The sequence below is a fragment of the Rufibacter roseolus genome, assembly GCF_017916365.1.
In the GTDB taxonomy this organism is placed as follows: domain Bacteria; phylum Bacteroidota; class Bacteroidia; order Cytophagales; family Hymenobacteraceae; genus Nibribacter; species Nibribacter roseolus.
Map to the genome: position 1 here is coordinate 1,985,229 of NZ_JAFMSU010000001.1, position 115,343 is coordinate 2,100,571.

General features: G+C 52.7%; 94 protein-coding genes (2 of these 94 cut by a window edge). 47 read left to right on the forward strand and 47 right to left on the reverse strand.

The features are described from left to right. Positions 1-1,342: the start of a tetratricopeptide repeat protein gene (locus J3P35_RS07850; protein ID WP_210463773.1), read on the reverse strand. The gene continues 2,435 nt to the left of window position 1, outside the view; the window shows 1,342 of its 3,777 coding nt (coding positions 1-1,342); its start codon is at positions 1,340-1,342; its stop codon lies off the left edge, out of view. A gap of 146 nt (positions 1,343-1,488) precedes the next feature. Continuing rightward, positions 1,489-2,472 carry a methylmalonyl Co-A mutase-associated GTPase MeaB gene (meaB, locus tag J3P35_RS07855; protein ID WP_210463774.1) on the reverse strand — a complete coding sequence of 328 codons (984 nt, stop codon included), beginning with the start codon at positions 2,470-2,472 and terminating at the stop codon, positions 1,489-1,491. Positions 2,473-2,681: 209 nt separating this feature from the next. Between meaB and J3P35_RS07860 the strand changes: the two genes are divergently transcribed. Then, complete coding sequence (locus J3P35_RS07860) at positions 2,682-3,371, forward strand: NADPH-dependent F420 reductase (protein WP_210463775.1); 690 nt, start codon at positions 2,682-2,684, stop codon at positions 3,369-3,371. A 27-nt stretch (positions 3,372-3,398) separates the two neighbouring features. Here the strand turns inward: J3P35_RS07860 and J3P35_RS07865 are convergent, their stop codons facing one another. Then, positions 3,399-4,565, reverse strand: coding sequence for a YncE family protein (locus tag J3P35_RS07865; RefSeq protein ID WP_210463776.1), 1,167 nt, complete (start codon positions 4,563-4,565; stop codon positions 3,399-3,401). 280 nt (positions 4,566-4,845) lie between these two features. Here J3P35_RS07865 and J3P35_RS07870 point away from each other — a divergent pair, with 280 nt between their 5' ends. Next, on the forward strand, positions 4,846-5,277 hold the full coding sequence (locus tag J3P35_RS07870) for an STAS/SEC14 domain-containing protein (protein ID WP_210463777.1): 432 nt from the start codon (positions 4,846-4,848) through the stop codon (positions 5,275-5,277). 109 nt (positions 5,278-5,386) lie between these two features. Here the strand turns inward: J3P35_RS07870 and J3P35_RS07875 are convergent, their stop codons facing one another. The 5 genes from J3P35_RS07875 to J3P35_RS07895 form a co-directional block, all read right to left on the reverse strand. Then, complete coding sequence (locus J3P35_RS07875) at positions 5,387-7,957, reverse strand: zinc-dependent metalloprotease (RefSeq protein WP_210463778.1); 2,571 nt, start codon at positions 7,955-7,957, stop codon at positions 5,387-5,389. A gap of 220 nt (positions 7,958-8,177) precedes the next feature. Next, on the reverse strand, positions 8,178-8,855 hold the full coding sequence (locus J3P35_RS07880) for a hypothetical protein (RefSeq protein ID WP_210463779.1): 678 nt from the start codon (positions 8,853-8,855) through the stop codon (positions 8,178-8,180). Positions 8,856-9,129: 274 nt separating this feature from the next. Continuing rightward, complete coding sequence (locus J3P35_RS07885) at positions 9,130-10,047, reverse strand: restriction endonuclease (protein ID WP_210463780.1); 918 nt, start codon at positions 10,045-10,047, stop codon at positions 9,130-9,132. Between the two features lie 35 nt (positions 10,048-10,082). Then, on the reverse strand, positions 10,083-12,215 hold the full coding sequence (gene scpA / locus J3P35_RS07890; RefSeq protein ID WP_210463781.1) for a methylmalonyl-CoA mutase: 2,133 nt from the start codon (positions 12,213-12,215) through the stop codon (positions 10,083-10,085). Between the two features lie 363 nt (positions 12,216-12,578). Beyond that, positions 12,579-14,414: a methylmalonyl-CoA mutase family protein gene (locus J3P35_RS07895; RefSeq protein ID WP_210463782.1), complete on the reverse strand. Its 1,836-nt coding sequence runs from the start codon at positions 14,412-14,414 to the stop codon at positions 12,579-12,581. Between the two features lie 341 nt (positions 14,415-14,755). On the opposite strand from J3P35_RS07895, the gene J3P35_RS07900 reads away from it, so the two are divergent. Next, positions 14,756-15,505 (forward strand): DUF72 domain-containing protein, encoded by a 750-nt coding sequence (locus tag J3P35_RS07900; RefSeq protein ID WP_210463783.1) that lies wholly within the window; start codon positions 14,756-14,758, stop codon positions 15,503-15,505. On the opposite strand, the gene J3P35_RS07905 is transcribed toward J3P35_RS07900, so the two are convergent. From J3P35_RS07905 to J3P35_RS07915, 3 genes are all read right to left on the reverse strand, one after another. Then, entirely contained in the window at positions 15,502-15,891 is a 390-nt protein-coding gene (locus tag J3P35_RS07905) for a YkvA family protein (protein WP_210463784.1), read from the reverse strand. The two genes, J3P35_RS07900 and J3P35_RS07905, sit on opposite strands and share 4 nt — an antisense overlap. 134 nt (positions 15,892-16,025) lie before the next feature. Next, positions 16,026-16,982, reverse strand: a complete 957-nt coding sequence (gene ctlX / locus J3P35_RS07910; protein WP_210463785.1) for a citrulline utilization hydrolase CtlX — start codon at positions 16,980-16,982, stop codon at positions 16,026-16,028. A 256-nt stretch (positions 16,983-17,238) separates the two neighbouring features. Further along, a complete protein-coding gene (locus J3P35_RS07915; RefSeq protein WP_210463786.1) occupies positions 17,239-17,469 on the reverse strand; it encodes a hypothetical protein in 231 nt (76 codons plus the stop codon). Positions 17,470-18,087: 618 nt separating this feature from the next. Between J3P35_RS07915 and J3P35_RS07920 the strand changes: the two genes are divergently transcribed. The 5 genes from J3P35_RS07920 to J3P35_RS07940 all read left to right on the forward strand — a co-directional run bounded on the left by J3P35_RS07920 (position 18,088) and on the right by J3P35_RS07940 (position 23,589). Beyond that, positions 18,088-18,858: a 5'-nucleotidase C-terminal domain-containing protein gene (locus J3P35_RS07920; protein WP_210463787.1), complete on the forward strand. Its 771-nt coding sequence runs from the start codon at positions 18,088-18,090 to the stop codon at positions 18,856-18,858. Positions 18,859-18,967: 109 nt separating this feature from the next. Then, complete coding sequence (locus J3P35_RS07925) at positions 18,968-19,903, forward strand: bifunctional metallophosphatase/5'-nucleotidase (RefSeq protein ID WP_210463788.1); 936 nt, start codon at positions 18,968-18,970, stop codon at positions 19,901-19,903. Positions 19,904-19,999: 96 nt separating this feature from the next. Further along, entirely contained in the window at positions 20,000-21,424 is a 1,425-nt protein-coding gene (dnaA, locus tag J3P35_RS07930) for a chromosomal replication initiator protein DnaA (RefSeq protein WP_210463789.1), read from the forward strand. A gap of 24 nt (positions 21,425-21,448) precedes the next feature. Beyond that, positions 21,449-21,898: an RrF2 family transcriptional regulator gene (locus J3P35_RS07935; RefSeq protein ID WP_210463790.1), complete on the forward strand. Its 450-nt coding sequence runs from the start codon at positions 21,449-21,451 to the stop codon at positions 21,896-21,898. Between the two features lie 1,052 nt (positions 21,899-22,950). Beyond that, positions 22,951-23,589: a peroxiredoxin gene (locus J3P35_RS07940; protein WP_210463791.1), complete on the forward strand. Its 639-nt coding sequence runs from the start codon at positions 22,951-22,953 to the stop codon at positions 23,587-23,589. A gap of 125 nt (positions 23,590-23,714) precedes the next feature. Here J3P35_RS07940 and J3P35_RS07945 read toward each other — a convergent pair whose 3' ends face one another. The 3 genes from J3P35_RS07945 to J3P35_RS07955 all read right to left on the reverse strand — a co-directional run bounded on the left by J3P35_RS07945 (position 23,715) and on the right by J3P35_RS07955 (position 25,557). Further along, positions 23,715-24,110 carry a hypothetical protein gene (locus J3P35_RS07945; protein ID WP_210463792.1) on the reverse strand — a complete coding sequence of 132 codons (396 nt, stop codon included), beginning with the start codon at positions 24,108-24,110 and terminating at the stop codon, positions 23,715-23,717. Positions 24,111-24,279: 169 nt separating this feature from the next. After that, positions 24,280-24,714, reverse strand: coding sequence for an OsmC family peroxiredoxin (locus J3P35_RS07950; RefSeq protein ID WP_210463793.1), 435 nt, complete (start codon positions 24,712-24,714; stop codon positions 24,280-24,282). A gap of 330 nt (positions 24,715-25,044) precedes the next feature. Further along, entirely contained in the window at positions 25,045-25,557 is a 513-nt protein-coding gene (locus tag J3P35_RS07955; RefSeq protein ID WP_210463794.1) for a CHRD domain-containing protein, read from the reverse strand. Positions 25,558-26,099: 542 nt separating this feature from the next. Here J3P35_RS07955 and J3P35_RS07960 point away from each other — a divergent pair. The 8 genes from J3P35_RS07960 (at position 26,100) to J3P35_RS07995 (ending at position 34,135) form a co-directional block, all read left to right on the forward strand. Further along, positions 26,100-27,605, forward strand: a complete 1,506-nt coding sequence (locus J3P35_RS07960; RefSeq protein WP_210463795.1) for a GH3 auxin-responsive promoter family protein — start codon at positions 26,100-26,102, stop codon at positions 27,603-27,605. A gap of 129 nt (positions 27,606-27,734) precedes the next feature. Further along, entirely contained in the window at positions 27,735-28,136 is a 402-nt protein-coding gene (locus J3P35_RS07965; protein WP_210463796.1) for a hypothetical protein, read from the forward strand. Further along, positions 28,130-29,407 carry a S41 family peptidase gene (locus tag J3P35_RS07970; RefSeq protein WP_210463797.1) on the forward strand — a complete coding sequence of 426 codons (1,278 nt, stop codon included), beginning with the start codon at positions 28,130-28,132 and terminating at the stop codon, positions 29,405-29,407. Before J3P35_RS07965 ends, J3P35_RS07970 begins: the two co-directional genes overlap by 7 nt. A 70-nt stretch (positions 29,408-29,477) precedes the next feature. Continuing rightward, positions 29,478-29,795, forward strand: a complete 318-nt coding sequence (locus tag J3P35_RS07975) for a carboxypeptidase regulatory-like domain-containing protein (RefSeq protein WP_210463798.1) — start codon at positions 29,478-29,480, stop codon at positions 29,793-29,795. A 59-nt stretch (positions 29,796-29,854) separates the two neighbouring features. Next, positions 29,855-31,009, forward strand: a complete 1,155-nt coding sequence (locus tag J3P35_RS07980) for a 1-deoxy-D-xylulose-5-phosphate reductoisomerase (RefSeq protein WP_210463799.1) — start codon at positions 29,855-29,857, stop codon at positions 31,007-31,009. 81 nt (positions 31,010-31,090) lie between these two features. Continuing rightward, positions 31,091-32,404, forward strand: a complete 1,314-nt coding sequence (rseP, locus tag J3P35_RS07985) for an RIP metalloprotease RseP (protein ID WP_210463800.1) — start codon at positions 31,091-31,093, stop codon at positions 32,402-32,404. A gap of 97 nt (positions 32,405-32,501) precedes the next feature. Continuing rightward, positions 32,502-33,011 (forward strand): DUF6702 family protein, encoded by a 510-nt coding sequence (locus tag J3P35_RS07990; protein WP_210463801.1) that lies wholly within the window; start codon positions 32,502-32,504, stop codon positions 33,009-33,011. A gap of 293 nt (positions 33,012-33,304) precedes the next feature. Further along, positions 33,305-34,135 carry a hypothetical protein gene (locus tag J3P35_RS07995; RefSeq protein ID WP_210463802.1) on the forward strand — a complete coding sequence of 277 codons (831 nt, stop codon included), beginning with the start codon at positions 33,305-33,307 and terminating at the stop codon, positions 34,133-34,135. Between the two features lie 1,012 nt (positions 34,136-35,147). Here the strand turns inward: J3P35_RS07995 and J3P35_RS08000 are convergent. Beyond that, on the reverse strand, positions 35,148-37,136 hold the full coding sequence (locus J3P35_RS08000; RefSeq protein WP_210463803.1) for an OmpA family protein: 1,989 nt from the start codon (positions 37,134-37,136) through the stop codon (positions 35,148-35,150). A gap of 195 nt (positions 37,137-37,331) precedes the next feature. Here J3P35_RS08000 and lon point away from each other — a divergent pair, with 195 nt between their 5' ends. The 5 genes from lon to J3P35_RS08025 all read left to right on the forward strand — a co-directional run bounded on the left by lon (position 37,332) and on the right by J3P35_RS08025 (position 45,140). Continuing rightward, positions 37,332-39,830, forward strand: coding sequence for an endopeptidase La (lon, locus tag J3P35_RS08005; RefSeq protein WP_210463804.1), 2,499 nt, complete (start codon positions 37,332-37,334; stop codon positions 39,828-39,830). Between the two features lie 24 nt (positions 39,831-39,854). Next, entirely contained in the window at positions 39,855-40,901 is a 1,047-nt protein-coding gene (gene porQ / locus J3P35_RS08010) for a type IX secretion system protein PorQ (protein ID WP_210463805.1), read from the forward strand. A gap of 384 nt (positions 40,902-41,285) precedes the next feature. Beyond that, positions 41,286-42,689, forward strand: coding sequence for an ATP-dependent protease ATPase subunit HslU (hslU, locus tag J3P35_RS08015; RefSeq protein WP_210463806.1), 1,404 nt, complete (start codon positions 41,286-41,288; stop codon positions 42,687-42,689). Between the two features lie 819 nt (positions 42,690-43,508). After that, positions 43,509-44,237: an SDR family NAD(P)-dependent oxidoreductase gene (locus J3P35_RS08020; RefSeq protein ID WP_210463807.1), complete on the forward strand. Its 729-nt coding sequence runs from the start codon at positions 43,509-43,511 to the stop codon at positions 44,235-44,237. Positions 44,238-44,348: 111 nt separating this feature from the next. After that, positions 44,349-45,140, forward strand: a complete 792-nt coding sequence (locus tag J3P35_RS08025) for a S1/P1 nuclease (protein ID WP_210463808.1) — start codon at positions 44,349-44,351, stop codon at positions 45,138-45,140. A gap of 98 nt (positions 45,141-45,238) precedes the next feature. Here J3P35_RS08025 and J3P35_RS08030 read toward each other — a convergent pair whose 3' ends face one another. After that, positions 45,239-46,345 (reverse strand): hypothetical protein, encoded by a 1,107-nt coding sequence (locus J3P35_RS08030; RefSeq protein ID WP_210463809.1) that lies wholly within the window; start codon positions 46,343-46,345, stop codon positions 45,239-45,241. A gap of 185 nt (positions 46,346-46,530) precedes the next feature. Here J3P35_RS08030 and J3P35_RS08035 point away from each other — a divergent pair, with 185 nt between their 5' ends. Next, positions 46,531-47,094 carry a hypothetical protein gene (locus J3P35_RS08035; protein ID WP_210463810.1) on the forward strand — a complete coding sequence of 188 codons (564 nt, stop codon included), beginning with the start codon at positions 46,531-46,533 and terminating at the stop codon, positions 47,092-47,094. Positions 47,095-47,229: 135 nt separating this feature from the next. Here the strand turns inward: J3P35_RS08035 and prfB are convergent. From prfB to J3P35_RS08090, 11 genes are all read right to left on the reverse strand, one after another. Continuing rightward, positions 47,230-48,307, reverse strand: a protein-coding gene (gene prfB, locus J3P35_RS08040; protein ID WP_210463811.1) for a peptide chain release factor 2 whose coding sequence is annotated in 2 segments (ribosomal slippage) — positions 47,230-48,246 and positions 48,248-48,307 — 1,077 coding nt in all. Because the reading frame shifts where the segments join, the coding sequence is not laid out codon by codon here. A 108-nt stretch (positions 48,308-48,415) separates the two neighbouring features. After that, a complete protein-coding gene (locus J3P35_RS08045) occupies positions 48,416-49,060 on the reverse strand; it encodes a hypothetical protein (protein ID WP_210463812.1) in 645 nt (214 codons plus the stop codon). Between the two features lie 121 nt (positions 49,061-49,181). Beyond that, complete coding sequence (locus J3P35_RS08050) at positions 49,182-50,252, reverse strand: branched-chain amino acid aminotransferase (protein WP_210463813.1); 1,071 nt, start codon at positions 50,250-50,252, stop codon at positions 49,182-49,184. A gap of 62 nt (positions 50,253-50,314) precedes the next feature. Further along, complete coding sequence (locus J3P35_RS08055) at positions 50,315-50,866, reverse strand: cob(I)yrinic acid a,c-diamide adenosyltransferase (RefSeq protein ID WP_210463814.1); 552 nt, start codon at positions 50,864-50,866, stop codon at positions 50,315-50,317. Continuing rightward, entirely contained in the window at positions 50,863-51,597 is a 735-nt protein-coding gene (locus tag J3P35_RS08060) for an ABC transporter ATP-binding protein (RefSeq protein ID WP_246850022.1), read from the reverse strand. Before J3P35_RS08060 ends, J3P35_RS08055 begins: the two co-directional genes overlap by 4 nt. Positions 51,598-51,607: 10 nt before the next feature. Then, positions 51,608-54,658: a tetratricopeptide repeat protein gene (locus J3P35_RS08065; RefSeq protein ID WP_210463815.1), complete on the reverse strand. Its 3,051-nt coding sequence runs from the start codon at positions 54,656-54,658 to the stop codon at positions 51,608-51,610. Between the two features lie 6 nt (positions 54,659-54,664). Beyond that, positions 54,665-54,952, reverse strand: a complete 288-nt coding sequence (gene gatC / locus J3P35_RS08070; protein ID WP_210463816.1) for an Asp-tRNA(Asn)/Glu-tRNA(Gln) amidotransferase subunit GatC — start codon at positions 54,950-54,952, stop codon at positions 54,665-54,667. Further along, positions 54,900-55,694, reverse strand: coding sequence for a lysophospholipid acyltransferase family protein (locus J3P35_RS08075; RefSeq protein ID WP_210463817.1), 795 nt, complete (start codon positions 55,692-55,694; stop codon positions 54,900-54,902). Before J3P35_RS08075 ends, gatC begins: the two co-directional genes overlap by 53 nt. Positions 55,695-55,829: 135 nt before the next feature. Then, positions 55,830-56,408, reverse strand: coding sequence for an NUDIX domain-containing protein (locus J3P35_RS08080; RefSeq protein ID WP_210463818.1), 579 nt, complete (start codon positions 56,406-56,408; stop codon positions 55,830-55,832). A 107-nt stretch (positions 56,409-56,515) separates the two neighbouring features. Then, on the reverse strand, positions 56,516-57,652 hold the full coding sequence (bshA, locus tag J3P35_RS08085) for an N-acetyl-alpha-D-glucosaminyl L-malate synthase BshA (RefSeq protein WP_210463819.1): 1,137 nt from the start codon (positions 57,650-57,652) through the stop codon (positions 56,516-56,518). A 23-nt stretch (positions 57,653-57,675) separates the two neighbouring features. Further along, a complete protein-coding gene (locus J3P35_RS08090; protein WP_246850024.1) occupies positions 57,676-60,630 on the reverse strand; it encodes a glycoside hydrolase family 3 N-terminal domain-containing protein in 2,955 nt (984 codons plus the stop codon). 377 nt (positions 60,631-61,007) lie between these two features. Here J3P35_RS08090 and mutL point away from each other — a divergent pair, with 377 nt between their 5' ends. The 3 genes from mutL to J3P35_RS08105 all read left to right on the forward strand — a co-directional run bounded on the left by mutL (position 61,008) and on the right by J3P35_RS08105 (position 64,771). Beyond that, positions 61,008-62,861, forward strand: coding sequence for a DNA mismatch repair endonuclease MutL (gene mutL, locus J3P35_RS08095; protein WP_210463820.1), 1,854 nt, complete (start codon positions 61,008-61,010; stop codon positions 62,859-62,861). A 209-nt stretch (positions 62,862-63,070) separates the two neighbouring features. Continuing rightward, positions 63,071-63,850, forward strand: a complete 780-nt coding sequence (locus tag J3P35_RS08100) for a rhomboid family intramembrane serine protease (protein WP_210463821.1) — start codon at positions 63,071-63,073, stop codon at positions 63,848-63,850. A gap of 3 nt (positions 63,851-63,853) precedes the next feature. Continuing rightward, on the forward strand, positions 63,854-64,771 hold the full coding sequence (locus J3P35_RS08105; protein WP_210463822.1) for a rhomboid family intramembrane serine protease: 918 nt from the start codon (positions 63,854-63,856) through the stop codon (positions 64,769-64,771). Between the two features lie 434 nt (positions 64,772-65,205). Here the strand turns inward: J3P35_RS08105 and J3P35_RS08110 are convergent, their stop codons facing one another. Next, positions 65,206-66,153: an SPFH domain-containing protein gene (locus tag J3P35_RS08110; protein ID WP_210463823.1), complete on the reverse strand. Its 948-nt coding sequence runs from the start codon at positions 66,151-66,153 to the stop codon at positions 65,206-65,208. 50 nt (positions 66,154-66,203) lie between these two features. Then, positions 66,204-66,635: an NfeD family protein gene (locus tag J3P35_RS08115; protein ID WP_210463824.1), complete on the reverse strand. Its 432-nt coding sequence runs from the start codon at positions 66,633-66,635 to the stop codon at positions 66,204-66,206. Positions 66,636-66,851: 216 nt separating this feature from the next. On the opposite strand from J3P35_RS08115, the gene J3P35_RS08120 reads away from it, so the two are divergent. After that, on the forward strand, positions 66,852-68,141 hold the full coding sequence (locus tag J3P35_RS08120) for a metal-dependent hydrolase family protein (RefSeq protein ID WP_210463825.1): 1,290 nt from the start codon (positions 66,852-66,854) through the stop codon (positions 68,139-68,141). 75 nt (positions 68,142-68,216) lie between these two features. Beyond that, a complete protein-coding gene (locus tag J3P35_RS22170) occupies positions 68,217-68,366 on the forward strand; it encodes a GIY-YIG nuclease family protein (RefSeq protein WP_317195361.1) in 150 nt (49 codons plus the stop codon). A 300-nt stretch (positions 68,367-68,666) separates the two neighbouring features. Here the strand turns inward: J3P35_RS22170 and mdh are convergent, their stop codons facing one another. Continuing rightward, positions 68,667-69,605 carry a malate dehydrogenase gene (gene mdh / locus J3P35_RS08130; RefSeq protein ID WP_210463826.1) on the reverse strand — a complete coding sequence of 313 codons (939 nt, stop codon included), beginning with the start codon at positions 69,603-69,605 and terminating at the stop codon, positions 68,667-68,669. Positions 69,606-69,844: 239 nt separating this feature from the next. Next, entirely contained in the window at positions 69,845-71,173 is a 1,329-nt protein-coding gene (gene tilS / locus J3P35_RS08135) for a tRNA lysidine(34) synthetase TilS (RefSeq protein WP_210463827.1), read from the reverse strand. Between the two features lie 49 nt (positions 71,174-71,222). On the opposite strand from tilS, the gene J3P35_RS08140 reads away from it, so the two are divergent. The 7 genes from J3P35_RS08140 to recN all read left to right on the forward strand — a co-directional run bounded on the left by J3P35_RS08140 (position 71,223) and on the right by recN (position 78,541). Then, positions 71,223-72,908, forward strand: coding sequence for an OstA-like protein (locus tag J3P35_RS08140; protein ID WP_210463828.1), 1,686 nt, complete (start codon positions 71,223-71,225; stop codon positions 72,906-72,908). 73 nt (positions 72,909-72,981) lie between these two features. Then, on the forward strand, positions 72,982-73,836 hold the full coding sequence (locus J3P35_RS08145; RefSeq protein WP_210463829.1) for an outer membrane protein assembly factor BamD: 855 nt from the start codon (positions 72,982-72,984) through the stop codon (positions 73,834-73,836). A gap of 33 nt (positions 73,837-73,869) precedes the next feature. Next, entirely contained in the window at positions 73,870-74,199 is a 330-nt protein-coding gene (locus J3P35_RS08150) for a DNA-directed RNA polymerase subunit omega (RefSeq protein ID WP_210463830.1), read from the forward strand. Between the two features lie 14 nt (positions 74,200-74,213). Continuing rightward, on the forward strand, positions 74,214-74,774 hold the full coding sequence (locus J3P35_RS22175) for a flavoprotein (RefSeq protein WP_210463831.1): 561 nt from the start codon (positions 74,214-74,216) through the stop codon (positions 74,772-74,774). Next, positions 74,767-75,429, forward strand: a complete 663-nt coding sequence (gene coaBC, locus J3P35_RS22180) for a bifunctional phosphopantothenoylcysteine decarboxylase/phosphopantothenate--cysteine ligase CoaBC (protein WP_210463832.1) — start codon at positions 74,767-74,769, stop codon at positions 75,427-75,429. The genes J3P35_RS22175 and coaBC overlap by 8 nt, the downstream gene beginning before the upstream one ends. Further along, on the forward strand, positions 75,411-76,319 hold the full coding sequence (porD, locus tag J3P35_RS08165; RefSeq protein WP_210463833.1) for a type IX secretion system protein PorD: 909 nt from the start codon (positions 75,411-75,413) through the stop codon (positions 76,317-76,319). The genes coaBC and porD overlap by 19 nt, the downstream gene beginning before the upstream one ends. A gap of 563 nt (positions 76,320-76,882) precedes the next feature. Continuing rightward, complete coding sequence (gene recN / locus J3P35_RS08170; RefSeq protein WP_210463834.1) at positions 76,883-78,541, forward strand: DNA repair protein RecN; 1,659 nt, start codon at positions 76,883-76,885, stop codon at positions 78,539-78,541. Positions 78,542-79,088: 547 nt separating this feature from the next. Here recN and J3P35_RS08175 read toward each other — a convergent pair. The 3 genes from J3P35_RS08175 to J3P35_RS08185 all read right to left on the reverse strand — a co-directional run bounded on the left by J3P35_RS08175 (position 79,089) and on the right by J3P35_RS08185 (position 81,411). Then, positions 79,089-80,651, reverse strand: coding sequence for a M28 family peptidase (locus J3P35_RS08175; protein WP_210463835.1), 1,563 nt, complete (start codon positions 80,649-80,651; stop codon positions 79,089-79,091). A 134-nt stretch (positions 80,652-80,785) separates the two neighbouring features. Continuing rightward, positions 80,786-81,157, reverse strand: a complete 372-nt coding sequence (locus tag J3P35_RS08180; protein ID WP_210463836.1) for a cupin domain-containing protein — start codon at positions 81,155-81,157, stop codon at positions 80,786-80,788. Positions 81,158-81,162: 5 nt separating this feature from the next. Then, a complete protein-coding gene (locus J3P35_RS08185; RefSeq protein WP_210463837.1) occupies positions 81,163-81,411 on the reverse strand; it encodes a Kazal-type serine protease inhibitor domain-containing protein in 249 nt (82 codons plus the stop codon). A 255-nt stretch (positions 81,412-81,666) separates the two neighbouring features. Between J3P35_RS08185 and J3P35_RS08190 the strand changes: the two genes are divergently transcribed. Together J3P35_RS08190 and J3P35_RS08195 are read left to right on the forward strand one after the other, a co-directional pair. Beyond that, positions 81,667-81,954, forward strand: a complete 288-nt coding sequence (locus J3P35_RS08190; protein WP_210463838.1) for a YtxH domain-containing protein — start codon at positions 81,667-81,669, stop codon at positions 81,952-81,954. Between the two features lie 115 nt (positions 81,955-82,069). Continuing rightward, positions 82,070-82,606 carry a YtxH domain-containing protein gene (locus J3P35_RS08195; RefSeq protein WP_210463839.1) on the forward strand — a complete coding sequence of 179 codons (537 nt, stop codon included), beginning with the start codon at positions 82,070-82,072 and terminating at the stop codon, positions 82,604-82,606. 751 nt (positions 82,607-83,357) lie between these two features. Here the strand turns inward: J3P35_RS08195 and lysS are convergent. Continuing rightward, complete coding sequence (gene lysS / locus J3P35_RS08200) at positions 83,358-84,878, reverse strand: lysine--tRNA ligase (protein ID WP_210463840.1); 1,521 nt, start codon at positions 84,876-84,878, stop codon at positions 83,358-83,360. Positions 84,879-85,511: 633 nt separating this feature from the next. Beyond that, positions 85,512-86,507 carry an aldo/keto reductase gene (locus J3P35_RS08205; RefSeq protein ID WP_210463841.1) on the reverse strand — a complete coding sequence of 332 codons (996 nt, stop codon included), beginning with the start codon at positions 86,505-86,507 and terminating at the stop codon, positions 85,512-85,514. A gap of 460 nt (positions 86,508-86,967) precedes the next feature. On the opposite strand from J3P35_RS08205, the gene J3P35_RS08210 reads away from it, so the two are divergent. Further along, a complete protein-coding gene (locus tag J3P35_RS08210; protein ID WP_210463842.1) occupies positions 86,968-87,435 on the forward strand; it encodes a hypothetical protein in 468 nt (155 codons plus the stop codon). 144 nt (positions 87,436-87,579) lie between these two features. Here J3P35_RS08210 and J3P35_RS08215 read toward each other — a convergent pair whose 3' ends face one another. Further along, a complete protein-coding gene (locus J3P35_RS08215; RefSeq protein ID WP_246850026.1) occupies positions 87,580-88,614 on the reverse strand; it encodes a hypothetical protein in 1,035 nt (344 codons plus the stop codon). Between the two features lie 1,058 nt (positions 88,615-89,672). Here J3P35_RS08215 and J3P35_RS08220 point away from each other — a divergent pair. The 4 genes from J3P35_RS08220 to J3P35_RS08235 all read left to right on the forward strand — a co-directional run bounded on the left by J3P35_RS08220 (position 89,673) and on the right by J3P35_RS08235 (position 96,937). Continuing rightward, a complete protein-coding gene (locus J3P35_RS08220; RefSeq protein ID WP_210463843.1) occupies positions 89,673-92,405 on the forward strand; it encodes an Ig-like domain-containing protein in 2,733 nt (910 codons plus the stop codon). A gap of 132 nt (positions 92,406-92,537) precedes the next feature. Continuing rightward, entirely contained in the window at positions 92,538-94,253 is a 1,716-nt protein-coding gene (ggt, locus tag J3P35_RS08225) for a gamma-glutamyltransferase (RefSeq protein ID WP_210463844.1), read from the forward strand. 480 nt (positions 94,254-94,733) lie between these two features. Then, complete coding sequence (locus J3P35_RS08230) at positions 94,734-95,639, forward strand: PorP/SprF family type IX secretion system membrane protein (protein WP_210463845.1); 906 nt, start codon at positions 94,734-94,736, stop codon at positions 95,637-95,639. Positions 95,640-95,773: 134 nt separating this feature from the next. Continuing rightward, positions 95,774-96,937, forward strand: a complete 1,164-nt coding sequence (locus J3P35_RS08235) for a trans-sulfuration enzyme family protein (RefSeq protein WP_210463846.1) — start codon at positions 95,774-95,776, stop codon at positions 96,935-96,937. Positions 96,938-97,019: 82 nt separating this feature from the next. Here J3P35_RS08235 and J3P35_RS08240 read toward each other — a convergent pair whose 3' ends face one another. Then, entirely contained in the window at positions 97,020-99,128 is a 2,109-nt protein-coding gene (locus tag J3P35_RS08240) for a carboxy terminal-processing peptidase (RefSeq protein ID WP_210463847.1), read from the reverse strand. A 341-nt stretch (positions 99,129-99,469) separates the two neighbouring features. Between J3P35_RS08240 and J3P35_RS08245 the strand changes: the two genes are divergently transcribed. Continuing rightward, the gene (locus J3P35_RS08245; protein ID WP_210463848.1) at positions 99,470-100,312 is read left to right on the forward strand and encodes an energy transducer TonB; all 843 of its coding nucleotides are present in this window, start codon (positions 99,470-99,472) and stop codon (positions 100,310-100,312) included. A gap of 167 nt (positions 100,313-100,479) precedes the next feature. On the opposite strand, the gene J3P35_RS08250 is transcribed toward J3P35_RS08245, so the two are convergent. The 3 genes from J3P35_RS08250 to J3P35_RS08260 form a co-directional block, all read right to left on the reverse strand. Further along, positions 100,480-101,022: a hypothetical protein gene (locus tag J3P35_RS08250; RefSeq protein ID WP_210463849.1), complete on the reverse strand. Its 543-nt coding sequence runs from the start codon at positions 101,020-101,022 to the stop codon at positions 100,480-100,482. A 210-nt stretch (positions 101,023-101,232) separates the two neighbouring features. After that, entirely contained in the window at positions 101,233-102,345 is a 1,113-nt protein-coding gene (locus tag J3P35_RS08255; RefSeq protein WP_210463850.1) for a S1 family peptidase, read from the reverse strand. Between the two features lie 48 nt (positions 102,346-102,393). Then, positions 102,394-102,975: an RNA polymerase sigma factor gene (locus J3P35_RS08260; RefSeq protein ID WP_210463851.1), complete on the reverse strand. Its 582-nt coding sequence runs from the start codon at positions 102,973-102,975 to the stop codon at positions 102,394-102,396. Positions 102,976-103,113: 138 nt separating this feature from the next. Here J3P35_RS08260 and J3P35_RS08265 point away from each other — a divergent pair, with 138 nt between their 5' ends. After that, complete coding sequence (locus J3P35_RS08265; RefSeq protein WP_210463852.1) at positions 103,114-103,350, forward strand: hypothetical protein; 237 nt, start codon at positions 103,114-103,116, stop codon at positions 103,348-103,350. Between the two features lie 154 nt (positions 103,351-103,504). Here the strand turns inward: J3P35_RS08265 and J3P35_RS08270 are convergent, their stop codons facing one another. After that, complete coding sequence (locus tag J3P35_RS08270) at positions 103,505-104,689, reverse strand: proline dehydrogenase family protein (protein WP_210463853.1); 1,185 nt, start codon at positions 104,687-104,689, stop codon at positions 103,505-103,507. A 118-nt stretch (positions 104,690-104,807) separates the two neighbouring features. On the opposite strand from J3P35_RS08270, the gene J3P35_RS08275 reads away from it, so the two are divergent. The 4 genes from J3P35_RS08275 to J3P35_RS08290 all read left to right on the forward strand — a co-directional run bounded on the left by J3P35_RS08275 (position 104,808) and on the right by J3P35_RS08290 (position 109,247). Further along, entirely contained in the window at positions 104,808-105,902 is a 1,095-nt protein-coding gene (locus tag J3P35_RS08275) for a bifunctional 3-deoxy-7-phosphoheptulonate synthase/chorismate mutase type II (RefSeq protein ID WP_210463854.1), read from the forward strand. Positions 105,903-106,063: 161 nt separating this feature from the next. Then, positions 106,064-107,104, forward strand: a complete 1,041-nt coding sequence (gene aroB, locus J3P35_RS08280; RefSeq protein WP_210463855.1) for a 3-dehydroquinate synthase — start codon at positions 106,064-106,066, stop codon at positions 107,102-107,104. Continuing rightward, positions 107,101-108,342 (forward strand): 3-phosphoshikimate 1-carboxyvinyltransferase, encoded by a 1,242-nt coding sequence (locus J3P35_RS08285; protein WP_210463856.1) that lies wholly within the window; start codon positions 107,101-107,103, stop codon positions 108,340-108,342. Before aroB ends, J3P35_RS08285 begins: the two co-directional genes overlap by 4 nt. 347 nt (positions 108,343-108,689) lie before the next feature. Further along, on the forward strand, positions 108,690-109,247 hold the full coding sequence (locus J3P35_RS08290; RefSeq protein WP_210463857.1) for a DUF4142 domain-containing protein: 558 nt from the start codon (positions 108,690-108,692) through the stop codon (positions 109,245-109,247). A gap of 92 nt (positions 109,248-109,339) precedes the next feature. On the opposite strand, the gene J3P35_RS08295 is transcribed toward J3P35_RS08290, so the two are convergent. From J3P35_RS08295 to J3P35_RS08315, 5 genes are all read right to left on the reverse strand, one after another. Beyond that, positions 109,340-110,110, reverse strand: coding sequence for a helical backbone metal receptor (locus J3P35_RS08295; protein WP_210463858.1), 771 nt, complete (start codon positions 110,108-110,110; stop codon positions 109,340-109,342). A gap of 162 nt (positions 110,111-110,272) precedes the next feature. Continuing rightward, a complete protein-coding gene (locus J3P35_RS08300) occupies positions 110,273-110,845 on the reverse strand; it encodes a GNAT family N-acetyltransferase (protein WP_210463859.1) in 573 nt (190 codons plus the stop codon). A gap of 219 nt (positions 110,846-111,064) precedes the next feature. Then, positions 111,065-112,135 (reverse strand): M42 family metallopeptidase, encoded by a 1,071-nt coding sequence (locus J3P35_RS08305; RefSeq protein ID WP_210463860.1) that lies wholly within the window; start codon positions 112,133-112,135, stop codon positions 111,065-111,067. A gap of 204 nt (positions 112,136-112,339) precedes the next feature. After that, positions 112,340-113,902 (reverse strand): acyl-CoA carboxylase subunit beta, encoded by a 1,563-nt coding sequence (locus J3P35_RS08310; protein ID WP_210463861.1) that lies wholly within the window; start codon positions 113,900-113,902, stop codon positions 112,340-112,342. A gap of 146 nt (positions 113,903-114,048) precedes the next feature. Next, positions 114,049-115,343 carry the end of an ATP-dependent Clp protease ATP-binding subunit gene (locus J3P35_RS08315; RefSeq protein WP_246850030.1) on the reverse strand. 1,303 nt of this gene lie beyond the right edge of the window, so only the last 1,295 of its 2,598 coding nucleotides appear in the window; its start codon lies beyond the right edge, outside the window; its stop codon occupies positions 114,049-114,051.

The following is a 115,343-nucleotide window of genomic DNA, read 5'->3' on the forward strand; positions in this document are numbered from 1 at the left end:
TCTCCAGTTCATCGTCAAAACGCAGGTCCAGGGAGAAAGGCAGGTTGGGGTCATGCTCTTTGAGCCATTCCAAAGCCGTGGTGAGCGAGGTTCTGTTTTCCTCGCGTTGGTAGGCCTCCAGTTGCCGCATTACAATGAAGCTGCTGGTGGGCACCATTTTCTGGGCCTGGCGGTAAACCCGGCGGGCATCAGAGGTTTTGTCGTTGCGCAGGTAGGTGTGCGCCAGCATAAGTTTGGGCAGTACCTGGGTGGGGTTGACCTGGGTTTGTTTCTGGAAGAATTCCTCTACGGCCAGGGTAATAGGAGTAGGCGTGGCACCGGTGTCTTTGGTATAGGCCTGGTAAGCCGCGGTGGAGGTCAAGCCCTGAATAGGGTTTCCTTTCTCATCTGTGAGGCGCACCATGAAGTTGGAGCGGCCGGCGTAGCTTTCGCCCACCTGCACCAGAATGCGGTTTTGGCCTTTTTTGAGGGAAACAGGCGTTAAATAGGTGTCCACGTCATTGTTGCGCTCCACGTCATCGGCGAAGACCAGGCGATCATTCACCCAGGCTTTCAGAGAACCCGATACGCCCATTCTCAACTGCACAGTCTGGTCTTTGGGACTGCTCACGAAGGTCTGCGCGTACACCGTGGCGTCATTGAAGTAGAAGTGGTAGGTGAAATCGATCCACTTGTCATTGCGGGTAGCCGGCGGCGTAAACCAGGAAACGGTGGCGCCGTGCTTATTGGTGAACGTGGCGTTGGCCTCCGGTTTTCCCAAAGGCCCGAAATCCTTGTTGAACCCGCTGCCCGACATGTTCTCGAACTCGCCCACCATCATCCACTTGTCCAGGGCCCCAATCTGGGCATAAGCCTGGTGGGCCTCCGCCGGCTGGTTTGTGGTTTCATAGTGGCTGCCCAGGATAGACCAAGCCATGGCCTTGAGCGTACCATCGGCTTTGGGGTCTTTCACCAGATTCTTGAGGAAAGCCAGTTGCTCGGCGGTTTTCTTGCCGCCGCCCGCCATAAGGGAAGGGGTGGTCCAGAGCGAGTACACGTAAGGGTAAGGGTTCGGGGATGCCTTGAAGAACTCCTGGAATTCCCGGAAAGCCTCGGTGCCGGGGCGGTCCATGGAAGCCAGCAAAGACAAGCCCAGGTGCGCCTCGGCTTTGGTGCCCGGCTCCAAAGATGCTTTTTTGAAAAGCTCCCGCGCCTCTGTCCGTTTGTTGTCATGGAATTTGAGCCAGGCCTCTTCTAAGGGGGTGGAGGCAGGCGCCGCCATGGCCGGAAGGCCGGGCAGCAAGTACACCACCAGCAGCAGAATGGCAGCCAGTCGGCGGGAAAAGGAGGGTGCGGTACGCATGAGTGAAAAGCTGAAGTAATTTCTTTCTATAAATTACCGCAGATTCTCAGAAGTTACCAAGCCGATATAAATATTTATAGGAGAGCTCTAAAAGCGAGTCCTGTTTTGGGGCCGATTTAAGTAAAACAGGCTTAAAACCAGAAGGGTTACGTTAACAGCCGGAACAACTCCGCAGCCGCGGCAAACGGCGATTTCTGTCCCTGCGTCACCTGCCCCGAGACTGCTTCCCACTGCGCCTTCACCGCCGGATGCTGGTAGAACCGTTCCTCCAACTGCTGCCGGATGCTGTGCCGAAGCCAATGCAAATTCTGCTCTTGTCGCCGATGCTGGAAATAGCCGTTCCCCTGCGTGAGCTGCACATATTCCGTCACCAATTCCCAGATAGGCGCCAGTCCGCTTTTCTCAAACGCCGAGCAGACCGTCACCCGGGGGCTCCACTTGGACGCACCCAACGGAAACAGATGCAACGCGCCCTGGTACTCGGCCTGGGCACTGGTGGCAGCGGAGAGGTTGGCACCATCGGCTTTGGTGATAGCGATGGCATCGGCCATTTCCATGATGCCTTTCTTGATGCCCTGCAGTTCATCACCGGCGCCGGCCAGCATCAAAAGCAGGAAGAAATCCACCATCTCGTGCACCGCCGTCTCCGACTGGCCCACACCCACCGTTTCCACAAAGATCACGTCAAAGCCCGCCGCCTCGCACAGCAGAATGCTCTCGCGGGTACTGCGGGCCACGCCGCCCAATGTTTTGCCGGCCGGCGAAGGCCGGATGTACGCCTTGGGATTAGCCGAGAGCGTTTCCATGCGGGTTTTATCACCCAGGATACTGCCACCCGTGCGCTGACTGGTGGGGTCAATGGCCAGCACCGCCAGCTTCTTGCCGTGGTGCTCCAAAAGGTAATTCCCGAAGGCCTCAATAAAGGTGCTCTTGCCCACGCCCGGCACGCCCGTAATGCCCACCCTAACTGATTTCCCCGCGTGCGGCAACACCAGCTCCATGACCTCGTGGGCCAGGGCCTGGTCAGAAGGCAGGGTACTTTCTACTAAGGTAATGGCGCGGCTCAGGAGCACCCGGTTCCCGGACAGGACTCCGGCGGCATACTCGTCTGGGGAAAATCGTTTAGGCACTCGTTTAGGGGCTGTTTTCAGAAAAGTACGCGAAAAATACGAAAAGGACGCCTAAGAATTTCAAGACGCCCTGGTAAGGAGGGGTAACCGGAAACTGGAGTGGAAAAGGCTTAGGCCTGGGAACAGGTGGGTATACCTTAAGGAACCTACCCCGCATAGGGGTAAGACATAGCTGGCCGAATCTTATTTCAAACAAACTATTCATAGACATGAAAGTAGCTATTATTGGAACCGGGCGCATGGGTAAGGGCCTGCTCAAGACTTTATACCAAGCCTACGGCCAAAATGTATTGTTTACGGGCCGAGACGTAGCGCACGCCCAAAGGACCATAGAAGAACTTGGCCTGCTCTTAAAGGCAGTACCGCAAGAAGAGGCACTGCAAGCCGATGTCATCATTCCCACCTTATGGTTCAGCGACCTTTTGCCTTGGGCGCAGGAACATAAAGAGGCCTTGAAAGGGAAAATAGTCATCGATATCTCCAATCCTTTCAACGAGAATTTCGATGATTTCACCACGGGTTATGACACTTCCGCGGCCGAGGAACTGCAGAAAGTCATCCCAGACAGCCAGGTGGTGGCTGCCTTTAAGAACACGTACTGGGTGGTGTTTGATGACCCGGTGCTGCAAGGCCTGAAGAGCGATGTGTACGTAGCCTCTAACAGTGACCAGGCCAGAGAAACCGTGCTGCAGCTCCTGAAGCCGCTGCCCTTCAGGGTTCTGGATGCTGGTCTATTGAAAAACAGCCGCACCATTGAACGCATGACGCTGCTTTCTTCAGAACTGGCAAGGAAGGCGGGTAGTCACCCCAGAATCGCCTTTAACCTTTGGGGACTGGAGCATGAAGGCTTGCCCAAAGAAAAGCAAGACAAAGCTATTGCCTTGAATCCAGTGCCCTAAACATGGACCCTTACCAGCAACGAAACCTTACTTGGTTGGCAGCACGGCACTGGTGGAGGGAGCCAGGTTCTGGAAGTAGAAGGCCGGGAAGTTGGGCAAGCCCAGGGCGCTTTTCTGGTCACCCAGTTTGATGCCGGCGTCTTTATAGTCGCAGGCCTCGCCCAGGGCGTTGGGGTTCCGGATCACGCCCAGCCAGGTGCTGTTGTTGCGGGCCACGTAGATGCGCCCATCCGGACCGAGTTGCAGGGCGCCGATTTTACGGCTCATGCTTTTGGCCACTTGTTTGCCCGAGTGGATGATGGCGTCATTGGTACCGGCTGCCAGGTCAAACTGGAAGATGCGGGCCTCGCCACCGGCAATGCCGTTCTTGCCGCCGTAGAGTTTGGTGCCATCGGGGGAGAATTCCACGCCGTAGGCTTCATCGAACTTGCCTAAGTCCACAGCCAGGGCCAGTTTGCCGTTCTCGTTGTTGAAATCAAAGACCTCAATCTTGTTTACCGCTGCCCAGGTGGCTACCGCCAGTTTGTTGCCGGCCGGCGAGGCTTTCATGTACCCGATGGTGGCGCCGTTGTCACCGGAGTGGATGCTGCCCAGGTGGCTCTCCACGGGTTTGAAGGTGATACCATCGGCGGTGATGAGGTAGGCGTAGAAGGCTGAGCTGTTCCAGCGGTGCGTGATGATCCAGAAGTCGCGGCCGTTGCGGTGTTTCACGGCGGTGAGTTTCTCAGTGACGGGGGCAAAGACCAGGTTGTTTTTGGAGACCACTTCGCCCAGGCCACCGTTGCGGCTCAGGTCAATGAGGTGGTACTGCAGACCGTGGCTCTGGCCCTGGAAATCGGTGGTGAAAAGGTAGTAGAGGTGCGAGGTGCCGGGTTTGGGCACAATCACCGAGGACTGGGTGGAAGACTCGTGGCCTTTGAGCGAATCGCCGTTGGCCATGATCTGCTTGTTGCGGTTCCAGACCTGCATGCCGTTGGTGTAGAACAAAAGGTTGCCCAGCGCATCTGACAGCACCGCGCAGCCTTCCTCACTGAACATCTTACCGTCTTTGAGCGGCTGCGGATTGGCCGGATCAGCAAAGGACAAGCCCGCGTTTTGCCCGAAATACCAGGTGGTCACTTCTTTCTGGGCCTGCGCCGTCAGGGAAAGAAACCAGAAAGGAAGCAGGAGCAAAAGTCTATTGATATTCTTCATCTTCACGTAAGCAACGCTGTTTCAACAGCAGAATTCAAAGATTAGGCCAGAGTCTAAATAACGCCATCGCCGGAATTCTATTGGGGATAAACGAAGCTTTTTAAGGGAAACCCCTCTTAGGGGACGTAACAAACTGGCGCCTAGGTTTCTTTTTGGTGGTTTTTCCCTCAAAATCCGCCGGACCGGAGAACCTAATCAGGCAAAAAAATGTAGCTTGCCTAAGAATAGGAATAAAGAACCAAGGAAAAATCATTCTGCTATTCAGCCCATGCCCTCCTCTATGAAGCAAGAAGTAAGAAATTCATTGGGTAAGCTCTTTCTTACCACCCAATATGAGCCGGCGCACCACTGGGTCTATAACAACTGGATCGGGTACCAATCCTTTGACAGTATTGTGCAGGGCGCCAATGTCTGCCTGGGGCTTATTGCTGCTTCAGGGAGTGCCTGTCTTCTCAACGATAACCGGGAGGTGTTGGGTCCCTGGAACCATGCGGTGGAGTGGATTGCGTCTGACTGGACACCCCGTGCCGTGGCCAATGGGCTGCAGTACTTTGCCCACGTGGTCAGCGACGATTCACTTGCCAAAGTCTCCAGCGAGGAAATGCACCAGAAAGTGGAGGGGTTTGAAATGCGGATGTTCTCAGACATAGAAGAGGCCAAAAGCTGGCTTAACGCAAAGAAAAAGCTGGTGCCCACTCAGGCCGGAAAGTAAAGCGATTTGGGGCTGTTTTCTGAAAAGAAGCCCTGAAATGAAAATAAAAGGCATAAAAAAAGCGGCTCCGTTTAGGAGCCGCTTTTTCTGTTTTAAGGCCAAAAGAAGCTTAGCTTCTTGGGTTCAGGGCTTCGTTGATACGGTCAGAAAGATCCAGCAAGTGGTAGTTGCTCAGTGAATCTGCCTGGTTAGCCGCCGATGCTTTGATCAGGTTGTTGATGTTGCGCAACTCGGCTTTGGCCACGGAAACCACATCGCTGGTGCGGGCATCCATGGTTGGGGCTGCGTTACCGCCTCTGCCGCCTTGTGCTGCCTGAGCACCCGCTGGGGCCGGAGCCGGTTTCACCAGGTCAATCAGTTCCTGCACGTACATCTTCTGCAGGTTACGACGGTACACGTCAATGGCCTGCTTGTTTTTCACTTCTCTGAAGATAGAGCCGTTCATGTCATTGAAGAAGTCGGTTACCTTGTAGGCCTTGTCACCGTCCATGGCTTCTGCCGCGATGAGCTTGGTCAGGGTGTTGTTGCTGATGAGGCGGTTCAACACGGCCTGCTGGCTGCGGGAAACCACTACCATAGGGTTAGTGCCGGTGTTGTTGAGCACGTTTGGCGCCAGTAACCAGGTAGGGGTAGAGAACAATTGCTTGTCCAGGAACGTCATGGCTTCTTTCTGGGTGGCTGCTGGCGTGCGCTCATAAATCACGCCTTCCTGCTCTACCGTTTTGGGGTTCTCATAGATACCACCTACGTTCTTGGCTACGTGGCCCATGTAGCGGTTGAACTGGGTCGTCAACTGACCGTACATGATTTCCAGGTTCTCATAGCCTTCGTTTTCTTCTTTGGTCCACTCCGGGAGTTTGGCCAGGATACGCTGCAGGTTTTTGATGCCGTACTCAGAAGCTTTCATGGCGTTATCACCCAAGTCTTCGTTCTGAGAGTGCGGATCGTCTGGGTTGATCTCCGTCCCGAACCAGTTGCGGCGGTTCTTCAGTTTCTCCATGGTCATTTTGTTGAGCATAGGAATCTCGGCCGTTGCGTTTTTGGCGTTGGGCAGAACCCGGTAACCCCACTCAATGGCCCACAGATCATAGTCGCCAATTCTTGGGTAAATCCCTTTGGAGGTGATGTTGTCTTCTGGCTGGGCCACGTAGTTGAAACGGGCGTAGTCCATGATAGAAGGGGTATGGCCGTTCTGCTCCACCCATTTCTTGTTGCGCAGGTTCTCTACCGGCACCGTTGAGCTGGAACCGTAGTTGTGGCGCAGACCCAAAGTGTGCCCAACCTCGTGCGATGACACAAAGCGGATCAGATCGCCCATGAGCTCGTCTGAGAACTCCATTTTGCGGGCGCGTGGGTCAATGGCGGCCGTCTGGATAAAGTACCAGTCATGCACCAGTTTCATTACGTTGTGGTACCAGTTGATGTGGCTTTCCATGATCTCGCCGCTCCGTGGGTCAGAGATACTTGGTCCGCTGGCGTTGGAAATCTCCGATGGCTTGTACACGATGGCCGAGTGACGGGCATCGTCCAGGCTCCAGTTCGGGTTCTCTTTGGCGCTTGGGGCTTCTTTTCCGATGATGGCGTTCTTGAAACCGGCTTTCTCAAACGCTTTCTGCCAGTCATTCACGCCGGCAATCAGGTAAGGCACCCATTTCTTCGGCGTAGCCGGATCAATGTAGAACACGATAGGCTCTTTAGGCTCTACCAACTCGCCGCGCTTGTATTTGGCCATGTCTTTTTCCTTCGGCTCCAGTCTCCAGCGTTTTACCATCTGGATTTCTTTCACGCCCTGCGGATTGGCATCGAAGTCTGTGTAGCCTACGGTGAAGAAACCAACGCGCGGGTCAAAGTAACGCGGCTGCATGGGTTTCTTAGGCAATACCACCATGGAAGTGTTCACCTCAATGGTAGAAGAACCGTTCAGGTTGGAGTTGGCAGCACCTGCGCCGGCCGGAGCCGCCCCGAAACCGGTAGTAGGAGGGGTGAGCACGTACGTTTTCACGGAGGTCACTTCCACGTTCTGCGGGAAGCTGCGCACGTTCTGGATGTAGCTGCGGTCTGGGATGAAGTTACCCAACCGGATGCGGGTTTTGGCCGCCGCGTTGCTGAAAGAGAAAATCTCGTTCTCGCCTTTGATATAGTCAGTGACATCAATCACGCTGCCTTTGTTGCCCGGGCTGTACGCAGCCACGTTGAAAGCAGCCACAATGGCCTGCACGTTGGAGCGCTGCACGCTCTGGTACATAGACTTGGTGCTGTCTGGGCTGTAGGTGGCGTAAGAGATTTTGCGCATGAATATGCGGTCATCCGGACCTTTCTCAAACATGATCACTGAGGACCCGATCTGGTCACCGGCGTAGCCTGAGGCGGCGCGTACTTCGGCACCGGCTTTGGAGATACGGTTCACCACCAGAATCTCGCGACCCAAAACGGAGTCTGCCAGCTCAAAGAAGTACTTGTCTTCTACTTTGTGGGTCTTGAAAAAACCAGATTTGGATTGGGCTTTGTCGGTGATGACATCGGCGTAAGCCTTGGGTTTGGCTTTCTGGTTGGCTGTGCCTGCCATACCGGCGGCCCCGGCTACCCGACGCGTAGAATCGGCGGGCTGGGTCCGACCCTGGGCCATGGCTATCCCGGCGAAGGAGGAAACCAGCCCCAGCGTCAATAAGAATTTCTTCATACTAGGTTTGCTTGTAAGTTGTGTAAAGGGTTGTGTTTGGTGTGGAACTCACGCAGCCTTAGACAAAGCTTACAATCAGAAGGTTTAATGCCGGAAAGAAGAAAAGTAGAAAAATTTGAAGAAGTGGGTTTAGGGTCCGTTTTTGGATAACAAGGCCTAAAACAGGACTATTTAAGCAGGTGAAATCTTCACCCTTAGAGCCTTGATGAAGGGTCAAGGCTTATACTGCTTGTATCTGATAGGTGATCTCTGCATACTTATTGCCTTGGGTAATGAGCCCTTCGGTCACGCCCAGCGCATCAAAAGTGTTGTCAAAGGAACCCTGTACCAGAAACAGCTGATCATCTTTGTTCGCTTTCAGTAACTTGGCCGTCAACGCTAGGACGAAATCTGTGGCCCCGGAAATCAACGCAATCTGTGGCGCTCCCAGGGTGGTGATTCCGGCAATGGCGTTTTTGAAGTTTTGGAACTGCTGGTTTTCCTGTACTTCCGCTACCACGGTTCCCATGTCTCTGGCGCCACCGTCAAACTCCATCACCATGAGACGGTAGTCTAAAAAGCGGGGAATTTTGCCAGGGGTGTTTCGGTAGCAGGTCAGGCCTTTGGGCCCCAGGTCCAGGTGCGATTTGTTTTTTACATTTTCAAAGACCATGGTCTGCAGTTGCAAAGGCTCGGCGGAGGCGTCATCTGCGATGACCGTGACCACGTAAATCTCACCCCGGCCAATCTCCCTTTTCCGCTTGATGTACACATCCTTGAGCTGGAAGCGGATATCAGTGGTGGCCGGAGGGAGGCCTGTTACGCCAATAAGGCTTTCTTCCGTGGCTTCCTGGCTGAACACCATGTCCCTAATGCGTTTAGAAGGACTGACAATTACATCTGGGGTAAAGGCTTCCATTAGAGTATAGATTTTGTTTATAGCTTATTTTATGAAAACTACCATGAAGACACACCCTCTTTCAGGCAAGGGGCTTCCGCTTTTTTAGTTATTAATATAGAAGTATGTATTTGAAATTCAATAAAAAGGATTGTGCGGGTATAATTAATATTGATCCTGCTTTTCTTGAGTATTTTTCTAACGAAAAAGAAAATTAGATCGGTGAGAATATATTTCTGAATGAGTTCAAGCAATGTTACACCAACTTCAATGCATAAGCGCTTCTCATCAAGGCTTACTCCTCCTCAAAGAAATCTAAATCCACCTTTTTTACCTCGTAAGACTTAGCCACGGAAACACCTAAGTTGTAGTCAATCATGTACTGGGCTAACTGTTGACCATCAATTAAAACAATCTTGGTTTCATTTCTTGGGGTATAGGCTATGGCATCGGCAGAAAACCGGGAAGTAGTAATAAAGACTCCTTTCTTGGCTCCTTGTCCTGCCAATGCGCCTACGAAGCTTTGAATGTCAGGCCTGCCAACTGGGTTATTGTCCCATCGTTTTGCTTGGATGTAAATGACATCCAATCCAAGAATATCTTCTTTGATTATACCATCAATACCGCCGTCACCAGATTTGCCAAGTGCTTTTCCAGCCTCCCTGAAAGAACCACCATATCCCATCTTAACTAACAATTGGACTACTAGTTTTTCAAAGAAAGCTGGAGACAAGGCTTTTATTTTGCTAAGTATTTCCTCCACCAACTCTTGCTTGATTCCTTGGTAGGCGTTCTCTAGTATTTCTTCTGGAGTTGCAGTTGATTCAGTAATCGATGATTGTTGTGCTGAGCCAGAACCGTTTGAATTAGTAGCTAATTTAAATTCTATAAATTCAGGAAATTGATTTAAGAACTTGACATTGATTGAAGACGGATTTTGAGCTAAAACTTTCCTACCTCTTTCAGTGATGTTGAAAAAAGACTTCTTTGAGGATTCTAATAATCCAGCCTTCTTAAGGTAAGTAGTTGCCCAGCCTACTCTGTTTGAGAAAGTAGGCTGGGTACCACTTGGTAAAAGTTCTGTTAGGTCCTCTTGAGATAAGTTGAAATAAGTAGCAAGTGCCTCTACAGCTTCTCTTGTTTTGTGTTCTTTGTTATCTGAAGTCAACTTCAGAAGTGGGAGCATGATTGATTGGTAATCAGGAATAGCCATTGTTCTTCTTTAGAACCTCAATATACTTTATTCCATTATCCCTTCATCAACTTCTCCAGAATCTCCTGGGCAGCCACGCTAATCACGGTACCCGGCCCGAAAACCCCGGATACCCCGGCATCATACAGGAACTGGTAATCCTGGGCGGGAATCACGCCGCCGGCGATGACCATGATATCTTCACGACCCAATTTTTTCAACTCAGAAATCAAAGCGGGAATCAACGTTTTGTGACCGGCAGCGAGGCTGCTCACGCCCACCACGTGCACGTCGTTTTCGGCGGCTTGCAGGGCCACTTCCTCCGGGGTTTGGAACAATGGGCCTAAATCCACGTCAAACCCGAGGTCGGCGAAGGAGGTGGCGATGACTTTGGAGCCGCGGTCATGGCCGTCCTGGCCCATTTTGGCCACCATGATTCTTGGTCGGCGGCCTTCCTGCTCCGCAAATTGGTCGGCGAGTGCCTGGGCCTTGCCGAAGTTCTCGTCGTCTGAAATCTCTGAACTGTACACGCCGGATATGGATCTGATGGTGGCCCGGTGACGGCCGAATACTTTTTCTAAGGCATAGGAAATCTCGCCCAAGCTGCAGCGCACGCGGGCGGCATTGATGGCCAGTTCCAGCAGGTTGCCCTCGCCGGTCTCGGCGGCTTGGGTAAGCGCATCCATGGCGGCGAACACGGCGGCCTCATCACGGTTCTCGCGGAGCTGGGCAAGACGGGCCAACTGGGCTTCGCGCACGGCGGTGTTGTCAATGTCCAGAATCTCCAGGTGCTCCTCGGTTTCGGGACGGAATTTGTTTACGCCCACAATCACGTCTTTGCCGGCATCAATGCGCGCCTGCCTTCTGGCCGCGGCTTCCTCGATGCGCATTTTGGGCAGACCGGTTTCAATGGCCTTCGCCATACCGCCTAGGCGCTCCACTTCCATAATCAAATCCCAGGCGCGGTGCGCGAGTTGGTGGGTAAGGGCCTCCACGTAATAAGAGCCACCCCAGGGGTCTACGGTCTTGGTGATATGCGTTTCCTGCTGCAGGTAAATCTGGGTATTACGGGCAATGCGCGCCGAGAAATCGGTGGGCAGGGCAATGGCCTCGTCCAGGGCGTTCGTGTGCAAGCTCTGCGTTCCTCCCAGGGCGGCTGCCAAAGCCTCCACGGTGGTGCGGGCTACGTTGTTAAACGGGTCCTGCTCGGTAAGGCTCCAGCCGCTGGTCTGGCAGTGCGTGCGCAAAGCGAGGGATTTATCGCTCTTGGGGTTGAACTGCTTGATGAGCTTGGCCCACAGCATGCGGGCGGCACGCATCTTGGCGATCTCCATGAAGTGATTCATGCCGATGGCCCAGAAAAACGACAAACGCGGCGCGAAGGTGTCAATGTCCATGCCGGCGGCCAGACCGGTGCGCACGTATTCCAGGCCATCCGCCAGGGTGTAGGCCAGCTCCAGATCAGCGGTAGCCCCGGCTTCCTGCATGTGGTAGCCACTTATGGAGATGGAGTTGAACTTGGGCATGTGCCGGGAGGTGTACGCGAAGATATCGGCGATGATCTTCATGCTGGGCTCCGGCGGATAGATGTAGGTGTTGCGCACCATGAACTCTTTGAGGATGTCGTTTTGGATGGTGCCGCTCAGTTGCTCCGGTTTTACTCCCTGTTCCTCGGCGGCCACAATGTAAAACGCCAGAATAGGTAATACAGCGCCGTTCATGGTCATAGACACGCTCATCTGGTCTAGCGGAATCTGGTCAAACAGAATCTTCATGTCCAGGATGGAGTCAATGGCTACGCCGGCCTTACCCACGTCGCCCACCACGCGCGGGTGGTCTGAGTCATAGCCCCGGTGGGTGGCCAAGTCAAAGGCCACCGAGAGCCCTTTCTGCCCGGCAGCCAGGTTGCGGCGGTAGAAGGCGTTGGATTCCTCGGCGGTACTGAAACCCGCGTACTGCCGGATGGTCCACGGGTTCTTGACGTACATGGTGCTGTACGGCCCGCGTAGGTACGGCGGAAGGCCCGCAGCAAAGTCCAGGTGCTCAAAGGCGGCCGTGTCTTCTTGGGTGTAGAAGTTCTGCAGCGGCAGGCGCTCAGCGGTTTTCCAGATCTTGGGCTGCGCTTTGGGCTCGTTTCCTAAAATGGAGCCTTGAAACGTAAATGGTATCTTAGTGAAATCTGGTTTCATGTGTTCGTATCATGTAGCAGGTATCAGGTAACTGTATGCCTGCATGAATTATCATTGGTAAAATTCCGGCTGTTTCCCGCTTTGGCCTCCCTTATTTGTCCTCCTGAAAGGATCTTGTGGGCGAACTGTAATTAAGGCAACTAAGTGCAAGAGTCTCCGCTTCGGGTTAATTGGCTTTGTCAATCCTACCTGCAGTTATCGAAAGCAGGGATGCTGTTTCATCGCTCTTGTCTTTCCAGTTTGCCCACAAGATCCTTCCAGGAGGACAAGTAGGAGGGAGGTCTCCTCATGGAGAGGATTGTATCAAAACATTAACTCAGGACTCAGAACTCAAGACTCAGGACTGATGACGCGCCCCGTGCGTCAAACACCCAAGCGCTCCTGAATGCGGGTAATAATTTCCTTCGTATCACAGCCCCTGAAGAGGAAATCATCAAAGCCATTGGCCTGGAGCTCTTCTTTCAACTGCATGGGGTCATCGGCCAGGATCAAGGCTGGGCCCTGACGGTGTTGCGCGCGCATGCCTTTGGCGAAGGCCTCCGCGAACTCATTGAACTGGCGTTCCGGTGCGGCCATGACAATGACCTGTACATCCAGATCCTTTACTTTGGCCAAAGCAGTGGGAACATCCTCAAACTTGAGTACCTGGGTGGTGAAACCCGAGCAGGTAAAGAACTCCCGGGCGAAGGTGGCGTGGATGTGTTCCTGGATGGCCGTGCCCATGTGCACCACCAGGGCGTGCGGACGCCGGTTTTTCTTCCGGAAGTGCAGCTCGGTGGCCAAACGCATGACTTCATAGGAGTACGCCCCGCGGGTATTGTCAAAGTGTTTACTCTGGATCAGCTTCTCGGGGTCATACTCATGCTGCTCCTTGGGGTTGGGGAACTTGTTCGTGCCCACAATCACTTCTTTGGCGCTGGCAATGTCCTTGAATTTCTGGCTGCTGGTTTCCTTGATCAGTTCCTGGATGAAACCGGCGTTAGAGGCCGGGATAAAGCCTCCCTGGGCCTCAATCTCCTGGAACAGGGCCCAGGCTTTCAGCGCTATCTGCCGGGTAAGGTACTCTATATAGTAAGAACCGGCCGCCGGGTCAATGGCCTGGTCCAGGTAGGCTTCTTCCTTGAGGATGATGGGGATGTTACGGGCGATGCGCTCACTGAACTCATTGTCTTGCCGGAAGGTGGAGTCAAAAGGCTCTACCTCTAAGGAATTTACGCCGCCAATGATGGCGCTCATCATCTCGGTGGTGTGGCGCAGCAGGTTGGTGTGCGGGTCCAGGGTGGTTTGGTGCCAGCGCGAGGTGGAGGCATGGACGCGTAAGGCCGAGGCCGCTTCGGTGGGTACCTCGTAGGCTTCCACTACCTTGGCCCACAGCAACCGGATGGCCCGGAACTTAGCGATCTCAAAAAAGTAATTGGTGCCTGCGGTCAGGTGAAACTGCATGTTCCGGAAAACACTCTCCGCCGGCAGGCCTTGCTGGGTGAGGCCGTTGGTGTAACACACCGCAATGGCCAGGGTAATAGCCAGCTCCTGCACCAGCGTGGCACCTTTGTTACTGAAGTGCGATCCGTTGATGGTGAGGGCGTAGAAGTTGGGCGCGTCCAGGGTTTGTTCCAGCAAGTGCATGGCATGCTCCATGTCCAGCTGCTTATAGCTCTCCGAGGACAGAATAGGGGAGCATTTCAGGAAACCGTTAAGCGTGGCCAACGAGATCCTTTTGCGGTGCAAACCGGTAGTAAGGTGGTGGAGAAAATTAGCCGCCTCGGTGGAGACGGTATAGGAGACCGGCACTTTGGTCAGGTCAATCTCCTTGATGAGGTAGTCCACGTCAAAATCATAGCCGTTCTCCATGATGAAATGGATGCCATCTGCCCCGCGGGTGAGCGCCGCCGCAGCTTTGTCTATGGCTTCGCGGCCCTTGCCCGAGGAGAAGATGGGCTGGAGGTTCACCCAACTGTTCTTGTCGGTTTTGGCGGTGCGCAGGTACGGGAACTGCCCCGGGGTGGTGTTGAGGGTCCCACTCTGCGGTACGTTTGATTGGGTATAAAAAGGCGCGACGGTGATACCTTCGTAACTCTGCCAATGCAGGTCAGCTAGGTCGGCTCCTTTCAGGTCTTGTTTTATTTTGGCAACCCATTGCTCGGCCGTAACCAGGCCAAACTCGGGGAATAATGCCTCAGATGAGGTAGGGTTTGTCATAAAGAAGGCAGGCGTATGATGTGGTAAAGATAGCTTTTTGCCTGAACTGTTCTACGGCTGCCGCCTGGTTTGCGATGAGCGTTTTACCCCTGTTTTAAGCAAAACAGGCCCTAAATGAGCCGGGTGTCTGTCAATTACCTGCATTTTCTTTTTACGGAAGGTGAAAACAGCTCTACCTCCCTAATTTTTTAGCAGCTGGGTTTATAATACGGGTAAACTGGCTTGGGCCTGATCCTATTCTTCTGCTTTAAGATTAAGAGGTTCCTGTTTGTGGGCTGATTTTCTCGAAAGAGGCTCAAAGTGGTCAGAACCTCTCGCCAAAATCTGCGTCTGTATGCAGCATGGATATTGCACATGATCAATTGTACATCGGAACCTCGGGCTGGAGTTATGCGTGGCGGGGGATTTTCTACCCGGAAGACATCAAATCGGCGGAGATGCTGCCTTTTTACGCCCAGCACTTCAACTGCACCGAGGTGAACAGCAGTTTCTACCATTTCACCATGGAGAAAACCATCCTGAAGTGGCTGGAAAGTACGCCTGCCCATTTCAAGTTCGCGCCCAAACTGCACCGCTCCATCACCCACGAGAGCCGTCTGCAGAACGTGGAGGACCCCTTGCGCAAGTGGATGGACCGTTTCCTGCTCATGGGCGAACGACTAGGACCGGTGCTGGTGCAACTACCCGGATCCTTCCACTATAACGAACTCATCGCGAAGCACTTTTTCACCCTGCTCCGCAACCTGTACCCCACCACTGTTTTCGCGCTGGAAGTACGGCATGCGTCCTGGCACACCGAGGAAGTCCTGGAACTGCTGGAGGAATTCAATATTTCATTAGTGGTGATCAGTGCCGGGAAGAAATGGCCAGCCTTGGCAACGGCTACCACAGATACGGTCTACATGCGTTTGCACGGCCACGAGCAACTATACCGGGGCGCCTACCCCGAGGAGGAACTGGAACGATTTGGCTACATGGCGCAGGATTGGCTTCTGGATGAAAAAACCGTCTGGTGCTTCTTCAACAACACCATTGGGGGTAACGCTACCTCAGACGCGAAGAAACTGCAGCAAGTGATCTTGAATCTTTAGCGGTTCTGGTACCAGCGCCAGGCCCAACTTCCGGCCCACCAAAGCGCCAGCGTCCACATAAGAATAATAACGGCGGCGGCCCATTTGCTGTGTTTGAACCGAGGTGCCCCTTCTAAGGCAATTTTCTGGCAGTATTCTTCCATTATATCGTCTGGCAGCAATTTAATGGTAAGCCAGACACCCAACGGAAGCAGCAGCAGGTCATCCACATAACCCAGAACCGGAATGAAATCAGGGATCAGGTCAATGGGGCTGAGGGCATAGGCTACGGTAAGGGCGCCCATGGCTTTAGCGGGCCAGGGCGTCCTGAAATCCTGGATGGCCAGCGCCACTGCCCAGACATCGGCCTTCAGGCGTTTCGCCCACCTTTTCAGTTTCTGCCACACTATTAATTGACGGTTTTGCCTGTAGGGATGGAAAGCGTTTTAGGCCCCCTTTTCAGAAGATGGGCTGTAAACAGGATTGCTGATTGTTCATTGCTGATTGTTGTTTTTTTCGATCAGCAATGAACAATCAGCAATTAAACGAAGATCTCAGCCAGCATGCAGCGGGCGCTTCCTCCGCCATGGGCTTCAATGGTGCGCAGGTCTGAGCGTACGATCTTGGTGCGCGCGTTCAGGTCCTCAAACTGGTCTTTGCGCAGGGCCTTGTAGCCTTTGTCTGACATCACCAGCACCGGTTCGCCGGCCTTGTTGCGCACCTGCAGCATGTTACCCGCCATTTTCTTCACCTGGGCCAGCGACAAGTCTATGATCTCTTTGCCCGTGTCTACCAGTGCCTCCAGTAAAATACCCTGCTCTTCCTCATCGGGGATCGCCTCCAGGCACACGAGCGCGAAATCGGCGCCGATGCTCATGATCACGTTGGTGTGGTAGATGGGCAGGCCGTTGGCATCAACCGCATGGAACACGATGGGGCGGAAGTCCAGCGCTTCGCAGAAAGCCTGTAGCGGTTCCAGGTGGGTGCGCTCTGAGAGGCAGGCGTAGGCAATCTTGTGCTGGCGGTCCAGCACCAGGCTACCGGTGCCCTCCAGGAACTTGCCTTCGTTCTCAAAATGGGTGAGGTCTATGACCTGAGTGAAGGGCAGGCCGTGCTCTTCCTTAAGTTGGGTTAGCAGATCAGGGTGGCGCTCCAGGCGCCGGGTGGGGGAGAGCATGGGATACAAAACCACCTTGCCGCCTTTGTGGAAGGAAATCCAGTTGTTGGGGAAAATGGCATCGGGGGTGGCGGGGTCTTCCAAATCGTCCAGTACTACCGCATCTATGCGGGCAGCCCACAGTTTTAACAGGAACTGGTTGAACTCATCCAGGGCTTTCTGCTGCACCTGGGCGGCGGCACCCGCCGGCACCTCCTGCTGGAAAGCGTTAGTGGCTGCGGTCTCGGGGTTGGCCCCGAAATGGGCGGGGCGCACCAGCAATACCTGAGAGGCAAGCGGCACGTTGGCGTGGGACGGTAGTTTGTTTTCTGGTTGTTGCATGGCAAGGCCTGGTCTTTGGGTTCTGCAAGATACGGCAAAACGATGAACCACGCACTTTGCCCGGCAGAAGGCGGCGTCTTAGGGATTTGGAGTGATTGTAATTTGAAACCAACGGCTGTTTAAGGCCTGTTTTCCGGAAATCGGCCTTAAAAGAAAATCCCCGTTCCCGGGCTTTTCAGGCCTTGGAAACGGGGAAGATGGTGGGGATATGGACGCTTTGCGGTTAAACTAAGGTTACTTAAGTGCAGGGGCCTGGTTACTGCTGCCCGGCTGCCGCGGATCTGTTACGCCAGAAATACCGGAAGCAACGGCCCATGATACCTCTGAAACGCTTGGGGAAAGTGGCCCGGCACCAGCGCTTCAACTCCCGAATCTCGTGGGTGAGCAACAACCGAAGGCATTTCCTGAACTCTTTTTCAAATAACACTACATCAAAACTAACTTTCAGTAAAATGAATTTACTGTACTGCAAATAGGATGTGGTCATAGTAGTGATGGTTTTTTGATTGGGTGATGGATGGTGAAAAGTCTGAAAGCCCCAACTTTCCCTTCTACGAAAATCAAAGAAAAAGAGTAGTCCGGGGAATCAGGTAGAACCTGGTGTTTTCCTGTATTTACGTTGAAATGGGCAGGAAACGGGGGTTCCGTGCGGGTAGTGTAGTACGGGCGAGTGGAAGATCAGTTTCGCCGGGTGCCCGTGCCGTGACCAGCGGCGAAACGTAATGGGATAACGCGCCCCAAAGCGGGGAAATTGCCATGGGTGAAGGCCATTGGGGCGTATGTGCTTTGTCATCAGGCCGGTGCACAGGACATGGGTTCTGAAACAGTTGGGGCTGCCGGTTTCCGCATTCTGGAAGAAGAGTCCTGATGTTTTGGGCCATAATTGGTCTCTGCGCTTGTAAACCTATTGCATACAATTCTTAACCGAAGTGCAACAAGTATAGAAATAAACTAATTAAAAGTCAAGGGGTTGAAGGGGCGTTGGCTTCGATAGGATGATGGCCTTTAAACCGGGTTTTGCCGTAAGATAGCCTTGTGAAGACCTAAACGCGGTTGGCTTTTTCAGGCCATGGCCCGTACCTTTGTTAAAATTCAGTATTAATACATGTCTTTATTTTCGGATTTCCGTACTCGTCACATTTCTCTGAGTGTGGGAGTAGCCCTGGCACTGACGGGCTGCCAGAAAGAGTTGGTTCCATCCGCCAGTCTTTCCCCCACCACCGATATCCCGGTCAACACCCAAATCACCCCAGATTCCACGGCTGAGCGCACCATCACGCCTTACCGCACGCGGGTAGACCAGACCATGAACGAGGTGATTGGCCAGGCCCCCGAAGCCATTAACCGCGGCGAGATTGAGTCGCCGCTGGGCAACCTGGTCGCCGACCTGAGCCGCACCCAGGTAATGGCCGTGTACGGCAAGCCCATTGACATGGGAGGCATGACCAACGGCGGCCTGCGCAACCCCATAGACCAGGGCCCCATCACCGTGGGCGACGTGTTTGAGCTCATGCCCTTTGAAAACGAAATGTTGGTTCTGACGCTCTCCGGCGCCACCGTGAAGGAGATGTTTGACTTTGCCGCGCGCACCAAGATCCTGTTCGTGGCCAATGCCACCTATACCCTGCGCAACGCCAGGGCCGAGGAAATCACCATTGGGGGCAAGCCTTTTGACATCAATAAGACTTACACCCTGGCCATCTCAGATTACCTGGCCAACGGCGGAGATAACATGGGTTTTCTGAAGACCGCCCTCAAAGTAGAGAAAACCGGTCTGCTAGCCCGTGATGCCATCATGAAAGAAATCAAGCAACGTACCGCCCAGAACAAACCGGTAACCGGCGCTAAGGACGGCCGGGTGAAAGTGGTGAACTAAATTTGGAGATGAGAAGATCTGAAAATTTGGAGATGATTTTTAATCTCCACATCTCCCAATCTTCAAATTTCCAAATCTTCAAATCCCCAAATTTCCAAATTTGAAAAAGATGAATCGTCGCGATTTTATAAAGAATACGGTGGCCGGAACGGCGGGTCTGGCTTTGTTGGGCCTGCCGAGCCTGGGCAATGCGGCTGCTGCCCCTATCAAACTGACCATTCTGCACACCAATGACATGCACTCCCGCATTGATCCGTTCCCCAATGACGGGCGCAAGAACGGAGGCATGGGCGGCATGGCTCGCCGGGCAACGCTGGTGAAGCAGATCAGGGCGCAGGAACCTAACGTGCTGCTGCTGGACGCCGGTGATATCTGGCAGGGAACACCTTATTTCAACTTCTTCGGGGGAGAGTTGGAGTACAAACTCATGACCCAGATGGGCTATGACGCGGCCACCCTGGGCAACCATGACTTTGACAATGGCCTGGAAGGGCTGCAGAAACAGTTGCCGCACGCCGGTTTCCCGTTCATTATCTCTAACTATGATTTCTCAGACACCATTCTAAAAGGCCGTTTCCAACCTTATAAAGTGTTTGTGAAGGAAGGCGTGCGCGTGGGCGTGTTCGGGCTGGGTATCCAGTTGGCTGGTCTGGTAGCCGATAACAACTTTGCCGGCACCAAATACCTAGATCCGGTGGAAACGGCCCGCAACATGGTGAAAACGCTGCGAGAGCAGGAGAACGTGGATTTGGTAATCTGCCTCTCGCACCTGGGCTACACCTATGAGTACGACAAGATCAGTGACCGCAAACTGGCCCAGAAGGTGAACGGTATTGATCTCATCATTGGGGGCCATACCCATACGTTCCTGGATGAGCCCGAAAAATTCACCCACGCAGACGGGCACGTGACCCTGGTGAACCAGGTGGGCTGGTCGGGTATTAACCTGGGCCGGATAGATTTTTCTTTTGATAGAAAAAGCAGGTCAAAAACGGCTAGCACGGCTTCTGTGCTGCCTTTGAATGAGAGTGTCATAAATTCGTAATCTTCAAGTTTTTTTCTCTCAACTTTTTTTTCATTTTTGTAACCCCCTCAGAAATTCGTCACTCAATAAAACGCGGGATTGGAAGAAGCGATGTTAATGGTAAAAGACTGTACAACCGTCTGGCATAACTGTTTACAGGTTATCAAAGACAACATAGGCGAGCAGAGCTACAAGACGTGGTTCGAGCCCATCGTGCCTTTGTCTTTGGCCGGAAACGTACTCACAATACAGGTTCCCAGCCAATTCTTCTATGAGTGGCTGGAAGAGCACTATGTGGGTCTGCTCAAGAAAGTAGTGTTCCAGGAACTGGGCAGCGAAGGCCGCCTGGAGTACTCCATCATTGTAGACCAGGGCAACGATCACAGCAAGCCTCAGACGGTAAATATCCCTACCAAGAAGGTGCCCGCCGCCGTAGCCAACTCCTACAGCCCTGAGCGCAGCTTCCTGAAGAACCCGTTTGAGTCCAAGGCCATAGACCGGCACTTCTTCAACTCGCAGCTGAACCAGAGCTATACGTTTGAGAACTATATTGAGGGAGACTGCAACCGTCTGGCACGTTCAGCGGGCTACGCCGTGGCTAATAAGCCGGGTACCACCTCTTTCAACCCCTTGATGGTGTATGGCGGCGTAGGATTGGGCAAGACCCACCTGGTGCAGGCCATCGGTAACCACATCAAAGGCAACAACCCAGACAAATTCGTGCTGTACGTTTCGTCAGAGAAGTTCGTGAACCAGTTCATTGAGTCTTTGAAGACCAACAGCGTGCAGGATTTCGCAAATTTCTACCTTTTGGTAGATATCCTCATCATTGACGATGTGCAGTTCCTGAGCGGCAAGGAGAAAACCCAGGAGATGTTCTTCCACATCTTCAACCACCTGCACCAGTCTGGAAAGCAGATTGTGATGACCTCAGACTGCCCGCCGCGAGACCTTAAAGGCCTTGAAGAGCGTCTTTTGTCTCGCTTCAAGTGGGGTTTGACCGCCGATTTGCAGAGCCCGGATTTTGAGACCCGGATGGCCATCATCCAGAAGAAGATGCAGTCTGACGGGATTCACATCCCCGATAACGTGATTGAGTACCTGGCCTACAGCGTGGATACCAACGTGCGGGAACTGGAAGGCGTGCTTATTTCGTTAATAGCACAGTCCTCCTTGAACCGCAAAGAGATTGACCTGGAATTGGCCAAAGCGGCCCTGAAACACATCATTGAAGATGTGGAGACCGAGGTGAACCTGGACTTCATCCAGAAAACCGTGGCCGAGTACTTTCAGGTAAGCCTTGACTCACTCAAAGCCAAAACCCGCAAGAAAGAGATTGTGACCGCCCGCCAGGTGGCCATGTATTTCGCGAAGGAATACACCAGCCACTCGCTTAAGTCCATCGGGTACCATTTCGGCGGCAGAGACCATTCCACGGTTATCCACTCGGTGCAGACGGTCTCTGACCTCATTGATACCGACAAAAAATTCAAGGCTTCTATCCAGGAGCTGCAGAAGAAGTTCAAGGTGAAGGCGGTTTAATAACGCGTTTTCTCTTACCTACCTATGATATCAAAAAAAGCCAAGTACGCCCTTAAAGCACTTCTTTATTTGGCCAAGCAGCATGACCGCGGTCTGGTGCTTATCTCTGAGATTGCCGCCGCCGAGCGGATTCCGCGCAAGTTCCTGGAAGCTATTCTGGTGGACCTGAAAGTGCAGCAAATTGTGCAAAGCACCCGCGGCAAAAACGGTGGCTACACGCTGGTAAAAGACCCGGCTCAACTCTCCGTAGGCAATGTCATTAGAATGGTAGATGGTCCGCTGGCGCCCGTGCATTGCGTAAGCCACCTGTATTATCGCAAATGCGAGGAGTGCGTGGATGAGGCAACCTGCGAGATCCGCATGCTCATGAAACGCGTCCGTGACGCTACCTGCGATATTCTGGATACTACCTACCTTGCTGATTTCTCTAAAGTCACCGCTTTGGTAGTGGAGGAGGAAGCCAACCAGATTTAACCAGATTTAACCAGATTCAAAGACTTTTTCAAAGCTGTTTCAAGCCTGTTTTTACAACAGCGGTCTTGAAACAGCTTTTTGTTTTAGACTTTTTCACCTCTCCTCTGGTTCAAGACTGTGATTTGGACCTACCATGGCCTGCAGTTTGCAACTGCAGTGAGGCGTTAGCCTCAAAACGGCTATGGCTCAGATTTTCTTCCGTGACTTTCTTTCTTCTGACTTTACTTCCTAGTTCCTTTCTACCAAGCCTCAGAACTGCAGCCGCGGTCTGCGGGCGTTTGTCACTTTTCTCCTTGATGAGAAAAGTAACCAAAAGAATCAAGAAGCCTCAAACTCGCTGACGCTCGGACAGTGAGGCTTCAGTAAAGGTACCACCTGGCTAAGGCTATCTATTGCATTGTAGACGCAGGCCACTACTGCTGGACACGTCCCTGCTTGCGTCAGACCTGTGCTCGGCCTCACTGTAGGCCTTCGCCCCGGCCTGCCACAGGAACCACCCTGCTATGGCATTTGGTTTGGTTATCTGATTATGTAGAGACAAGGCATGCCTTGTCTCCGGCGGGCCCTCTGCAATGAACGTTTACCACCTGTAAGGGCACCCACAAGAGGTGCCCCTACATTCCTTATACTTCCTCTCACAACCTCGCGTGTCGTGCCTGACGTTCGCCGTTGTTGGTGTTATCACCAACAACCACATTTGCTACTGTTGTCTGAAAAGACCAATCTCCAGTGGCAGGAACCTCATATATCTTGTGAAGTTATACCAGGCTTCAGCCATCTAACAGCCACTTCCATGGCTCTAAATCACTGTTGCCACTTTTTCCGGGAATAGGGATTCACCGCTGAGAAATCGCTTTGCTTACATCCTGATTCCTTATCAACTTAATAATTTTCTTCTTCCTTAGTTGGATTTACAGTAATTGGTGTCTTAATTTGTCTACTTCTTCTATAGAGATTCTCAAGCGTAATGGCTGTTTTGCGGCGATTATGTTGAGTTCAAAATAGGAGAAGAGAGGACAGAACACCTTTTGCAAAACATAAAAGACAAGACCATGGCATTAAGATTAGGCGACATCGCTCCTGACTTTACCGCAGAAACCTCAGAAGGCACAATCAATTTCCATGAGTGGATTGGCGATGGCTGGGCTGTATTGTTTTCCCATCCGCGTGACTATACCCCTGTGTGTACCACCGAGTTGGGTGCAGTGGCCCGCATCAAGGATGAGTTTGACCGTCGCGGCGTGAAAGTGGCGGCTCTCAGCGTAGACCCCATTGACTCGCACCACGGCTGGATTCAGGATATCAACGAGACGCAGAACACCACGGTCAATTTCCCCATCATCGCAGATGCAGACAGAAAAGTGTCTGACCTGTATGACATGATTCACCCTAATGCCAGCGATACCTTCACGGTGCGTTCTGTGTTCATTATCGGGCCAGACAAGAAAGTGAAGCTGATCTTTACTTATCCAGCCTCTACGGGTCGTAACTTCGCTGAGATCCTGCGTGTGATTGACTCTCTGCAGTTGACCGCCAACCACAGCGTGGCTACCCCAGCCAACTGGGAAAACGGCCAGGATTGCGTGATTCTGCCATCGGTGAAGCAGGAGGAAGTGGAAGCCAAATTCCCGAAAGGCCACGTGGTAGTGAAGCCTTACCTGCGCCTTACGCCGCAACCTAACCTGAACTAAGCATTTCCAGCCTCTTTTTGACTTTAGAGTTTAAAAGGAACAGGCATAAAACAGAAGCGGCCACCCTGCAAAGAGTGGCCGCTTCTGTTTTATGCCTGTTTCAGGAAAAGAGTTCCTGAACGGAATTATCTTCTGGTAGGGGTAGTAGACGTATCCGTTACCGGAATGGCGTGGCGGTCTGCTACTTCCAGGAGCTTGGTTTTGGCCAGCTGCTGGCCCTTGCGGGTGCTTACCAGCCGCAGGTTCACCAGGCACCGGCTGCCGTCGCGCATGGCAAAACGGGCTTGGGTGTTGTTGAGCGAGATGCCCGTCACATCCTGCAGGTGAATGGCTATCTTTTTCTTAAAGTGGCCTCGTTTCTCCACTACGTAAGCTGGCGTGATCTCTAAATAAGACTGTTGGCCAAACAAAGACGTGTTCTGCGCCAGGATGAACAACAGATAACCCAAAGCCAGAATCAGGAAGACATAGTGGATGAAATGCCGGTCGTTGGTGGAGGAATCGGGTTCCGTAAAAATCATGAACAACCCGTATGCCATCCACAGCAAAACCAAACCCAACTGCACCCCGAAGGAAATTTTGTGGTCACGTGACGGCCGCAACCCAACCCTAGCCAATGATTTCATGAATTAAAATTATTGGGCAAAGATAGTGAATTTTTAATACCAGCTTTGGGGTCTGCCATCTGTACTAGGCACCCTTCAAAGTGGCGGTGAGGTTCATTTCTGGTACCGAGGCCAGGGCTCTGGAGATGGGGCAGCCTTCTTTGGCTTTCTGCGCCAGTTCCTGCAGTTCATCATTTGACATGCCAGAGGCTTCCACCTCGGTGGTAAGGTCTATCCTGCGAATGAAAGGACCGTTTTCCTGACCTAGAAATACCTTGGCTTGGGTTCTTACCGAGGTGGCTTTCTTGCCGGCGTTTTCCAGCAGGCTACTTAGGAACATAGAGAAACAGCCCGCGTGCGCCGCGCCCACCAGTTCCTCGGGGTTAGTGCCTGTCATATCCTCCTCAAAACGCGACCCAAAGGAGTAACGCGCATCCAGGGTGCCGCTTTGGGTGGAAACAGTTCCTTTACCGTCTTTCAGGCCACCTTCCCAGACGCCTGTACCTGTATTATTTGCCATAGTTTTAAGTGTATTGTTGGTTAGATATGAGATAAGGTACTAAAAAATATCCGAATTGGTTTTCCAGGGCTTATTCTGCTTTGGCCGCAACTCGTCCACCGGTCAGGACTAAAAGTACACGGATGGCCTATCAAACCAAAGCCAGCGGCAGAAAACAGAAAGTTTGGTGCTGCTTCCGGTTTTCTTCCGCTGGCTTTGGTTTACGCTAAGTGCTTGGCTGGTTTATGATAGATTCTGAGGAAACGCGTCATAAACCAACAACAATGTGGCTAAGGAAATAGTCCATGGGCTGGAATTTCATGGGCTTTTCCGATTTGTTTTAACACCGTTTTACTTCACCTGCCCTCTTATTTCCCCGGCCGGGTAGGTAGGCGAATGGACGTTGGTGTAGATATTGCCCGCTTCTATGGCCGCAATCAGATCAGAGAGGGTTTTCCCGGCCAAAGGTCCTTTCAGGGAAGCGCTGGTGATGATGCCCTCGGCAATGACGCCCGAAGGATTGGAGACACTGCCCACCAGATCCACCACTACAGGTCCGTTTTCACCGGCTGGGGCCATGTGCAGGTGCCCAAAAAGCACCGATTCCATGTTGGCCACAATTAACTTGTAATAGAGCTGGGTTCCGTCTTTGCTTAATCTAAGGATAATCTGACCGGTGGCATTACTGATCACCTCCCGGGTTTCTTCTTCCGGCCGAAGATGCGCCGTGTACGTGTAAGGCGATTGCGCATCAGCGGTTTTCGCCACCGCGGCTACGTTTTGGGGTTCAACTAATTCTGTGTCGCAACTACTCAGGCAGAGCGACATCACCATGACGGGTAATGCATAGATAAAATTTTTCATATGGTTGATTTATAAATAGTTGAATAACAGTATATATAACCTGACCCACAAAGCAAGGTTTTGTTATAAGCTATGTTTATATCTTTATATGTAGCCAAGGTGTCTAATGGCCCGTTTAGGCCAGGTTTTTACCGGATTTTGAAATAGGGTAGAGGTGTAAACGTTTGAAATACAGAAGTATGCAACTCCATTTTGCTCCCATGTTGAGAGTTGAAAACTTGGCTTACTGAGGAGAATGCAAAACTGGCTACCGCACTAGATGTAAAGCTGTTTTAGGGCCGGTTTTCTCAAAGCAACCCTGGAACATAACGGTAGTCTTTCTAATAGAAAAGGTGAAGAACCATAAGAACCTTTGTGAGAGAAGCTTCCGTTTTGAAGCCAGTTTTAGGAAAAGGGGCCTTAAATGGTGACGTACCCAGGAGGCTGAAAAGAACTTCCGGAAGATTACTATCTTTACCACCTTTCAAAGAGAATAAGCCGGAGGGTTTTCTCTCAAATGAAAGGTTTTCCCCCGCTTGTTCAATCACTAGCAAAATGTCTACATGGGAGTAAAAGCGTTCTTGAGTAAACCTTTAGCCGCCTTGACTGTGGCCCGGCAGAAAAGCTGGATGGAGCATCCGGCCCAGGCCCAGCAGCAGGTTTTTTCGTCTATCATCGGCAAAGCCGCCAACACCGCTTTCGGGAAAGACCATTATTTCAAGGACATCCAGACCCCGCAGGATTTTGCCCAGGCCGTACCCGCATGTGATTACGAGGCCCTGCGTCCGTACTTTGACCGCCTGAAACAGGGTGAACAGAATGTGCTCTGGCCGGGTCTGCCGCTTTATTTCGCCAAGACCTCCGGTACCACTTCGGGCACAAAATACATTCCCATTACCCAGGATTCCATCCCCAACCATATCAACGGCGCCAAGAACGCGCTGCTGAATTACATCCACGAGACTGGTCGCGCCCAGTTTCTGGACGGTAAACTGATTTTCCTGAGCGGCAGCCCAGTCCTGGAGCAGGTGGCGGGCATCAATACCGGTCGGTTGTCGGGCATTGTGAACCACCACGTGCCGGGCTACCTGCGCACAAACCAACTGCCCAGCTACGAGACCAACTGCATTGAAGACTGGGAAACGAAGCTGGAGGCCATTGTGAATGAGACCATAGACCAGCGCATGACGCTCATCTCGGGCATTCCGCCGTGGGTGCAGATGTATTTTGACAAAATCATGGCCCGCACCGGCAAGCAAATCAAAGACGTGTTCCCGGACTTCAACCTGTTTGTCTACGGTGGCGTCAATTTCGCGCCGTACCGGGCCAAACTGATAGAGAGCATCGGGCGGAAGGTGGATTCCATTGAGACCTTCCCAGCCTCCGAGGGGTTTATCGCTTACCAGAACATGCAGGAAGACCCCGGCCTGCTGCTCCTCGCCGACAGCGGCATTTTCTTTGAGTTTATCCCCGCCGAGGAGTACCACCAGCCCAACCCGCGCCGCCTCACATTAGGCGAGGTGAAAACCGGCGTCAACTATGCGCTCATCATCAACAGCAACGCCGGGCTTTGGGGCTATTCCATCGGCGACACCGTTAAGTTCACCTCGCTGTTCCCGCACAAGTTGGTGGTCAGTGGCCGATTGAAGCATTTTATCTCGGCGTTTGGCGAGCACGTGATAGGTGAGGAAGTGGAAGGCGCTTTGAATGATGCCATGCAGGAATTCCCGGAGGTAGCCGTGACCGAGTTTACCGTGGCCCCTTACGTGAGCCAGGGCGAAGGCGCCTCTTACCACGAGTGGTTCATTGCTTATGACACGCCGCCCCACGACCCGGAGCGGTTCGCCAAGGCCCTGAATTGGCACCTGCGCCGCCGCAACAGCTATTATGATGACCTCATCTCGGGCAACATCCTGGCCAATCTCAAAGTGACGGCTCTGCCACCCGATGCTTTCCAGCAGTACATGAAGCGCCAGGGCAAACTGGGTGGCCAGAACAAAGTGCCCCGCCTGAGCAATGACCGCACCTTAGCCGAGGGGCTGTTAGAAACGCTTAACCTCTCACTGTAGCCTCACATGAAGAAAACGTATTGCGGGTTGCTCTTGCTCTCCTGGCTGTTTGTTTCTTGTACTCAGAAACCTGCCCCGGCGGAAGAAAATAAACCTACACAGGCCTCCGCTCCGCTAGAACAACCACCAGTGGAACAGCCACAGGAGCCCGCCACCTCCAGAACAAAGGCCATTGTGCTGGATTCCTATTCTGAATTCCCGGAGGAGGTAGAGGGCTGCTCCTGCTATTTCTCCCGGAACAAGGAAGAGTTTGAGTCAGGCAAATACATTTACATGAATAATTATGCCAACCTGGCGTTTGTCTCTATTGGAGGCCAGCAGGTGAGATTTGAGTGCATAGATAAAAGTGACAGTGTCAAAACCGATGCCCCATACCGGGACGCCAGCGGCAAATATGAACTCAGGGCCATCGTGAAAAAGTCTTCCCCCAATGGAGAAGAAGTTTTCAAGAATGAAGGTTTGTTGCTGGTGAAAGACCTGAAAACGGGTGCTTTTTCAGAGATTCCTTTTGTGGGAGAGTGCGGATGTTAGGTAAATCTGGAGCCGTTAAAGTAGGTGTCATGCTGGCCATGATCATGGTTCAGTCTGCCTTTTTGTTTGGCCAGGCCAAGAAATTCACCAGTGAGCAGTACAAGGCAGATTTCACCTACTTCTGGAAAACCATTGGAGAAGACTACTGTTACTTTGATAAGAAGCAGACCGATTGGCCAAAGGTGCCCGCCCTTTACCAGGCCCAACTGGACTCCGTCACTAACCGCCCGCAGTTTGTTTCCCTGTTGGAGCGCGTCTTCAATGAACTGTATGACCACCACGCTGGGCTGAACACCAACACCCCGCAATCTTCGCGCCTGGTGCCCTCCGGCACCGATGTCTGGGTCGAGTTTGTGAATGGCAAGCCGATGGTGCTGGAGGTAAGAAGCGGGCTGGGTGCCGAGAAAGTGGGTCTGCGGGCCGGAATGGAGATTGTGTCTGTGAACGATGTGCCGGTACAAGTTGCTTTGAGGCCGTTTTTGGGAAAGTCGCTCAAAACCGTAGACCCGGAAGCGCAGAACTTTGCCTTGCGCCTGCTCCTGGGCGGAAACCACGTGCAGCCCCGGAAAATCACGGTATTAGACAAAGGCAAGCGGCGCATCTTTTACCCCGATGCCCCTAAAATGCTCCTGGAGGACATCCGGTACCCGGCCAAAGTGGAGAGCCGGATTATCAACGGCATAGGGTATATCAAGATCAACAACTGCCTGTTTGACAATACGCTCATCCCGGCGTTTGATAGCGTGCTCAACTCTTTGGAGGGAACCAGGGCCCTGGTGCTGGATCTACGGGAGACGCCCAGCGGCGGCAACACCACGGTGGCCCGAGCCATTCTGGGAAGGTTCATCACCAAAGACCAGTTCTACCAGAAACACGAACTCACCGCTGAGGAGCGGCAGTACGACGTAAAGCGCAGTTGGGTGGAAGTGGTGTCGCCCAGGGGAAAAGCCTATGAAAAACCCATGGCGGTTTTGGTGGGCCACTGGACGGGCAGCGTGGGTGAGGGCATCACCATAGCGTTTGACGGCCTGCAGCGGGCCACCACCGTGGGCACCAGAATGGCCGGACTCAACGGCGCCATCTATTCTTACCAGATGCCCAACACCAACATCGGGTTCTCTTTCCCGGTGGAGAAACTCTTTCACGTGAACGGCTCTCCAAGAGAAACCTTTACGCCTGCTATATTGGTGGATTTCACCAAAGAACCTGCTGCTAAAACCGATCTGGTCCTGGAGAAGGCCTTGGCTTTCTTGAATGGGAAAGGGAAATAACCCTTAATTACCTTGTAACTCTTACTACATTAGAGAGCTTGTTCGGTAAAACTACACTCCCCTATAATTCATGAAACCCCGCTATCAATTCATATTCATTACTTCTCTTCTGTTTCTTACATCTTGTGACTGTTACCAAAGGGTGCAAGGGAAAGTAGTGGACTTGAAAAGTGGCTTGCCTTTAGAGAATGTTTCTGTTTCCAATCCTGTCAAGGAGAATTTTAAAACCGAAACCGATTCACTGGGGCAATTTGAACTTGCTGGGATATCAGGTGGATTCTCTTGCCCGCCCATGAGCGTAGTGGTGGAGAAGGCGGGATTTAAAAGATTGGAGACTTCCATTCCAGCGGGAGGCTTCCAGGTGATTAAACTAGAGAAATCGGAATAGACTCCTGTTTTTAACCTAATTTTGAATAAATAGCCCTAAAACGGCGTTACAGAGATTACATGAAGAAAAGAGTAGCCATTCTTGGCTCAACGGGGTCCATCGGGACGCAGGCGCTGGAGGTAATTCAGGCCCAGGCGCAGGCGTTTGAGGTGGAAGTGCTCACGGCCCATTCTAACGTGGACCTGCTGGTGGCCCAGGCCATTGCTTTTCAGCCCAACGCGGTGGTGATTACGCAGGAGGACCTGTATGAGCAGGTGCGCGATGCACTGGAAGCCTACCCCATTAAAGTATATGCGGGCATGAACGCGGTGAACGGCGTGGTGCAGATGGACACGGTAGATATCGTGCTCACCGCCATGGTAGGGTACGCGGGCCTGCAGCCCACCATCAAAGCCATCGAGGCCGGTAAAACCATCGCTTTGGCCAATAAAGAAACATTGGTGGTGGCCGGACAGTTGATTACGCAGTTGGCGCGGGAGAAAGGCGTGAACATCTATCCGGTAGACTCAGAACACAGCGCTATTTTCCAGTGCCTGGCCGGCGAGTTCCATAATCCCATTGAGAAAATCGTCTTGACTGCTTCAGGTGGACCATTCCGGGGAAGGGATCGCCAGTATCTCCAAACTGTGACCAGGGCGCAGGCCTTGAAACACCCCAACTGGGAAATGGGCGCCAAGATCACCATTGACTCGGCCTCGCTCATGAACAAAGGGTTGGAGGTGATTGAGGCCAAATGGCTCTTCGGGCTGCAGAATGATCAGATAGAAGTGGTGGTGCATCCGCAATCTATTGTGCATTCGCTCGTTCAGTTCCAGGACGGTTCGCTTAAGGCCCAGATGGGGCTGCCGGACATGAAGTTGCCCATCCAGTACGCTTTGAACTATCCGCATCGCCTGAAATCCACCTTCCCGAGGTTTAATTTCCTGGATTATCCGCAACTCACCTTTGAGAAGCCCGATCTGGAGACCTTCCGCAACCTAGGACTGGCCTTTGCCGCCATGGAGCGGGGCGGCAACGCCCCTTGTATCCTGAATGCAGCCAACGAGGTGGCAGTGGCGGCGTTCCTGCGCGAGGAGGTGGGCTTTTTGGAGATGTCTGACCTCATCTCTGACTGTCTCGCTAAAGTTGCTTATATTGCGGAGCCTTCTTTGGATGACTTTGTGCAAACCGACCGCGAGGCGCGCCGATTGGCTTTAAGCCTCATGCAGGCGTAATCTTTTTCCAAAACAACCGACTTACAAACTACCGGGGCAGAACTCGCTTTTGCCCCGGTATAGACCTTATAAACAGCGTAGATGGAAGCATTAGTAATGGCCGGCCAGTTAATCCTGGGCTTGACCATCTTGGTAGGAATACATGAATTGGGCCACATGCTTACGGCCAAATGGTTTGGGATGCGCGTAGAGAAATACGCCATCGGGTTCCCGCCCAAACTGGTAAGCAAACAGGTTGGCGAGACCGAGTACATGATTGGCATGATCCCGCTGGGCGGTTTCGTAAAGATCTCCGGCATGATAGACGAGTCCCTGGACACGGCTACCCTCAACCAGGATCCGGAGCCTTGGGAATTCCGGGCCAAACCAGCCTGGCAGCGCCTTATCGTGATGATGGGTGGCATTATCTTCAACGTGATCACGGGCATTATCATCTTCGCGGCCTTGACTTACCTGTACGGTGAGAGCTACCTGCTGGCCAAAGACGCCAAATACGGCATCGTGACAAACGAGATCGGCAAGCAGATGGGCCTGCGCGATGGTGACAAGATTGTGGCCGTTAACGGAAAGCCTTTGGTGGAGTTCCAGGACGTGTATAACCCCGATGTGTTGCTTGGCCAGAACGGTTCCTATACCGTTGAGCGCAACGGTCAGCAAGTGGTGGTGCCGGTACCTTCCAACCTCATTGACAAACTAGCCGATGGTGACAAAGTAGGCTTTATTATGGCCCGCGAGCCGTTTGCGGTAGAGGCGGTGAAAGCGAAAAGCCCGGCCTCGGCGGCTGGCCTGCAACCCGGCGACCGCATCACCCAGATCCAGAACCAACCGGTGCAGTTCTTCCATGAGTTCCAGCAGAAACTGCAGACCTACAAAGGCAAACAGGTAGCCCTGCAGGTAGAGCGCGCCGGCAAGCCGATGACCCTCAAAACCACCGTAGACGAGGACGGTACCATCGGGTTCTACCCGAAATTGATGCTGCCACGCGCCACGCGCGAGTACAGCTTGTTAGGTGCTATTCCGGTAGGGGCAGAGAAAGCTTTCTCGGTGATCACCACCAACATCAAAGGATTCGCGAAGATTTTCCGGGCCGAGGTGTCGCCTTCCAAAGCATTGAGCGGCCCTATCGGCATCGCGCAGATCTTCGGGGGCAAGTTCTCCTGGATCAACTTCTGGGCCATCACGGCCATGCTTTCCATGGTGCTGGCGTTCATGAACTTCCTGCCCATCCCGGCGCTGGACGGCGGGCACGTGATGTTTTTGACCTATGAAATCATATCGGGCCGCAAACCATCAGACAAGTTTCTGGAGAATGCCCAGAAAGTAGGCATGGTGCTGTTGCTGGGCTTGATGGGGTTTGCTATCTTTAACGACTTCTTTAAGTTGCTGTTCAAATAGTTAGCGCCCGTAACGGGGCACTGTTGATAAAAAATTGCCGGAGAAGACGCAAGATAACTGCGTCTTTCTCTGTTTACAGGGATAGAAGTTTATGCTAATGATGAAAAGAGCAGTTGGGGCCTTTGGGCTGATGGTGGTGCTGGGCTTCTGGCTTCCGCTGGCAGCCTGGGCGCATGAATTCCACACCAGCATCACAGATGCCAAGTACAACCCCAGGAACCAGACCTACGAGCTAGCCGTGCGGCTGTACGCCGATGACGTGGAGGAGGCTCTGACCCGCCGCCACAAAGCCACCGTTCGGCTGGACCGTTCTGAGCGGGTAAACAAACTCCTGGCCGAGTACCTGCAGACCCACCTGGCCATCTCCACGGTGAAAGGCACCCGCGCCGCCCAGAAATTCATTGGCGCTCAGGAAGAAGCCGATGCCATCTGGGTGTACCTGGAGATCCCGGCCGGGAAAGCCCCCGCCGGTCAGCTTTGGGTACAGAACGCGCTCTTGATGGAGGTGTTCGATGACCAGACCAATATCCTGAACCTGGAAGTGGCCGGCAAGAAACGCTCGGTGCTCTGCCGGGCCGGCGAAACGCAGCAAACGGTTTCGCTTTAGTTTTCCTTTAGATTTAACTTTACCCGCAGTAGTGGTGAGGCTGAATTTTCCTATCTTTTCAAGGAGACCTGAAAAGGGGGCTTTTTGTAAAAACGCCCTTGAAACGGAAATATAAGGGGGAGCCCCAATAAATTGGAACTTGTGTAGACTGCCCGCAAGGAGACAGAAAAGAAGGTACTAGCTATGCTTCTTGCAGGGAAGATTTGGATGATGATGTTTATTTTGTCTCGCAGAGGCGGGTGGTTTAGAGGAAGAGCGAAGAGGCAGGTTAAGGAAAATTTTTAAAACACTTTATGAGAAAAAGCTTTCTACGTGTAATGGGTTTAATGGTGGGATTGGGGGCTACAAGTTGCTCTTCTGTGTACATGCCCAATGTGCCTAACACACCCATGTTAACGTCTAAAGGAGAATTAAGCACCAGCGGACACATCACCTTGAAAGGCAACGCCAGCTTTAACTCGGCCTATGCCGTCACCGACCACGTGGGCGTGCTGCTGAGCGGCGCCATGATGAACAATGACAACAAAAAGAAAGACTTCCGCCATAACCTGTTAGAGGCCGGCGGCGGTTACTTCACCACCTTTGGGCCCAACCAGAACCGGGTCCTGGAGGTATATGCGGGCCTGGGCCGCGGCAGCAGCGACCGCACCTTCAAAGACAAAACCTCCGAAGGCCTCACCACCTATGACCGCCAGGAGACTTCCTTCAACAAGGTATTCCTGCAGGTAAACTACTCTTCCAAGAAAAAACGCATGCTGAAGCTGTTCGGGAATGAGCATTTCCTCAACTACGGCACCGCCTTGCGCCTGAGCTACCTCAATATGAGTGAGTTTATCCGCAACGACATCAAACAGCCCACTGAGGACAACATCTTCTTTGAGCCCATCTTCTACACCCGCATGTCTTTGACGCCTTCTATTCAGCTACAGTACACCAGCGGCAGCAACTTCGGGTTGAAGAACCGTGACTTCATGACGGCTGGTAACTCTGTTTTCAGCATCGGGTTTATTGTGAATGTGGGTGGCAAGAGGCTGAAGCAGGATGCCCCAAAGCCAGAGGATAGAACTCCGGCCATTCCGCCGTTGCCTAAATGGAATAAGAAAGGCAATACTATTAAATTGTAAGAGCGGTATTCGCATAGGAGTGTTTCAAGGCTGTTTTCTTTAAAAGAGCCTTGAAACACTTTTTTTATGGTCGCTTTCTCAATACCTCTTTTCTGGTTCAAGTCTGTGACTTGGACCTACCATGGTCTGAAGTTTGCAACTTCAGTGAGGCGTCAGCCTCAAAGGCACTTTTGGCGGGTTACTTCCAACTGCCTTCCCTCTAACCTTCTGGCTGCAGTCGCGGCCTGCCCACGTTTGTCACTTTTCTCCTTGATGAGAAAAGTAACCAAAAGAATCATGAAGAAAAGAAACTCGCTGACGCTCAAACAGTCTTTGCTTCCCTTTCTGGGACACCCCGCTACCGCCCTTTGTTGCATAGCCAACGCAGGCCACTGCCATTGGAGAAGCCACTGCCTGCGCTCGTCGGAGGTTGGGTTACGCACGCGCCCAACCTCCGACGACCTGCATGTTAGCTGCCTTGCCAGAGGAGACGCTGCAATGCCTGCATCGTCCTGGCGGACGGGGTGGAACACTGGTATGTTTGTGTTGTTCTCACTGGTTTGGAGATGTAGAGACAAGGCATGCCTTGTCTCCAACGGTTCTGACGTAAAAACCGGTAGCTACCGGAAATATCCGGAAACTACCAGAAAGGAAACCCACCAGAGGTGCCCCTACATTAACCTTACCATTCTCCTGCCAACTCGCCTGCCGTTGTTGGTGTTATCACCAACAATCAAAACAGCTGTTCAACTACCTCTTAACGCATTCCTAAATTCCCCTTCAGGGAGGGGTAGAGTTAGGTTCACAAGCATGCAATGGATGGGAAGGTCTTTCACACGCAGAACCGTGGAAGACACAAAACTGCACTATCTCAGATAATCCTTTTTAGATCCTGTTTTTGGAAAATCACTGCTAAACTGGATAATTCGTAGTGATGGTACGGTTAGTTGCTGCTATCTATAAAACAGCAATAAGCGTTTGGGGGCTGTTTTCAACAAAACAGCCCCCAAACGCTTGATCCAATCCGGTAAGATTACCAATCGCCGTTGCCTGCACCTTCTTTGGGTTTGATCAGCTTGAACTCTACGCGGCGGTTCACGGCGCGGTCTTCAATGGTGAGTTCGGGTTTGATGGGCTCTGAGCTGCCTTTGCCTACGGCGTCAATCCGGCCGTTGGCCAGGTTGCCTTTATTCTCCAGGTACTTCTGGATGGAGACGGCCCGCCATTGGGAGAGCTCCAGGTTGGCGTCGGGGTCGCCGCTGCTGTCGGTGTGGCCCTCAATGCTGAGGCGTACCTGGGGGTGGTCTACAAGGAACAGCACAATGCGGTCCAGGGTAGGCTTCATGTCGTCCTTGATCTCAGCTTTGCCCTCGTCAAATTCCAGGTTCTTGAAGATTAATGGGATGCTGTAGTCAATAAGGCTGGTCATGATCTTCATCACGGTGTCTTCCTTCAGGTTGATTTCCTTTTCAATGGAGAAGAAGTCGGAGCTCTGGATGAGCATCATGTAGCGGCTGTTGTCAATGAGGTCAAAGTCAAAGGAACCGTCCTCGCGCAGGTATTTAGAGGCTACCTCAATACCGTTGTCCAGGTCAATGATGGAGATGATACCGTTTAGCGGCTTGTTTGTGGTAGAATCCATCAAAACGCCGGTAAGCTTGGTCACCGCCAACGGGTGCGCCTCCATGGGCAGCGGGAACGAGAACAGGTCCAGGTTCTTCAGATCGGTGGGCTCAGAGCGGGCGTAGTACAGGTTGGTGGAGTTGGCATTGATGGTGAAGTAATACTCGCTGCCTTTGCCGTTCACCAGCGGACCGATGTTGCGCGGCTCCTGCCAGTTGCCCTTGATCCGGTAGGCCTTGTAGATGTCAAAGTCCCCAAAATTGAGCAGCTGCCCGCGCGAGCTGAAATATAGCACTTGGTACAGTGGGTGGAAATACGGGCTCACCTCGCTCTCGCGGGTGTTGATGATGGGGCCCAGGTTCTGCGCCGGCGCCCACTGGCCGTTTTTCTGCTTGTGTGTGAAATAGATGTCGCTCATGCCAAACCCGCCCAGGCGGTCAGAGGCGAAATAGAGGGTATCTTCCTGCGGCGATAAGGTGGGCTGTGAGTCCCAAGCCTTGCTGTTTACGTTGACACCTAGGTTTTTGAGCTGGCCCCAGGAACCATCGGCTAGGCGGGTTGCCGTGTACAGGTCGCAGTTTCCTAATCCATCGGGGCTTTCGCAGCGGGCGAAGAAAAGGGTTTTTCCATCGCGGCTGAGGCAGGCTGAGCCTTCGTTGTAGATACTGTTGATGGGTTTGCCAAAAGACTCGCCCTCGTGCCAGAAACCGTTCTCAAAACGCGAGAAGTACAAGTCTTCATCGGTGCCGGTGGCTTTCACGCCTTTGCGGCGGGAGGTGTAAATGAAGAGTTCCTCGTCTGAGCGCACGGCCGGGCCATAATCCTCGGCTTTGGAATTGATGGCATCGCCCATGTTGGTGTACACCCCGCGCGGCGGCTTGAACGTGGCCACCGATTTGCGGTACTCCACCAGTTCATAATAGTACTGCAGGGGCACGTACAGGTCCTTTTTCTTCTCCTCCAGCGAGTCATAGTACTGCTGTACCTGCCGGATGTCGGTGCGGTGGTGTTTCAGGACCAGGCGGTAATAGGCCACGGCTTTTTCGCGCTGCCCTAAACGTTCATAAAGCTGCCCCAAACGCCAGAGAAGTTTCGTATCTTTATAGAAATTGTCAATCCCGAAGTTGCCCACGTATTCTTCCAGCAAAGGCAGTACCTTGGCCCAGGCTTTTTTCTTCTCCAGTTTCAGGATGGTGGCGTACTTGGCTTTGTGGTGGTAGTAAGGAGCCCGGTTGAGGTTGGGGAACTGCAGCACGATCTCCGCTTCCGGGGCTTTCTTCCGGAGAGAGTCGGTCACGGGTTTTTGTTTCAGACGGAGGGCAGGTTTGGTCTGTCCCAGGGCCGAAAACCCGAGGAAAAAGGAGAGCAGGAAAATAAGTAAAGAGCCAGTACGCAACATAACAGAAGGGGCACCTGAAAAGCATTATTTCAATATGCGGTACCAAATGTAGTTCTTTCTGTGGTGAAATTATCCCTATTCTATAGAAATTCGGTGATATATTGGCACAGGACTTGACAAGTATATATCTTATAGACAATCAACAGAACCGACGGGAGGATTGCTGCCAATTTGGCATCCTCTGAGACACGACGTATGAATTATACCCAAGAGAACCTGATACAGCAACTCATGTTGTCCGATTTATCTGACGATGGCAACGGAGACATCATCTCCATCATCACCTCAGAGCTGGACGACGCCGAGGGAGCTGAAAAAAATACCCCCGATACTTTACCGCTGCTGCCCGTTAGAAACACAGTCCTCTTCCCGGGGGTGGTGATCCCAATCACGGTGAGCCGGAAGAAATCGGTGCGCCTGGTGCGCAAAGCCTACCGCGGCGATAAAACCGTGGGTGTAGTGGCCCAGAAGAACATGTCCGCTGAGGAACCTACTCCGGATGATCTGTTCCAGGTGGGTACCATGGCCAAAATCCTGAAGATGCTGGTGTTGCCAGACGGTAATACTACCATCATCATCCAGGGTCAGAGCCGCTTCAAGATTGAGGAAGTAACCCAGGAAGAGCCGTTCATGGTGGCCAAGGTGTCCCATTGCCCCGAGACCTTCCCGAACCAGAAAAGCAAAGAGGTGAAAGCCCTGGTGGAGTCTCTGCAGGAGGCCGCCGCCAAGATCCTGAAGCTGAACCCCGAGATCCCGCAGGAGGCCCAGGTGGCGCTGGACAACATTGACAGCCCATCGTTTCTGACCCATTTTCTGTCTTCCAACATCAATGTGGAAGTGGCCCAGAAACAGAAGCTACTGGAGATCAACGACGGCGTGGAGCGCGGCACCACTTTGCTGCAACTCATGATGCGCGAGATCCAGATGCTGGAGATCAAGCAGGAGATCCACTCCAAAGTGCACACCGATATTGACGAGCAGCAGCGCGACTATTTCCTGCGCCAGCAGATCAAGGTGTTGCAGGATGAACTGGGCATGGACGGCCCGGAGCAGGAAGTGGAGAAAATGCGTGCCGCCGCCGCTAAAAAGAAATGGCCAGAAGCCGTTGCCAAGCATTTCAGCAAGGAACTTGACAAACTGACCCGCCTCAACCCGCAGGCCGCTGAGTACCCCATCTCTCTGAACTACTGCGAATTCCTCCTGGATTTACCCTGGAGCGAGTATACCAAAGACAACTTCAACCTGAAGCGCACCAAAAAGATCCTGGACGCTGACCATTACGGTCTGGAGAAGGTGAAGGAGCGCATTCTGGAGTACCTTGCCGTGCTCAAGCTGAAGAACGACATGAAGGCACCAATCCTTTGCTTATACGGACCTCCGGGCGTGGGTAAAACCTCGCTGGGCCGCTCCGTAGCCAAAGCATTGGGCCGCAAATACGTGCGCATCGCCCTGGGCGGCGTGCGGGATGAAGCCGAGATCCGTGGCCACCGCAAAACCTACGTGGGCGCCATGCCGGGCCGTATCATCAGCCAGATCAAGAAAGTGAGCTCCTCTAACCCGGTGATGATTCTGGACGAGGTAGACAAACTGACTTCGGATTTTAGAGGCGATCCGTCTTCAGCCTTGCTGGAGGTTCTGGACCCTGAGCAGAACCACACTTTCGTGGACAATTACCTGGAGGTGGAGTATGATCTGTCTAAAGTCCTGTTCATTGCCACCGCCAACTCCCTTGATACCATTCACCCGGCCCTTAGGGACCGGATGGAAATCATTGAAGTAACCGGCTACACGGTAGAGGAAAAGACCGAGATTGCAAAGCGCCACCTGATTCCCAAACAGAAGGAAGACCATGGCTTGCTTCCCAAAGATGTGGCGTTCTCCACGGCCGCTATCCAGAAAGTGATAGAAGACTACTCCCGCGAGTCGGGCGTCCGGAATCTGGAGCGAAAATTGGGGGCGGTGATCCGGAACATTGCCAAGTCCAAAGCGATGGAAGAGGAATGGCCGGCGAAACTGGAGCCAAAAGACGTAGTGCGCATTCTGGGTCCGGAGATCTTCGACAAGGAGCTGTATCAGGACAATGAGACCGCAGGCGTGGTAACAGGCCTGGCCTGGACCTCAGTGGGCGGAGATATCCTGTTCATTGAATCCTTGCTGAGCCGCGGTAAGGGCAAGTTGACGTTATCCGGTCAGTTGGGTGATGTGATGAAGGAATCAGCCATCACGGCGGTTTCTTACCTGCGTGCCCACGCCGACGAACTGAACATTGACTACCGCCTCTTTGACCAGTACGACCTGCACATCCACTTCCCCGAAGGGGCCGTGCCGAAGGATGGTCCAAGCGCCGGTATCGCTATATTTACGTCCATTGCCTCGGTGTTCACCCAGCGCAAGGTACGCTCGCATCTGGCCATGACCGGCGAGATCACGCTGCGCGGAAAGGTATTGCCGGTGGGCGGTATCAAGGAGAAGATTCTGGCTGCCAAGCGTGCGGGTATCAAAGATGTGATTCTGTGCTATAAGAACCGCAAGGACGTGAACGAGATTTCGGCGCACTACATTGAGGGCCTCAACATCCACTATGTAGATTATGTGGACGAGGTGCTGGAATTTGCCCTGTTGCCGGAGAAAGTGAAGAAACCGCTGGACCTGCGCGTGCGTGAGGAGGCCGTTCCCGCCCCAGCCGAAAGCTGATTTTAGCCTGTTTATAGAAAAACGATGCAGAAACGCCTTTTCCTTTTGGGTCTTTTGTCTTTTGCCCTGGTGCAACTGGCCTTTGCCCAGATGGGAGGGCGTTCTGTTTTCCGGTTCCTGGATGTGCCCACCCACGCACGCCAGGCGGCGCTGGGCGGCGTGAACGTGTCCTCTGGCCTGGAAGACGTGAATGCGGTCTCCGCGAACCCGGCGCTCATGCACGGCAAAACGGATAACCACCTAGGCCTAACGTACCTCAACTACCTTTCAGATGTAAGCCAGAACAACCTCAGCTACACCTTTGAGAGCAGCCGTTGGGGCCGCAATGCCATCGGGATTCAGTACCTGGACTACGGGACTTTTACCCAGACCAACGATGCCGGGGTAGAGGAGGGCACTTTCAAGGCGCGGGACTACGCGGTGTCTTTGTCGCACGCGGCCACCATTGAGCATTTCACCCTGGGCGCCACGGCCAAAGTAGCCATCTCCAGCATCGCCGGGGACCAGGCGGTGGCCACGTTGGTAGACCTGGGCGGCACGTTCAAGCACCCCGAGCGCGACTTTGTGGTTGGCCTGGCGATAAGGAACCTGGGCGTGATGCTGAAACCTTATGACAACGGCGAGCGCGAAGACATGCCGCTAGACATCCAGGTGGGTGCGAGCTATAAACCAGAGCATGCGCCTTTCCGGCTATCTATCACGGCGCACCAGTTGCAGCGCTTTGACATCGTCTACCTGGACCCCGACAAACCCGGCACCCTGGACGAAAACAACCAGGAGGTGAAGGAGAAAAAGACCTTCGGTGACAAGCTGGCCCGGCACTTTGTGGTGGGCGGCGAGTTCATCCTGGGACCCGGTTTTCAGCTGCGGGGCGGGTACAACCACCTGCGGCGGAAAGAACTGGTGGTGGAGAACGGAGGCGGCATGGCTGGATTTTCCTTCGGGGCCTCTGTCAAAGTGCACGCCTTCCGGTTTGAGTACACCTACGCCAACTACCACGTGGCGGGCGCCAGCAATTACCTTACCCTCAACACAGATTTGAACCGTTTCCTGAAAAAGAAGCTGGATTAATGGGGATGTGAAGATGTGGGGATTGGGAAATTTGAAGATGCGCGGATAACACTCCCCAGCTGTCATCCTGAAAGGATCTTGTGGGCAACCTGAGAAAGCGCCTCCCAAGCGGTAGAGAACCGGACGAGGTGTAATGCTTTTGTTTAGGGGCCGATTTCTGCAAAACAGGTCTAAAACAGGTTTGTTTTTTAGAACGAGGAGGCCTTGGTGCAAGATTCCAACCAACAACTTTTAACCTGAGCCGTTAAGGCAGAAAAGCGCCAGGTAAGAGAAGATTTGATAAATAAACCGGTGTTTCACCGTTTTAAAGAAAGATAATTCAGTTTAAAGGAGGAGCAGCTTAGATTCAGTCAAGCACTCATTCACTCAATCACTCATTAGAAAATGTTAGACTCAACCAAGTATTTAACTCCCAGCCAGATTGTAGCCGAGTTGGATAAATATATCATTGGGCAGCATGATGCCAAACGCAATGTGGCCATTGCCCTGCGCAACCGGTGGCGCCGCATGCACGCAGACCCCGAGATGCAGAAAGAGATTGTACCCAATAACATTCTCATGATTGGGGCCACAGGCGTGGGTAAAACCGAGATTGCGCGCCGCCTTGCCAACATCGCGGATGCGCCTTTCACCAAGGTAGAGGCCTCTAAGTTCACCGAGGTGGGCTACGTGGGCCGTGATGTGGAAAGCATGGTACGCGACCTGGTAGAGCAGGCCGTGAACATGGTGAAGACCCGCAAAAAGGAAGATGTGAAACAGCAGGCCGCCCTGGTGGTGGAGGAAGTCATTCTGGATGCCTTGATTCCGCCCATCAACCAGCCGGGCGCGCGTGACATGGTGGGCTTTGGCGGCCACAACCATTCTTCTGATATGCCGGACAGTGATCAGGAACTGAACGAGCGCACCCGCGAGCGTTTCCGCGAGAAAATCCGGAACGGTGAACTGGAAGACCGCAAAATCGAGATCAAAATCTCGCAGCACCCATCCTCTGGGGTGGGCGTGGTAGGCCCAGGCATGGACGAGATGTCGATGATGAACATCCAGGAGATGATAGGCAACATGATGCCTAAGAAGACGAAGAAGCGGAAAGTGACCATCGCCGAGGCCCGCAAGCTGCTCTTGGAAGAGGAAGCGGCCAAGCTCATTGACATGGACGAGGTGAAGGAAGAAGCGATTTACAAAGCCGAGAACGCCGGCATCATCTTCATTGACGAGATTGACAAGGTAGCCAGCGCCAGTGGCAAAGGCGGCAGCGGTCCGGATGTGAGCCGCGAGGGCGTGCAGCGCGACCTGCTCCCCATTGTGGAAGGCAGCACCGTGAACACCAAGTACGGCGTCATCAAAACCGACCACATCCTATTCATCGCGGCCGGCGCGTTTCACGTGGCCAAACCCTCAGATCTGATTCCTGAGTTGCAGGGACGTTTCCCCATCAGGGTAGAGCTGCAGAGCCTGAGCAAAGATGATTTCTACCAGATTCTGAAGTACCCTAAGAACGCGCTCACCAAGCAGTACGAAGAACTTCTGCGCGCCGAAGGCGTGGAACTCTCCTTCACGGACGAATCCCTCCACAAGCTCGCCGAGATTTCCTTTGAGGTGAACGCCGAAGTGGAGAACATAGGAGCCCGCCGCCTGCAGACTGTCATGAGTCGCCTGCTCAACGACATCCTGTTTGACGTACCGGACACCATTCCGCCCAACGCGCACCTCATGATCACGCCGGACCTTGTAGAGGAACGCCTCCGCGACATGGTTAAAAACCGCGACCTGAGCCAGTATATTTTGTAATTAGGAATTAGGAATTAGGAATTAGGAATTAGGAATTAGGAATTAGGAATTAGGTTCTCCCTGAACCAACCTCCCTGTGTCATCCTGAAAGGATCTTGTGGGCGAACCAGAAAGGCATTACTTACGAATTACTTCCCTTCTCACCAAAGTCTTTCCTAGATGACTAAAACAAAAGAGCCGTTACTTTCTGTAGCGGCTCTTTTGTTTTAGGGCTGTTTTATGGAAAAGAGGGCAGAAACAGCATCTTCCTAAAAAGCTTAAATCAGGAAAATTTGAAGCACCTTAAAAGAAATAGCCCTTGGGCTTTGGGCAGAGTCTTCTTTGTACCGAGTGCAGCCATTGCCGGGGTGTTTGGTTTACAGTTTCTAGAAACCCCAGAACAACTATTCCTTAGGTGGTACCACCACGAAGTGGGAGACTGTGCGGAAGCTAAAGAGATCGCGGAAAAGGAAGCAAGGGCAGGTAGGTTGACGTTGTTGGTACCTCCACCTTTTGATAATGATTCTTCTAAAATGCCTTATGCTTTCTATAACCTTATGCTTTCTATAAAAAGTTAGCAGACGAGTATAAAGTCACTCTGGTACATATTAACAGTTGTATTGGTGTTCCTGAAGATGATTGTTTTAATTTAGTAGGAAGGAAGTTGTTGGAGAAAAAATATGGGCAATTCCATTTTCAACAACTCTATGAAAGGATGCATGTAGCGCAACATGGACCACGACAGAAAACGGAGGCCTCAACTATTTGCCCCTGATTCTCCGTATTCCCAAAATGAAGGTGTCTAACTCCTTTCTAATTCCCACTTCTTAAATTAAAGCAATGAACCACTACATCATCACCGGAGCCAGTCGCGGGTTGGGGAGAGCCCTCGCCGAGGCCTTGTTAGAAGACGAGAACAACTGCGTGGTGGGCGTTTCCCGCAACAGCACCATCAACCATCCCCGCTATCGGCACCAGCCGCTGGATTTCTCAGACATCGCCGGGGTGGAGCACAACCTGCATAAAATATTCTCGCCATTTGACAATGCCCAGAAACTGGTGCTGGTGAATAATGCTGGGGTGATAGGGGAGATAGGCTACATAGGGCAGAGCCAAAACGAGCATTTTGAGTATGTCTTTGACGTGAACGTGATTGTGCCCGCCATGCTCATGAACATGTTCCTGCAAAGCTACCAGCACCGCCAGAACATAGATAAAATGGTGCTGAACATCAGTTCCGGAGCCGGGCAGCGGCCCATAGACGGTTGGGCTGCTTACTGTGCCTCTAAAGCTGCTTTGGATATGCTCTCCAAAACGGCGCAACTGGAGCAGGAGCAATTGGGCACCGGGGTGCGGGTCTTCTCCTTGTCTCCGGGGCTCATTGATACCGATATGCAGGAACAGATCAGGGACGCGGATGCGGACCAGTTCAGCAGTGTACAGCAGTTCAGGGACTATAAGGAAACCGGAGCCCTGGTCTCGGCGGAGGTGGTGGCCCGCAAAATTATTCGGTTGATGGAAGAGCCAAGTCTGGCCCAAAACGTGGTGTGCTCAGTACGGGATTTCTAAGGGTGTTTTGGGCCTGTTTTCCCAAATCGGCCGGGAAACGGAGAGGGGAGTGGGGCAGCCCGATTTTTTGCCCTACTTTTGCGATTCCGTTTTCAAACCATTAACCTTAGTATGAGCGTTTTCAAAAAACTGATTGTATTTTGCCTCTTTCTGTACCTGCCGTTCCAGTCCATGGGATGGGGCATGATCGGGCACCGTATTGTGGGCGAGATCGCCGACCGCCACATCTCTTCCAAGGCCAGAAAGAACATCAGGAAAATACTGGGCAACGAGTCCCTGGCCATGGCCAGCAACTGGCCCGATTTCATCAAGTCAGATCCCAACTACAACTTTCTGGAGACTTGGCACTACGTGAACCTGAAGGAAGGCCTGAGCTTTGAGCAAGTGGAGAAGCACCTGCACGCAGACACTGCCACCGATGCCTACACCCGCCTGAATTACCTCATCTCTGAATTGAAGAAGAAGGACCTGGCCCAGGACAAGAAACAGATGAACCTGCGCCTGCTCATCCACATTATTGGCGATGTGCACCAACCCATGCACGTGGGCCGTCCGGAAGATTTAGGTGGTAACCGGGTGCGCCTGGAGTGGTTCAACCAGCCCACTAACCTGCACCGCGTATGGGATTCCCAGCTTATTGAGTACCAGCAACTGAGCTACACCGAGTACGCCACGGCCATCAACTTCGCCTCCAAAGACCAGGTGAAGACCTGGCAGAAGCAGTTGGCCCCGGTTTGGTTTTTTGAGTCTTACCAGATTGCCCAGCAGCTGTACAAAGGCATCACCAAACCCGAGGAGAAACTGAGCTACCGCTACAATTTTGACCACGTAGACACCCTCAACCAGCAACTCCTGAAAGGCGGCGTGCGCCTGGCCGGTGTCCTGAACGAGATTTTCGGGTAAGTAAGTCTGGGCGTTTAAAACCTGATTTTCCGAAAAAAGCCATAAAAAAGGCGGATGCTCCCCAGAGAGTATCCGCCTTTTTCATTACCAGCACCGTGTTACGGTTTAATCTTTAGCTCACGCAGTTCCTGGTCTATTTTCTGGTTCCATTTTTCCTGGGCCGCCCGGTTAAGTCCGTGGTTTGTTTCGCCGTCGTACGCCTTCTGCAGGCGGTCCATTTCCCAGAGCGCCTCCAGGTACTGGTATCTGATAATGCTCTCATAGTCTTCCAGGTTAAGTTTCTCAGGCCGGAGCCGTTGTTTGTAGTGCTCCGTAACCAGTTTGAGGAGGTCAAAGTGGCGCTGCTCGTGGTTGAGGGTGTACTCGTTCCGGGCATCGGGCAAGACCTTGGAGAGGCTGCGCAGAATGTATGGTTTGGTGTTCACTTTGATGTGGATCACGCCATTCTCCACCGTAGACTGGATATCATTGGAAAGGCCGGGGAACACGGAGGCCGCGAAGTTCTGCGACAACCTGGACCCACCCTGGAAATCGCTCCACCGCAGCGGACGGTTGGGGTCATAGAACAAAGTGTCATCGTCCAGGTGCACCCGGTGGTCCTCAAAAGTGACCTTTATCTCCCGGGCCAGTTTCTCATTATGGGCCGCTTCCTTGTCAATCCAGCCAGTAAGGTAGCGCAAAGACTCAGACAGGGTTTTCCGGAGGGTAGGCTCCACTACCGCGAGGCTGTTCACCGGACGCGCGTAACGGGCGCCGCTCTTGTAATTAAAAAGATGCAGGCGCTTGCCCTCACGCTGTACCTCAAAAGCCGCTGAGATTTGGATCTGACCTTCGGCCCTTCCGCCGGCCATAGGTTTCTCCACTACCTGGTACTCTTTCAGGCGCATGATGATTGGTCGCGCCGTGGGGTTATGGCCGAAACTCTCCTTGATGTACTTCTTAATGGCCGTGACGCTGCCCCCCTGGAAATCCACGGGCTGCGGTGCCCCGGTAGGCGTAACCGCACAAACCAGCATGGCCACCGCCTTGGGGTTCGGCCGCTCGTCCACCACCTCGGCCACGTAGAACTCCTTCGTTTGGAAAGGCAGCTGCTCAGATTTAAGCACCAGCGGCTCCGGTTTCTTCAACGGCTGCCCTGCCCCACCCACCGCCATCAGCAGTGGCAGCACCAGAACCATGGCCAGAATGGAAGCCCGATGCCGCATAGATAATATATGTATCCCTTGCTTACAGAGGGAAGCAAAATATGACAGGTTCATTACTAAAGCTTTGAAGGTCTGCTCCTTGAAAAGATAAGAGGCTCTGCTTGGTTAACATGGTGTTAAACCGATGGGTTCAATGCCATTACCGCTTCCTTTTTCGTATATAAGAAGAGCAGAAGTGCTGACAAATGCCTTCTGTTTTAAGGCCGAATTTTAAAAAGAGGCTAGAAAGGATTTCCCAGATAAGTGCCAGACCAGGTGAGATTATAAACTTGACAGCCTCGTCCCAAAACGATATTTTAACCAGGGAAAGTGTAGTTGGCTGGATTTTGATAATGGACGATTACTTGAAAGGAGTATCTGATATGGAAAAGAGAATCTTAGCGGTGCTAGTGTTACTTTTAGCGGCTGATATCACCTTTGCCCAGACACCTGCTGACAGCATTAAAACAGAAGAAAAGCTTGAGCTGAAGCCCGGCTTAAAGTTCAAGCACAAACCAGGCGACTCAACCTTCAGGTTTAAGCTTCCGGGGCAAAATGCACCAGAGATTCTGAGGAAATTTGGGGAGGCAAGGGAGGAGGAGACGCCTTTTTACAGCAACATGCCCATGGCAAAATACCCCAATAAATGGAAAGACATCCCCAACCACAAGGTAGATGAATCCGCGACTAAGTACCACTTGCTTAAGAAGCGCTACAAGGTGCTACCCTTGCCTACAGAGCCAGAAGTACCCGCCAGGGGAAGTGAGTAAGCTGAATCTTAGGAGGGAGGCCTATAGGGCCAGGTTAATAGATGATTTATGGCTTGGTTGACAAAAACAGCCCTAAAACGAGAGCGCCTTTCTGCTGTCATGCGGAAAGGCGCTCTCGTTTTATGAAGGCAGGAATTAAGCCTGCATCAGGAAGGCTTTGATGTATTCATCCAGGTCACCGTCCAGCACGTTCTGCACATCGGTGCGTTCTACGCCGGTTCTGATGTCTTTGATGAGCTTGTAAGGGTGTAGAACGTAGTTCCGGATCTGCGACCCGAAGTCGATGCGTTTCTTGGTGCTCTCCACCTTGTCGCGTTCCTCGTTGCGTTTGTTGATCTCAATCTGGTAGAGCTGTGATTTCAGCATGCGGATGGCGTGTTCCTTGTTCATGAGCTGCGAGCGCTCAATCTGCACGGCAATGGTGATGCCCGTTGGTTTGTGTTTCAGGCGAACCGCCGTCTCCACCTTGTTCACGTTCTGGCCACCAGCGCCACCGGCCCGGTAGGTGTCCCACTCAATATCACCGGGGTTCACGTTGATCTCAATGGTCTCATCCACCACCGGGTATACGAACACCGAGGCGAAGGACGTGTGCCGCCGTCCGCCCGAGTCAAACGGGGAGATGCGCACCAGGCGGTGCACGCCAATCTCGGCTTTCAGGTACCCGTAGGCAAAATCACCGTCAAACTGCAGTGTGGCCGATTTGATGCCCGCACCCTCGCCCGGCTGGAAATCGACTTGCTTTACGGAGTAGCCTTTGCGCTCACCCCACATAAGATACATGCGGTACAGCATCTCGGCCCAGTCCTGGCTCTCAGTACCGCCGGCGCCCGAGTTTACTTCCAGCACCGCGCCCAACTGGTCTTCTTCGTTGCTGAGCATACGCTTGAACTCCAGTCCTTCCACGGTTTCCTCCGCGGCCTTGAATTCGGCGTTAATGTCCTCTTCTGAGACATCACCTTCTTTATAGAAATCAAAGAGTACCTCTACATCATCCACCGCCTTGGACGTGTTCTCAAAGTCATCGGTCCAGGTCTTCAGGGTCTTGGCCTCTTTCAGAACGGTTTCAGCTTTTTTAGGATCGTCCCAGAAATCTGGGGCAGCAGATTGGGCCTCAATGGCAGTTACTTGTTCTTTCTTGGCATCGTAGTCAAAGATACCTCCTCAACGCCTCTACGCGGCCTTTCAATTCTTTTACTTGTTCTTGGGTCATAACAGAAGTGTGCTAATTGTAAACAGGGGAATTAGCCGTTTTTGCAAAGATACTAGTAATAAGCAAAGTGTGAGAACAAGCTTAGATAAGAAAGCATTTAAAGGGTATTTATTCTAACTTTCCAGTTTTAACATTGAAAAAGATGCTTCCTGTACTTTCTCGTTCAAATTTTGTTAACTGATCATGAGGGATAAAGCCGTGTGATATTTCTCTTAGCGGAATAGTATATAGATGTTTGGGTGAAGAAGCTAAACCACCAATTCCAAGAACAATAAAGACAGGAATACCTTTTTCTTGTTCAAATCTTTTATATCGTTTTAGCTGATTCTCTGTTGCTACTTCAATACCCTCTTTAGGGAGCCTTTGTCTCCATTTACATTCTAAGGCTAATTCTTTTGAAAAGGAATCGAGATTCAATTTAAGTACCATATCGGGTTGTAATGTAGTTTCAGCAAATCTTCCATCAACAGATTTGTCACTTGTCCATTCTTTTATGGTGTAATACTTTTTGCTGAATCTCGTTACTACAAATTTTTCAAAATCATGCCCTTTTCTTAAGTTGTCTTCTTTTGGGTCAACCCCATTCTCTTTCCGCTCCTCAGCTATTGTTTTTGGTTCATCAGCGATGTTTTTTAATTCTGTTGCTGAGGCTTCATTTATAGGTGTTTTGGTGGGGTTTAAAAATATTAATGTTCCTATTACTAAAATTATCAATCCTAAAGCCATCAAAATAATACCTGTCATCTTATTCATGGTTCTTATTAAACTTCTAATTGATTTTATATTTTTTCTTTATGGCAAAATATAAAATTAAAATAGGAGTTTTCAAGCGCTTAGCTTAAAAACTCCTATTAAGGAAAGGTTGAAATTATGATTACACCACCGGCACCACCCATCCATGCGGATCTGGTGATATACTGTAGCGGATGTTGTCTAACTCGGTAGAAATCTTGTTGGACAGTGTACGATCGGCCACTGGCGGTAACATCATTTCCTCGCCTCTAAAGGTGATGGACTTGATGTGGGCAATGGTAGCGGCTGTACCGGTCCCGAAGGCGTCTTCCAGTTTACCGGCTTGGTAGGCATCCACAATCTCCTGCACTTTGATGCGTCTTTCTTCAACGGGAACGCCCCAGTCGCGGGCCAGTTGCAGCACGCTGTCGCGGGTGATACCGGCCAAAATAGAGGTGCTCAGGGCAGGGGTGATCAGTTTGCCGTCAATCACGAACATCACGTTCATGGTGCCGGATTCCTCAATGTAGTTGTGCTCACGGCCATCGGTCCAGATGATCTGGTGGTAGCCTTCTTCGTGGGCCAGTTTGGCTGGCAGCAAGGAACCACCGTAGTTACCGGCCGCTTTGGCAAACCCGAAACCGCCTTCCACGGCACGGGTGTAATGCTCCTCAATTTTCACGCGCACTGGCTCAGCATAATAGCCGCTGGCAGGGCTGCAGAAAATCATGAACTTGTATTCCGTAGCCGGACGCACGCCCAGCAAGCCTTCTGACCCGAACATGAACGGACGGATATACAACGAATAACCTGGGCGCTGCGGAACCCAATCCGCATCCAGGGCCACGAGTTGTTTCAGGCCATCCATGAAAATATCCTCCGGAATCTCGGGCATGCACAAGCGTACCGCCGATTTGTTCATCCGGGCCCAGTTGTCCTGCGGACGGAACAGTACCACTTTGCCTTCCTGGGTTTTGTAAGCCTTCATCCCCTCAAACATGGCCTGACCGTAGTGCAGGGCAGCGGTAGCCGGACTCAGTTCAATAGGGCCGTACGGCAGGATGCGCGGTTGTTGCCAGGCGCCGTCTTTGTAGTCTACCTCCAGCATATGGTCCGCGAAAACTTTCCCGAACTGCAGGTTTTCCAGGTCAAGATCGGCTAATTGGCTTGCCGAGGTAACCGTGGTATGGATAGAAATGGATTCTGTTTGCATAGGTTAGATGATGTATAGGTAATAAGTATACGCAATTCTGGTGATTCTGAATAAAAAAAGCCTCACATCCGAGGCTTCCAGGTGATTTCTTCTACGCCAAGCTCCAGGGCCATGGCACGGCTCAAAACAAAGAGAAAGTCGGAGAGCCGGTTAAGATATTGCACCACCAGGTCATCTACGTGTGACTCTTCCTGCAAGGCAATGACCAAACGCTCGGCGCGGCGACAAACGGTGCGGGCCACGTGGCAGAAAGAGACCGCCTGGTGCCCGCCGGGTAAAATGAAATTGCGCAAAGGCGGCAACTGCTCGTCCAACAGGTCCATCTGCTCTTCCAGGAACTGGATGTCCGTGAGGTGCAGGTCCGGAGTCTGAACCTTGCCTTCTTTCACCGGATCAGTGGCCAGCGTGGAGCCGATAGTGAACAGCCGGTCCTGGATCTCGGAAAAGATTTGCTGGCGTTCTCCGTTTACTTCCTGGTCCCGGACCACGCCCAGGAAAGAGTTCAGTTCGTCTACGGTGCCGTAGGCCTCTATGCGCAGGTGTGATTTCTTTACGCGGGTTCCGCCAATTAGGGAAGTTTCGCCTTTGTCACCGGTTTTGGTGTAGATTTTCATTCAGAGGTATTCAAAGCGGCCGCTTTAAGGGCAGGAACCGTGATGTTGAGGTTCATTTCATCAGACTCAATGAGTCCGTCGCGCAGGCGCACAATGCGGTGGGCATAATGCGCGATGTCGTCTTCGTGGGTAACCATGATAATGGTGTTGCCCTTGGCATGCAGGGCCTCAAACAAGCCCATGATCTCGTAAGAGGTCTTGGTGTCCAGGTTACCGGTTGGCTCATCGGCCAGGATAATGCTGGGATCGTTCACTAGGGCACGGGCGATGGCCACACGCTGGCGCTGCCCCCCTGAGAGCTCGTTGGGTTTGTGTTTGGCCCGGGAGCCCAGCCCTACGCTGTCTAAGGCCGCCATGGCCCGCTCTTCACGCTCAGATTTCCCAAAACCCGCATAAACCAGCGGCAAAGCCACGTTCTCTAAAGAAGACGAGCGGGGCAGCAGGTTGAACGTCTGGAACACAAACCCGATTTCCTTATTGCGGACGGTGGCCAGCTCATTGTCTGCCATGTTGCTGACATCGTTGCCGTTGAGGATGTACGTACCCGAGGTGGGGGTGTCCAGGCAGCCCACAATGTTCATGAGCGTGGATTTACCTGAACCCGAAGGCCCCATGAACGCCACATATTCGCCTTTTTTGATCTCGATGGAAATAGACCGCAGGGCATGAATGGTTTCATTCCCCATCTGGTACATCCTGGAGATATTCTCGGTTTTGATGATGGTGCTCATATGGCTTCGCTTATTGCCATTCTTGCTGGAGCGCGTCGCTGGCCTGCAATTGGGGCGCTATTTCTTGTCTAAAAGTAAGGTATTCCTGAGGACTTACCAAAGGTTCCAGTTGCTCCAGACCCTGCAGGGCGTAGTCGCGGAGGCCTTGATTCAGGGCTACTTTCACGTAGGCTTTCCGCAGCGCCACCGAGGTTGGATTGTACCCGATACCCTCCAGCAGCAGGTCATAGGCCCGCATAGGTTGTTTCTGCTGCACAAAGAAATTAGCGGCGGCCAACTGCCCGGCCTCTGACCACGGGGCCCTTTGGAGTAACCCGTTGAACAGATTAGTCGCGGCCTTGGCGTTATTATTACGCTGGGCCAGCAAGGCCTGGTAATAAAGTCTGGTGCCCGCGTCCTGCGGGGTAAAAAAGAGGCTAGGCAGTTCGGTGCTCAATTGTTCCCATTTCTGGTTTTTCCACCAAAGCTCGGTCTGCAGGGTGTTGGCTTCTGATTTCAGGCCGTTTTTGGGAAAACTGCCCGGAAAATGGATGCTCAGCAGGTTCTGGGCGGTGTTGAAATTGTTTTCCTGAAGGTACCGCGCTACCAGGGGCAAAGCTGCCACCGGCGCCAAAGCCGGCGTAGTGATGCCGTTAGCCACGCTCTCTACCTGGGCCAGGGGTAAGGAAGCCGCTTTCAGTTGTAGGAACCGTACTTTCAAGGAATCCGGGGCGCTGACTGCCTGCTCTGGAGTCAACTGGGTGGCGATAGCGATCTGTGTGGCAGCGGTCCGTTGGGCTACATCCGGAAAAGGGGAGGCGCCTAAGGCTATCTCAGTGGCCTGACCGTAATTTCCTGCCAGCGCATAAGCCACCACGGCGTGCAGGTGGGCATCGCGGTAGCCGGCCTGCCGGGCTTTCTGGAAATACTCGGCCGCCAAGGGGTACAGTTTGCCCTGCAGCATCCATTGGCCCAGAATGTCATAGTAGTAGCCCCCTGTGCTGCCGCTGTTCGCCGCCAGGTTCTCCAGGGTGACTTTGGCTAGGAAAGGCTGGGGTTTGGAAACGGTGCCTTGCTTAAGCAGCAGCGATTTGATCAAAGTCAGGTCATCCAGGAAAGCCTGGTTTTCTTCCTGCCGCAACAGCGTGTTCAGCCGCGAGAACGTAGCCGTGCTGTCTTTGGCATTACCCGGGAGCAGCTGCCTGTTATAGAAATGGGCGAAGGTCTGGGTTGACAACGCACTATCCTGGGGCAAGGCCGGCAGGTTCTGCGGTTTGGAGCCGCCCAAAGCCAAGGAAATAGCCAACCGATTCGTGAGCAACGGGCCGTAAGTACCGCCAGCGTATTGGTTGGCGAACTCTTTGGCCTGTTGCGGAAACTTATGGCTGGCCAAGAACGCTAACTGGTTCGCCTGGATAACCTCGGGTTCCTGGCTTTGGGCCAAAGCCGCATCCAAATAGTAACCAGCTGAGTCAGCGAAGGCGGTGGTGCCGTAGAGAATTCCAAGGTTGTTGAGTAGCGGCGCGTTATCAGGGAAAGTTTTTACCGCTTCCTGCAGCACCTTTAAATGGTCAAAAAGGTCTGAGGAGGAAGTGAACAGGCTGGCCAGCCGCAGATAGCCTTCTGGGGTAGGTTTTCTTTCCAGGGCCTCCTGCAAGCGGTTCATCTCTAGGGAACGCATGCCGCCCTGGTGGTACATATCGGCTAGGGAGAAGCTGGAACGTTGGTTGTTGCGGGACTGCACGCTGGCCTCGTTGTAGAACTGCTCCGCCAGCAACGGCGTTTCCTCAGTCTGGCGGTACACATCGCCCAAGTAGTTATAATAGCCGGCTTGATGCTGGAAATAGAGCGCGTAATTGCTGCGCAGCACCATCACCACCAACAGGACAGTTCCCATGAGGTACACGGTGAAGTAAGGCAGCTGCCGCGGGTCATACACCACCTTGAAAACGCGTAGTTTCTGTTTGATCAACGGCCCGAAATTCACCAGCACGTAAATAAAGAACGCCACGCCATACGCCAGGTGCGTCACAATGACGGCACTGCGGTAGGCATTTACCAGCGGGTCATTGGCCAACAGGAATGCGTACGCCAGATTCAAAAAGGTGAGCAGCGCCAGCACCAAGTAAAGCGGGGCAGCCTCGGTCTCAAATCGGAAAAAGCGGGTGTAATGGATTTGCCGTTGCTTAAGGCCCCATAATCCTACCAAGGTGGAGCAAAGGAACACCACCAAAGCATCTAACCCGGTGAAATCAAATTGGATCATCCCCGTCTGGCGCAGGTATAACAGCAGCAGGTTACCCAGGTATAGCAAGCTGATGAGCACGAATTGCACCAGCCCGAAGCGGCGCTGCGGTTGCTGGGCCTGCGTGTTGAACCACAGCAAGCCGTGGAGGTTCTCATAGGCCACCAGCACCATGAACAGCACCGATGCCACAAAACTGGCTAGGGTGCTGTAATGGACCACGTGCAAGGCGGTCAGCGGAGCCGGTAAAGAAGAGAAACGGAACAGGGCCAGACTCAAAAGCAGGATGACCACGCTAAAGAACAGGAAACGGCCCAGAAAGGACACCCGTGTCCAGAACGCCTGAAACACAAAACTGCCCAGACTCAGAACGGCCAAGGCAATCAGTAGCAGGATTCGGCTTGTTTCTGAGAAAACTCCCAGTAAATCAAGGTTGAACGTGGAAAGCCAGAGCATGCCCAGCGTCACGGCGGCGTAATAAGGAATGCGCTTGAGGGTACTGGCTAAGGTCCAGAAGAAGGTAAGCGCTACCGCCAGACCTACGAAATAAACCCAGGTCGCCCACAGCGGAAGCTGCATATCGCCCATGGCGTAGCGCTCCGTCACCAGGTAGGCGTTCACTTCCACGCGCATGGGCGTGAGCAGGGGAGAGGAAGGGTCTAAGTGGGCCTCCGCAGGGAACAGTTCGGCCTGCTTCTCCAGCGGAAACACCAACTGCTGCCCGTTAAAGTAACCATAAATGCCTAAGCCTACCGTGCCCAGCACCAGTACGGCCAGAAGAAAATACAGAAAGCGGCGGCCAGGCTCCACCTGGGGCCAGAACGAAAAAAGCTTCATTCAGGCCTACTCCAGAACTTTAGGAACCCTGAAATAATCTGAGTCTTTGCGCGGAGCCAGCTTAAGGGCATCCTCGTGGCGCACGGTGTTCTGAGCCACATCTTCCCGCATCACGTTCAGTTCCTCCGATATATGGATGAGAGGTTCCACGTTTTTGGTGTCCAGCTGGCGCAGTTGGTCTACCCAGTCCAGGATGTTATTCAGGTCTTTGAGCATTTCCTGCTCTTTGGTCTCGTCAAACTCAAGCCGGGCTAAGTGCGCCAGCTGGCGTAAGGTCTCTATGTTGGTGCTCATGGTTTTTCTGGTCTAAAGTCTCTTGAATGATGGAGTACGTTTGGTTTTTCAGGAACTCCAGGTCCTGCATGGTCAACCCCTGGGTAGGGATTGGCCGGTGAATGATCATCTCCAGCGAATGGTACCGGATGATGAGTTTGCCTTTCACATCGGGCAGAAACAGGTGGTTGTACGGCATGGTGATGGGCACAATGGGTACCTGTTTTTCAATGGCCAGCTTGAACGGACCGTCTTTGAACGGCAACAGCTTGCGGCCCGATTCCGGCGAGATTTTCCCCTCGGGGAAAATCACGATGCTGCGGCCCGCTTCCAGACTCTGCTTGCTGGCAATGTAGGCTTTGGCGCTGCTGATGGGGCTGTCGCGGTCCACCGAGATGTACAGCGCGTCATAGATTCTGCCCCACAACGGCACCTTGGTCAATGATTTCTTGCCCACGAAGTTAAGGAAACCGGGGATGGCCGCCAGAATCATGGGGATGTCAATGTAGGAGCTGTGGTTGGGCGCGAACACGTATTTCTGGTTGGGGTCCAGTTGCTCCAGGCCTTTCACCTTTACCGGCATGAGGTACATGCGCAGCTGGAACTTAGACCAAAGGCGATTGAGGTGGTGCGCATGTTTGAGCCGGTTAGGCTTGGCGATCAACACCCGGAACAGGGGATACGAGGTGAGAAATGGTAATACAAACCAGGCGGTGCACCACACGGAGTAAACCTTCTTGCCGAATCCTTTTAACCTGTTCATCTTTCCCAAAATTAGTTAATTAATAAGAAAAGCACCACATATGCCCGCGGCAAAGCCGATTTTGCCCTGTTTCCAGCAAATCGGCTTCAAAACGGCAAACGCGTTCCGCGATGACTTAGTGCCAATTGAATGAGGTTATTTGGGGCGGCGGGTCAAAAGGATTTTCTCTGCCTTGAGCAGACCGGCAATGCTGATGGCGTCGGTGATCTCGCTGTCCATGGCCATGCGCACGGCCTCGTGCAACGGTAACTTCCAGATTTTCAAGTCCTCGGTTTCCTCAAACTCGGTCTCGCCGGCGGTCAGTTCCTCGGCCAGGAAAATGAAGCCTTCCTCATCGGTCACGGAGTTGGAGGTGTGGATTCGGCCGATGTTCGTCCACTCGGCGGCGGTGAAGCCGGTCTCTTCCTTCAACTCCCGCTTCGCGGATTCCAGCGGATCAATCCCAATCGGGCCCCCGCCCATGGGAATCTCCCAGGAGTACTCGTTCACGGTGTAGCGGTACTGCCCCACGAGCCAGGTATTTCCCTCATCATCAATGGGAATGATGCCGATGGCTTTGTTTTTCATGGAAACCACGCCGTAGATGCCCCGGCCACCCCCCGGGTTGATCACCTGCTCCTCGCGCACGCTGATCCAGGGGTTTTCATAGATGGGTTTGGAATCTAAAGTTTTCCAGGGGTTCTCTTCTGAGTGGTGTGGTTTTTCAAAGTGCATGGCGTCTTGCGTTTAGGGCCGGGGTGTAAACGCTGTTTCGGGGCTGTTTTACCTAAAACAGCCCCGAAACAGCTTCATGAATATCTTATTTAAAAAGGAAAGCTGATTTAAACGTGGGTGCGCACCGCCTCGGCAGCTTGCTGATAGACGTCCTCGTACATAGGTACGATCTTGCTTATCTCAAACTCTTTGGCGCGGGCCAGAGCGTTGGCTTTGAATTTAGGCAGCTGGTCGTCCTGCAGGAGGAAAAGCGTGTTCTTGACCATGTCCTTCACATCGCCCACGTTGCTCACGAAACCGGTCACGCCGTGCACGTTCAGCTCGGGCAGGCCACCGGCGTTGGACGAAATCACCGGCACCTCGCAGGCCATCGCTTCCAAAGCCGCTAACCCGAAACTCTCTTTCTCGGAGGGCATCAGGAAGACATCGGCGATGGAGAGCAGTTCTTCCACAGCTTCCAGTTTGCCCAGGAAACGCACATCGGCGCAGATGCCCAGCTTGCGGCAGAGATTCTCCATTTTGGGCCGCTCCGGACCGTCGCCCACCAGAAGCAGTTTGGACGGAATCTGCTCGCGCACCTTAGAGAAAATCTTGATGATATCGCCAATACGCTTCACGCCCCTAAAGTTGGAGGTGTGCACCAGCAGTTTCTCGCCGAACGGCGCGATGGCTGATTTGAAGTGGTCTTTGCGCTGCTTCTGGAAACGCTCCAGGTTGATGAAGTTGGGGATGACCACAATCTCCTTCTCAATGGGGAAGTACTCGTAGGTTTCGCGCTTCAGGTCCTCGGAAACCGAGGTCACCGCGTCTGACTGGTTGATGCTGAAGGTCACTACCGGCTCATAGGAGGCGTCTTTGCCCACCAGAGTAATGTCGGTGCCGTGCAGCGTGGTAATGACCGGGATGTCTATGTTCTTTGTCTTGAGGATCTGCTTGGCCATGTACGCCGCCGAGGCGTGCGGAATGGCGTAGTGCACGTGCAGCACATCCAGTTTCTCATATTGCACAATGTCTACCATCTTGCTGGCCAGGGCCAGTTCATACGGCGGATACTGGAACAGCGGGTAATTGGGGATATTTACTTCGTGGTAAAACAGGTTCTCGTTGAAGTGGTCCAGGCGGGCGGGTTGGCTGTAGGTGATAAAATGTACCTTATGCCCTTTCTGCGCCAGGGCTTTACCCAACTCTGTGGCCACCACTCCGCTACCGCCAAAAGTAGGGTAGCATACAATTCCAATCTTCATGCGCGTATGTGTTTGCCGCGAAGTTACGGTTTAGGCTCTAACGATTGATATACTACGTCATGAATCCGGGTGCGGATGTTGTATTTGAGTAGTTTATCGTTTTCAGAGTCTGGGTAGACGCGGTTGGAGAGGAAAATGTAGATAATGTTGTTCTCGGGGTCTACCCAGGCACCGGTGCCGGTGAAGCCCGTATGCCCGAAGGTGCTCAGCGGCGCCAGGGTGGAGGTGGGGCCGTTCCCGTCTGGGTCGGCTTTGTCCCAGCCTATGCCACGACGGCTGTTTTTGCTGCCGTTTTTAGAAAACTCACTCACAACGGGCGTTTTGAAGTACTGCTGCCCGCCATACTTCCCGTTCTGCAAATCCATCTGCATGAGAATGGCCAGGTCGTTGGCGTTGGAGAAAAGACCTGCGTGCCCTGCCTTACCGCCCAGCATGGCTGCGTTTCCGTCATGCACCGTGCCTTGCAGCGGCACCCCCGGCTTGAACTGGGAACTGGGCGCGGTGGGCGCAATCTGCTCTTTCAGGAATTTGTTCAGTGGGTTGAAGGTAAGCGTGGCGGCGCCCAACGGGGCATAGAAGTTCTGCTCTAGGAAATCAGGAAGGGGTTGGTTCAGGAGGCGCTCGGCAATGCGTTTCATGATGTGCAGTCCCAGGTCTGAGTAGCGGTATTCAAACTTGCCGTTAGGCAGGCGCTTGCCCGCCAGTTCAGACTTTATCACCCACTTCCACACTGAGTCTTCCAGCCGTTTGTTGCTGTACACGCCGGGCACCACCAGGTTGGGGTATGCCTCAGTGGGCAGACTGTCATAGTAAATAGGGTTCAGCTTGCCGTCTTTCAGTGTTTTGGTCCAGAAGGGGATGTAGGCCACCAAGCCCGCCTGGTGCAGGAGCACATCGCGTACGGTGAGGTTGGCTTTGTTAGAGCCCTTCAGCTCGGGTAGGTAAGTCACCAGTCGGGCATCCAGGTTCAGGCGACCCTGGTCTTTCAGGAACATTACGGCCTGCAAGGTGGCAGCCACCTTGGTGATGGAGGCCAGGTCATAAATGGTTTCCTCAGTTACCGGCTGGGTGCGGTCATAGGTGTAATAGCCGTAGCCCTTGTCCATGACCACCGTACCGTCTTTGACCACCAGCACCTGGCAACCCGGCGTAGCAGCGTACGCAATGGCCTCCAGCGCAATGTTGTCAATCTGCTTCAAGATGCTGGAATTCATGCCCACGCTTTCGGGTATAGAGTATTTCAAGCGGTTCAAAGAAGGCGTAGAGATCCCAAAGCCAGCCTTGAACTTGGGCGAAGCGGTCACAGGTAAGCGGCCGTTAGCCGGAAGCGCCCCGAACAATACCTGCGGGATGACTTTACGGGTTACCTCGTTGTCTTCGTAGCCGCACACAAGCCAGTCGCTGCTCTCAAAGTTCTTGAGGCTGTAGGCGTTGCCCATGACCACTACCACCACTTTTTTGGTAGGGTCGCGCTGCAGTTCCCTTATAAAACCCAGGGCGTTGCCCGATAGATTGTAGTTGTTGCCGGGGTTGTTGTTGAGGTTGTGCAAGGAGACCACCACCACGTCTGTGCCGGCCAGATCGCGGCGGATGCCTGCGTACACGCTATCTGGCGCTGTGCGGCTGGTCACCGCGAACTTTTTGAAGGAGGCGTATTTGTCCAACGTCTGGGTGAGTACGTTGTTCATGCCCGCCCCCACAGATACCGAGGCGAACTCCGTGGTGTCCAGCACCCTGAAAGGCAGCAGGTCGTTCTTGTTTGCCACGACCGTAACGGCCTGCTCATATAGTTGTTGCTGCAAGACCTGGCTTACCGGGCGGCTCAGATCCTGCGAGAGGTTTTCCAGGTTTACAGGGGTATACTGGTTCAGGCCGGCCCAGTACTTGGCGTGCAGCATCTTTCTTACCCTGATCTCAATATCTCGCTCCGAGATGGTGCTGTCGGCGATGGCTCTTTTGATGCTGGCGAAGGCTTTAGGTACGTTTTCAGAAAACAGGAGCACATCGTTGCCGGCTTTCAGGGCCAGGGCATCCACCTCGCCGGGTTCATGGTAGCGGGTCACGCCTTTCATGTTCAGGGCATCGGTGAAAACCAGGCCCTCGTACTGCATCTGGCCTTTCAGGAGGTCATTCACCAGATAAGGCGACAAAGTAGCGGCGCGGTTAGCGATGGAATCCAGCTTAGGCACGTGCAGGTGCGCCACCATCACGCCCATCACTCCGGCATCAAAAGAGCGCTTGAAGGGGTACAACTCCACCTCGGTGAGGCGGGCCATGTCGTGGGAGAGCACGGGCAAAGAAAAGTGCGAATCAGCATCAGTATCGCCGTGGCCGGGGAAATGCTTGGCAACCGCAATAATGCCGTGGTCCTGCAGACCCTTGATGTAGGCGATGCTGCGGGCGGTCACCTGCTCTTTGCTCTCGCCAAAAGAACGGTTCCCGATGACCGGGTTGTTGGGGTTGCTGTTCACGTCCACCACCGGCGAGAAATTTACATGAATGCCCAGTCGTTTGAGTTTCAAGGCAATCTCACGGCCCATGAGGTACACATAGCGGTCATCCTGCAAAGCGCCCAGCGTCATCTGCTTGGCGAAATGCATGCTGCTGTCCAGGCGCATGTCCAGTCCCCACTCTGCATCGGTGGCCACCAGCAGCGGAACTTTGGCGAGGCTTTGGTAACGGTTGGTGAGTTTGGCCTGGCGTACGGGACCGCCCTGCATGAACATGACTCCGCCAATGCCGTACTGGGTGATCAGGTTTTCGATTTCGCGGATGTGGCTCTGCGGTTTGTTGGAGTACGCGGCCACCATGAAGAGCTGACCAAGGCGCTGGTCAGGGGTAAGAGATTGATAGACACTGTCTACCCAATGTTGCTCTTGTTCAGAAATGTTGCCCCGGCCTTTAGGGCCGAACCCCGATAAAGCCATCCAGGCGCCCATTACTACGGTCAGTAGCCACAGGCTATATCGCTTTAGCATTTCGCAACGCGTAATTTAATTTGAATAACTGTTTCATAGGGCTAATTTCGCAGAGGAAAACTAGCCGCGGCTGAGTGGCTCTGAAGCGTTTTGGGCCGGAATTTGAAAAAACGGCATAAAACAGGATTTGTTCAGAACGACTCCTCCCCATTTAGGCTCTAACCCCGTTTCCAGTGAATCCCTGTCCTTTCAGGACTGGAAAAGAACCGGAAAAAGAGCGAAAAGCCAGAAGGTTAGGGAGGTAAGGCCGCCGTTTAAGCTGGTAATATTACTCAAAAATTTGCTTCGGTGTCTGAAAAGTTGGCGAAACCCCCTGGTTTCACCGCCGGAAAGGCAGCCCCCGAAGCGGAAAATAAACACTACGCAGGGAAGTTTGTATGGCAGATATCATCCGATTGTTACCCGAGTACCTGGCCAACCAGATCGCCGCCGGCGAAGTGGTGCAGCGCCCGGCCTCGGTGGTAAAGGAGTTGTTGGAGAATAGCGTAGACGCGCGCAGCAGTAGCGTAACCCTGATCATCAAAGATGCGGGCAAGCAGCTCATTCAGGTGGTGGACGACGGTGTAGGCATGACCGAGACCGATGCCCGCATGTGCTTTGAGCGCCACGCCACGTCCAAAATAAAGACCACCGAGGACCTCTTCCGCATCCGGACCATGGGTTTTCGCGGCGAGGCGATGGCTTCTATTGCGGCCGTGGCCCAGGTGGAACTGAAAACCCGAGCCCGCGGCGCTGAGCTGGGCACCTGCCTCACCATTGAAGGCAACGAGGTCATCAAACAGGAGCCCGTGGCCATGGCCGAGGGAACGGTGGTAAGCGTGAAGAACCTTTTCTTCAACGTGCCCGCCCGCCGCAATTTCCTCAAGACCAACCCCGTGGAGATGCGCCACATCCTGGATGAGTTCCAGCGCGTGGCCCTGGCCAACCCAGAGATTGCCTTTGCCCTGTACCAGAATGAGGTGGAGGTCATGAACCTGCCCGCCGGTAAGCTGAGCCAGCGAATTGTGAGCATTTTCGGGAAAGAGTACAAAGAACAGATGGCCGCCTGCGAGGAGACTACGCCTTTTCTCACGGTACGCGGCTACATCGGGAAACCCGAGTTTGCCAAGAAGAGCCGCGGCGAGCAGTTTTTCTTCGTGAACAACCGCTACATCAAAAGCCAGTACCTGAACCACGCGGTGCTCACCGCCTTTGAGGGACTGCTGCCTAAGGATAGTTTCCCGTTTTACGTGCTTTTCCTGGAAATCGCGCCGGAAACGATAGACATCAACGTGCACCCCACCAAAACGGAGATCAAGTTTGAGGACGAGAAAACGGTGTACGCCATTGTGCGCGCGGCCGTGAAGCAGAGCCTGGGACTGCACAACATCGCCCCTTCCCTGGATTTCGGGGCCGATGTGAACTACATTCCGCTGCAACCCATGAAATTCCCGGCCTCCATGGACTTTGAGACCGCGCCTGCGCTGGCGCCCCGGGCTTCGGCAAGGGCAAGCCAGCCGACTACGTTCACCTCCCGGGCCTCGGGCGGGGGCGGCAGTAACGACAATTATTCAGATTTCGCTCCTACCCGCGAGGTCTCCCGGGCTACTTCATCACCAGACACTAACCTTTTCCCCGAAGAAGAGGAGGGTTCACTCACACCATCAAAAAACAGCATGACGGGCGGTTCCAAGACTTTGCAGGTACACCAGAAATATCTCATGGTGCAGGTAAAATCCGGCTTGATGGTAGTGGACCAGCAGGCGGCCCAGGAACGTATTCTGTACGAGAAATACAGCCAGGCCTTGGGCAAGCGCACCGGCGCTTCCCAGCAACTGCTCTTCCCGCAGACCCTGCAACTCTCGCCCGCCGATTTCTCTTTGGTGATGGAGTTGTCTGAGGAGTTCACGGCGCTAGGCTTTGTGTTCAATGATTTCGGGAACAATACGCTGGTGGTGAACGGTATTCCGGCGGAGATTCCGCTGCGCGATGAGAAAGAACTTATTGAAGGGCTGCTGGAGCAGTACAAGAACAATCTTTCCTCGCTTAAGGTAGATCGGCAGGAAAACCTGGCCCGGGCCATGGCCAAACGCGTGGCCTCGCGCCTCACCGGCCGGTTAAGCGACCAGGAGATGAACGCGCTGGTGGACCGCTTGTTTGGCTGCCAGATGCCCAATTACACGCCTGGCGGGCAGAAAACACTGGTGATTCTGCAAACCGAGCAACTCCAGGATCTATTTCTGCGGAATTAACCTTTGGCGGGAAGGCGAAAAGAAGAGGAAATAGCGCGGTAACTGATTTTTTAAGCGGGTCTGGGTACCATTAGGGGGCTTTCCGTCGTACTGTTGTAAGCAGAACCTTTACTTTCATCAGCTGTTACCCAAAGGAGAAGGAGCGGGCCGTATGGTTTTGCCCGGCTTTTTCGTTTCCTTTAAACTGTACATTTACTTAACGTCCTTCTATGCCACCCATCACGCCCATGGTGCGTAACCTGCTTATTTTGAACGTGCTGATGTTCTTCTTAAGCGACAGGTTGTTCCCAAAGGAAATGTTTGCCTTGCACGATATCCGTTCAGATGATTTCCGGCCGTACCAGTTTGTGACCCACATGTTCATGCACGGAAACCTGGGGCACCTGTTCAGCAACATGTTCAGCTTGTTTATCTTCGGGCCCATGCTGGAGCGGTACTGGGGAGAGATGCGGTTTCTCACCTTTTACCTCATCACCGGTTTGGGCGCGAGTCTGATGTATTCCCTGGTGCACCATTATGAGATCACCCAGGTACTGGATGGCGCCGCAGCCTTTATGCAGAACCCAGACCCGATAGACTTCAGAAACCTGCTGGAGAAGGGTGGCGCTAATGTGAGGTCATTAGAAGGCTTTTTGATTGATTTTAACCGTAATCCAACAGATGCCCAGATGATCATGCAGGCCAAATCTCTGGCTTCCCGTATGTCTGAAGTGGTGGTAGACAGCTCCATGCTGGGCGCCTCGGGGGCGGTGTTCGGGATTCTGATGGCCTTTGGCATGCTGTTCCCCAACACTGAGCTCATGCTGCTGTTTTTCCCGGTGCCAATCAAAGCCAAATACTTCGTACTTATGTACGGCGCTTTTGAATTATATTCGGGATTAAACCGGGCTCCCGGCGACAATGTGGCGCATTATGCACATTTGGGAGGGATGCTTTTTGCGTATATCTTACTGAAACTTTGGGAACGACAACGCAACAACTTTTACTAAACTATGACCAGTATTTTTGACGATATAAGATCGGCGTTCAGCAAGGGGAACAATGCCCTGCACCAACTCATATTCATCAATGTGGTGGTGTTTGCGGTACTCATTATCCTGCGCACGGTTATGACGCTGAGCGGCTCGGGCGGCATGTTCGCTTACCTGATGACCTTCCTGAGCATGCCTTCCAACCTGCAGCTCTTCGCGCTGCGCTTCTGGACCATTATTACCTATTTCTTCACCCACCTAGAGTTTTTCCATATCCTATTCAACATGCTTAACCTGTACTGGTTTGGCATGCTGATAAGAGAGTATCTGGGCGATAAACGATTGGTGAACCTCTACGTGCTGGGCGGACTGGCCGGCGGCCTCATTTACCTCATCAGCTACAACACTATTCCATACCTGCAGCTCCGCGCCGATGGGTCTTTCATGATGGGCGCGTCGGGTAGTGTGATTGCCATTATGGTGGCCGCGGCCACGTTGTTGCCTAACTACACCTTCAACCTCATCCTCATCGGGCCTATTAGGATCAAGTACATTGCCCTGGTTATGGTGCTGCTCTCCATCTCCGGCGCCACTGGTGGAAACGCGGGCGGCAACATCGCCCACCTGGGTGGGGCTATCCTGGGCTTTTTTTACGTGCGCCAACTGCAAAGCGGCTCAGATCTGGGCCGGCCGTTGCAGGCGTTCCTGGGCTTCTTTAGAGGTATTTTCCAGCGACGCTCGCCGTTGAAAGTAGCCTACAAAAACCCTAACCGGCCCTACACCAACTCCGCCTCGTCATCCATGACCGGCACCTCCAACATCCCCGGCAATCCCTCGCAACTGGAAATAGACCAGATCCTGGACAAGATCTCCGTCTCTGGGTATGAAAGCCTGACCAAAGAAGAAAAGCAGAAACTTTTCAAAGCCAGCCAGAAGTAGCTGTTAGCAATTAGTGGTTAGTTGCTGGTGATTAGTTTTTAGGTTGTTTTATCTAAATTAGCCCTAAAACAGAAAACTATCTTTCTGTTTTAGGGCTAATGCATTCTCATGGCATTGACGCATATCGTCCCCCTTTGAAAGCTCGGGATGACTACTTCTGCTGATCACGGCATTCCCGAAAATGTAGGGGCAATCCCTTGTGGTTGCCCTTTGGTGAAGCGCGCAATTAAAGTCTCTGCTCTGTATTAAAGCCTTTAATTCTACAAACCGCCTTGGTCATCCCCCTACCCCCTTCAAAGGGGGACGGAATGCGTGAGTATAAACATTAAGCTTATTGAATTATGATCTTCGCCGATTGCTGTTAATCCAAGGCGTAAAAAGGAAGGCCTCGCAGATCTAACTGCGAGGCCTTCCTTTTACATGCTCACTTTCTCTTAAGAAACCTTATTCCCGTTCTGGGCCGGTTTTGAGGAAACCAGCCCCGAATCTACCTTGTCTCGGCTGCTTTTGAGCATGTCTCCTATGGCGCCAATGTTGCCCAGGGTTTCTACGGCAGTAGTAGGTAAGAAAATCTTATTAGCGGGGCCCATGGCTAGTTTTTCCAGCGCTTCGAAGGACCGGTAGGTGAGCACCCGTTCGTCCAGGCCCGCCTCAATCAGCAACCGGATGCGGGATTTTTCGGCCTCCGCTATGTCAGAGATGGCTTTGGCCTGGCCTAGGGCGTCCAGTTCGCGGGCGGCGCGCTCGCCCTCAGCCCGCAGGATTTTGCTGGCCCGGTCACCCTCAGCGCGTAGGATCGTGTCCTGTTTGGCGGCTTCGGCCTCCAGAATGATGGCGCGGCGGTTCCGTTCGGCTTTCATCTGCTTGTCCATGGCTTCCTGGATGTCAATGGGTGGTTTTATGTCGATGACCTCCACGCGCTCAATCCGCACGCCCCATTTCTCGGTAGCTTCATCCAGCGCCGTCCTGATCTCGGCGGAAATCCGCTCCCGACCCGATAAGGTCTCGTCCAGTTCCAGATTGCCTATAATCTGGCGCATGGTAGCGGTGGTGATGTTGCGCACGCCCAGCACGTAATCAGAGATACCGTAGGTGGCCTGCTCGGGCCCCACCACTTGGTAAAACACGATTGTGTCAATCAGGACCTGCACGTTGTCGCGGGTAATCACGCTCTGCGGCGGTACGTTCGTCTGCTGGATGCGCAGGTCGTGGTACACGCGTACCCGGTCCACGATGGGGATGAACAGGTTCAGGCCGGGTTGCATGATGCGCTGGAACTTGCCCAATCGTTCCACTACGGCTACCCGCTGTTGCTGGATAATCCGCACGGAGAGGGCAATGAGCACAATCACGGCGGCAAGGATAATGAGGGAAGTAGTCATCGCATTAGAAGTGAGTGAGTTTATCTGAAGAATGAAAATCCATTGGAGATTTACTTGATAGGCACCACTTGGAGTACCGTGCTGCTCTGGTGCACCACCAGTATCCGCTGGCCCGGGGCAAGTTCTTCGGGCGCCTTCGCCGACCAGGTTTCGTTCCCCACCCGCACAATACCCAGTTTTCCGGGAATCAGCGCCTCCACAACCTCACCTTGTCTGTTCACCAGATCGTGGGCTGGGTCCTGGAAACCGCGGGCCAGTCGGGCCCTTGCGGTGAGAGGCTTGGAGAGCAGGGTCAGGAGCAACCCCGAGACGCTGGCAGCCACGGGCGGAAGCCACAGGTTCTCGGGAAACAAATAAGAAAGCGCGGCGGCCACCAGGGCAGCGAGGCCCAGCCAGAGCAGGTAGAACGTACTTGTCAGCATCTCCGCCACCAGCAGCAGAATGCCCGCCATAAGCCACAAACACCACAATTCTAAGCCCATCTTTTTTCTCTGATTATAGCCTTAATTTACTCATTATTAAGAACAAATGCTGTTTAATCCATTAGTCGTTGGCTGCGGGAAAATATAACAGAAAAGCCATCCTGTTTAAGGCCGTTTTTTGGAAAACGGCCTTAAACAGGTTTTCGGCAGACTCAGCCGGATCAGCGGATTTTTACTATTTTGTGTGCCCAAACTAATTTGCTCAACCCATCCCTTATGAAGAAATACTTTTACTCGCTGGCTACCGCGGCGTTGGTGGCTTTCTCCGGATCGGCGGCCCTGGCCCAAAGAACCTACCTGCACTGCGGCCAACTCATTGACGGCCTCAAAGACCAACTCCAGACCGAGATGACCGTCATCATTGACGGAAACCAAATTGTGGGCGTGGAGAAAGGCTACACCGCTCCGGCCGCCGGTACCAAAGTCATCGACCTGAAAAACAGAACCGTGATGCCGGGCTTCATGGACATGCACGTGCATTTTGAAAGTGAAACCAGCCCTACTGCCTACGCTGAGGCGCTTTCCCTGAACCAGGGCACTATTGCGTTTAGGTCTATCGGCTACGCCGAGAAAACCCTCATGGCTGGCTTTACCACCGTGCGGGACCTAGGCGGCAGCGGCGTGAACGTGCAACTGCGCAACGCCATCAACCAGGGATTGGTGAAAGGGCCGCGGATGTTTGTGGTAGGAAAAGCCATCTCGGCCACGGGCGGCCACATGGACCCCACCAACGGGTACCGCGCCGATCTGCAGGGCGATCCGGGACCGGCCCAAGGCGTAGCCAACGGCCCCGATGAATGCCGGAAAGCCGTGCGCTACCAATACAAGAACGGCGCCGACCTGATCAAGATCGCCTCAACCGGAGGCGTGCTGAGCGTGGCCAAAGACGGTTCTGCGCCGCAATTCACCGAGGAAGAAATCAGGGCTATCGTAGAAACTGCCCGGGACTTAGGGCTGAAAGTGGCAGTGCATGCCCATGGCGCCGAAGGTATGAAACGTGCCGTACGGGCCGGGGTGACCTCAGTGGAGCACGGCACCCTGATGGACGAGGAAACCATGAACCTGATGAAGAAGTACGGCACCTGGTACGTACCCACCCTCACCGCCGGTAAATCCGTGGCTGATTCAGCGAAGATCAAAGGCTACTACCCGGCGCTGGTAACGCCCAAGGCCCTGGCCATCGGACCCCAGTTGCAGGGCACTTTCGCGAAAGCATACAAGAAAGGCGTAAAGATCGCCTTCGGGACCGATGCCGGGGTGTTCATGCACGGCAGGAACGCGAAGGAGTTTGAGTACATGGTAGAAGCCGGTATGCCCGCCATGGAAGCCATCAAAGCTGCCACCGCCCACGCCGCTGAGCTGCTGGGCATGTCTGCCAAACTGGGCACTATTGAAAAAGGTAAATTCGCCGATTTCGTGGCGGTGAGCGGAAACCCGTTGCAGGATATCAAGCTGCTGCAACAGGTGAATTTCGTGATGAAGGATGGGGTGGTGTATAAGCAGTAGGGTTTAATCTTTGTCCATTATCCCCCCCCTGTCATCCTGAAAGGATCTTGTGGGCGAACTAGACAAGCCGAAGCTATGAAAGACCACAATTACTTTGTCTACATCACCAGCAACCCTGGGAAGACTGTTCTTTATACAGGTGTCACAAATGATTTGGAAGTTCGGCTGCAACAACACAAAGAAAACAGAGGAAAGCCGGAGAGCTTTGCCGGCAAGTACTACTGAAACTGCTGTACTATGAACGTTATGCAAATGTGGAGCAGGCTATTGAAAGAGAGAAGGAGATAAAACTGCCGGGGCGAGAAGCCAAAAAGGAACTGATAAAGTCATGAAACCCAAAAATGAGTTTCTTGTACATAGCCAGCTGAGTTGCAGATGGCCCACAAGATCCTTCCAGGATGACAAAGAGAGGGAATTGAGTCATTCAGCGCTGTTTCCCTGCTATTTTCCAAAGAATGGCCCAAAAACAGGAAAGCCCGGCTCATGAGCCGGGCTTTCCTGTTTTTGACTGTTTATAGCAGGCGCCTAGGCGTTGGCGGGCATGTTGTCCAGCACATCCATCACTTCGCGCACGGCTTTCTCAGAAGCTCTCAACAAGGCCATTTCATCCTCGTTCAGTTGCAGCTCAATTACTTTCTCGATGCCATTCTTGCCCAACACTACCGGTACACCCAGGTAAGTGCCAGTGATGCCGTATTCGCCTTCCAGTTTGATACAAACCGGGAATACGCGTTTCTGGTCGCGCACGATGGCTTCCACCATCTGCGCGGCCGCTGAACCCGGAGCATACCAGGCCGAGGTACCCATCAGTTTTACCAGTTCGCCACCTCCGTTTTTGGTGCGGTCCACAATGGCGTCCAGTTTAGCAGGGTCAATCAGTTCAGTTACGGGAATACCGCCAACTGTAGTGTAGCGCGGAAGCGGAACCATGGTATCGCCGTGGCCACCCATCAAGACCGCTTGGATGTCTTTGGGAGACACATTCAGTTCCTCAGCCAAGAAAGCGCGGTAGCGGGCGGTGTCCAGGATACCGGCCATGCCCATCACTTTAGTGCGGGGTAGTTTGGAAGTGATATGCGCGGCGTAGGTCATCACGTCCAGCGGGTTAGACACCACAATGATGATGGCCTCGGGCGAATGCTTGATCACGTTCTCGGTCACGGAACGAACGATACCGGCGTTGGTGCTGATCAGGTCATCGCGGGTCATGCCGGGCTTGCGGGGCAAACCGGAAGTAATCACCACCACGTCTGAGTTGGCGGTGCGGGTATAATCATTCGTAACCCCCACGGTGCGGGTGTCATACAGGTTGATAGGCGATTTCTGCCAGATATCCAGGGCCTTGCCTTCGGCGAAGCCTTCTTTGATATCCACTAACACTACTTCATTCGCGATTTCGCGGTACGCTAAAACGTCGGCACAGGTGGCCCCAACGTTACCAGCTCCAACTACGGTTACTTTCATTCTGTTTTATTTTGGTTAGGTTGATGTACTTACTAGACTACGCGGTGAATTTAGGAAAAACCCCGCCACGGGGAAATTATTTAATTGCTGATTGTCATTTGTTAATTGCTGTTTTAGATCTGTTTTTTAGAAAACAGGCTCTAAACGCCTTTTCTCTGAGGTTCCTTCCCGTGCGCTCAATTTATATTAAGGACATTCACATAACCAACAATCAGCAATCAACAATGAACAATCAGCCATCAAGCCCGGGTAACGGTGATTTCCAGCACTACTTGAGTGTTCTCGGTGACCTTGAAGCGGTTGTCCAGTTGCTGGCCTATGACCCAGGTGAGCGACGCATCCGAGACTAATACCCAGACATCGGGTTTAAGGTTGGCCGGTATTTTACGGTCTATGAGCAGGTCGCTGACTTTTTTCTTGCCGTTCATGCCCAGCGGGATAAACCAGTCGCCTTCTTTCCAGGGGCGCAGCTTCAGCGGAAACTTCACCAGGTCAGCGTCTAAGGCGGCTACGTCTTTGGAGCGCGGCACCTTGTAGCCCTCGGCGGGTTTTCGGGTGAATTTGGCCAAATAAGGCCCGAAACGCAGTTCGGTGGCATCCTCGGGCACGGTCACGCTCCCGAATTTCTCCAGCGGCTTGGGGGTGATGACCAGGTCCTCGCGGTCTTTTACCAGCACGTGGGTGGGGGAGGAGAAGGTCTTCCCGGACTGGGCTTCCCAGGCGGCGGCGATCTCCTGCGTCTGGCTGTAGGAGAAGTTAAACGGTTTCAGGAGTTCATGTAACAGAACCACGGGTGCGGGGCTGGCTTGCAGGGGGGCAATAGAAAGGTAAGTAGCTCCGTTCTCCTGGCGTTGCGTTTTGGCCTTCATTTCAAGAACAGAGGCCTGAAATACGGCCTCGGCGCCCTGCAGGCGTTCCAGGGTGGAGGTGAAGGTCTCTTCCAGGTTGGGGTTGAGTTTCTTGAGCACCGGAATGACCTCGTGGCGCATCAGGTTGCGGTTGTACTTGCGGCTCTCGTTGCTGGAATCTTCGCGCCATGCCAGGCGTTTGGCTACTAGCCAGTCGTAGAGGTCGTCTTTGGTGAGGCCCAGCAGCGGGCGAATGAGGTTCCCGTTTTGGGGCAGGATTCCGTGAAGGCCGGCCAAACCGGTGCCGCGCACCAGGTTCAGGAGCACGGTTTCCAAGGCATCGGACTGGTGGTGGGCCGTGGCGATGACGTCGTAGCCCAGTTGTTGGCGCATCTGCTCAAACCATTGGTAGCGCAGGGTGCGGGCCGCCATCTGGATGGAAATGCCTTCCTGCTCGGCGAAGGCCTGGGTCTGGAACTGCTCGCTGTAGAAAGGCACGTCGTAGTGTTTGGCCAGCTTGCGCACGAACAGCTCATCAGCCTCTGACTCCTCGCCGCGCAGCCCGAAGTTGCAGTGCAGCACCGCGAACGGGAATTTGAGGCGGTGCAGGACATCGGCCAAGACCACCGAATCCAGACCTCCGCTCACGGCGGCCAGAATACGGGTTTCAGGGGAGGCGAGCTGGTGGGTGGTTATATAGTTTAAAACTTTCTCGAGCATCGGTAAAGGAAGGGTATTTTTAGTAATTTTGTTTCTCTTATTGGCATTGATGAAGTTCACAAAGATAGGTTTAGTATCTCTTTTCTCCCTGTTCTGGGTTAATTTGGCTTTTGGGCAGGGTACGCCGGCCCCGGCGCCGACAGGAAACGGGCAGCCGGTGGAGGTATCGGCGAGCACGCTGCAGTCCGGCCGCTACAAAGGCGAGGAGGTGCGCCGACTGCTGGGCAACGTGGTCATGCGCCAGGGTCAGACCACCCTTACCTCAGACTCGGCCTATCAGTACGCCAGCGACCGCAACAAGCTGGAGGTTTTCGGGAATGTACACATCACCCAGCCCGGCATGGACGCCACCAGCGCCACAGCCAGCTATGACGGTACCCGCCGCATCGCCAACATGCGCGGCAATGTTACCCTGCGCGACGAGCAGATGACCCTTACCACACCCTCCCTGGACTACGACCTGAACGCCAAGCGCGCCTACTATACCGAGGTCGGAAACATTGTGGGCCCGGATTACACCATCAACAGCCAGTTGGGTACCTATACCTCCGAGGACAAGGTGCTCACGTTCAAGAAAAACATCAAATACATTGGCCAGAACGCCGAGGTGGTGAGCGATACCATGTCGTACAACACGGTGACAAAGGTGGTGGAGTTCTTCGGGCCTACCACCATCAAATCACCGGACGGCACGCTGTACGCCAATCGGGGTACGTACAATACCGTCACCCGGGAGTCTAACTTCAGGGGCAACGCCAGCATCAAAACCCCGGATTACCTCATCAAAGGTGAGGTGTTGACCTACGATAAAACGAAGGAATACTACACGGCCTCCAGAAACGTCTCCATGACCTCCATCAAGGATACTACCATCATCACGGGGCAGACGGCGTTGTACTGGCGGGCGAGGGGCAGGGCCAAGGTATACGGTTCGCCGGTCATGCGTACCATTGAGAAGCGCGATACCATGTACCTCTCCGCTGATACGCTGGTTTCGGTGGAGAACGTGAAAGACAAAACCAAGAAAGGCAAACTCTACGCTTACCACGATGTGCGCATCTTCAAGTCTGACCTGCAGGGTCTTTGCGATTCTTTGACCTATGACCAGCAGGACTCCACTATCTACATGAGCCGAAATCCGCGGTTGTGGGCCAATAAAAACCAGATGACCGCAGATAGCGTGATTCTGCGGTTGCGCAACAACACCATTGACCAGATGCACATGTACGGCAACTCCTTCGCCATCTCCTTAGACACGCTGGACAACTACAACCAGGTTAAGGGGCGCAGGATGATCGCGCGGTTCGCCAACGGCAAGATCAGGCGCATTGACGTGAACGGCAACGCTGAGAGCCTTTACTTCGCCCTGCAGGGCGATTCCACTACTATGGGCATGAACCGGGCAGTGAGTAGTGACATGCGCATGATGTTTGACGAAGGCAAGGTGCAGTACATCACGTTCCTGGAGCAGCCAGACGCCAAGCTTATTCCGCCGCATGAGCTCAAAGACCCTGATAAACGATTGAAGGGTTTTATTTGGCGGAGCGATGAAAAGCCTACCCGGGCCTTTGTGCTAGCCAAAAGAGGCCCTAAGAAAAAGGCCACGCCGGCAAAACCCGTGGCAGGCCCGGCAAAGTCAAAGAAGGACCAGAAAGCCGATAAAAAAGCAAAACAGGCCCCTAAACAGAATAAAGAAGCTAAAAAGCCTCTGGCCAAAGCCGAGCCCGGTAAATAATTGAGGCCCTATACTGAATGGAAAGACCATCCGTTCTGTTACATATAAAAAAAAGTGTTATTTTTGCGCGCTTATGACCAAACGCATTCTTTCTTATTTGCCTATCCTGCTCGTAGTCTTTCTATTGGGCGCCTGTGGGCAATACAATAAAATCCTGAAAAGCGACGACGTAGACAAGAAATACGCCGCGGCGCTCTCTTACTACGAGAAAGAGGAGTACGAGAAAGCCGGCGCCTTGCTGGAAGACCTTATGCCTTTGCTCAAAGGCCGCAGCGAGTACGAGAAAGCCAACTTCCTCTACGCCTACACCAAATACCACCAGGGCCTGTACCTGGAAAGCTCTTTCCACTTCATTTCTTTCACGCAGACCTTCCCACGCAGCCAGTACGCCGAGGAAGCCGCGTTCATGAATGCCCGCTCTTTGACCAATGAGTCACCCTCGGTGAACCTGGACCAGCAGAGCACCGTGCAGGCCATGGCGGCCCTGCAGGAGTTCATGCGCCGCTATCCGCAGAGCAAGTACATGGCCGATGCGAACAAAATCTACGACGAGCTTTCACGCAAGATTGAGGTAAAAGCCTTTGAGAACGCCAGGCAGTACTACAAACTCACCAACTACGATCCGCAGTATTACAAAGCGGCGGTGGTGTCCCTGGAGAACTTCCGGAAAAACTATCCGTCATCGGTGTATAACGAGGAGGCGGCTTTCCTGCGCATTGACGCTCAGTACAACTACGCGAAGGAAAGTATTGAGTCCAAGCAGCGCGACCGCTACGCCGAGGTAATCACCATGTACCAGACCTTTGTGGATGCTTATCCGCAGAGCAAGTTTTTACGTAACGCCGAGAACCTCTATGACGCCAGCCGCCAAGCGCTGGAGAAACTGAGTAAAGCCCCGGCGGCCGCTGCCGCTACGGCAAACAAGTAATTCAATTTTTGTAAAACCCAATTCACTAGACATATGGCCCAAGTACCAGCATCCATCGTAACGCGTAACATATCTGACCTGGCAGTTGAGACCGGTAACGTATATCAGTCAATCTCCATCATCTCTAAGCGCGCGAACCAGATTGCCGTGAAGGTGAAAGAGGAATTGAACTCTAAACTGGCCGAGTTTGCCACCACCGTGGACAACCTGGAGGAAGTGTTTGAGAACCGCGAGCAGATTGAGATCTCTAAATACTATGAGCGTCTTCCTAAGCCTACCAACATGGCCATTGAAGAGTTTGTAGAAGGAAAAGTATATTTCCGTAACGCCGATGACGAGGAGCAAACCTCTTCCGCGCTTTAATTCAACGTTTCTGAATGCTTCGGCATAAGAAAATAATCCTGGGGGTCTGCGGAAGCATAGCGGCGTACAAAGCGGCTTTGCTGGTGCGGCTCCTCATCAAGGCAGAAGCAGAAGTGCAGGTGATCCTGACCACTTCTGCTTCTGCTTTTATAACCCCTGTCACTTTAGCCACGCTCTCCAAAAGGCCGGTTTTAACCGATTTCGTACGGGATGATTCATCCGGGCTCTGGCACAACCACGTGGAACTGGGCCTTTGGGCCGATGCCCTGGTAGTGGCGCCCGCCAGCGCTAACACGGTAGGGAAATTCGCCCGCGGCCTGTGCGACAACCTGCTGTCGGCGACGTATCTCTCGGCAAGATGCCCGGTGTTCGTGGCCCCGGCCATGGACCTGGACATGTACCAGCACCCGGCGGTACAGGAGAATTTTCAGCTGTTGCGCTCTTACGGGAACCACGTGATTGAGGCAGGCCACGGCGAACTGGCCAGCGGCTTGGTAGGGCAGGGGCGCCTGGCAGAGCCCGAAGAAATCATCCAGGTTTTAGAACAGCATTTCATTTCCCAGAACATTGTTTAGCGGCAAGAAAGTCCTCATTACGGCCGGGCCCACCTATGAGCCCCTGGACCCGGTACGGTTCATCGGTAACCACTCCACCGGCAAAATGGGCTTCGCCCTGGCCCGCAAGTTAGCCGAGCAAGGCGCCGAGGTGAATTTGGTGGCCGGTCCTACGGCACTTACCTTGAAGCACCCGTTGGTACACATCACGCACGTGATGACCGCCGATGAGATGTACGCCGCCTGCGCCCGGAAAGCGCCGGAAACCGACCTCTGGATTTTCGCGGCGGCCGTGGCCGATTATAAACCCAAGGACACCGCTACCTCTAAAATAAAAAAAAGCGATGCTTCTTTTACTATTGAGTTGGTGAAGAACGTTGATATAGCAGCTACCTTGGGCAAGGAGAAACGCACTGATCAGTTTGCCGTAGGCTTCGCCCTGGAAACCGATCAGGAACTGGAGAACGCCCGCGGCAAACTCCTCAAGAAAAACCTGGACATGGTGGTGCTCAACTCGCTCCGTGACCCCGGTGCTGGCTTCAAGCACGACACCAATAAAATCACCATTGTGAAGGCCAACTCCGTAGAGGAGTATAACCTGAAAGCCAAAGACGAGGTAGCACAAGATATTCTGGAATCCATTAAAGCTGAATGGGCATGTTTGCAAAAAAAATAGGCTGGGTTTTACTCTGTCTCCTGTTCCCGCTGGGCGCCATGGCGCAGGAACTACGCTGCGAGGTCACCGTGAACAGCGACCAGGTACAGGCCACCGACCGGCAGGTGTTCCAGCAGATGCAGAACGCCATCTCTGAGATCATGAACAACACCCGCTGGACCAGTGATGTGTACCAGAACGAGGAGCGCATCCGGTGCAAGATGTTCATCACGTTGCGGGCCATGCCGCAGATTGGCGTCTACGAGGCTAACACGCAGATCATCTCCAGCCGCCCTACCTACGGCACTGGCTACGAGACCACCGTGCTTTCCTTCGTGGACACCAAGTTTGAGTTTGAGTATAATCCGGCTCAGCCGCTGCAATACGCGCCCAATACCTATACTTCCAACCTGACCGCCATCCTGTCTTTCTACGCCTATACTATCATTGGCATGGACAATGACAGCTTCTCACGATTGGGTGGGGCCAATGCCTTAGCCGAGGCCAACAACATCCTGAACCTGGTGACCTCTGCGGGGGCCGCCGGCGGCGGATGGAGCGCTACCGCCGATACCCGTAACCGCTACTGGCTTATTAATAACCTGCAGGACCCGCAGTTTGAGCCCCTGCGTTCGGCCATCTACCTGTACCACCGTCAGGGACTGGACCTAATGTCTCAGGATCCCGAGAAAGCCAGGCAGAATATTCTGGAGGCCTTGAAGAACATCCAACAGGTGGCCCGCATCCGCTCCGGCAGCGCCGCTCTGCGGTCTTTCTTTGAAGCCAAAGCCACCGAGCTGAGCAACGCCTTTGCCTCGGCCACGCCCGCCCAGAAGCAGCAGGCCTACGAATTGCTCACCCAGATAGACCCTACCAACCGAGCTAAATACGAACCCCTGACCAGACGCTAGACTTCCGTTTAGGGCCTGTTTTCAGGAAAACACAGATAAAGCATATTCCCGATTTTAAGGTATATTTTACAATAACGTTCTTAAAACGAGAGAAGCCTTCCCCACAAAACTGGGGAAGGCTTCTCTCGTTTCTGGCCTGATGCAAAGGAAGGGTGGTCCCGCGGCTACATATGTGTTGTCCTTTTATACCAAGTGACGAATGCTTTACAATGAAGGAAAAATCACGTTTCTTTAGAGGCTGTTTTACACGAGCAGTTAGGTAATAATTGTTTCTGAACCTGGTTGAGGTTTTAATCCGAGGGCTGGAACAGAGAGGCGGTTGGTGTTGTTGAGAATTTCGGGTCCAGACCTATTCCTTAACCGCAAGGGGAGAACCTGCACCGTTTACCTCTGCCGCACGTACTGGAATAGGAACCTGGCTTATATAGGATTTTCCCATCGCGGCAGCGATTTTCAGGAAATAATTTAGGCTATATTTATTAGTCTTGAAACTAAATAAATTAGCATCTTTGTCTATTGGAGTACACCAACACAACGCAAACTGAAAGAGGCATTCCTACTTTATGCTCGTAGATCTTAAGATAAAAAATTACGCCCTTATTGAGCAGCTGGAGCTGCAACCATCGCCGCTGCTGAACATTATTACCGGTGAAACGGGTGCTGGTAAATCTATCATGCTGGGAGCCATCGGGTTGCTGCTGGGTAACCGCGCCGATTCAAAGTTGCTGTTCAACCAGAACGAGAAATGCGTGATTGAAGGCTCCTTCAACATCTCTGAATACAACCTGGCCGCCTTTTTTGAGGAGGAAGACCTGGACTTTGAACCCGTGAGCCTGCTGCGCCGCGAGATCAGTCCCAGCGGCAAGTCGCGCGCCTTTGTGAACGACACGCCGGTGACCCTGGACCAACTGCGCCGCATAGGCGACCAGCTCATGGACATCCACTCGCAGCATGATACTTTGCTTTTAGGTGACCAGGGCTACCAACTCAATATTGTGGACCTGTACGCTCAGAATGAGGAGCTGCGCAACGGCTACGGCGTGGCGTACCGCACCTATAAAAAGTTGGAGCGCGAGTACAAAGACCTGGAAAGCCAACTGGCGCAGAGCCAGAAAGAACTTGACTACAATACCTTCCTGCTGAATGAACTGTCTGAGGCCAACCTGCAGGCCGAGGAACAGGAGAGCCACGAGGTGGAACTGAAGCAACTGGAGCACGCCGAGGAAATCAAGCTGAAACTGAGCCAGGCCCTGCAGTATATCTCGGAGAGCGAGTACAACGCCGCCGGTGCCCTCAAGGACGCCAGCCACCTGCTGGGCCAGGTTACCGAATACGGCGAGACTTTCCAGACTCTGAAAGAGCGCCTGGATAGCTGCCTTATCGAGCTCAACGACATCGGGAGCGAACTGGAAGATGCCGAGCGCAAAACCGAGGCTGATCCGCAGCGCGCCGAGCAACTGCAGGAGCGCCTGGACCTCATTTATACCTTGCAACGCAAGCACCAGGTACGCACCGTGGAAGAACTACTGGCCCTGCAGGCCGAGCTGGAAATCAAGGTGAGCAGCGTCCACAACCTGGATGCAGCCATTGAGAAAACCAAGAAAGCCCTGACCGCCGCCTTGCAGGAAGTGGAAGCCCGCGCCGAGGAACTGTCCCAGAGCCGTACCGGCATTTTTACCACCTTCCAGGACGAGCTACACAGCTTGCTATTTGAGTTGGGCATGCCTAACGCCAGGGTGGTATTCGAGCACAAGATATCAGCTCCGGCGCCTACCGGGATTGACGTGGTCAACATCCTGTTCAGCGCGAACAAAGGCGCGGCGCCACAGACTTTGAGCAAGGCCGCCTCGGGCGGGGAGTTCTCCCGCCTCATGCTCTGCGTAAAGTACCTCCTCGCCGACAAAACCGCGCTGCCCACCATTATCTTCGATGAGATCGATACCGGTATTTCCGGCGAGATAGCCGTGAAAGTGGGCCGCATGATGCAGCAGATGTCACACAAGCACCAGCTGATCTGCATCTCGCACCTTCCGCAGATGGCCGCTCAAGGCGATACGCACTATTTCGTCTACAAAGAAGACCGTGCCGACCGCACGATCAGCCGTGTGCGTCAGCTGAGCCACGAAGAACGCGTAGTAGAGATCGCCCAAATGATCGCCGGCGCCAACCCATCGGAAAACGCCTTCCAAAGCGCGAAAGAATTGCTGGCGCTGAGTGCCTGATTTGGGAAGAGCCTTTAGGTCTGTTTTTTGAAAATGAGGCCCTAAGCGATGGAGGTTGTACCTGGGATGGCAGATTATGTAGAGAAAGGCATGCCTTGTCTCACGGTTGTCAAATCGATGCAGCGGCAATTCCCAGAGATGGGCACCGCATTACAGATTCTACCCCATTTCCGGTTGTTGGTGATAACACCAATAACGGTTAATACACGGGGAGTCCCTTGCCGCAGATTCTCCCCTTGAGGATTGCCCAAACGAGAGTTTAAGGCAGCGAGCGCAGCTCATAAAGAGGGGTGTTTACATCTGCTAATAATGGCATTCCAATGTAGGGGCAATCCCTTGTGGTTGCCCATTCCCGTTGCCACCGCCATTCCAGTTGTTGGTGATAACACCATCGGCATGCGACAACGACGTACGGAAAATCGGATTATGTAGCTTATACGCTCTTATAAAACAGAAAACCCTCTGCAGAACTGCAGAGGGTTTTCTGTTTAAGGCCTGTTTAGGAGAAATCAGCCGCAAAACAAACCTAGGACGGAACCATAAATGATTACCGCTCTAACTTGAAATCAGGATCAACAGTAGGGCGCTGGGGGGTGTTGGAGATGGCCCAACCGGTGGCATACATCCAGCGAGTCATCTTAGCCAGTTTGGTGATGTCTATCCGCTGCGCCTCGTCGCGGGGTGTGTGGTAGTCTGGGTGCAAGAGGGTGGTGAAGAAGATGGCCGGAATGCCCACGCGCGCGTACGGTAGGTGGTCGCTCCGGAAATACCAGCCCTCGGGGTGGCGCTGTTCGTCCCAGGAGGTGTCTAGCTTGAATTTGGTGAAGTTCTGGTTCGCCTGCAGTGCCATGTTCACCAGCGCGGTTGAGTTCTTGTGCGGTTTAATGGAGCCTAATAGCGCAGCGGAGTCCGGGGCATTACGACCGATCATGTCGCCGTTGAGCACCGCCACAATGGATTCTTTTTTCACAGTGGGGTGCTCGGCGTACCAGCGGGAGCCCAACAGGCCGCGTTCCTCGGCACCGTGCCAGACAAACAAAGCGGAGCGTTGACCGGGGTTCTGTTTCCAGGCGCGCGCAATGGCCAGCATGGCCACACTTACCGTTCCATTGTCATCGGCCCCGTTCCAGATGGAGTCACCGTTAATGGGCGTGCCCACGCCGTCATGGTCATGGTGCCCGCTGAAAAGCACGTACTCGTTTCTGAGGGTAGGGTCTGCACCGGGAGCCCGGGCCACCACGTTGGCTGATGGATAGATGTAGCTGTCTACCTTGATCTGGATTCTGGAAGTGCCGGAGGGTTTGAGGAGGTTGTCTTGCGTGGATTGACCGCTTGCCGAAGGCAGCACGATAAGGGTAGGAACCGCTCTGGAAGTAGTCTGGGCCATGGCTGCCGGACCTTCCAGTTGGTAGCTGCCTTCCTCAAACCCGTGTCCCGCGAAAGTCAGGCTGGCCTGGGTAGTGGAATCCGCGATGAGCACAATAGCGGCGGCTCCGGCCCGGGTAAGAATGGTTCCCTGTTGGCGTACCGCCGATAAAATGTAGCGATAACCCCAGAGGCTCATGCCGGGAGCCGGCAGGTTGGTAGGGGGCAGCATCCGCATGGTTACGATCTTGCCCCGCAGGTTCTGCCGGGTGGTGTCTGCTAAAGAATTAAGAAAAACAGGCGTTCCTTCCACTTGGCCTTCTACCGGCGAGGTTACCCAGACCTCTTTGTTCAATTGAAGTTTGCGGTTGTTGAGCGTAATCTGGCTTTGGGGAGAGACCTGAATCCGACGCAGTGGGAAGAACTGGAAATAAGTACCGTCATCACCGGCGGGAAGGAGACCGGCTTCGCGGGCGCGCTCGGCCATCCAAGCGGCGGCTCGTAGTTCCTCGGTTTCCCCAGCCCGGCGGCCGCGCAGGCTATCGCTGGCTAAAGAGAACAGGTCGCGGCGCAGATCGTCTTCCCTGATCACGGAAAACGCGGGCGGGTTGGTGGCGGAGGCAGGTGTGCTTTGTTGCGAGGTGGCAGCCGGTTTGCTGCAACTACCCAAAACCAGGATAGACAAAGCGCCCAGTGTTGTGAATTTCCGGACCCTTTTAGAAATAGAAAAGTAAGTTTGTGTCATAGGTTGTTCGTTTGGTGTACCCTTATTAAAGAAAGGTCACTATTAAGTGCGATGATCCGTTTAGGCCTGGGCTTTAGAAAACAGGTCCTAAACGGATCACCGGAGTAGGGAGTAATCGGCTTGGAAGCCATTGATTACTCGTCTTCGCGGTTCACGGTGTTGATGTCAAAGGCAGGCACGCAGATAGACCAGTACTCGCATTCCTCATCAAACGGGTTGGCGTACCGGACGCGGGTACCGGCCTTGATGTGCAGGGTTTGGCCCGCCGAGAGCACCACCGGTTCACCGTCCACCTCTATCTGTTTTCTGCCCCGCAGCACAATGGTCACTTCGTCAAACTCAGGGGTCTGATGCGGTTCGCTCCACTGGGGCGGCGCCACCATATGGGCCACGCTAAAGCCCTCGGTGCGGGTGCTGGCCAGTCCGAAGTGCTCCTCAATGAGTTTACCATCGGTGGTAGGCACTCTGAAGGGCGCCGTCTGCAAGTAGTATTTTTTCTCGCTCATAGGGTTTAGTTATTGGTGGTTTTAGTGGGGCATTCGCCTTTGGTGTAGGAGGTAACGCCAGAGATCTCAGCGGTGCAGGCATTGCCATAGGTCTTGCCGTCGCAGCCACATACGGGGTCATATTGCATGGTGCAGGCGCGCTCTTTGTCTATTCTGGCAGGGTCAATGCAAGCGGTGGCGGTTTGCTGGTTGCTCTTGCAGCTGAAAACGGCACCGCACAGCAAAAATGCGGGAAGCAGAAGGTGTTTTTTCATAGTGCTTATTGTCTGGTGAAATATACGCAAATAAGCCAGTTGCGTGCGCATTGGGTTTTCCTCCAGCGGTTTTAGGATTTATTTCCCAAAATGGGTTAAAAACAACTAACCCTCCTCCGTATAAATGCGTAAACCGCTTGAATATATGTTACAATATATATTTATTGTTTAGCATATTGCCGATGCAAGTACCTGCGTTATACAGATGTGCCTGCATAAACATTTATAAAACATCAACCTTTATCTTTTCTTACTATGAAAAATGACAATTCAAAAGTCCTGATCGCCCTTGCCGCTGGTGCAACCGCTGGTTTAGCTGCTGGTATCCTGTTAGCCCCTAGCAACGGAAAAGAGTCCCGCGATGGTCTGTTGAAAGCCGCTGGTCAGTTAGCTGATAGCGTAAACGGACAAATTGCCCCTTACCTGGAGAAACTGAGCGGCTTAACCAGCCTGCTGGGCGGTTCTGAAGGCGCAAACGGTGCCAGCAAATCTTCTGATAACAACGCCTCTGCTGCCTCAGACAACGCAGGCGCGCAGTCCTAAGCTTTTTAGCGCCCCTGGTTTGGCTGCAGGAGATGCATAACTAAATGTTTTTTACTATCGTTAAGGAGAAGTGGGTAATTTAATTTAAACCATAATTCCTATAAAAATAAAGCTCATGAAAGACGATAATGGAAAAATCATTCTGGCTATGCTGGCCGGCGCCGGTGCCGGTATCATAGCTGGTGTTTTAATGGCGCCGGAGGCGGGTGAGACCACCCGTGGCAACCTGAAAAAATCTGCCTCCAAGCTGGGGTCTAACCTGGGTTCAAAAGTGCAGGCCCTAGGTACCAGTGCCAGCGCGCTCATCGGACGGAAATCTTCCGGCGACCCTGAGGTGGTGAATACCGGATCTAACTCTACGCCTACTTCGCACCTGGACAACAACCCAACGGGCGGCAACGTGGACTTGATGACTGGCGACAATCCCCGTGATAACGCCACCGGAACTGCTCCATCAGACATGGGGGCTGGGGTAACCGGCGGAGCCTATGGCGCTGATGCCGGAACGCTGGGTTCAGATACCGATGCAAACGCCACTTCTACCAGCGCGGGTACAACCACCGGCGGCACTACCAAGCCCAAAAGAGCCAGCAGAGCCAAAGGCGCTTCTAAATCCGGGTCAACCGGCACCGGATCAGATGCCTCAGCGTAAAATTATTTTCTCCTCTTAATGTTTTTGTAACCTTCTGGTAGCAGGCTCGTTAAAGAATAGAAAGTATGATTGGTTAAATAAGAAATTGCGAAACAGATGAAGTAACGCAAAGTTGTTTGATGACGTTGAAACTTAAATAAAATTGACCAAAGGTTAAGCTTTTTAAGGGATACTAGAATAACTTAGTAACACAGACGAAAGTCACATCAGTTAGCGAGTAGAAGTTATTTAACCAATATAAGAAAGCCTTCCCAACCGGGGAAGGCTTTCTGCATTTACAGGCTTCTGGTTTTTGGGGCATTATTTTTGAAAAGAGGCCCTTAACGGTTTCTCACTTCCAGAGATCGCTGGCGCGAGCGTCCCGCTCGTGTCCGCACGCATTGTTGACCCTCTTTTGCTTCCTTCTTTTCAGGGTCCAGGTGTTCTGCTTGATCTTCAAAGTACTTCTCCTCCTATTTGTCATCTTGAAAAGATTTTGTGGGCGAACTAGAAAAGCGTTGAAGAAGCGACTTTACCGCTTATTCCTAAGATCCTTTCAGGATGATAAAAGAGGGTAGGGCTATTTATCAGCAATACGTGCGGACACGAGCGGGACGCTCGCGCCAGCGTGTGAAAGCTACGGTTGCACTTTATATGCGTTTCGTAACCAGATTTCAGGAAAACTGCCCATAAACAGAAAGGCCGCTCTCATTGGAGCGGCCTTTCTGTTTTGTATGTATGCTGATGACCATTACCACATCAGCATAGCACATTAATTATTCTCTGGCTTCATTTGCGGGAAGAACAGCACATCTTGGATGGACTGTGAGTTGGTCATGATCATGCTCAGGCGGTCAATTCCGATGCCCAGACCGGCGGTTGGTGGCATGCCGTACTCCAGGGCGCGTAGGAAGTCCTCGTCCAGTACCATGGCCTCGGTGTCTCCGCGTTTGCCCAGCTCTAACTGCTCTTCAAAGCGAGCGCGTTGGTCAATGGGGTCGTTCAGCTCAGAGAAGGAGTTACATATCTCTTTTCCGTTGCAGATGGCCTCAAAGCGCTCTACTAGGCCTTCTTTGCTGCGGTGCTTTTTGGCCAGCGGGCTCATCTCCACCGGATAGTCGGTGATGAAGGTTGGCTGGATCAGTTGCCCTTCGCATTTCTCCCCGAAGATCTCGTCAATGATCTTGCCTTTCCCGATGTTTGGGTCCAGTTTGATGCCCAGGCTAGTAGCGGTTTCGCGAAGTTGGGCCTCGTCCATCTCAGAGATATCAATGCCGGTGAAGTGCTGGATAGCCTCAAACATGGTGAAGCGTTTCCAGGGGCGCGCGAAGTTGATCACGTTCTCGCCAACCTGTACCTCTGTGGTTCCGTGCAGCGCCAAAGCTACTTTCTCCACCATCTCTTCCACCAGGTCCATCATCCAGTAGTAGTCTTTGTAGGCCACGTACAGCTCCACCTGGGTGAACTCAGGGTTGTGGAAACGCGACATGCCTTCGTTCCGGAAGTCTTTGGAGAACTCGTACACGCCATCAAAACCACCCACGATCAGACGCTTCAGGTACAGCTCATTGGCGATACGCAGGTACAAGGTCATGTCCAGGGTGTTGTGGTGCGTCTTGAACGGACGGGCGGCGGCGCCTCCGTACAGCGGCTGCAGGATTGGCGTTTCCACCTCCAGGTAACCACGCTCGTTCAGGTATTCGCGCATGGTGTTCACCAGCCTGGTCCGCTTGATGAAAGTATCACGCACCTCAGGGTTCACCACCAGGTCCACGTAACGCTGACGGTAACGCAACTCAGGATCGGTGAAGGCATCGTACACGTGCTCCACGCCGTTCTCATCCACCTCACGCTTCACAATAGGTAGCGGTTTCAAAGACTTAGCCAATAGGGTCAGCTCCGTTACGTGCACCGAGGTTTCACCCACTTGGGTTTTGAACACATAGCCTTTCACTCCAATGAAGTCCCCAATGTCCAGCATCTTCTTGAACACGGTGTTGTAGAGGTCCTTGTTCTCGCCCGGGGCGATGTCATCCCGCGACACGTAGATCTGGATGCGGCCTGAGCTGTCCATGAGCTCGGCAAACGAGGCCTTGCCCATCACGCGGCGGCTCATCAATCGGCCGGCCAGGCTTACTTCCTGGTAGTTGTTCTGCTCCGGATCGTAGTTGTCCTTTATATCCTTGGCCGTGGCGGTCACGTCAAAAAGTTCGGAAGGGTAGGGGTTGATGCCCATCTTCTGGAGCTCTTCGCGCTCATGGCGCCGGCGTAGTTCCTGTTCGCTTAAATGCATGGAAACGGTCTTTCAGTGTCTTCTAAAAATCAAACCGCGAATTTCGGAAATTATTCCCATACATAGAGAAGGATGGGAGTAAACCTTTTCACTCGTTTTTATCCTGAGGTAATGTATGGTATACTGCGTTTGTGGTTGATGGCTGCTCTGGTGCATGCAGGTTGCTTGTTGCTGGTGAGGGATTGCAGTTATTCAGTTTTCAAAAGCATAGTTGTTGCATGGCTGCTCTCCGTGCGCTCACGGCCGCGAGGCCCCGTCTTCCGCGCTCGCGCTGTACCAGCTTCCTTTGCTCCCTATGGCCGAAATGCGTGCGGCACCGGAACCTGCTTAGGCGCTCGCCCGAAAGACTGGAAACATGGAAAGTAGCAGCATTTGTGACGTTTTCAGAACCCCTGTAGAGACTAGGCACTGCCTTGTCTCTACCACGCATTCCCCCTTCTCGGAAGGGTAGAAATTTCATTTTATTATGGTTTAAGTCTGTGACTTGGACCTATAATGACCGGAAGTTTGCAACCTCCGAGAGGTAAGAGTATCTAGAAATAGTAAATCCATGCACCGGAAAAAGAAAGCGAATGGGGGCTGCTTTCTAGAAAACAGCCCCCATTCGCTTTCAACAGAAAATACTATCACCTCTTACTTGGGCAGTTCCAGTTTGTTCAGCTCATCGGTGATGAAGGTGATTTCCTCCTGGCTGAGCTGCACGTCCATGGCTTTGGCATTCTGGATGGTCTGCTCGGCGTTGCGGGCGCCTACCAGCGCAATGGTGATGCCGGGCTGTGCAATGGTCCAGCGGAGCACCAGCTGGCCCAGCGTGGCGTTCTTGTCATCGGCCAGTGGCTTGATCTTGTCCAGGAAGGCATTCACTTTTACTAGGTTTTCGGGTTGGTAAATGGGCAGACTGGCGCGGTGGTCACCTTCGTTGAAGTGGTGGCCGGGTTTGATCTTGCCGGTGAGTAAACCACGTTCCAGCGGGCTGTAAGCTAAAATCCCGATCTGCTGCTCCAGGCTGTGCGGCACCACATCGGCTTCAATGTTGCGGTGCACCATGCTGTAGGGCACCTGATTAGAAGCCAGCGTGAAGTACTTTTCAGCTTCCTGCATCTGGGCCACGTTGTAGTTGCTTACCCCGGCCTGGCGCACTTTTCCTTCTTTGATGAGCTGCGCCACCGTTTCCATGGTTTCCTGGATGGGGGTAGTAGAATCTGGCCAGTGGATTTGGTACAGATCTATGTAATCGGTGCGTAAACGGCGGAGGCTGTCTTCACATTCTTTGATAATGCTTTCACGGCCGGCGTATTTGTAGATGTCTATCTTGTTGCCTTGGTTGTCCTCGCTGTTCATGGCGAAATCACCTTTGGCCAGATCCCAGCGCATGCCGTATTTGGTGAGGATCTGCACTTTGTCGCGCGGAATGCCTTTGATGGCCTCGCCCACAATCTCCTCGCTCAGGCCCTGTCCGTAGATGGGCGCAGTGTCAATGGAGGTCATGCCGTGATCGTAGGCGGCTTTGATGGCATCCACGGCCTCCTGCCGCTCTGTTCCGCCCCACATCCAGCCGCCGGCGGCCCAGGCGCCAAACGTCAGCACTGATACTTCCAGGTCTGTGGTTCCTAATTTTCTGTATTCCATTTTGCTTTGTGTTAAGTTCTGAATTCGGTTCAGGCTGCCTTTGAAAGCGGCCTAACCTGTATGTACGAATGCCAAAGAAAAGGACTAGGTTCAGGAAAAAGAATATTGCGATGGTGGTGCGAAGTATACTAAGCTGTTCCAATGCGGTTTAAAAGCGGGAGTGGGATGCCTATCACCGATGGAAGCCTGTTACAACCCTCCCTTGTGAGGAGAGATGTTTCCGGGGGCTGGCAGGAACCTTCTTCTGGAAAAGGTAAAGAAGCTGCCGGCGCCTTGCTGGTGACCGGAATAGCCTCGATTTTGTTTTACTTTATCAAGCGGCGAGAGAAGCAAAGTAAAGTAAGGTCTGGTCTTTCCTGGTTTTGGCCCTGAAACAGAAAAACAGGCTAAAATCGCTGGGGCGGAAATCCTAATCCTTCACGGGCTTTCGCCGTTTAAGACAGAAACAAATCCCCCGACTATGAAATGTGAATTGAGCCTGATCTTCGAGGAAAACGACGGAACGCTGCGCTGGATCTTCAATATATTGATTTACGCCCACCAGATCAGCGACCCGCCCGTGCGCAAGATGCTGCAGCCTACTTTAAAGGAGTTTTTGCACAAACGCAGCTACCAGGAGGTGGTGCGCCTGGCCGAGACCGACATTGACGAAGGGGATTTCGTGCGCGATTACCTGAAGCAGAACCTCATCAAGTTCAACGCCTCACAGGTGCGGGTGAAAGGGGAGAAGATCAAGTCCATGTGCTTTACCATTGAACAGGCGGGGCACATGCAGGCCGCCGCAGACCCAGAATCAGTAGACCCCGAGGTATTGGCTTTATTTGAAGGCCACGAACTGAAACTACACCAGATCAACCTTTGTGCCATAGAAGCCTTGAAAACCGCGGGTGCTAAGGGCGTGCACATTGAGAAGTTTAGCCACGAGTAAGATTTGGGGATGTGGAGATTTGGAGATGTAAGGAGATGAACCGATTTGCCCTTAAATGAAATCGGCCTGTTTTTGGGAAAACAGGCCGAAAAAGCTTTGTGTAAAATATTTAATCATCCATTCCTTCTCGCATCACTCCAAAGATTACGCTGCAGCCGCCATTTGAAGGGTGGAACCATCCAGGAACAGAGGCTCCACTTGGGCGCGCAGGCGATTCTCTACGAAACTGTTGCTCAGGTGCTCTGGCAATTCAGCCACCACTTTGCGGTATTTCTCCAGGCCTATGGCCTGGGCCACATAACTCTCGTGCAAGCCATTCATGTAGCTCACAATAGATAGCAGGCACTCATGGAAGAGTTTGAAGTCAATCTCGGCCTCCACAAAACGCTCAATCTCTTTCTGGGTAGAAGAGATGCGCAGACGGCTCAGTAGATCAAACAGCGTGGTATAGCCCATGCGCCAGGTGATCTGTTGCCAATGCTGCGGCGACCATTTGTCCAGCACTTTGCCGGTTTTTGTGCTTTTAATGGCCGTGGCCGGGTTCTTCTGCACCTGTTGCCGGATAGCGTTAGCCGTGAGCTTTCTGGTAGTGCGCAGAAACTGTCCTATCTGGGCTTGCGCCTCAATCTCTTTGCCGGCAATCTGCAGCCCTGCCTTGTAGCCCGCCAGCGGCAACCGGTGAATGCTGTAGTCATTGTATGGACCGGCCGCATAATACCCAATGGCTCTGGGATAGGCATTCTTCACCACCAGTCTACCTGCTTCTCTTCTGATGGCCGCCTCATTGTTGGTTTTGGTGCCCAGCGTGTATAGGAAAGCCTGCAGCCCCGCAAAAATAGAATAATACGCCTGCGGGAAAGTCCAGTGCAGGGCATTGCGCAGGTACGTCTCATCACCCAACTCGGCGGTGGCTCTAAGTGCATATTCTGTGCTCCAACTGTTGTGCAGTATCCTGGCAATCGCTGCCAGATCCTGCTCCGTCAAGTCGGCGGAATGTTGTCTGAAAAAGGCATTGTTTCTCAGGCCAGATTCTTCCGAGCTATGGCTGATATGGTAGTTGATCGCAAAAAAGTAGTTTAGAAACACTTGCGCCGGAATGGATCTCCGCCAGGCAGAATCCTGCGGTTTTTGCTCCTCCTGAAAGAGCGGAATCACATTTTCATCTATTACCTTCTTCATGTTTTTTTAACAGAATTCAAGGCTATAGAGTTGCATAATTGCTAATTATTTTAGGTTAATAATATGCTGATAATCAATAGTTTATAAAGTAATTAGCAAGAATTTTTTAAGTGCTAAAACAGCTAGGTATGAGAAGTTTAGGTACCATGGAAATGGATTAAATCAGAGAATTCATTTGCGGTAAAAGGGGAGGTTGTAGCCGATGGTAAAAAATAATCCAAACGTAACCTTTCATCCAAAGCTTATGGTTACTTTTGTTTCCGGGTCCGGTCTTCAGTATCGGCTGTTTGTTAACCTCTTATGTCATCTCTTTCTTCCTCCATCTTTTCAAATAGTTCTATTTTATGATTAAACCTTTACAAAAATTAACTTTTCTTCTAATTGCACTCTGCTGCTTAGGAATTAGTGGAAATGCTTTTGGGCAAGTGTTTACAGAGGAATTTGAATATCCTGCTGGAGCAGAACTAAAAGGAACAAACAGTTGGATGCAGACGGGTACTGCCGCTACTCCAACCATTTTGGTTTCTACAAGTGGCTTAAGTTATTCGGGCTCTCCTTCGTCAAACAAGGGGAACGCCGCTGTGCTTAATGCAAATGGTGACGATATCAATAAGGTACTTCCAACTACTTATGGCGTTGGGAAAACCGTGTATGCTTCTTTTTTAGTGAATGTAGCAACAGCACGTACCGGGGATTACTTCTTTCACTTGGGCGCCCCTTCTATAGGCTCAACTTATGTTGGCCGGGTGTGGGTGAAAAGTGCAGAAGGTGGTTTTCAGTTGGGCGTAAGCAAAGCGACAAACTCAAGTCCATTGCCCGCTGCTACCTATGGAAGCCAAGTTCTTGCGTTAAATACTACCCATTTGGTTGTATTGAAATACACAATAGTTGAAGGTACAGGTAATGATGTAGCTGAAATCTTCGTGAACCCTGACCTAGGCGGAACCGAACCTGCTAGTTATTTGGCAAAGGCCGAAGTTACCACTGCCGGTGAAGTAACTTCTGTTGGTTCAGTGGCGCTCCGTCAGGGGGGAGCATCTTCTGGAGCTAATTTAACTGTGGATGGCATCAGAGTTAGTGACAACTGGGCTGATGTAACCCCTGCCGCTGTGGCAGACAATACCCCTCCAACCTTAACCTCCTTTACCCCGGCAAATAACACCACTAACGTACCTACCAACACTGACTTCGTTCTGACTTTCAGTGAGCCGGTAGTGGCCGGAACGGGTAAAGTGGGCCTTACCTCTAGTGGAGACCCCATTACAAAATTCACCACTGATGCAGATGTGGTTTACTCAGGTTCCACGGTGACCATTAAGAACACTGCCCTTCAGTCTAACACAACTTACACGGCTTTCATTGAGAACACGGCCTTCAAAGATGCAGCCGGTAATTTCTACGGCGGGCTGTCTGGGTCTTCCTGGACCTTCACCACGGCCGCAGCCGTTACACCGGTGCTATCCTCTTCCGTTACTTCCATTGTATTTCCGGGTACGGCCTTAAACAAAGGCATGACCAGATCATATGACCTGTCTGCCTCAAACCTAACTGGTGATGTGACTGTAACGGTAACCGGTCCATTTACCATCTCTAAGACCGACGGTTCTTTTGCCTCTACACCTTTGGTGTTCACCAAAGAAGAACTGGCTACTACCCAGAAAGTATACGTGCGCTTTACGCCTACCGCTTTAGGAAACAACACTGGCTCTATATCCCAGGCTTCTGCCGGTGCTCAGGCTGTTACCGTAAATCTTTCAGGCTTGGGAGTTGATCCTTACAACCAGAACTTCAACGACCCGGCTTTCTTAACCAACAGCGGCTGGATGCAATACAGCGTGGCCGGTGCGCAGGTGTGGGCCAGCACCAACTTCGGGCGCGACTGCCTTACCGGTTGCAACGCTTCTACCGTGAACAAGGCTGTCCAGATCAACGGTTTTGTGAGTGGTGCCAGCGTACCAAACGAAGACTGGTTGATTTCTCCGCAACTGGATCTGGCCTCTTTCACCAATACCCCGGTGCTGGAATTCTGGACCATCTCGGCTTTTGCCGGAAACCAACTGAAACTGGTGTACTCTGCAGATTACACCGGTACCGGTAACCCGAAAGATGCCACCTGGACTGAAGTGCCGGGCGTGTTCCCTGCCTCCAACAGCAACCTCTGGACCCTGTCGCAGGGAATTGAATTGCCTAAGACAGCCAAGTACGTGGCTTTTGTCTACACCTCCTCAGAAAGTGGCGCTTCCCGCTGGACCGTTGATGATTTCAAGATCCAAGACGTAAGCAGCTACAATACTATTCCTTCCAAAGTTCTGGTGTTTGGTGAAACTGAAGTAGGGGCCAAATCTGCTGCGCAGACTGTTAACTTCAGAGCGGTAGGGTACGGTAACATCACGGTAACCGCATCGGCTGGCTTTGAGGTGTCTATGGACAATGGCAATGCTTTTGCCGCTTCCGTGACCATCCCAGAAGCAGAGGCTGCGGCCGCTGCTGGCAAAACCGTACAGGTACGTTTCGCGCCAACCGCCAAACAGCTGAAAGTAGAAGGAACCTTAACCTTTGCGGGTACCGGTTTAGACACTAAGACGATCAATCTGTCAGGTTCCTCTTACCTTAAATCTGAGACCTTTGACGTAGCCACCTACAACATGGAGTTCTTCGGGAACGGCACCAAGATCGCGGGCAATTACGGTCCTGCCGATGCTGACCTGCAGATTGCCAATGCCACTACCGTAGTACAGACCTTGAACGCAGACATCATCGGGATTGAGGAAATCAGTGATGAGGCTTCTCTGGAAGAGTTGGTGACCAATTTGCCAGGCACTTACGGCAAGCAGCTTTCGCCGGTGTACTCATACTCTATCAAACCAAATTCTTCTACCACGCCTTTCCCGGCCCAGAAAATCGGCTTTATCTATAACACCGCTACTACTACCCCGGTTGGTTTCAGGGTGATGTTTGAAGGCCTGTACAGACAAGCCGTAGCCGGTACTACCACCCTTATTGATGACGATTTCTGGTCATCTGGTAGATTGCCGTACATGGGTACTTTTGATGTGACGGTAAACGGCATCACCAAACGCGTAAGAGTGATTGATATTCACGCCAAATCCGGCTCAGCCAACACAGACTACAACCGCCGTGTGGCCGACCTGAGAGTGCTGAAAGATTCTTTGGATGCGTACTATGCCAATGACAACGTGATCTTGCTAGGAGACTTCAACGACAACGTGGTAGGCTCTATCAATGACGGCGGCGTTTCTTCCTATAACGCTTTCGTGACCGATGTAGCCCGTTACAAGGCGCTTACCCAGACTCTGGCCCAGAACGGCGGCTTCTCTTTCCCAAGCTCTAACAGCTTCCTGGACCACATCATCATCTCCAATGAGCTCACCGATGAGTACCTTGAGAACTCTATCACCATTGAAGACCCAAGAAGCTACGTGACCAACTACTCCAACACTACCTCAGACCACTTGCCGGTGTATGCCCGTTTCGCCTTCACCACCAGCGATCCGCTGAGCGTGAAAGGTGACGTGAAAGGTAGATTCAACGTGTTCCCGAACCCAACCACCGGAGCGGTAGCCTTGCGTCTGCCTGAGGGAGTAGCCAAAGAGAAACTATCTGTAACGGTGTACAGCCTGCGCGGCGAGGTTCTCTTGAAAGCGGCTGGTTCTGAGCAAACCCTCAACAACCTGCTTTCGCAGAAAATAAGCTCGGCCGCGGCCGGCATGTACCTGGTGAAAGTACAGGCGGGTAACCAGGCTTACCAAACCAGAATCATCAAGAAATAGGCTCCAGAGCCTTCCAGGAAAGCCTGCCGGATCTTCTCCGGCAGGCTTTTTTTATGCCGATATATTTCTTTACTTTTCAATTTGGATTCGTCCGTTTAGAGGCCCTTTTGGCCAAAACTCCGCTAAAACAACATGAAAAAAGGCATCTCCTATTCTTTCATCTTCTTATGGATTCTATGGCAGGTAGTGGGCTGCAAACCCGCTGATAAGCCTGCTTCTTCTTTGCCTCAGCAACAGGGAGCCACCGGCCGGAAAGGCATGGTGGTGAGTGCCCACCCAGAGGCCTCGCGCATTGGCCTGGAGATTCTGCAAAAGGGCGGCAATGCCTTTGATGCAGCAGTGGCCACCGGCTTTGCCCTGGCCGTGGCGTTCCCGGTGGCGGGCAACATTGGCGGCGGCGGATTTCTGGTGTACCGGAAACAAGACGGAGAAGTGGGCTCTTTGGACTACCGCGAGAAGGCGCCCCAGGCCGCGTCGCGCGACATGTACCTGGATGCCCAAGGCAATGTGGTCCCCGATGCAAGTATCCTGGGGCATTTGGCCGTAGGAGTGCCGGGCGCGGTAGACGGCATGGTGGCCATGCACCAGAAACTAGGCAGTCTGCCCTGGGTGCAGGTGGTACAGCCCGCCATTGACCTGGCCCACAAAGGCGTGGTCTTGACGGAGCGCGAAGCCCACATGCTCAACGGCGCGAAGGAAAGCTTTATCAAAGCGAATAAATTCACGCCCATGGTGGTTAGGAACACGCCCTGGCAGAAAGGCGATGTGCTATACCTGCCAGAACTGGCCAGCACGCTGGAACGCATCAGGGACAAAGGCCGGGCCGGATTCTATGAAGGCGAAACCGCCGATCTGCTGGTGAAGGAAATGCAAAGGGGAGGAGGCCTTATCTCGCGCCAGGACCTGAAGGATTACCATTCTGTGTGGCGTGAGGCTATTACGGGTTCTTACCGCGGGTACAAGGTGATCTCTATGCCTCCGCCCTCCAGCGGAGGTATAGCCCTGCTGCAACTGCTGAAGATGGTGGAGCCCTACAACCTCCAGAAATGGGGTTGGCAGCAGCCGAATACCGTGCACGTCATGACCGAAGCACAGCGCCGGGTGTACGCTGACCGCGCCACTTACCTGGGCGATCCTGATTTCGTGAAAGTGCCCGTGGCTGATCTACTGAACTCCGCTTACCTCAAGAACCGTTTGACCAACCTGGACATGGAGCACGCTACGTCCTCTACCCAGATCATGGCGGGTAAACTGCAGCCCCATGAAAGCGACCAGACCACCCATTACTCCATCGTGGACCAGTGGGGGAATGCTGCCTCCATCACCACCACCCTCAACGGCGGCTACGGCTCCAAAGTAGTGGTGGAAGGCGCCGGCTTCATCCTCAACAACGAAATGGACGATTTCAGCGCCAAACCCGGCGTACCTAATATGTTCGGGCTCATTGGGGGAGAGGCCAACGCTATTGCCCCAGGTAAGCGCATGTTGAGCTCCATGACACCAACCATCCTGGAGAAGGACGGCAAGCTATTCATGGTGGTAGGCACCCCCGGTGGGTCTACCATTATCACATCAGTTTTCCAGGCCATCCTGAATGTGGTAGACCACGGCATGGGCATGCAGCATGCCGTAGCCGCTCCGCGATTCCACCACCAATGGCTCCCGGATAGGATAGAGCCAGAGGCTGCGGCTTTGTCTCCTGAGGTAAGGGAGGAGCTCCTGAAGCGGGGACACACGTTGCAGAACAGATCAAACTATGGCGCAGTGGATGGCATCCTTCGGCTCAGGAGCGGAATGTGGGAAGGAGGAGCTGATCCCCGGGGAGATGACACCGCCATGGGGTATTAAAGCGAAAGAAATAATTTAGCAGGAAAGGGCCATTTACTACCAGGTAATTGGCCCTTTTCTGTTTTAGGCCCGGTTCTATCAAAACAGGCCTAAAACAAGATCATGCATTCCTGCCAGAAGGGAAAAAAAGGGTTGTTTCAGGCCTGTTTTCTTGAAAAAGTATCTAATTCTCTTTAGCCCTATGGGGGAGTGTTCTGCATCAATTGTCTTAGGATAATAAAAAGGGTGGGCAATTATTTAGAGTAGGTAAGACCGAAAATTGAAAATTTTTACAGGCAAAAAATGGGGAATTCTGCTTAAGAAGGCGGTTGAACAATAAATATTAATATGCCTTAATATAGAAGGTTACCATTTTATGAACTTAAATTTGCAGGAAGAAGTTGTCTCTACATCAATTGGAAATACACAAAACCAAAATCTCTATTCCTTACTTCTACCTTTTGCACAATTAATTTAAGTTTTCTCTATTAACCTTAGACAATGAATCTGAAGCAAATTGTTGTTTTCAGCTTGCTACTGCTGGCTGCTAGCGTTTCTAAGGCCCAGGTTACTCCGCAACGCATGGTGATCCCGCGCCTTTACCAACAGAATTATTTTTACCTGAACCCGGCCTTTGCGGGCTCTGAGGGAAGAAGAGAGTTTGGCGTAAACGGGCACCTTAACTCTATCAACAGATCGACTTCCTCGGCTCCTCTTTCCGTGATTGCCCATTACCAGGGATACGTGAGCAAAGAGAATCCTAACGGGATTGGTGTTGTGGCTGTCTATGACCAGTTCGGGCCTTATTGGTTAGGTAAGTTGGGCTTCAGCTATGCCAAGCGCTTCAGATTAGGGGAGCAAAGCAGTTTGGCCTTCGGGGCTCAACTGGCCGCTGAGTACTTCAACGTGGACCTGGCGGAGAAAACCCGTAACGAGGAGAAGAAGATGGTAGGCCATGACAACGACCTCCGGCCCGATGTGGACGCCGGGGTGTGGTTGAACGTGCGCAACTTCTACGCCGGGGCTACTTTTGCCAGTCTGTTGGCGCCAAACTATAACCTGGTAGGCGATGCAGAGCACGAAGGCATCAGGGAATTACTCGTGACCGCCGGGTACAAAATCGCCTTCGCCCCGGAATTCAGCCTGACGCCATCGTTCTTCATGAACCAACCGCTCAAAGACGGCAAGCAGGAGTACCAGTTCGGGACCATGGCTAACATAAAGTTCCTGACTGCCGGCGTGAACTACCGCGGCCAGTTTGACAAAACCGCTCCCTGGAACGTGAATGCCGGTATTAACCTCAAAGACAACGTGCAGTTCACCACTTCCTTTGATTTGACCAAGGAAACTACCACAACTGCTAAACCAGATCCTCAGGTAGAAGCGAACCTGCGCATCCGGTTCTAAAACAATATAGAGCACCAAAGAAAAGGGCTTGCCATTTGGCAAGCCCTTTTCTTTGGTGCTCATTTCAAACGTAGTTAAAGCCAACAACCCTTTCCAGAGGCCTGGAGTAGAAGGAGAAACTATCTTTTTCTTGTATGGACCTCTCCTATATCCTGAACGAACTTGGCGAAGACCGGGCGGCGTATTTCAACGCTGTGGCCCCACCCATCATCCAGACCAGCAACTTTGCGTGCAGAACCGTGGATGAGATGCGTTACATGCTGCAGCATGAGTTTGAGGTAGATTTCTACACCCGGGGCAACAACCCCACGGTTGACATGCTGGAGAAGAAGATTGCTGCGCTGGAAGGAACTGAGCACGCCATCGCCTTTGGGAGCGGCATTGCGGCCGTGGTGGCAGCGGTGCTCTCGCAGGTGAAGGCCGGTGACCATGTGGTCTGCATCAGGAAACCTTACACCTGGACAAACAAACTCATGCGTAATTTCCTGCCCCGTTTTGGGGTGGAGGTGACCATGGTAGACGGCACCGATGCCCGCAACTTTGCCGAGGCCAGCAAGGAGAATACCGTCCTGTATTATCTGGAAAGCCCCAACTCTTTCACATTTGAACTGCAGGATATTGCCCAAATAGCGGCGTATGCCAAAGAGCGGAACATCTGCACGGTCATTGACAACAGTTTCGCCTCGCCGTTGTTCCAGAACCCGGCGGCCATGGGCGTGGACCTAGTGGTGCATTCCGCTACCAAATACATAGGCGGCCACAGCGATGTCATGGGCGGCATAGTCTGTGGTAACCGGGAGCGCATTAATCAGATCTTCAGTACCGAATACATGACCCTGGGAGCCGTTTTGTCGCCGCACGATGCCTGGTTGCTGCTGCGCGGGCTTCGTACGCTGCCGCTGCGCATGGACCGCATTGCCAAGACCACCCGACAGGTGGTGGCTTACCTGCAGCAAAGAGAAGAAGTGGCTGAGATTCTGTGGCCTTTCCTGCCCGAGCATCCGCAGTATAAGCTGGCCAAAAAGCAGATGCGCAACAACACCGGGCAATTCACCATCAAACTGAATACCGGCCAGATCAAAGAAGTGGACCGGTTCTGCGATAGTCTGCAGCACTTTCTCATGGCGGCTTCCTGGGGCGGGCATGAGTCGTTGATCTACCCTGCGGCAGCGGCACACAATAAGGGAAACTACCGGTCTTCGCTGCCCTTCACCTTGATCAGGTTTTACATTGGCCTGGAAGACCCCGAGTACCTGATTAAAGACTTGGATCAGGCGTTTTCTAAAATGAAGGGCTAAGCTGTTTATAGGCTCCTTTTTGGAAAGGACGTAAAAAAGGCCGTTACTTTAGCAACGGCCCTTCTTAGAAGTTTAGGATCTATTATAACCCATCTTTCAGGATAGAGACTGCTTCCTGAATGTAGAGGTCTTTCTTAGCGTTACGGGTGAATGCCTGGAAGCGTGCGGAGGCAGCGGTGTCACCGGATAACTTACTCAAGTCTGATTTCAGGCCGGCCACATCTAACTGCGGGATGGTCTTGCGCAGGTTCTCCAGTTTCTTAGACTCTTCCTGGGTGCGGCGCTCTTCGGCTAAGTACGTGCTCAGCTTGAGGGAGCGGGTAGACACCTCGGTACGGTCTTTCAGGCGCATGGCGCTCTGGTTGATCAGGGAGAAGGTCGGGCTGGCGGCCACTCTGGCTTTAGAGGAGGCTTTCAGCTTTTCAATGGAGAAGTTAGGGCTGCTCCAGGTGTTGAACTTAGCCGACTGAATCTCATCAAACGGAAGCGCGTATTCCTGCTCTTTCTCACCGTATTTTAGGTAAGTGTAAGTATCAGGCAGCACGATGTCTGGGGTTACGCCGCGCAGCTGCACGGTTTTCCCGCTGATGCGGTAGTATTTTTGGGTAGTCAGTTTCAGGTGACCAAGGGGTTTCACCGCGTCAAAAGAGGCTGGCAATACCTGGTCCAAGTCAAAGAACTGCTGCACGGTGCCTTTACCATAGGTAGAGCTACCCACAATCACCCCGCGCTTGTAGTCCTGGATGGCGGCGGCCATGATCTCAGACGCCGAGGCGCTGTTCTCGTTCACCAGTACCACCAACGGACCACCAAACTGTACCTGCGGATCTCTGTCCTCCAGCACCGCGGCCGGGCCATTGGCAGATTTCACTTGTACCACCGGACCAGACTTGATGAAAAGACCCACCATATCTACCACGTCCTGCAGGGAGCCACCACCGTTGTTTCTCAGGTCAAGGATAATACCCTGGGCGTTTTCCTGCTTCAGCTTCTGAATTTCCTCGGCTACGTCTTTACCAGAGTTGCGGCCACCGGCGTTTTTGAAGTCGGCGTAGAAGGCAGGCAGATGGATGTACCCGATAGGCTTAGCTCCTTTGATCATAAGCGATTTGGCGTAGCCTTCTTCGCGTACCACCACGTCCCTGATGATTGGAATCACCTTCATGGTGCCGTCTACTTTCTTCACGTGCAGGCGAACCTCAGTGCCTTTCTTACCTCTGATGAGGGTCACGGCTTTGTCAATCCGCATGCCGGAGATATCCACCGGTTGCTGATTGCCCTGGGCCACTTTCAAGATCACGTCGCCGGGTTTCAGTTCACCTTGCAGGTAAGAAGGGCTACCTGGGGTGATCTCAGAAACCTTGATCAGACCGTCTTTTTCCTGCAATAAAGCGCCAATGCCTTCCAGACGTCCGGAGAACTCATAGTCAAAGTCCTCTTTCTCTTTGGGGGCATAGTATTCAGTATGCGGGTCATAGATGTTAGCGAAGGAGTTCAGGTAAGAGGAACGGTAATCTTCGTTCTCCAACTGGCCCATTCGCTTGAACAGGTCGTCATAGTTTTCTTTGAGCTTTTTACGGGCATCGGCCTCAATCTCGGGCATGGTTTTCTTAGGCTCCTTGGAACCCGCAGAGTCGGCTTTCTGCTGGCTATCCAGCGCATCTGCCACTCTGATCAAAGCCTGGTACTTGAGGTATTTGCGCCATTCCTCTTTTAGGGCGGCAGGGGAGGAGGCAAACTTCAGTTTCTCTGGTTTCACCTCTATCGTCTCCTCTTTGTCAAACTCAAAAGGTTTGTCCAGGATCTCTTTATAGTAGCCTTCGGCCTCTTTGAGCCTTTTCTGGAAAACGCTCATGGAAAGGTCAAAGAACTTGAAAGAACCGTTCTTGAACTCATCGTCCAGCTGGGTCTGGTAAGCCCGCAATTGGTCTACGTCTGACTGCAGCAAGAACTTTTTGTTATAGTCCAGGCGCTCCAGGTAGAGGTTAAAGGCCTTTTTGGAAAATTCATCGTCTAAACGCTCTGGCTTGTAGTGGGCCGAGCTTAAGCCCTGCATCAGCACTTTGGTAAGCACTTCGTTCTTCTGGTCACGGGCGGCGCCATCTGTCTCCAGAAGTCGGTATGAGGCAATGCCAAACACCACTGAGGCGGCAGTACCGTATGCGACCAGCTTAGTCTTTAATGAAAACATATTTTGTCTCTAGTAATGTCTGTTAGTGTATAAACAAAAGTAGTGCCTGTTTTGCGGGTGCATTACTTTACGTTAAACGTAGGCAAGTGCCAGAAAGGTGTGAACGTTCTGAGATTATTTGCTAAAGAATTGCAAGTAAGCAGAACGTGGCAGTAGTTGTTCTTTTTGGCCCTCTTTTTTTTAACATCGGGAGCCCCGGATTTGTTTCTCCCTGATTCTCAATCGTGAACAAAATAGGCAATTTTATATATTATTTAAATCTGGCGGCCTTATATGGAAACTTGCCGGCGGCGGCATCATGAGGGAAATGACACCCAAACCACCAACAAAACGCCAACCTCATGGAAACGAACCACGCTTACGCCGCCACCCTGAATGACATGATTTTTGAAGGCCGCAACAAAGCCTACGGCGCCTATGTCTTACGCAAACTCTATAACCAGCACATCAGCCAAGCTGTGCTCTACGCCATCGCGCTTTCCCTGGTCTTTTTCTCCGCACCCTTCCTGGCCAACAAGATTTTTGGAAAACAGGCCCCTTATGAGAAAGGGATTGAAACCCCTCCCATTTGCATGCTTCCGGTAGAATTTCCGCCTGTTGAAGAAGTCAAGGAAGCCAAGCCAGTTGCACCCGCCACTCCTTCAACGCCTGCTGCTCCTACTGTAAAGAACACCACACCCAAAGTAGTGGAGGATACCAAGAAAGTGACCAATGAAATCCCCACCCAGGAACAGCTCCAGACCGCCAACTCTGGGTTGGTGACCTCAGACGGAGATGGCAGCGGAAACCTGAACAACCCCGAAATAGGTTCGGGTACTGGAACCGGAGTTGGGGATGGTCCCGGTACGGAGGCTCCTCCGGCTGCACCTGAGGTTTTCGTGCGCGTAGAGCAAATGCCTGAGTTTGCCGGAGGCCTACCTAAACTGATGGAGTTCATTGGCAAGAACCTGCGCTACCCCAGGGCGGCCCAGGCCAGTGGCATAGAAGGCACCGTGGTAGTAAGTTTTGTGGTGGCCGCCACCGGTGACATCACCGATGTGCAGGTGCTCAAGGGCTTGGGTTACGGCACCGAGGAAGAAGCCCTGCGGGTGGTGCACAAATTGCCCCGCTGGAAACCCGGTTACCAGAACGGCAGATCGGTACCCGTGCGCATGACTTTGCCCATCAGATTGGAGCTGAAATAAATAAAGGAATTATAATTTAAAAACAGGTTTCTATTTAAGGGCCATTTCAATGAAAATAGCCCTTAAATAGAAACTTAAATACTTAATTGAATTCAAGATGTTATTCAAACAAAAAAGCCCCGGCTCTATTTAAGAGTCGGGGCTTTTTATGTGGTTATTTCTACTGATTAACGGTAGATGTGCTCACCACGGTTGGTGCGCCAATCGTTCTCAAAATATTCGGCATCCTCAGCAGAGCGAGGAGTTACGCCCATTACAATATTTCCTTCCTTGATGCCTGACTCGTACACTTTGGCACGTTCCTCAGGAATACCAGAACCTACCAAGGCACCCAGTAAACCACCTGTTAAGCCACCGGCACCGGCACCAGCCAGACCAGCCGCTAACGGACCAGCAATCACCAGGCCAAGTCCTGGAAGTGCAATAGAAGTACCAATTGCGGCAATTGCGCCCACAATTGCACCAAGAGTACCACCAATGGCAGAACCAGCACCGGCACCTTCTAAGGCTTTGCTGCCCAGTTCTGTGTTATTGTTATCGTTGTCAGAGAAGTGACGCTTGCGGGCATCATCGCTCATGATCACGTTGATATCATCTCTGCTGTAGCCACGGTTATGTAAAGAATTGTAAGCGCGCTCGGCACTTTCTCTGTCTCTGAACATACCTGTCAACATTCCAGAATTATGCGTGTTTCCAGTGCGATTTTCCATAGTCTTTTGCTTAATATTTAGTAGATGTAACATAGTGGTAATTACTTGGCCAGTTACGGAACCGGCAACTGGCAATTAGATTTAGCTTAACGCAAATCATACGTATTAGTTACATCTACCCACCGGATATAAAACAGAAACGCCCGTGCTGGGCACAGGCGTTTAAGGGGTGTTTTCAGAAAATCGGCCTTTAAATAAAAGCTATGGAGCTTAATTATAAACTTTCACCATGTACACGAAATCCTGCAGTTTCTTCAGCTGCTGCGGACGTGGGTTGCCGGCCAGGTTATTCACCTTGGGCAGGGAAATAGGCTTGGGCAGGCGGTGCTCCGGCAGTTGGTCTAGCAGGGTGAGCAGGTAAGCAGACTTCACCGCGAAGGCCGCGCCGTCTACGCCCAGCATCTTGCCGCTGATCACGCCAATCATGTTGCCGCGGTCATCCAAGAGCGGGCCGCCGCTGTTACCAGGGTTCAACGGAATAGAGATCTGGTAAGAGGCGGTGTCGCCGTACACCCCTGATTTGGAGCTAAGCGTACCCTCTCCGAATACTACGTCTTCTCTGGGGAAACCCAGGGTGAACACGCGCTCGCCCAGTTCGCTTTCCTTCTGCTTGAAAGAGTAAGGCAGCTTCCCGAAACCGGTGAACGAGGTATCTGTGACGCGCAGCAGGGCAAGGTCACGCACCTGGTCTGAGTAGATCTCCTCCACCTTGAGCTTGGTGCCGTTCTTGTTCTCAATCATGAGCGAGTCGGCGCCTTCAATCACGTGGTAGCTGGTCACGAAATACCCGTCTGAGGTGAGCACGAAACCGGTTCCCGAGAACTGACCCGGATTAAGGGTGCTGGCTTTAGGCGTAACGGCCGGGTTGGTATTCAATAAGGCATTCTGTTTCCGCTTGAGGTCATCTACCTCTCGGCGCAGCTCCACGTAGCGGGCCGTTTGCTGCTTCGTGGCTGAGCGCCACATCTCCATACCCAACAAACTGCTGAACACTGTGACAATGGCCACGGTGGCGGCTACGCCCATGGTGGCGGCATAACGGCGCATGAAAATCTGCACGGGCGTACGACGCTTGAGCACCGGAGGGGTGGTCACCTTCTGGTTTTCCTGCTGCCAGGCCTGGTGGTGCTGGTTCAGGCGGTCGCGCAGTGATTTCTGCCGGCCATGGTTCTGCAAGGCTGCCGTAAACAGCTCCACCTCCCGTACCCGCTGCGCGAATACCGGATCGGCGGCCATGCGTTCCTCCAGTGCGCGGCGCTCAGCGGAGGTCACCTGGTGCTGGTGGTACCTTTCAATCAATTCCAATAATTCCCTGTCACTCATATATAGAAATGCATCCGGTGCCGGATGTCTGTTTTTACGCGTTTCCCTTTAAGAAGGAACCTGATAGTCCAGGAAGAACAGTTTCTTCAGGCGCATCAGGCACTTGTACTTCTGGTTCTTGGCCGAGTCTACGTTAGTATAACCAAACTTCTCGGTGATCTCGGCCATGCCCATGCTCCTGATGTAGAAATCCTCTAGCAGGGTTTTGCAGGGCTCGCCCAATTGGCCCAAGGCATTGCCCATGGCCTCAAACTTGAGCTCGTTCTGCTCTGCCTGCTCGGCGTCGGCGTCTACGTGGGGGGCCAGCTCAGATTCGGTGTCTTCAATCATACCATGGCTGAACCGGCTGCTTCTTGACAGCCTTTTCAGCCAAAGACGGCGGCAGATAGAATACAGGTAGGTTTTTATCTGGCAATTCAGTTCCAGTTGGCCCGCCTTGATCTTTTCATAGAAGACAATCACCGCTTCCTGGAAAATGTCCTTGGCGTCATCCTCGGTCCCGCTGTTGCTCTGGACAAAGAACAAGACCATGGAAAAGTGGAGTTTGTATAACCTACTCAGTGCCGCATCATCGTCTTGAAGAATCCCTTCTATTATGGCCGCATCGGTCACTAGCGCCTTACTAATCATGCTTGTCAATTAATACAGTTTTAGTCATTTAGTAACCCACAGAAAAAAATAAAAAATTTTTGAAAAAGGTGGGTTACCTCTCGGGGGGTAGTGGTATTAAGGTTGAAATTAACGCTAAAACCCTTAAAACCTATTACAATGAAAAAGGTATTTTCTCTTGCCCTGGTAGCTGGTATGTTCGTTTTCGCTTCTTGCGAGTCTAAATCTGCTGAAGGTACTGAAGGTGCTTCTACTGAAGCTACTTCTACTGATGCTACTGCAACTGAAGGCGACACTACTTCAACTACTACTACCACTGACACTACTGCTGCTGGTACAACTACTGGTACTACTGCCGGTACTGACACTGCTGCAACTGCAACTACTGCTCAGTAATTAAGCGGTGTGCGTAAGCACACCTCCTGATTAGGACAAGATAAAAGCGTCTCATACGGTTTGCGTAAGAGACGCTTTTACTTTTTAGGTGAGTTCGTGAAAAAAGCGTTTGGGACCTGTTTTCTGGAAAACAGGTCCCAAACGCTTTTCTGTTTTAGGCCTTGCGCTTGCGGCGCTCCAGTTCTTTCTTCACTAGGGAGAACTCGCGGCTGCTCTGGCCGGCAATGGCGGTGTTCTCGTCGGCGCGGCGCAGCAGGTACGGCATCACGGCCTCTACAGGGCCGTAGGGTACGTATTTGGCCACGTTGTAGCCGGCATGCGCCAGGTTGTAAGAGAGATTGTCGCTCATACCCAGCAACTGCGCGAAGTAGATGCGCTCATCATTGGGCTGGATGTTGAACTCGTCCATGAGTTCCATGAGGTGGTAGCAGCTCTGCTCGTTGTGGGTGCCGGCGCAGATGGCAATGCGGTCAATGTGCTCAAGGCAGAAACGCAGGGATTCATCGTACAGGGCATCGGTGGCTTCTTTGGTAGGGTTGATGGGGTTGTTGATGCCCCGCTGCTGGGCCACGCGGCCTTCTTTCTCCATGTAGGCACCGCGCACAAGTTTGCCGCCCAGGTAATAACCCTCGCGCTGGGCCCGCTCAAAGTCGCGCTTGATCACGTCCAGGCGGTCGTGGCGGTAGAGTTGGTAGGTGTTGTAGACAATGGGGCGCTCCTGGTTGTAGAGTTCCATCATCTCGTAGCAGAGCTGGTCAATGGTTTCCTGCATCCAGCTTTCCTCGGCGTCAATGAACACGCGCACGCCCCGCTCAAACGCCCGCTGGCAGATGGCTTTCACCCGGGCCCGCACCCGCCCGAAGGCCGCTTTCTCCTGGTTCGTGAGTTCCTGGTCTGTCTGGGCTTTGGCCAGCAGGGCAGAATCGGCTACGCCGGTCACCTTGAACACGCTGAAGGGGATGTGGTTGGACTTGGCGGCCATTTCTATGGTAGAGATGATTTCCTGCACCGTGTGGTCAAAGCTGGCCTCGTTGCTCTCGCCTTCCACTGAGTAGTCCAGGATGGTACCTATGCCTGAACGGCCCAGTTTCTCAATGGTGGGTTTGCATTCCTGGATGGTCTCGCCACCGCAGAACTGCTCAAAAATGCTTTTCTTAATAAGGAACTTCACCGGCAGGTTCCAGCTCAGCGCCTTTTTCATGAGACCTCCGCCCATCTTCACCATGGAGTTGTTGTTCATGGCCGCAAACAGGAGGTAGGTTTTATAGAGTTCTGCATCAGATTTATCAGCGAATGCAATGGCGGTATCTTCAAAAGAAACTTTTAGTGCAGGAGTCATAGATTAAGTGCTACATTTAAGCTGTACAAAGATAACGTAAAAGCGGTTGTTAGTTGTTTTTTAGGTGATTTGCAAAAGCCGCCTATAGACCGCTACCCTGTAACGCGTGCATTTGGCCATGGAACGGAAAAAAGAAAACAATTATTTTCACCAGCTGAGCAAGCTGCGCCGCCGACCATTGGTAATCGCCGGTCCGTGCAGCGCCGAAACCCGGGGACAGGTCATGGATACGGCCCGTCAGTTGAAAGACCTGCAGGCAGATATCTTCAGGGCCGGCGTCTGGAAGCCCCGCTCCAAGCCGGGCACCTTTGAGGGCGTGGGCACCGAGGGCATGAAGTGGCTACACGAGGTGCGGCAGGAATACGGTATTCCTGTGGCCACGGAGGTAGCGCGGCCCCACCACGTTGAAACCGCCCTCAAACACAACATTGACGTGCTCTGGATTGGCGCCCGCACCACCGTTAATCCCTTTGCGGTGCAGGAACTCGCCGAGGCCCTACGCGGCACCCACGTGCCGATTATGGTCAAGAACCCCGTGAGCCCCGATCTCAGTCTTTGGGCGGGCGCAGTGGAAAGGCTGTGGGCCGTCGGTATTCAGGACGTGGCCGCCATCCACCGTGGGTTTTCCTCCTATGAGGTAAGCCAATACCGCAACGTGCCGCTCTGGCAGATTCCCATTCAACTCAAAGGCATGTTTCCGTTTCTGCCCGTAGTGGTAGACCCCAGCCACATTGGCGGGCAGCCTGATCTGATTCTGCCCATTTCCCAGACAGGGCTGGACCTGAACTTTGACGGGGTCATGATTGAGACGCACCCTAACCCTTCAGAAGCCCTCTCAGACGCCGAACAGCAGATCACGCCCGAGGCGTTAGGCGAAATCCTGGATAAGCTGCAGGTGCGCAGCCTCCCCGATGCCGCTTTTATCAGCCGTACCGAGGAACTGCGTCAGAAGATTGACCGCGCCGACCGTGAGATCATTGAGGCCCTGGCCCGCCGCATGCGCCTGGTAGAAAAGATAGGTGAGGACAAGAAAGAGAACAACATTGCCGTACTGCAGCCCGAGCGCTGGAAAAGCATCTTCGAGACCCGGAAAGAGTGGGCCCGCCAGATGCAGATCAATCCAGATTTCGCCGCCGAGCTGTATGAACTCATTCATCTGGAGTCTATCAGGGTACAGACCGAGATCGTGGAAAAGAATTCTCCGGCTCAGTAGGGTGGTTTCACCAGGCAGGCAGTACCTTGCAAACCAGAGGAACAAGCGCATTCAGCGGGTTTTATTTTGATTCTCCCCAGACATTCCCTTTTTTAGGGGATTATCCGGTTTAGGGGCCATTTTAGAAAAATTGGTTGCTAAACGCATTAAACAGAAATAATTTGACCGAAGAGATTTTCATAGGCCTTGAGGCCGTGGGGCAACTCAAAGATTTGTTGCAGAACCGGGCTTTCAGGAAGACGGTGGTGCTGGTAGATGAGAACACCCACCGGCACTGCTACCCGCTCCTGAAGTCTTATTTGCCGGAAAACCATTACGTGGTGCAGATCCAAAGCGGCGAGGAGCACAAGAACCTGGCCACCTGCGAGCACGTGTGGCGCGAACTCACAAACCAGAACCTGGATCGCTGGAGCTTGCTTGTGAACCTGGGCGGCGGCGTGCTCACTGATCTGGGTGGTTTTTGTGCCAGCCTGTACAAGCGTGGCATCCGGTTCGTGAACGTGCCTACCACGCTCTTGTCTCAGGTAGACGCCAGCGTGGGCGGCAAGACCGGCATTGATTTCATGGGCTTCAAGAACCACATAGGCGTGTTCCAAGAGCCACTGGCAGTACTGGTGAACCCGGCGTTTCTGCAGACCCTGGACATGCGGCAGATGAAATCCGGCTACGCCGAGATCATCAAGCATTGGTTCATCATGGACGCCGACAAGTTCTATGAGCAGCGCTACATTGGCATGTTCACCGAGGATTGGATCGACCTGATCCGGCATTCCATTGACATCAAGTCAAGGGTAGTCACCGCCGATCCGCTGGAGAATGGCCTGCGCAAGATCCTTAACTTCGGGCACACCATCGGCCACGCCGTGGAGAGCTTCTACCTGGAGGAGCCCGGCCAGACCCTGCTGCATGGTGAGGCGATTGCCGTGGGTATGCTTTGCGAAGCCTGGCTCTCTACCCAGAAAGGGCTTTTGCCGCAGGAAGAGCTGGAGCAGATAGAGACGTTTATCCTGTCTATCTATGAAAAGGTGACCATTCCGGAGGCCGATGTTCAGGCCATCAGCCACCTGTGCCTGCATGACAAAAAGAACGACGGCGCCACCATCAACTGCACTTTGCTGCAGAAGATAGGGGAGGCCGTCTATGACAAACCTATTACATTACCCGAGGTGCAGAGTGCCTTGCGCTATTACCAATTACTATGATTTCAGCTGCTGCCGTGCGCGTATCGCACCCCACGGGCGTGTTGCGCGGACGCGTGACCTTGCCGGCCTCCAAAAGCGAGGCCAACCGTGCCCTCATCATCCGGGCTTTGTCCGGGAAAGATTTCCCCATCCATAACCTGTCAGACGCCAACGATACCCAGCTCCTGAACCGGTTGCTCTCCACGCCCGTGGGGCAGGAGGTGAGCGCCGAGGATGCCGGCACCGTGATGCGTTTCCTGACCGCCTATTACGCCGCCACCGGCCAGCGGCTGACGTTGACCGGAACCCCGCGCATGTGCCAGCGGCCTATTGGCGTGTTGGTAGACGCGCTTCGGCAATTGGGGGCGCAGATTGAGTATCTGGGCCAGGAAGGCTACCCGCCGCTGCAGATGAACGGGTTTGAGTTCTCGGGCACGAACCAGCTATCAATTCGGGCCGATATCAGCAGCCAGTACATTTCGGCACTGCTCATGATTGCGCCGCTGTTGCCGCAAGGCCTGGAATTGACATTGGAGGGAAAGATCGGCTCGGAGCCTTACATTAGAATGACCCTGGCCCAGATGGCGCACTTTGGCGTGCAGGCTACCTTTGAAGGCCAGCAAATATCTGTAGCCAAACAAGAATACCAGGCCAAAGAATATACCGTGGAGTCAGATTGGTCAGCAGCCAGTTACTGGTACAGCATCGCGGCGCTAGCCGGGGAGGCAGATCTTTTCCTGCCCGCGCTCCGCGCCGATTCCCTTCAGGGCGACAGCGTGCTGCCGTCCTTGATGGCGCCTTTCGGGGTGCGGACCGCTTTTTCGGCGGAGGGTGTGCAGTTAACCAAGCAGCCGGTTCAGGAGCCTTTGGCCCGCATAGATTTCTTCGCCTGCCCGGACCTGGCCCAAACCGTGGCCGCCCTGGCCGCTGGCTTGGGCGTGGAAGTGGAGATGACCGGCCTGGAGAGTCTCCGGATAAAGGAAACCGACCGCATTGCGGCCCTGCAGATGGAGCTGGTGAAATTGGGCGCGGAACTGCGCGAGGTTGCCCCAGACGTTTTCAAGGTGTTTTTCTTGAATCGGCCGCAAAACGAAGCCACCATCCATACCTACGAAGACCACCGCATGGCCATGGCCTTCGCACCGCTGGCCCTGAAGGGTCCGCTGGTCATAGAAGAACCACGCGTAGTGCGGAAATCCTACCCGAGGTATTGGGACGAACTGCAAAAAGCCGGCTTTTCCGTGGAAGAAGTACGGTAAATAAGGAAGGAATAAGACAAGAAGCCTTTTGCACCCGCAGAAGGCTTCTTTTTTTGCCCGCCGGATTGAGAGGATGAGCATGTCAATTAGTGGCTTGTGGGGATGGTAAGGCTGTTTTTGAGTTGTTTTCTGTGAATTACCTCCAAAATTTATACTGCAAATTATCTTTGTATTATTGATTATATTATAAATAAAGTATCAAAATTTTAGTTGATTTTACTAGTATTTTTTTAATTTATTAATAGTAAATTAAGAGGAATGAGCTAGTTGTTTATGAACTTTTACAACATATGGTGTTGATGATCGTTAAAAGGGGATAACAGGTAGAAGTACTAAAATATACGACTATGAAAAATATCAATGTTTGGATGCTGGCTTCATTGTTCTCTATGAGCAGTATGACATTGGTTTCTTGCAATAAAGTAGATAAAGAAGCCAGCGCCGCAGACCACCAGAAAGTAGAACAGTTCCTCAAGCAGGCCGCCACCAATGATAACTTCCAGCTGATGGCCGGTATGATGGCCGAAGACCAAAGCAAAAAAGGAGAAGTAGGCGCCTTGGGACAGAAAATCTACCATGTGCACTCCCGTACAACTCCCGTGCTGGCAGAAATAGCTAAAAAGAAAGCGGTAGAATTGCCGGCCCAAATGGGAAGCGAGAAAAAAGCGCTCGTAGATAGCCTGGAGACTAAAAAAGGAGAGGAGTTTGACCAGACCTTCGCGAACCTAGAGGTGGAAGCTCATGAGGAGGCCATCGCCTTCTATGAGAAAGCCGATAAAGAAGTGACAGACCCAGACGTGCAGCAATTTATTGACCAGATCTTACCGGTCTTGAAAGAGCACCTGGCTGAGGCGCAAGAGTTGAAAAACGCCGTGGCGCAAGCCGATAAAACCACTAAACCCTAAGTAAATACTTGTCTAGTGAGAAAAGGCCCTTTGCATCTTGCAAAGGGCCTTTTTTTATAATCGATTTTTAAGCTTAGAAAATTCTGAGGAGCTTAAGAGGAGGAAACTTCTTTTATCAAGCGCTGGAGGTAAGGCGCAGAGTGCAAGAGCCTGCTCCCGTACCAACTAACTAACTCGCCGTCTACCACCTTCACTAGCGCCTCGGGGCAAATGGCCTGGAACTCCGCAATGTGCTTCTCTTTAAACGGATAAGGCTCAGAGGAAAGCAGAATCAATTTAGGGTTCGCCTCTTGTAGTTGTGCTGCAGTTACCTCCGGGTATCTGGCCAGGTGCCCCAGTACATTCTCAAAGCCGCAAAGTGCCAGTATGTGGTCTATGAAATTCTGGTTACCGATGCCCATGTAAGGATTTCGCCAGATGAAATAAGCAGTAGGTATGGCCGGAGCCGTTGGCGTTAAACCGGCGAATTGTTGCCGTAGTTGCTGCACTAATTCCGTAGCCTGTGTCTCTGTGCCGGTCACCTGCCCAATGCCCCTCATCATCTCAAAAGCGTCTTCCAGCGTGTAGATATCGCTCATGTAAACCGGGTATTTACCCTGTAGCCGCTCAATTCCCTCCTGGTAGTTTTCCTCTTTGTTCCCGATGATCAGGTCTGGTTCCAGTCTGTCTATGACCTCAAAGTTGAAGTTCTTGGTTCCGCCAATTTTTTGTTTCTGTTTTAACTGCTCCTGGGGGTGAATACAGAATTTAGTGACGCCCACCACGCGGTCACCCAAACCCAGGTGAAAAAGCAACTCGGTTTGGGAAGGCACCAGAGACACAATCCGGCGGGGCGGCTGCGGCAACTGGAGGCGGTGGTTCATCTGATCAAGGAAAAGCACTTCTGTAGAATTAGGAATTAAGAATTAGGTTCGTCTTGAAAGTAATCTAACCAAGCCTTTCTGGTTGTTGAATTTGGCAGATTTCCTTTTTAAGGCTGTTTTTGATAAATCAGGTAGAAAATTAACGGCAATACCCTGCTATTCCTAATTCATGATTTTTGATTCCCAATTGACTTCTCCGTTTTGAGTTCTCCATTCGTGGTCAAGCAGGGCGTAGACGTAAGAATCGCACCAGTGGCCTTTGATGAAGATGTTCTCTCTGAAATGGGCTTCGCGGCGCATGCCCAGTTTCTCCATGATGCGGTAGGAGCCAACGTTGCGTGGGTCACAGTCGGCCCAGATGCGGTGGAGTTGCAGGTCCTCAAACCCAAAGTGCATCAGCGCGCCGGCGGCTTCGGTGGTGTAGCCCTTATTCCAATAAGTCTGATTCAGGATGTACCACAGCACCGCCTCCTCGGCGTCGTAGTCTACCTTCATGCCCACGCGGCCTATGAGCATATCGGTGGTCCGAAGTACAATGGCCAGGTCAATCAGCGTGCGCGGCTCCTCCCGGGCCTCTTCCAGGCATTGCCGAATGTACTCCTGGCTTTCTTTGCTGGAGCGCACCTCGCTGGTCTGGTACCGCATGACCTCTTCATTGGATTCATACAGGTTGGTGAAATGCCAGTCATCCTCCTTGAATTCGCGCAGCAAAAGCCGGGGGGTATGTATTTTCATGGTGGGGCAAAACAGTATTGCCTGTGAAGATAGATAATAAACAGGATTCTGCCGTGCTAAAATTTGCCGTGACCTATATGATGGTCACAATAGAATTGTTTAAGACCCGTTTTCCTGAAAACGGCCTTAAAGCAAAAGACCTGTGAGATTTGAAACCTCACAGGTCTTTTCCTGTCTATTTGCTTTTAGGCCTTTTATTTGAAAACAAGCCCAAAACGGCTATTTCAGGTACCGGAAATCATGGCCGCTTTGCAGTTGGATCAGGAAATGGTAGAACAGTTTGATGATGCTGTCCACGTCATCTTTGTGCACGGTTTCCACGGTGGTGTGCATGTATTTTAATGGCAAAGAGATTAGGGCCGACGCCACACCTTCAGATGAATAGGCGAAGGCATCGGTGTCCGTGCCAGTAGCACGGGTGGCGGCGGCGCGCTGGAACGGAATCTCATTTTTCTGGGCCACCTCAATAAGCATGTCCAGTACGTTGTTCTGCACCGCTGGACCGTAAGTCAGCACCGGTCCTTTGCCGCAGTGCAGATCTCCGTTGGTTTTCTTCTCATAACCTTGTGACTGCGTATCATGGGTCACATCGGTGATGATGGCCAGGTTTGGCTTGATGCGGTGCGCAATCATCTCGGCACCTCTCAGGCCAATCTCTTCCTGCACCGCGTTTACGATGTATAATCCAAAAGGAAGCTTGTTTCCGTTCTCCTTGAGCATGCGGGCAACTTCGGCAATCATAAATCCCCCGATTCTGTTGTCTAGAGCGCGGCCCACGTAGAACTTTTCGTTCATGGTCCAGAACTCATCGTCAAAGGTGACCACGCAACCTACGTGAATGCCCATGTCTTCAACCTCCTGCTTGTTGGCGGCGCCGCAGTCCAGGAAAATGGTTTCTACGGTTGGGGCTTTGTCCTGGTCTGGTTTGCGCACATGAATGGCCGGATATCCGAACACTGCTTTCACCATCCCTTTTCTGGTGTGGATGTTCACCCGCTTAGAAGGCGCGATCACGGCATCAGAACCCCCGTTCCGGCGCACGTAGATGTAGCCCTCCGGCGTGATATAGTTCACAAACCAGGAAATCTCATCAGCGTGGGCCTCAATGACCACCTTGTATTCTGCCTCCGGATTGATTACCCCCACCACGGTGCCGTATGTATCCACGAAGTACTCATCAATGTAGGGCTTGATGTAGTCTAACCACAGCTTCTGGCCCGATGACTCAAAGCCGGTAGGGGCAGCGTTGTTGAGGTAGGTTTGCAGGAATTCAAAGCTTTCTTCTCTCATAGCTTTCTGTTTAGGTGGAGCAAAGCACTCTCCGATAGTTGTTTGTCAGTTGAAGTAGTATCTGGCTGGGGTGCTTTGAGGTCACCAACCAAGGGCGCAATTAAATATTGAATGTTTTTTGGTGTATATCAGCCACTGGAGGATGGACTTGAGGTTCATTTGCCGGCAAAAAGCAGGTTCTTAAATCCATCCTCCAGTGGTTGTTTACAGCGGAATATTTCCGTGTTTTTTCTTTGGTAACTGGTCTACTTTGTTCTCCAGCATCTTGAACGCTCTGATCAGTTTAGCGCGCGTCTCTGAAGGATAGATTACTTCGTCTACAAAGCCGCGGTGGGCAGCCCGGTATGGCGTCGCGAATTTCGCTTGGTACTCGGCCACCTTCTCGGCTAGTTTGGCCTCAGGGTCCTCAGCGGCGGCAATCTCACGTTTGAAGATGATCTCGGCGGCGCCTTTGGCTCCCATCACCGCGATTTCAGCGGTAGGCCAGGCGTAGTTCAGGTCAGCGCCTATGTGTTTGGAGTTCATTACGTCATAAGCACCGCCATACGCTTTTCTGGTGATAACGGTTACACGGGGAACGGTGGCCTCGCAGAAAGCATACAGTAATTTAGCGCCGTTGGTAATGATGCCGCGCCACTCCTGATCGGTGCCGGGCAGGAAGCCGGGTACGTCTTCCAGTACCAGCAACGGAATGTTGAAGGAGTCACAGAAGCGCACGAAACGGGCGGCTTTGGTGCTGGCGTTGATGTCCAGTACCCCGGCCAGAACTGCCGGTTGGTTTCCTACAATGCCTATGCTGCGACCTGCCAATCTGGCAAACCCTACCACAATGTTCTCTCCGAAGTTCTTGTGCACCTCCAGGAAAGAATCGGTGTCAATGATACCCTCTATCACCTCACGGATGTCATAAGGCTGGTTGGGGTTCTCCGGCACTATGTTGTTCAGTACCTCGCGGGTCTCATCGGCTTTGGGTTCGTATGGCAGGGCAGGAGGAAGCTCCTCGCAGTTCTGCGGCATGTAACTCAACAGCTGTTTGATGTTCTGGATGCAGACAACCTCATTGGCGCAGGAGAAATGGGTTACGCCGCTCTTGGTGCTGTGGGTGCTGGCACCGCCCAGTTCTTCTGAGGTCACGGTCTCATGCGTCACGGTTTTCACCACGTTGGGTCCCGTCACAAACATGTAAGACGTATCCTCCACCATGAGAATAAAGTCAGTGATGGCAGGGGAATAAACGGCTCCGCCGGCGCATGGGCCCATAATGCCTGAAAGCTGCGGTATTACGCCGGAGGCCAGGGTGTTTTTGTAGAAAATATCGGCGTAGCCGCCCAGGGAAACCACACCTTCCTGGATACGGGCCCCACCGGAGTCGTTGAGGCCAATCACGGGAGCGCCGTTTTTCATGGCAAGGTCCATGATCTTCACAATCTTCTCCGCGTGGGTCTCAGAGAGGGAACCCCCGAAAACGGTGAAGTCCTGGGAGAAAACGTACACCAGGCGGCCATTCACGGTGCCGTAACCCGTTACCACACCATCGCCTAAATAGTATTCTTTATCCAGGCCAAAGTCCTTGGACCGGTGCATCACAAACTTGCCTATCTCTTCAAAAGAGCCTTCGTCCAGGAGCAGGTCAATGCGCTCACGGGCGGTGAGTTTGCCTTTTTTATGTTGGGCATCAATGCGCGCCTGGCCACCTCCTAAGAGGGCTTCGGCATTTTTGCGGTCTAATGTCTCAAATTTGCTGTTCAGGTTATTCTGGTCTGACATTGAAGCACTTTGGTGTTGGTACAAGAAATCAAATTTAGGAAAGAATAGGGCAGTGAAAAATAATTGTTAATATTTTCTCACATCTTGTTAAAAAGCAAAAAAGGCTGACAGTTTGTCTGTCAGCCTTTCCAATTATGAATAATCAATTAGTCTTTCTTCTTGCCATCAGTAGGCGTGGTTTCTTCCTCAGAAGAAGCCGGAAGATCGTCAGAGGTATCTGGAGTTGCATCCTCGTTCTTGCGGTTAGAGAATGTAAGCTCTTCTTTGCCTTCTTCGTAGTCAATCACGATGGTGTCTCCCTGGGCTAATTCAGCTTTCAGGATTTCCTCCGCAATTGGATCTTCCATATACTTGGTGATGGCACGGTTCAACGGACGGGCACCATACTTAGAGTCATATCCTTTCTCGGCCACAAAGTCTTTGGCTTTGTCAGTGATCTCAATGGTATAACCCAGCGTTTTGATGCGGGTCAACAGCTTGGCAAGGGAGATATCAATGATTTTATGGATATCTTCTTTCACCAGTGAGTTGAACACGATCACATCATCCAAACGGTTCAGGAACTCAGGAGAGAACGTTTTCTTCAAGGCAGAAGCAATGGTGCCTTTCATGATATCGTCCATGTTCTCCTGGCGGGTTTTGGTGGCGAAACCAACCCCAGCCCCGAAGTCCTGCAAGTCACGGGCCCCAATGTTGGAGGTCATGATGATGATGGTGTTTCTGAAGTCCACCTTACGGCCTAAACCGTCAGTCAACACACCGTCATCCAGCACTTGCAAGAGCAGGTTGTATACGTCTGGGTGCGCTTTCTCAATCTCATCCAGCAATACCACAGAGTATGGCTTGCGGCGGATTTTCTCCGTTAACTGACCACCTTCTTCGTAACCTACGTAGCCTGGAGGCGCTCCCACCAAGCGAGATACGCTGAATTTCTCCATGTACTCACTCATGTCAATACGTACCAGGGCGTCTTCTTTGTCAAACAGGTAGGTAGCCAGCACTTTGGCAAGCTCGGTTTTACCAACCCCTGTAGGGCCTAAGAACACGAATGAACCGATAGGGCGTTTTGGATCTTTCAGACCAACGCGGGTTCTCTGGATGGCTTTCACCAACTGCTGAATCGCTTTGTCCTGGCCAATCACTTTGCCTTTCAACTCTTCGCCCATGTTCAAAAGCTTGAGGCTTTCTTTCTGCGCGATACGTTTCACCGGAATACCCGTCATCATGGCGATTACCTCGGCCACGTTTTCTTCCTTCACGGCGTAACGTTTCTTTCTCGTCTCCTCTTCCCAGCTTTTCTTAGCCGCTTCAAGTTGATCTAAAAGTTTCTTCTCTTTATCACGCAGTTGAGCAGCTTCTTCGTATTTCTGGCTTTTCACCACGCGGTTTTTCTCGTCCTTGATATTCTCAATCTGTTGCTCCAGATTCAAGATATCCTCAG

Bases quoted from the DNA above. Each gene is read 5' to 3' on its own strand.
- J3P35_RS07860 (WP_210463775.1), top strand. From the start codon at position 2,682: ATGAAAGTAGCTATTATTGGAACCGGGCGCATGGGTAAGGGCCTGCTC.
- J3P35_RS07865 (WP_210463776.1), bottom strand. From the start codon at position 4,565: ATGAAGAATATCAATAGACTTTTGCTCCTGCTTCCTTTCTGGTTTCTT.
- J3P35_RS07870 (WP_210463777.1), top strand. From the start codon at position 4,846: ATGAAGCAAGAAGTAAGAAATTCATTGGGTAAGCTCTTTCTTACCACC.
- J3P35_RS07875 (WP_210463778.1), bottom strand. From the start codon at position 7,957: ATGAAGAAATTCTTATTGACGCTGGGGCTGGTTTCCTCCTTCGCCGGG.
- J3P35_RS07880 (WP_210463779.1), bottom strand. From the start codon at position 8,855: ATGGAAGCCTTTACCCCAGATGTAATTGTCAGTCCTTCTAAACGCATT.
- J3P35_RS07885 (WP_210463780.1), bottom strand. From the start codon at position 10,047: ATGGCTATTCCTGATTACCAATCAATCATGCTCCCACTTCTGAAGTTG.
- scpA (WP_210463781.1), bottom strand. From the start codon at position 12,215: ATGAAACCAGATTTCACTAAGATACCATTTACGTTTCAAGGCTCCATT.
- J3P35_RS07895 (WP_210463782.1), bottom strand. From the start codon at position 14,414: ATGACAAACCCTACCTCATCTGAGGCATTATTCCCCGAGTTTGGCCTG.
- J3P35_RS07900 (WP_210463783.1), top strand. From the start codon at position 14,756: ATGGATATTGCACATGATCAATTGTACATCGGAACCTCGGGCTGGAGT.
- ctlX (WP_210463785.1), bottom strand. From the start codon at position 16,982: ATGCAACAACCAGAAAACAAACTACCGTCCCACGCCAACGTGCCGCTT.
- J3P35_RS07915 (WP_210463786.1), bottom strand. From the start codon at position 17,469: ATGACCACATCCTATTTGCAGTACAGTAAATTCATTTTACTGAAAGTT.
- J3P35_RS07920 (WP_210463787.1), top strand. From the start codon at position 18,088: ATGTCTTTATTTTCGGATTTCCGTACTCGTCACATTTCTCTGAGTGTG.
- J3P35_RS07925 (WP_210463788.1), top strand. From the start codon at position 18,968: ATGAATCGTCGCGATTTTATAAAGAATACGGTGGCCGGAACGGCGGGT.
- dnaA (WP_210463789.1), top strand. From the start codon at position 20,000: ATGGTAAAAGACTGTACAACCGTCTGGCATAACTGTTTACAGGTTATC.
- J3P35_RS07935 (WP_210463790.1), top strand. From the start codon at position 21,449: ATGATATCAAAAAAAGCCAAGTACGCCCTTAAAGCACTTCTTTATTTG.
- J3P35_RS07940 (WP_210463791.1), top strand. From the start codon at position 22,951: ATGGCATTAAGATTAGGCGACATCGCTCCTGACTTTACCGCAGAAACC.
- J3P35_RS07945 (WP_210463792.1), bottom strand. From the start codon at position 24,110: ATGATTTTTACGGAACCCGATTCCTCCACCAACGACCGGCATTTCATC.
- J3P35_RS07950 (WP_210463793.1), bottom strand. From the start codon at position 24,714: ATGGCAAATAATACAGGTACAGGCGTCTGGGAAGGTGGCCTGAAAGAC.
- J3P35_RS07955 (WP_210463794.1), bottom strand. From the start codon at position 25,557: ATGAAAAATTTTATCTATGCATTACCCGTCATGGTGATGTCGCTCTGC.
- J3P35_RS07960 (WP_210463795.1), top strand. From the start codon at position 26,100: ATGGGAGTAAAAGCGTTCTTGAGTAAACCTTTAGCCGCCTTGACTGTG.
- J3P35_RS07970 (WP_210463797.1), top strand. From the start codon at position 28,130: ATGTTAGGTAAATCTGGAGCCGTTAAAGTAGGTGTCATGCTGGCCATG.
- J3P35_RS07975 (WP_210463798.1), top strand. From the start codon at position 29,478: ATGAAACCCCGCTATCAATTCATATTCATTACTTCTCTTCTGTTTCTT.
- J3P35_RS07980 (WP_210463799.1), top strand. From the start codon at position 29,855: ATGAAGAAAAGAGTAGCCATTCTTGGCTCAACGGGGTCCATCGGGACG.
- rseP (WP_210463800.1), top strand. From the start codon at position 31,091: ATGGAAGCATTAGTAATGGCCGGCCAGTTAATCCTGGGCTTGACCATC.
- J3P35_RS07990 (WP_210463801.1), top strand. From the start codon at position 32,502: ATGATGAAAAGAGCAGTTGGGGCCTTTGGGCTGATGGTGGTGCTGGGC.
- J3P35_RS07995 (WP_210463802.1), top strand. From the start codon at position 33,305: ATGAGAAAAAGCTTTCTACGTGTAATGGGTTTAATGGTGGGATTGGGG.
- J3P35_RS08000 (WP_210463803.1), bottom strand. From the start codon at position 37,136: ATGTTGCGTACTGGCTCTTTACTTATTTTCCTGCTCTCCTTTTTCCTC.
- lon (WP_210463804.1), top strand. From the start codon at position 37,332: ATGAATTATACCCAAGAGAACCTGATACAGCAACTCATGTTGTCCGAT.
- porQ (WP_210463805.1), top strand. From the start codon at position 39,855: ATGCAGAAACGCCTTTTCCTTTTGGGTCTTTTGTCTTTTGCCCTGGTG.
- hslU (WP_210463806.1), top strand. From the start codon at position 41,286: ATGTTAGACTCAACCAAGTATTTAACTCCCAGCCAGATTGTAGCCGAG.
- J3P35_RS08020 (WP_210463807.1), top strand. From the start codon at position 43,509: ATGAACCACTACATCATCACCGGAGCCAGTCGCGGGTTGGGGAGAGCC.
- J3P35_RS08025 (WP_210463808.1), top strand. From the start codon at position 44,349: ATGAGCGTTTTCAAAAAACTGATTGTATTTTGCCTCTTTCTGTACCTG.
- J3P35_RS08030 (WP_210463809.1), bottom strand. From the start codon at position 46,345: ATGCGGCATCGGGCTTCCATTCTGGCCATGGTTCTGGTGCTGCCACTG.
- J3P35_RS08035 (WP_210463810.1), top strand. From the start codon at position 46,531: ATGCCTTCTGTTTTAAGGCCGAATTTTAAAAAGAGGCTAGAAAGGATT.
- J3P35_RS08045 (WP_210463812.1), bottom strand. From the start codon at position 49,060: ATGAATAAGATGACAGGTATTATTTTGATGGCTTTAGGATTGATAATT.
- J3P35_RS08050 (WP_210463813.1), bottom strand. From the start codon at position 50,252: ATGCAAACAGAATCCATTTCTATCCATACCACGGTTACCTCGGCAAGC.
- J3P35_RS08055 (WP_210463814.1), bottom strand. From the start codon at position 50,866: ATGAAAATCTACACCAAAACCGGTGACAAAGGCGAAACTTCCCTAATT.
- J3P35_RS08060 (WP_246850022.1), bottom strand. From the start codon at position 51,597: ATGAGCACCATCATCAAAACCGAGAATATCTCCAGGATGTACCAGATG.
- J3P35_RS08065 (WP_210463815.1), bottom strand. From the start codon at position 54,658: ATGAAGCTTTTTTCGTTCTGGCCCCAGGTGGAGCCTGGCCGCCGCTTT.
- gatC (WP_210463816.1), bottom strand. From the start codon at position 54,952: ATGAGCACCAACATAGAGACCTTACGCCAGCTGGCGCACTTAGCCCGG.
- J3P35_RS08075 (WP_210463817.1), bottom strand. From the start codon at position 55,694: ATGAACAGGTTAAAAGGATTCGGCAAGAAGGTTTACTCCGTGTGGTGC.
- J3P35_RS08080 (WP_210463818.1), bottom strand. From the start codon at position 56,408: ATGCACTTTGAAAAACCACACCACTCAGAAGAGAACCCCTGGAAAACT.
- bshA (WP_210463819.1), bottom strand. From the start codon at position 57,652: ATGAAGATTGGAATTGTATGCTACCCTACTTTTGGCGGTAGCGGAGTG.
- J3P35_RS08090 (WP_246850024.1), bottom strand. From the start codon at position 60,630: ATGCTAAAGCGATATAGCCTGTGGCTACTGACCGTAGTAATGGGCGCC.
- mutL (WP_210463820.1), top strand. From the start codon at position 61,008: ATGGCAGATATCATCCGATTGTTACCCGAGTACCTGGCCAACCAGATC.
- J3P35_RS08100 (WP_210463821.1), top strand. From the start codon at position 63,071: ATGCCACCCATCACGCCCATGGTGCGTAACCTGCTTATTTTGAACGTG.
- J3P35_RS08105 (WP_210463822.1), top strand. From the start codon at position 63,854: ATGACCAGTATTTTTGACGATATAAGATCGGCGTTCAGCAAGGGGAAC.
- J3P35_RS08110 (WP_210463823.1), bottom strand. From the start codon at position 66,153: ATGACTACTTCCCTCATTATCCTTGCCGCCGTGATTGTGCTCATTGCC.
- J3P35_RS08115 (WP_210463824.1), bottom strand. From the start codon at position 66,635: ATGGGCTTAGAATTGTGGTGTTTGTGGCTTATGGCGGGCATTCTGCTG.
- J3P35_RS08120 (WP_210463825.1), top strand. From the start codon at position 66,852: ATGAAGAAATACTTTTACTCGCTGGCTACCGCGGCGTTGGTGGCTTTC.
- J3P35_RS22170 (WP_317195361.1), top strand. From the start codon at position 68,217: ATGAAAGACCACAATTACTTTGTCTACATCACCAGCAACCCTGGGAAG.
- mdh (WP_210463826.1), bottom strand. From the start codon at position 69,605: ATGAAAGTAACCGTAGTTGGAGCTGGTAACGTTGGGGCCACCTGTGCC.
- tilS (WP_210463827.1), bottom strand. From the start codon at position 71,173: ATGCTCGAGAAAGTTTTAAACTATATAACCACCCACCAGCTCGCCTCC.
- J3P35_RS08140 (WP_210463828.1), top strand. From the start codon at position 71,223: ATGAAGTTCACAAAGATAGGTTTAGTATCTCTTTTCTCCCTGTTCTGG.
- J3P35_RS08145 (WP_210463829.1), top strand. From the start codon at position 72,982: ATGACCAAACGCATTCTTTCTTATTTGCCTATCCTGCTCGTAGTCTTT.
- J3P35_RS08150 (WP_210463830.1), top strand. From the start codon at position 73,870: ATGGCCCAAGTACCAGCATCCATCGTAACGCGTAACATATCTGACCTG.
- J3P35_RS22175 (WP_210463831.1), top strand. From the start codon at position 74,214: ATGCTTCGGCATAAGAAAATAATCCTGGGGGTCTGCGGAAGCATAGCG.
- porD (WP_210463833.1), top strand. From the start codon at position 75,411: ATGTTTGCAAAAAAAATAGGCTGGGTTTTACTCTGTCTCCTGTTCCCG.
- recN (WP_210463834.1), top strand. From the start codon at position 76,883: ATGCTCGTAGATCTTAAGATAAAAAATTACGCCCTTATTGAGCAGCTG.
- J3P35_RS08175 (WP_210463835.1), bottom strand. From the start codon at position 80,651: ATGACACAAACTTACTTTTCTATTTCTAAAAGGGTCCGGAAATTCACA.
- J3P35_RS08180 (WP_210463836.1), bottom strand. From the start codon at position 81,157: ATGAGCGAGAAAAAATACTACTTGCAGACGGCGCCCTTCAGAGTGCCT.
- J3P35_RS08185 (WP_210463837.1), bottom strand. From the start codon at position 81,411: ATGAAAAAACACCTTCTGCTTCCCGCATTTTTGCTGTGCGGTGCCGTT.
- J3P35_RS08190 (WP_210463838.1), top strand. From the start codon at position 81,667: ATGAAAAATGACAATTCAAAAGTCCTGATCGCCCTTGCCGCTGGTGCA.
- J3P35_RS08195 (WP_210463839.1), top strand. From the start codon at position 82,070: ATGAAAGACGATAATGGAAAAATCATTCTGGCTATGCTGGCCGGCGCC.
- lysS (WP_210463840.1), bottom strand. From the start codon at position 84,878: ATGCATTTAAGCGAACAGGAACTACGCCGGCGCCATGAGCGCGAAGAG.
- J3P35_RS08205 (WP_210463841.1), bottom strand. From the start codon at position 86,507: ATGGAATACAGAAAATTAGGAACCACAGACCTGGAAGTATCAGTGCTG.
- J3P35_RS08210 (WP_210463842.1), top strand. From the start codon at position 86,968: ATGAAATGTGAATTGAGCCTGATCTTCGAGGAAAACGACGGAACGCTG.
- J3P35_RS08215 (WP_246850026.1), bottom strand. From the start codon at position 88,614: ATGAAGAAGGTAATAGATGAAAATGTGATTCCGCTCTTTCAGGAGGAG.
- ggt (WP_210463844.1), top strand. From the start codon at position 92,538: ATGAAAAAAGGCATCTCCTATTCTTTCATCTTCTTATGGATTCTATGG.
- J3P35_RS08230 (WP_210463845.1), top strand. From the start codon at position 94,734: ATGAATCTGAAGCAAATTGTTGTTTTCAGCTTGCTACTGCTGGCTGCT.
- J3P35_RS08235 (WP_210463846.1), top strand. From the start codon at position 95,774: ATGGACCTCTCCTATATCCTGAACGAACTTGGCGAAGACCGGGCGGCG.
- J3P35_RS08240 (WP_210463847.1), bottom strand. From the start codon at position 99,128: ATGTTTTCATTAAAGACTAAGCTGGTCGCATACGGTACTGCCGCCTCA.
- J3P35_RS08245 (WP_210463848.1), top strand. From the start codon at position 99,470: ATGGAAACGAACCACGCTTACGCCGCCACCCTGAATGACATGATTTTT.
- J3P35_RS08250 (WP_210463849.1), bottom strand. From the start codon at position 101,022: ATGGAAAATCGCACTGGAAACACGCATAATTCTGGAATGTTGACAGGT.
- J3P35_RS08255 (WP_210463850.1), bottom strand. From the start codon at position 102,345: ATGAGTGACAGGGAATTATTGGAATTGATTGAAAGGTACCACCAGCAC.
- J3P35_RS08260 (WP_210463851.1), bottom strand. From the start codon at position 102,975: ATGATTAGTAAGGCGCTAGTGACCGATGCGGCCATAATAGAAGGGATT.
- J3P35_RS08265 (WP_210463852.1), top strand. From the start codon at position 103,114: ATGAAAAAGGTATTTTCTCTTGCCCTGGTAGCTGGTATGTTCGTTTTC.
- J3P35_RS08270 (WP_210463853.1), bottom strand. From the start codon at position 104,689: ATGACTCCTGCACTAAAAGTTTCTTTTGAAGATACCGCCATTGCATTC.
- J3P35_RS08275 (WP_210463854.1), top strand. From the start codon at position 104,808: ATGGAACGGAAAAAAGAAAACAATTATTTTCACCAGCTGAGCAAGCTG.
- J3P35_RS08285 (WP_210463856.1), top strand. From the start codon at position 107,101: ATGATTTCAGCTGCTGCCGTGCGCGTATCGCACCCCACGGGCGTGTTG.
- J3P35_RS08290 (WP_210463857.1), top strand. From the start codon at position 108,690: ATGAAAAATATCAATGTTTGGATGCTGGCTTCATTGTTCTCTATGAGC.
- J3P35_RS08295 (WP_210463858.1), bottom strand. From the start codon at position 110,110: ATGAACCACCGCCTCCAGTTGCCGCAGCCGCCCCGCCGGATTGTGTCT.
- J3P35_RS08300 (WP_210463859.1), bottom strand. From the start codon at position 110,845: ATGAAAATACATACCCCCCGGCTTTTGCTGCGCGAATTCAAGGAGGAT.
- J3P35_RS08305 (WP_210463860.1), bottom strand. From the start codon at position 112,135: ATGAGAGAAGAAAGCTTTGAATTCCTGCAAACCTACCTCAACAACGCT.
- J3P35_RS08310 (WP_210463861.1), bottom strand. From the start codon at position 113,902: ATGTCAGACCAGAATAACCTGAACAGCAAATTTGAGACATTAGACCGC.